This window comes from Planosporangium spinosum (assembly GCF_049999945.1).
GTDB classification, from domain to species: domain Bacteria; phylum Actinomycetota; class Actinomycetes; order Mycobacteriales; family Micromonosporaceae; genus Planosporangium; species Planosporangium spinosum.
In genome coordinates this window covers 1-115,343 of sequence record NZ_JBLYUB010000012.1, presented here as the reverse complement: position 1 = coordinate 115,343, position 115,343 = coordinate 1, and the positions used below count along the sequence as shown (strand labels likewise).

At 72.8% G+C, this 115,343-nt stretch carries 98 protein-coding genes and 1 pseudogene (1 of these 99 running past the window's edge); 54 read left to right on the top strand and 45 right to left on the bottom strand.

The window, feature by feature from the left end:
* Positions 1-1,266, top strand: partial view of an MDR family MFS transporter gene (locus ACNTMW_RS17715; RefSeq protein ID WP_426634830.1) — the 3' portion only. The gene continues 342 nt to the left of window position 1, outside the view; 1,266 of the gene's 1,608 nt are visible here — the last part of the coding sequence; its start codon lies off the left edge, out of view; its stop codon occupies positions 1,264-1,266.
* 59 nt (positions 1,267-1,325) lie between these two features.
* On the opposite strand, the gene ACNTMW_RS17710 is transcribed toward ACNTMW_RS17715, so the two are convergent.
* From ACNTMW_RS17710 to ACNTMW_RS17700, 3 genes are all read right to left on the bottom strand, one after another.
* Positions 1,326-2,876 (bottom strand): deoxyguanosinetriphosphate triphosphohydrolase family protein, encoded by a 1,551-nt coding sequence (locus tag ACNTMW_RS17710; RefSeq protein ID WP_426634754.1) that lies wholly within the window; start codon positions 2,874-2,876, stop codon positions 1,326-1,328.
* Between the two features lie 110 nt (positions 2,877-2,986).
* Positions 2,987-3,796, bottom strand: coding sequence for an endonuclease/exonuclease/phosphatase family protein (locus ACNTMW_RS17705; RefSeq protein ID WP_426634752.1), 810 nt, complete (start codon positions 3,794-3,796; stop codon positions 2,987-2,989).
* An 88-nt stretch (positions 3,797-3,884) separates the two neighbouring features.
* Positions 3,885-4,718, bottom strand: a complete 834-nt coding sequence (locus tag ACNTMW_RS17700; protein ID WP_426634751.1) for a chitosanase — start codon at positions 4,716-4,718, stop codon at positions 3,885-3,887.
* A gap of 246 nt (positions 4,719-4,964) precedes the next feature.
* On the opposite strand from ACNTMW_RS17700, the gene ACNTMW_RS17695 reads away from it, so the two are divergent.
* The gene (locus ACNTMW_RS17695; RefSeq protein WP_426634750.1) at positions 4,965-5,531 is read left to right on the top strand and encodes a DinB family protein; all 567 of its coding nucleotides are present in this window, start codon (positions 4,965-4,967) and stop codon (positions 5,529-5,531) included.
* A gap of 88 nt (positions 5,532-5,619) precedes the next feature.
* Here ACNTMW_RS17695 and ACNTMW_RS17690 read toward each other — a convergent pair whose 3' ends face one another.
* A complete protein-coding gene (locus tag ACNTMW_RS17690; protein ID WP_426634748.1) occupies positions 5,620-6,837 on the bottom strand; it encodes an MBL fold metallo-hydrolase in 1,218 nt (405 codons plus the stop codon).
* Between the two features lie 542 nt (positions 6,838-7,379).
* On the opposite strand from ACNTMW_RS17690, the gene ACNTMW_RS17685 reads away from it, so the two are divergent.
* Positions 7,380-7,766, top strand: a complete 387-nt coding sequence (locus ACNTMW_RS17685; RefSeq protein ID WP_426634747.1) for a hypothetical protein — start codon at positions 7,380-7,382, stop codon at positions 7,764-7,766.
* A 418-nt stretch (positions 7,767-8,184) separates the two neighbouring features.
* On the opposite strand, the gene ACNTMW_RS17680 is transcribed toward ACNTMW_RS17685, so the two are convergent.
* The 3 genes from ACNTMW_RS17680 to ACNTMW_RS17670 form a co-directional block, all read right to left on the bottom strand.
* Entirely contained in the window at positions 8,185-9,660 is a 1,476-nt protein-coding gene (locus tag ACNTMW_RS17680; protein ID WP_426634746.1) for a serine/threonine-protein kinase, read from the bottom strand.
* Between the two features lie 109 nt (positions 9,661-9,769).
* Complete coding sequence (locus ACNTMW_RS17675) at positions 9,770-11,026, bottom strand: L,D-transpeptidase (RefSeq protein WP_426634745.1); 1,257 nt, start codon at positions 11,024-11,026, stop codon at positions 9,770-9,772.
* Between the two features lie 147 nt (positions 11,027-11,173).
* A complete protein-coding gene (locus ACNTMW_RS17670) occupies positions 11,174-11,380 on the bottom strand; it encodes a hypothetical protein (protein WP_426634744.1) in 207 nt (68 codons plus the stop codon).
* Positions 11,381-11,659: 279 nt separating this feature from the next.
* Between ACNTMW_RS17670 and ACNTMW_RS17665 the strand changes: the two genes are divergently transcribed.
* Positions 11,660-12,688, top strand: coding sequence for an NADP-dependent oxidoreductase (locus tag ACNTMW_RS17665; protein ID WP_426634743.1), 1,029 nt, complete (start codon positions 11,660-11,662; stop codon positions 12,686-12,688).
* Here the strand turns inward: ACNTMW_RS17665 and ftrA are convergent.
* The gene (gene ftrA, locus ACNTMW_RS17660; RefSeq protein WP_426634742.1) at positions 12,681-13,679 is read right to left on the bottom strand and encodes a transcriptional regulator FtrA; all 999 of its coding nucleotides are present in this window, start codon (positions 13,677-13,679) and stop codon (positions 12,681-12,683) included. The two genes, ACNTMW_RS17665 and ftrA, sit on opposite strands and share 8 nt — an antisense overlap.
* Positions 13,680-13,751: 72 nt before the next feature.
* Here ftrA and ACNTMW_RS17655 point away from each other — a divergent pair, with 72 nt between their 5' ends.
* Entirely contained in the window at positions 13,752-14,270 is a 519-nt protein-coding gene (locus tag ACNTMW_RS17655; RefSeq protein ID WP_426634741.1) for a rhodanese-like domain-containing protein, read from the top strand.
* 111 nt (positions 14,271-14,381) lie between these two features.
* Here the strand turns inward: ACNTMW_RS17655 and ACNTMW_RS17650 are convergent, their stop codons facing one another.
* The gene (locus tag ACNTMW_RS17650; RefSeq protein ID WP_426634740.1) at positions 14,382-14,837 is read right to left on the bottom strand and encodes a cell division protein SepF; all 456 of its coding nucleotides are present in this window, start codon (positions 14,835-14,837) and stop codon (positions 14,382-14,384) included.
* A 681-nt stretch (positions 14,838-15,518) separates the two neighbouring features.
* Between ACNTMW_RS17650 and ACNTMW_RS17645 the strand changes: the two genes are divergently transcribed.
* The 3 genes from ACNTMW_RS17645 to ACNTMW_RS17635 all read left to right on the top strand — a co-directional run bounded on the left by ACNTMW_RS17645 (position 15,519) and on the right by ACNTMW_RS17635 (position 18,773).
* On the top strand, positions 15,519-15,977 hold the full coding sequence (locus tag ACNTMW_RS17645; protein WP_426634739.1) for a hypothetical protein: 459 nt from the start codon (positions 15,519-15,521) through the stop codon (positions 15,975-15,977).
* Complete coding sequence (locus ACNTMW_RS17640) at positions 15,974-16,213, top strand: hypothetical protein (RefSeq protein WP_426634738.1); 240 nt, start codon at positions 15,974-15,976, stop codon at positions 16,211-16,213. Before ACNTMW_RS17645 ends, ACNTMW_RS17640 begins: the two co-directional genes overlap by 4 nt.
* A 124-nt stretch (positions 16,214-16,337) precedes the next feature.
* Entirely contained in the window at positions 16,338-18,773 is a 2,436-nt protein-coding gene (locus tag ACNTMW_RS17635; protein ID WP_426634737.1) for a HelD family protein, read from the top strand.
* Positions 18,774-18,816: 43 nt separating this feature from the next.
* On the opposite strand, the gene ACNTMW_RS17630 is transcribed toward ACNTMW_RS17635, so the two are convergent.
* Entirely contained in the window at positions 18,817-19,227 is a 411-nt protein-coding gene (locus ACNTMW_RS17630) for an SCO5389 family protein (RefSeq protein WP_426634736.1), read from the bottom strand.
* Positions 19,228-19,628: 401 nt separating this feature from the next.
* Here ACNTMW_RS17630 and kdpF point away from each other — a divergent pair, with 401 nt between their 5' ends.
* The 8 genes from kdpF (at position 19,629) to ACNTMW_RS17590 (ending at position 32,104) form a co-directional block, all read left to right on the top strand.
* Positions 19,629-19,718, top strand: coding sequence for a K(+)-transporting ATPase subunit F (gene kdpF, locus ACNTMW_RS17625; RefSeq protein WP_426634735.1), 90 nt, complete (start codon positions 19,629-19,631; stop codon positions 19,716-19,718).
* A complete protein-coding gene (kdpA, locus tag ACNTMW_RS17620) occupies positions 19,718-21,421 on the top strand; it encodes a potassium-transporting ATPase subunit KdpA (RefSeq protein WP_426634734.1) in 1,704 nt (567 codons plus the stop codon). Before kdpF ends, kdpA begins: the two co-directional genes overlap by 1 nt.
* Positions 21,422-21,441: 20 nt before the next feature.
* Entirely contained in the window at positions 21,442-23,592 is a 2,151-nt protein-coding gene (gene kdpB / locus ACNTMW_RS17615) for a potassium-transporting ATPase subunit KdpB (RefSeq protein WP_426634733.1), read from the top strand.
* A gap of 1 nt (position 23,593) precedes the next feature.
* On the top strand, positions 23,594-24,463 hold the full coding sequence (locus ACNTMW_RS17610) for a potassium-transporting ATPase subunit C (RefSeq protein ID WP_426634732.1): 870 nt from the start codon (positions 23,594-23,596) through the stop codon (positions 24,461-24,463).
* An 11-nt stretch (positions 24,464-24,474) separates the two neighbouring features.
* Positions 24,475-27,114, top strand: coding sequence for a sensor histidine kinase (locus ACNTMW_RS17605; RefSeq protein ID WP_426634731.1), 2,640 nt, complete (start codon positions 24,475-24,477; stop codon positions 27,112-27,114).
* A gap of 184 nt (positions 27,115-27,298) precedes the next feature.
* Positions 27,299-29,251 carry an APC family permease gene (locus ACNTMW_RS17600; RefSeq protein ID WP_426634730.1) on the top strand — a complete coding sequence of 651 codons (1,953 nt, stop codon included), beginning with the start codon at positions 27,299-27,301 and terminating at the stop codon, positions 29,249-29,251.
* 194 nt (positions 29,252-29,445) lie between these two features.
* Positions 29,446-31,332: a glycoside hydrolase family 15 protein gene (locus ACNTMW_RS17595; RefSeq protein WP_426634729.1), complete on the top strand. Its 1,887-nt coding sequence runs from the start codon at positions 29,446-29,448 to the stop codon at positions 31,330-31,332.
* 145 nt (positions 31,333-31,477) lie between these two features.
* On the top strand, positions 31,478-32,104 hold the full coding sequence (locus ACNTMW_RS17590; protein ID WP_426634728.1) for an Rv1733c family protein: 627 nt from the start codon (positions 31,478-31,480) through the stop codon (positions 32,102-32,104).
* A 54-nt stretch (positions 32,105-32,158) separates the two neighbouring features.
* On the opposite strand, the gene ACNTMW_RS17585 is transcribed toward ACNTMW_RS17590, so the two are convergent.
* The 13 genes from ACNTMW_RS17585 to ACNTMW_RS17525 all read right to left on the bottom strand — a co-directional run bounded on the left by ACNTMW_RS17585 (position 32,159) and on the right by ACNTMW_RS17525 (position 47,404).
* Positions 32,159-32,743, bottom strand: coding sequence for an SRPBCC family protein (locus ACNTMW_RS17585; protein ID WP_426634727.1), 585 nt, complete (start codon positions 32,741-32,743; stop codon positions 32,159-32,161).
* A gap of 13 nt (positions 32,744-32,756) precedes the next feature.
* A complete protein-coding gene (locus tag ACNTMW_RS17580; RefSeq protein ID WP_426634726.1) occupies positions 32,757-33,698 on the bottom strand; it encodes an FAD binding domain-containing protein in 942 nt (313 codons plus the stop codon).
* Positions 33,695-36,112: a xanthine dehydrogenase family protein molybdopterin-binding subunit gene (locus ACNTMW_RS17575; protein ID WP_426634725.1), complete on the bottom strand. Its 2,418-nt coding sequence runs from the start codon at positions 36,110-36,112 to the stop codon at positions 33,695-33,697. The genes ACNTMW_RS17580 and ACNTMW_RS17575 overlap by 4 nt, the downstream gene beginning before the upstream one ends.
* 84 nt (positions 36,113-36,196) lie before the next feature.
* A complete protein-coding gene (locus tag ACNTMW_RS17570) occupies positions 36,197-36,799 on the bottom strand; it encodes a (2Fe-2S)-binding protein (RefSeq protein WP_426634724.1) in 603 nt (200 codons plus the stop codon).
* Between the two features lie 391 nt (positions 36,800-37,190).
* Positions 37,191-38,327: an XdhC family protein gene (locus ACNTMW_RS17565; protein ID WP_426634723.1), complete on the bottom strand. Its 1,137-nt coding sequence runs from the start codon at positions 38,325-38,327 to the stop codon at positions 37,191-37,193.
* Positions 38,320-39,450, bottom strand: a complete 1,131-nt coding sequence (locus ACNTMW_RS17560) for a vWA domain-containing protein (protein ID WP_426634722.1) — start codon at positions 39,448-39,450, stop codon at positions 38,320-38,322. The genes ACNTMW_RS17565 and ACNTMW_RS17560 overlap by 8 nt, the downstream gene beginning before the upstream one ends.
* Positions 39,447-40,340: an AAA family ATPase gene (locus tag ACNTMW_RS17555; protein ID WP_426634721.1), complete on the bottom strand. Its 894-nt coding sequence runs from the start codon at positions 40,338-40,340 to the stop codon at positions 39,447-39,449. Before ACNTMW_RS17555 ends, ACNTMW_RS17560 begins: the two co-directional genes overlap by 4 nt.
* A 77-nt stretch (positions 40,341-40,417) precedes the next feature.
* Positions 40,418-40,987, bottom strand: a complete 570-nt coding sequence (locus tag ACNTMW_RS17550; protein WP_426634720.1) for a nucleotidyltransferase family protein — start codon at positions 40,985-40,987, stop codon at positions 40,418-40,420.
* A gap of 53 nt (positions 40,988-41,040) precedes the next feature.
* Positions 41,041-42,228, bottom strand: coding sequence for an ROK family protein (locus ACNTMW_RS17545; RefSeq protein WP_426634719.1), 1,188 nt, complete (start codon positions 42,226-42,228; stop codon positions 41,041-41,043).
* A gap of 144 nt (positions 42,229-42,372) precedes the next feature.
* Entirely contained in the window at positions 42,373-43,641 is a 1,269-nt protein-coding gene (locus tag ACNTMW_RS17540; RefSeq protein WP_426634718.1) for a sugar ABC transporter permease, read from the bottom strand.
* 124 nt (positions 43,642-43,765) lie between these two features.
* On the bottom strand, positions 43,766-44,557 hold the full coding sequence (locus tag ACNTMW_RS17535) for an ATP-binding cassette domain-containing protein (protein WP_426634717.1): 792 nt from the start codon (positions 44,555-44,557) through the stop codon (positions 43,766-43,768).
* A gap of 169 nt (positions 44,558-44,726) precedes the next feature.
* On the bottom strand, positions 44,727-45,821 hold the full coding sequence (locus tag ACNTMW_RS17530; RefSeq protein ID WP_426634716.1) for a sugar ABC transporter substrate-binding protein: 1,095 nt from the start codon (positions 45,819-45,821) through the stop codon (positions 44,727-44,729).
* Positions 45,822-46,213: 392 nt separating this feature from the next.
* On the bottom strand, positions 46,214-47,404 hold the full coding sequence (locus ACNTMW_RS17525; RefSeq protein WP_426634715.1) for an ROK family protein: 1,191 nt from the start codon (positions 47,402-47,404) through the stop codon (positions 46,214-46,216).
* 84 nt (positions 47,405-47,488) lie between these two features.
* On the opposite strand from ACNTMW_RS17525, the gene xylA reads away from it, so the two are divergent.
* From xylA to ACNTMW_RS17500, 5 genes are all read left to right on the top strand, one after another.
* Positions 47,489-48,688: a xylose isomerase gene (xylA, locus tag ACNTMW_RS17520; protein ID WP_426634714.1), complete on the top strand. Its 1,200-nt coding sequence runs from the start codon at positions 47,489-47,491 to the stop codon at positions 48,686-48,688.
* Between the two features lie 192 nt (positions 48,689-48,880).
* The gene (locus tag ACNTMW_RS17515) at positions 48,881-50,098 is read left to right on the top strand and encodes a cytochrome P450 (RefSeq protein ID WP_426634713.1); all 1,218 of its coding nucleotides are present in this window, start codon (positions 48,881-48,883) and stop codon (positions 50,096-50,098) included.
* A gap of 7 nt (positions 50,099-50,105) precedes the next feature.
* Positions 50,106-50,333: a ferredoxin gene (locus ACNTMW_RS17510; RefSeq protein WP_426634712.1), complete on the top strand. Its 228-nt coding sequence runs from the start codon at positions 50,106-50,108 to the stop codon at positions 50,331-50,333.
* A 76-nt stretch (positions 50,334-50,409) separates the two neighbouring features.
* Positions 50,410-50,931 (top strand): GNAT family N-acetyltransferase, encoded by a 522-nt coding sequence (locus ACNTMW_RS17505; protein ID WP_426634711.1) that lies wholly within the window; start codon positions 50,410-50,412, stop codon positions 50,929-50,931.
* A 70-nt stretch (positions 50,932-51,001) separates the two neighbouring features.
* Positions 51,002-51,865 (top strand): hypothetical protein, encoded by an 864-nt coding sequence (locus ACNTMW_RS17500; RefSeq protein ID WP_426634710.1) that lies wholly within the window; start codon positions 51,002-51,004, stop codon positions 51,863-51,865.
* Positions 51,866-51,951: 86 nt separating this feature from the next.
* Here the strand turns inward: ACNTMW_RS17500 and ACNTMW_RS17495 are convergent, their stop codons facing one another.
* Both ACNTMW_RS17495 and ACNTMW_RS17490 read right to left on the bottom strand, forming a co-directional pair.
* Positions 51,952-52,233: a DUF6295 family protein gene (locus ACNTMW_RS17495; protein ID WP_426634709.1), complete on the bottom strand. Its 282-nt coding sequence runs from the start codon at positions 52,231-52,233 to the stop codon at positions 51,952-51,954.
* Between the two features lie 13 nt (positions 52,234-52,246).
* Positions 52,247-52,990 carry a dienelactone hydrolase family protein gene (locus ACNTMW_RS17490; RefSeq protein ID WP_426634708.1) on the bottom strand — a complete coding sequence of 248 codons (744 nt, stop codon included), beginning with the start codon at positions 52,988-52,990 and terminating at the stop codon, positions 52,247-52,249.
* Between the two features lie 174 nt (positions 52,991-53,164).
* Between ACNTMW_RS17490 and ACNTMW_RS17485 the strand changes: the two genes are divergently transcribed.
* Positions 53,165-54,892, top strand: a complete 1,728-nt coding sequence (locus ACNTMW_RS17485; RefSeq protein ID WP_426634707.1) for an MFS transporter — start codon at positions 53,165-53,167, stop codon at positions 54,890-54,892.
* Here ACNTMW_RS17485 and ACNTMW_RS17480 read toward each other — a convergent pair.
* Together ACNTMW_RS17480 and ACNTMW_RS17475 are read right to left on the bottom strand one after the other, a co-directional pair.
* Entirely contained in the window at positions 54,852-56,138 is a 1,287-nt protein-coding gene (locus ACNTMW_RS17480) for a cellulase family glycosylhydrolase (protein ID WP_426634706.1), read from the bottom strand. The two genes, ACNTMW_RS17485 and ACNTMW_RS17480, sit on opposite strands and share 41 nt — an antisense overlap.
* Before the next feature lie 219 nt (positions 56,139-56,357).
* Positions 56,358-58,895 carry a tetratricopeptide repeat protein gene (locus tag ACNTMW_RS17475; protein WP_426634705.1) on the bottom strand — a complete coding sequence of 846 codons (2,538 nt, stop codon included), beginning with the start codon at positions 58,893-58,895 and terminating at the stop codon, positions 56,358-56,360.
* 176 nt (positions 58,896-59,071) lie between these two features.
* Between ACNTMW_RS17475 and ACNTMW_RS17470 the strand changes: the two genes are divergently transcribed.
* From ACNTMW_RS17470 to ACNTMW_RS17410, 13 genes are all read left to right on the top strand, one after another.
* The gene (locus ACNTMW_RS17470; RefSeq protein ID WP_426634704.1) at positions 59,072-60,292 is read left to right on the top strand and encodes a hypothetical protein; all 1,221 of its coding nucleotides are present in this window, start codon (positions 59,072-59,074) and stop codon (positions 60,290-60,292) included.
* A gap of 81 nt (positions 60,293-60,373) precedes the next feature.
* Entirely contained in the window at positions 60,374-61,558 is a 1,185-nt protein-coding gene (locus ACNTMW_RS17465) for a M20 metallopeptidase family protein (RefSeq protein ID WP_426634702.1), read from the top strand.
* 103 nt (positions 61,559-61,661) lie between these two features.
* Positions 61,662-62,384 carry a pentapeptide repeat-containing protein gene (locus tag ACNTMW_RS17460; RefSeq protein WP_426634701.1) on the top strand — a complete coding sequence of 241 codons (723 nt, stop codon included), beginning with the start codon at positions 61,662-61,664 and terminating at the stop codon, positions 62,382-62,384.
* Positions 62,385-62,523: 139 nt separating this feature from the next.
* Positions 62,524-63,321: a peroxide stress protein YaaA gene (yaaA, locus tag ACNTMW_RS17455; RefSeq protein WP_426634700.1), complete on the top strand. Its 798-nt coding sequence runs from the start codon at positions 62,524-62,526 to the stop codon at positions 63,319-63,321.
* 183 nt (positions 63,322-63,504) lie between these two features.
* The gene (locus ACNTMW_RS17450) at positions 63,505-63,678 is read left to right on the top strand and encodes a Flp family type IVb pilin (protein WP_426634699.1); all 174 of its coding nucleotides are present in this window, start codon (positions 63,505-63,507) and stop codon (positions 63,676-63,678) included.
* Between the two features lie 11 nt (positions 63,679-63,689).
* Positions 63,690-64,121, top strand: coding sequence for a TadE/TadG family type IV pilus assembly protein (locus ACNTMW_RS17445; RefSeq protein ID WP_426634698.1), 432 nt, complete (start codon positions 63,690-63,692; stop codon positions 64,119-64,121).
* Complete coding sequence (locus ACNTMW_RS17440; RefSeq protein ID WP_426634697.1) at positions 64,109-65,302, top strand: pilus assembly protein TadG-related protein; 1,194 nt, start codon at positions 64,109-64,111, stop codon at positions 65,300-65,302. The genes ACNTMW_RS17445 and ACNTMW_RS17440 overlap by 13 nt, the downstream gene beginning before the upstream one ends.
* A gap of 183 nt (positions 65,303-65,485) precedes the next feature.
* Positions 65,486-66,337, top strand: a complete 852-nt coding sequence (locus ACNTMW_RS17435) for an RcpC/CpaB family pilus assembly protein (RefSeq protein WP_426634696.1) — start codon at positions 65,486-65,488, stop codon at positions 66,335-66,337.
* 16 nt (positions 66,338-66,353) lie between these two features.
* Positions 66,354-67,541, top strand: a complete 1,188-nt coding sequence (locus tag ACNTMW_RS17430; RefSeq protein WP_426634695.1) for a CpaE/TadZ family protein — start codon at positions 66,354-66,356, stop codon at positions 67,539-67,541.
* Positions 67,542-67,546: 5 nt separating this feature from the next.
* Positions 67,547-69,070 (top strand): TadA family conjugal transfer-associated ATPase, encoded by a 1,524-nt coding sequence (locus ACNTMW_RS17425; protein WP_426634694.1) that lies wholly within the window; start codon positions 67,547-67,549, stop codon positions 69,068-69,070.
* Complete coding sequence (locus ACNTMW_RS17420) at positions 69,067-70,977, top strand: VWA domain-containing protein (protein WP_426634693.1); 1,911 nt, start codon at positions 69,067-69,069, stop codon at positions 70,975-70,977. Before ACNTMW_RS17425 ends, ACNTMW_RS17420 begins: the two co-directional genes overlap by 4 nt.
* 4 nt (positions 70,978-70,981) lie before the next feature.
* Complete coding sequence (locus ACNTMW_RS17415; protein WP_426634692.1) at positions 70,982-71,899, top strand: type II secretion system F family protein; 918 nt, start codon at positions 70,982-70,984, stop codon at positions 71,897-71,899.
* A 66-nt stretch (positions 71,900-71,965) separates the two neighbouring features.
* Positions 71,966-72,505 (top strand): DUF1697 domain-containing protein, encoded by a 540-nt coding sequence (locus ACNTMW_RS17410; RefSeq protein ID WP_426634691.1) that lies wholly within the window; start codon positions 71,966-71,968, stop codon positions 72,503-72,505.
* Between the two features lie 9 nt (positions 72,506-72,514).
* On the opposite strand, the gene ACNTMW_RS17405 is transcribed toward ACNTMW_RS17410, so the two are convergent.
* The gene (locus ACNTMW_RS17405; RefSeq protein ID WP_426634690.1) at positions 72,515-73,213 is read right to left on the bottom strand and encodes a pentapeptide repeat-containing protein; all 699 of its coding nucleotides are present in this window, start codon (positions 73,211-73,213) and stop codon (positions 72,515-72,517) included.
* A gap of 143 nt (positions 73,214-73,356) precedes the next feature.
* On the opposite strand from ACNTMW_RS17405, the gene ACNTMW_RS17400 reads away from it, so the two are divergent.
* The gene (locus ACNTMW_RS17400; protein WP_426634689.1) at positions 73,357-74,295 is read left to right on the top strand and encodes a phosphotransferase family protein; all 939 of its coding nucleotides are present in this window, start codon (positions 73,357-73,359) and stop codon (positions 74,293-74,295) included.
* Here the strand turns inward: ACNTMW_RS17400 and ACNTMW_RS17395 are convergent, their stop codons facing one another.
* The 3 genes and pseudogenes from ACNTMW_RS17395 to ACNTMW_RS17385 form a co-directional block, all read right to left on the bottom strand.
* Entirely contained in the window at positions 74,296-75,963 is a 1,668-nt protein-coding gene (locus ACNTMW_RS17395) for a methyl-accepting chemotaxis protein (RefSeq protein WP_426634688.1), read from the bottom strand.
* Between the two features lie 133 nt (positions 75,964-76,096).
* Positions 76,097-76,312 (bottom strand): annotated as a pseudogene (locus ACNTMW_RS17390) (formylglycine-generating enzyme family protein); the annotation flags it as partial.
* Positions 76,313-76,373: 61 nt separating this feature from the next.
* Positions 76,374-79,274 carry an FAD-binding and (Fe-S)-binding domain-containing protein gene (locus ACNTMW_RS17385; RefSeq protein ID WP_426634687.1) on the bottom strand — a complete coding sequence of 967 codons (2,901 nt, stop codon included), beginning with the start codon at positions 79,272-79,274 and terminating at the stop codon, positions 76,374-76,376.
* Positions 79,275-79,387: 113 nt separating this feature from the next.
* Between ACNTMW_RS17385 and ACNTMW_RS17380 the strand changes: the two genes are divergently transcribed.
* Positions 79,388-80,101, top strand: coding sequence for a GntR family transcriptional regulator (locus tag ACNTMW_RS17380; RefSeq protein ID WP_426634686.1), 714 nt, complete (start codon positions 79,388-79,390; stop codon positions 80,099-80,101).
* Between the two features lie 307 nt (positions 80,102-80,408).
* On the top strand, positions 80,409-80,627 hold the full coding sequence (locus ACNTMW_RS17375; RefSeq protein ID WP_426634685.1) for a hypothetical protein: 219 nt from the start codon (positions 80,409-80,411) through the stop codon (positions 80,625-80,627).
* A gap of 66 nt (positions 80,628-80,693) precedes the next feature.
* Here ACNTMW_RS17375 and ACNTMW_RS17370 read toward each other — a convergent pair whose 3' ends face one another.
* Entirely contained in the window at positions 80,694-82,409 is a 1,716-nt protein-coding gene (locus tag ACNTMW_RS17370; RefSeq protein ID WP_426634684.1) for an NAD-dependent malic enzyme, read from the bottom strand.
* Positions 82,410-82,751: 342 nt separating this feature from the next.
* Between ACNTMW_RS17370 and ACNTMW_RS17365 the strand changes: the two genes are divergently transcribed.
* The 3 genes from ACNTMW_RS17365 (at position 82,752) to ACNTMW_RS17355 (ending at position 86,212) form a co-directional block, all read left to right on the top strand.
* The gene (locus tag ACNTMW_RS17365; protein WP_426634683.1) at positions 82,752-83,483 is read left to right on the top strand and encodes a YcnI family copper-binding membrane protein; all 732 of its coding nucleotides are present in this window, start codon (positions 82,752-82,754) and stop codon (positions 83,481-83,483) included.
* A gap of 93 nt (positions 83,484-83,576) precedes the next feature.
* Positions 83,577-84,164 (top strand): copper resistance CopC family protein, encoded by a 588-nt coding sequence (locus tag ACNTMW_RS17360; protein ID WP_426634682.1) that lies wholly within the window; start codon positions 83,577-83,579, stop codon positions 84,162-84,164.
* The gene (locus ACNTMW_RS17355) at positions 84,161-86,212 is read left to right on the top strand and encodes a bifunctional copper resistance protein CopD/cytochrome c oxidase assembly protein (protein ID WP_426634681.1); all 2,052 of its coding nucleotides are present in this window, start codon (positions 84,161-84,163) and stop codon (positions 86,210-86,212) included. The genes ACNTMW_RS17360 and ACNTMW_RS17355 overlap by 4 nt, the downstream gene beginning before the upstream one ends.
* A 38-nt stretch (positions 86,213-86,250) precedes the next feature.
* On the opposite strand, the gene ACNTMW_RS17350 is transcribed toward ACNTMW_RS17355, so the two are convergent.
* Complete coding sequence (locus tag ACNTMW_RS17350; RefSeq protein ID WP_426634680.1) at positions 86,251-86,511, bottom strand: hypothetical protein; 261 nt, start codon at positions 86,509-86,511, stop codon at positions 86,251-86,253.
* Between the two features lie 213 nt (positions 86,512-86,724).
* Here ACNTMW_RS17350 and ACNTMW_RS17345 point away from each other — a divergent pair, with 213 nt between their 5' ends.
* The 3 genes from ACNTMW_RS17345 (at position 86,725) to ACNTMW_RS17335 (ending at position 89,948) form a co-directional block, all read left to right on the top strand.
* A complete protein-coding gene (locus tag ACNTMW_RS17345) occupies positions 86,725-87,180 on the top strand; it encodes a MarR family winged helix-turn-helix transcriptional regulator (RefSeq protein WP_426634679.1) in 456 nt (151 codons plus the stop codon).
* A 366-nt stretch (positions 87,181-87,546) separates the two neighbouring features.
* Entirely contained in the window at positions 87,547-88,347 is an 801-nt protein-coding gene (locus tag ACNTMW_RS17340) for an SGNH/GDSL hydrolase family protein (RefSeq protein ID WP_426634678.1), read from the top strand.
* A 305-nt stretch (positions 88,348-88,652) separates the two neighbouring features.
* Positions 88,653-89,948, top strand: a complete 1,296-nt coding sequence (locus ACNTMW_RS17335) for a cytochrome P450 (protein WP_426634677.1) — start codon at positions 88,653-88,655, stop codon at positions 89,946-89,948.
* A gap of 18 nt (positions 89,949-89,966) precedes the next feature.
* Here the strand turns inward: ACNTMW_RS17335 and ACNTMW_RS17330 are convergent, their stop codons facing one another.
* A complete protein-coding gene (locus ACNTMW_RS17330) occupies positions 89,967-91,604 on the bottom strand; it encodes an ABC-F family ATP-binding cassette domain-containing protein (RefSeq protein ID WP_426634676.1) in 1,638 nt (545 codons plus the stop codon).
* A 162-nt stretch (positions 91,605-91,766) separates the two neighbouring features.
* Positions 91,767-92,291, bottom strand: a complete 525-nt coding sequence (locus tag ACNTMW_RS17325) for a helix-turn-helix domain-containing protein (protein WP_426634674.1) — start codon at positions 92,289-92,291, stop codon at positions 91,767-91,769.
* A gap of 55 nt (positions 92,292-92,346) precedes the next feature.
* On the opposite strand from ACNTMW_RS17325, the gene ACNTMW_RS17320 reads away from it, so the two are divergent.
* From ACNTMW_RS17320 to ACNTMW_RS17310, 3 genes are all read left to right on the top strand, one after another.
* Entirely contained in the window at positions 92,347-92,691 is a 345-nt protein-coding gene (locus ACNTMW_RS17320) for a hypothetical protein (protein WP_426634673.1), read from the top strand.
* Between the two features lie 8 nt (positions 92,692-92,699).
* Entirely contained in the window at positions 92,700-93,728 is a 1,029-nt protein-coding gene (locus ACNTMW_RS17315; protein ID WP_426634672.1) for a serine aminopeptidase domain-containing protein, read from the top strand.
* A gap of 117 nt (positions 93,729-93,845) precedes the next feature.
* Positions 93,846-94,037 carry a hypothetical protein gene (locus ACNTMW_RS17310; protein WP_426634671.1) on the top strand — a complete coding sequence of 64 codons (192 nt, stop codon included), beginning with the start codon at positions 93,846-93,848 and terminating at the stop codon, positions 94,035-94,037.
* A gap of 144 nt (positions 94,038-94,181) precedes the next feature.
* Here the strand turns inward: ACNTMW_RS17310 and ACNTMW_RS17305 are convergent, their stop codons facing one another.
* Positions 94,182-94,520: a DUF952 domain-containing protein gene (locus ACNTMW_RS17305; RefSeq protein WP_426634670.1), complete on the bottom strand. Its 339-nt coding sequence runs from the start codon at positions 94,518-94,520 to the stop codon at positions 94,182-94,184.
* Between the two features lie 112 nt (positions 94,521-94,632).
* On the opposite strand from ACNTMW_RS17305, the gene ACNTMW_RS17300 reads away from it, so the two are divergent.
* Positions 94,633-95,295, top strand: coding sequence for a LysE family translocator (locus tag ACNTMW_RS17300; protein ID WP_426634669.1), 663 nt, complete (start codon positions 94,633-94,635; stop codon positions 95,293-95,295).
* A gap of 1 nt (position 95,296) precedes the next feature.
* On the opposite strand, the gene malQ is transcribed toward ACNTMW_RS17300, so the two are convergent.
* On the bottom strand, positions 95,297-97,396 hold the full coding sequence (gene malQ, locus ACNTMW_RS17295) for a 4-alpha-glucanotransferase (protein ID WP_426634668.1): 2,100 nt from the start codon (positions 97,394-97,396) through the stop codon (positions 95,297-95,299).
* Between the two features lie 239 nt (positions 97,397-97,635).
* On the opposite strand from malQ, the gene ACNTMW_RS17290 reads away from it, so the two are divergent.
* Positions 97,636-98,112, top strand: a complete 477-nt coding sequence (locus tag ACNTMW_RS17290; protein ID WP_426634667.1) for a DUF309 domain-containing protein — start codon at positions 97,636-97,638, stop codon at positions 98,110-98,112.
* 4 nt (positions 98,113-98,116) lie between these two features.
* On the opposite strand, the gene ACNTMW_RS17285 is transcribed toward ACNTMW_RS17290, so the two are convergent.
* From ACNTMW_RS17285 to ACNTMW_RS17265, 5 genes are all read right to left on the bottom strand, one after another.
* The gene (locus ACNTMW_RS17285; RefSeq protein WP_426634666.1) at positions 98,117-98,476 is read right to left on the bottom strand and encodes an STAS domain-containing protein; all 360 of its coding nucleotides are present in this window, start codon (positions 98,474-98,476) and stop codon (positions 98,117-98,119) included.
* A 157-nt stretch (positions 98,477-98,633) separates the two neighbouring features.
* The gene (locus tag ACNTMW_RS17280; RefSeq protein WP_426634665.1) at positions 98,634-99,437 is read right to left on the bottom strand and encodes a hypothetical protein; all 804 of its coding nucleotides are present in this window, start codon (positions 99,435-99,437) and stop codon (positions 98,634-98,636) included.
* A 236-nt stretch (positions 99,438-99,673) separates the two neighbouring features.
* On the bottom strand, positions 99,674-101,191 hold the full coding sequence (gene glpK / locus ACNTMW_RS17275) for a glycerol kinase GlpK (RefSeq protein ID WP_426634664.1): 1,518 nt from the start codon (positions 101,189-101,191) through the stop codon (positions 99,674-99,676).
* A 147-nt stretch (positions 101,192-101,338) separates the two neighbouring features.
* Positions 101,339-102,172: an MIP/aquaporin family protein gene (locus ACNTMW_RS17270; protein WP_426634663.1), complete on the bottom strand. Its 834-nt coding sequence runs from the start codon at positions 102,170-102,172 to the stop codon at positions 101,339-101,341.
* 336 nt (positions 102,173-102,508) lie between these two features.
* On the bottom strand, positions 102,509-103,693 hold the full coding sequence (locus tag ACNTMW_RS17265; RefSeq protein WP_426634662.1) for a zinc-dependent alcohol dehydrogenase: 1,185 nt from the start codon (positions 103,691-103,693) through the stop codon (positions 102,509-102,511).
* Positions 103,694-103,986: 293 nt separating this feature from the next.
* Here ACNTMW_RS17265 and ACNTMW_RS17260 point away from each other — a divergent pair, with 293 nt between their 5' ends.
* The 3 genes from ACNTMW_RS17260 to ACNTMW_RS17250 all read left to right on the top strand — a co-directional run bounded on the left by ACNTMW_RS17260 (position 103,987) and on the right by ACNTMW_RS17250 (position 107,645).
* Positions 103,987-105,210 (top strand): MFS transporter, encoded by a 1,224-nt coding sequence (locus tag ACNTMW_RS17260; RefSeq protein WP_426634661.1) that lies wholly within the window; start codon positions 103,987-103,989, stop codon positions 105,208-105,210.
* Positions 105,211-105,299: 89 nt separating this feature from the next.
* Positions 105,300-106,013 (top strand): FadR/GntR family transcriptional regulator, encoded by a 714-nt coding sequence (locus tag ACNTMW_RS17255; protein WP_426634660.1) that lies wholly within the window; start codon positions 105,300-105,302, stop codon positions 106,011-106,013.
* 135 nt (positions 106,014-106,148) lie between these two features.
* Entirely contained in the window at positions 106,149-107,645 is a 1,497-nt protein-coding gene (locus ACNTMW_RS17250; RefSeq protein ID WP_426634659.1) for a long-chain-fatty-acid--CoA ligase, read from the top strand.
* A 119-nt stretch (positions 107,646-107,764) separates the two neighbouring features.
* Here the strand turns inward: ACNTMW_RS17250 and ACNTMW_RS17245 are convergent, their stop codons facing one another.
* From ACNTMW_RS17245 to ACNTMW_RS17235, 3 genes are all read right to left on the bottom strand, one after another.
* Complete coding sequence (locus ACNTMW_RS17245) at positions 107,765-108,259, bottom strand: flavin reductase family protein (RefSeq protein WP_426634829.1); 495 nt, start codon at positions 108,257-108,259, stop codon at positions 107,765-107,767.
* Positions 108,260-108,378: 119 nt separating this feature from the next.
* The gene (gene dnaE, locus ACNTMW_RS17240) at positions 108,379-111,921 is read right to left on the bottom strand and encodes a DNA polymerase III subunit alpha (RefSeq protein ID WP_426634658.1); all 3,543 of its coding nucleotides are present in this window, start codon (positions 111,919-111,921) and stop codon (positions 108,379-108,381) included.
* Between the two features lie 99 nt (positions 111,922-112,020).
* On the bottom strand, positions 112,021-112,626 hold the full coding sequence (locus ACNTMW_RS17235; RefSeq protein ID WP_426634657.1) for a DUF2269 family protein: 606 nt from the start codon (positions 112,624-112,626) through the stop codon (positions 112,021-112,023).
* A gap of 137 nt (positions 112,627-112,763) precedes the next feature.
* On the opposite strand from ACNTMW_RS17235, the gene ACNTMW_RS17230 reads away from it, so the two are divergent.
* Both ACNTMW_RS17230 and ACNTMW_RS17225 read left to right on the top strand, forming a co-directional pair.
* On the top strand, positions 112,764-114,002 hold the full coding sequence (locus ACNTMW_RS17230; RefSeq protein ID WP_426634656.1) for a sensor histidine kinase: 1,239 nt from the start codon (positions 112,764-112,766) through the stop codon (positions 114,000-114,002).
* Entirely contained in the window at positions 113,984-114,646 is a 663-nt protein-coding gene (locus ACNTMW_RS17225) for a response regulator (RefSeq protein WP_426634655.1), read from the top strand. The genes ACNTMW_RS17230 and ACNTMW_RS17225 overlap by 19 nt, the downstream gene beginning before the upstream one ends.
* The last annotated feature ends 697 nt before the right edge of the window (positions 114,647-115,343 follow it).

Below are 115,343 nucleotides of genomic sequence, written 5' to 3'. Positions count from 1 at the left end.
GCGCTGGTCCAGGTCGTGATGGCAGCGATGATCCCGCCCCGGCAGCGCGGCCGCTACAACGGCTACCTCGGCGCGGTCATGGCCGTGGCCACCGTGGGCGGTCCGCTGCTGGGCGGCGTCATCGTCGACACGCCGTGGCTGGGCTGGCGGTGGTGCTTCTACGTGGGCGTGCCGTTCGCGGTGATCGCGTTCTTCGTGCTGCGAAAGACCCTGCACCTGCCCACCGTGCGCCGGGACGGCGCGCAGATTGACTACCTCGGCGCCACGCTGATCGCCGCCGGCGTGAGCGTGCTGCTGATCTGGGTCACCTTCGTGCACCACCACTTCGCCTGGCTGTCCTGGCAGACCGCGGCGATGGTCGGCGGCGGCGTGGTCCTGCTGGCCCTCGCGGTGATCGTGGAGGCGAAGGTGGCCGAGCCGATCGTGCCGCTGCGCATCGTGGTGCAGCGCACCCCGGCCCTGGCGATCCTGGCCAGCGTCGCGGTCGGCATGGCCATGTTCGGCGGTGCGGTCTTCCTCGGCCAGTACTTCCAGATCGGCCGCGGCTACAGCCCGACCAAGGCCGGCCTGCTCACGATCCCGATGATGGCCGGCACGCTGGTCTCGTCCACGGTCACCGGCCTGCTGATCACCAGGACCGGCCGGATCAAGCCGTACCTCGTCGCCGGCACGATCTTCCTGGTCGGTGGCTTCGCCGCGCTGTCCCGGATCGACCACGCCACCAAGCTGGTCTACGTCGGCGCGGCCATGGCGCTGGTCGGCATCGGCGTCGGCATGACCATGCAGAACCTGGTCCTGGCCGTGCAGAACACCGTCGCCCTGCGCGACCTCGGCGCGGCCAGCGGCACGATCACGTTCTTCCGGTCGCTGGGCGGCACCATCGGCGTGTCGGTGCTCGGCGCGGTGCTGGCCGACCGGGTCGCCACCGACATCCCGCAGCGGATGGCCACCGCCGGCATCCGCATCCCCCCGGAGGCCGGGGCCAGGACCAACACCCTGGATCTGCACGCCATGCCCAAGCCGATCGCGGACATCGTCCGCGCCGCCTACGGCGACGCCACCGCCGACGTCTTCCTCATCTCCGGTACCGTCGCGGTCGTCAGTCTCCTCGCCGCCGTGGCGCTGCCCCGCATCGTCCTGCGCTCCAGCGTCGACCTGGCGAGGCCGGCCCGAGCCGGGGCGGGTGCACCGGCGTCCGCCGGACCGGCCTCGCGCGCTTCCGTCGGACCGGAGCACTCGCGGTCGGCGTCCGAGCCGGAGCGCTGATTTCCGCAGAGCGCCTACCGGGGCAGCACGGTCGCGTCCGTCGCCCGGACATCGGCCGGTCATAGGACGAACGAGTCCGTCCAGAGCTGGCGCGACCGCCCGGACAACGCGTCGAGCAGCGCCACCGCCTGGCTGTCGGTCAGCGAGGCGACGAAGTCGATGATCGCCCGGCCGCGCGCCATCGCGGCCAGCTCGGCCCGCCTGGGCGCGGCGATCAGGCCGAGTGCGGCCGGGTCGTCGACCAGGGCGGCCAACTCCGCCTGCGCGAGCTCGACCAGGTCGTGGATCCGGCGCGGCAGCCGGGCGGTCTCGTCCGGGTCGACCAGCCAGTCGTACAGCGCCTCCACCAGGGTGCCGATCAGTCGGGCCTCGCCGCGCTGGTGCAGCGCGAGGTCCGGCCGGGCCAGGACGAACCGGTGATGGACGAACTTGAGGACCTGCACCTCGTGCCACTGCGCCTGGGTGAGCAGGACATGCCCGGACCGTACCGGGGGATCGGGCCGCACCTCGATCGCGTCGATGAGTCGGCGGGTCCACCGTGCCGAGAAGCGCGCCACGCTCTGCTCGGCCTCGACCGACCCGTCGAACGGCGCCGCGAGCAGCCCGTCGACCAGCTCCTGCCGGACGTGCTCGACCGCCGCGGCGAACGCGTCGTCGTCCGAGATCCAGTCGTCCTTGCGGCGAAGGTCACGACGGAGCTGCTCGACCGAGCGCCCGGGCCGGCGGGCGGTCGCGGCGAGGGTCTCGGCGTCGATCGTCCGCAGCCGCGCCGCGTCGCGCTGCCAGGCCATCAGCTCGGTCGCCACCGAGCCCTGCTGGAGCACGCCGACCCGGTGGAAGTCCTCGACGTCGTGGATGGCGTACGCGATGTCGTCGGCGGTGTCCATCACCGACGCCTCGACGGTCTGCTGCCAGTCGGCCAGCCGGCCGGCGAACGGCTCACGCGCCTGCCGCAGGTCGACCAGCTCCGTCACATACGCCCCGAACTTGACCGAGCCCCGGGTCGGGTCCTCGGGCGGTGCGCCCGCGCCCCGGGGCGGCGGGTCGAGGTGCCGTACGTGCGGCCGCGGGTACGTGTGGCGGGTCCACGGGTACTTGAGCATCGCCGCCCGGACGGCGGCGGTCAGGTCCAGCCCGATCGTCTCGCCGCGGATCACGGTGCTGGTGACGAGCCGGTACGACTGGGCATTGCCCTCGAAACCGTCGGGGAGAGCGAACCGTTGCCGGGCGAGCGTGTCGAGGACCCGCTCGCCGAGGTGGCCGAACGGCGGGTGGCCCAGGTCGTGGGCGAGCGCGGCCGCCTCGACCACGTCCGGGTCGCAACCGCCCAGCTTGTTCATCAGGTCCCGGTACCGGGGATCGGCGGTCAGCCGTTCGGCGATGGCCCGGGCCACCTGGGCGACCTTGAGGCTGTGCGTGAGCCGGTTGTGTACCAGCAGGCCCGAGCCGCCCGGGCTGATCACCTGGGTCACGCCGCCGAGCCGCGCGAAGTACGGCGAGCTGACGATGCGGTCGCGGTCGACGCGGTAGGGGCTCGCGGCGAGGTCGCCCGGTGCCATCGTCGCCCCGCCGAAGAGGCGCCGGGCACGCAGTTCCTCCGGCACGTCCATGATCCGACATTAGTCGACGCGACGCCGCCCGGTCCGCCGGCGTGGCGGTGAGTCCGGCCACCCGGCCGGCCCGGGGCCCTCTCGTGGCTGTCCCACGTGCCGGCGGACGGTCACGTCCGGAGCGTGAGGTCGAGCTCCGCGACCACCGGGTAGTGGTCGGACGCGGACTCGGCCGCCCCGCCGGAGACGACGCGGCAGCTCCGGACCAACCGCGCGACCGGTTCGGTGCCGAGGACGTAGTCCAGCCGCATCCGGGCGAACTCACCGCCGCCCCCGTACCTGGTGGGCACGGTGTGGTCCGGGCCGGTGCCGGTCCGGTCGGGCGCGCCGGCGCGGCGGCACAGGTCGACGAACCCGGCGTCGACGAGCGCCCGGATCGCCCGGGTGTCCACCTCGCCGGAGGCGCGCAGGTGGCGCCGCCGGTACCGGTCGGGTAGCGCGCGCAGCCGCTCGGTGTGGTCGCGCCACGGATCCAGCGAGTTCAGGTCGCCCATCAGCAGCACCATCCGGTCGCGCGCGGCGCGGGCCGACAACCACCGCGCCTCCCACAGTCGGCGCGTCCCCGAGAACGGGTACAGGTGCGTGCCGATCACGGCGAGGGGGCCGTGGTCGGTACGCAGGGTCAGCTCACCGGCGGCGTGGTGGAACGGGCGGTGAAGGTGCCCGGTGGAGACGACCGCGCCGGGGTCGCGCACCAGCAGGGCGACGGGCTGGCCGAGCCAGGACCGGGTGAGGAAGGGGCACATGCCGGTGGCGTCGGCCAGGTGCCGCATCAGCCGCCCGCCCCGCCGGTGGTAGTGGCGCAGTTCCTGGAGGGCGAGCACGTCCGGCCGGACCCCGGTGACGACCCGGACGATCGCGCCCAGCCGCCCGCCGCGGCCGCCGTTCTTGATGTTGTACGTCATCACCGTCAGCGCCATGGTCGGGGTGTTACCCCGGTGTGGCCCGGCCGACTCGGTGCCCGTCCGCCCCCGGTGGCCGACGGGGGCGGACGGGCACCGGGCGGTACTACTTTGCGATCGTGTACGGGTCGCCGTACACCTTCCACGACAGCGGCGGGTTCAGGTCGAGGTTGCCGTTCTTGACGAACACCCGCTGTGCGGTGTCGACCCGGCTGGTGTCGGCGTGGGCCTCCTCGTGCTTCATGGCCACCTTGCGGGCGTCGAGGAACGCGTTGAGGTACGTCACCTCGTCGCCGCCCTGAACCGGGGGCTTCGCCTTCTTCAGCGCGTTGGCGCGGATCGAGCTGAAGCTGTCCCGGTCGCCGCCGTCGCCGTGCATGACGATCGCGTCGTAGTAGATGAACTGGCCCAGTGCCCGCAGGCCGTCCTGCTTGGCCCGCGATACCGCCGGGTTGAAGTACACCCGGTCGCGCTCGTCGTCCTGGGCCTTCTGGAAGACCGAGTCCTTGGCGGCCGTCGCCCAGTCCTTCGTGAAGTTCGGGTCCAGTCCGGCGTGCGAGTCGGTGCCGTTGACCTTGCGCAGCGCCGGCAGGTACTTGGCCAGCACGTTGCCGGGTTTGCGGTCGGCGTAGAGCTGGACCAGGTCCAGCATGTCCCCGGTGCCCGAGCAGAAGCCGATGATGCCGGCCGTGTACCCGCGGCCGTCGCCGATGTCCTCGATGTACTTGTACTGTGCCCGCCAGTCCAGCGTGGAGTTCTCCGCACTGGACACGATCTGCATCGCGATGTCTTTCTTGTGCGGGTCGTTCAGGTCCACGGACGCCACCGTGGCGGCGCCGGTCGCGGTCGCCGCGCCCGCCGCGTGGTGCAGGGCGAGCGGGACGGAGGCGGTCAGCGTCGCCGCGACGGCGAGGCCGATGATCCTGCGTGAGACGGTCACGGAGCCCCCAGCAGAGATTGATAGGAAATCTGACTTACGAATAAGACCATTCGCGTAGGTCGATGTCAATGCGGTCGGCCGGTGCGATGGTGGCGGTGCCCGAGGACGCGGACAGTGTCGGTGCCGGGTGCGATGATCCGGGCACGCCACGGAAGACGTGCCCACGTGTACGGTGCCGCATGGCGGGCCGCGGGGATGCCGTGTGACGGTGCGGTGGGCTCCAGAGCGGACGAAGGGGATGCTGACATGCCAGTAACTGTCCGACCGGTCGCCGACGAACGGGACGGGCTGCTCGCCTACCTCGCCCAGCAGCGGTACGTTCTCCGGCTCGCCGCGTACGGGCTGACCGACGAGCAGGCGCGGGCCACGCCGACGGCGAGCGCGCTGAGCGTCGGCGGCCTGCTCAAGCACGCCGCGATGGCGGAGCGCAACTGGATGGACATCGTCCTGCGACGGCGGCGCCCGGAGCGGGACCACGAGGCCCATTTCCGGCTGGGGCCGGACGAGACGCTGGCCGACGTTGTCGACGACTACGATCGGGCGGCCAAGGAGACCGACACGGTCATCGCCGGAGTGGCCGACCTCGGACAGCCGGTGCCGGTGCCGCGGGACGCGCCCTGGTTCCCCGCCGACGTGGCGGCGTGGTCGGTGCGGTGGGTGCTGCTGTACCTGATCCAGGAGACGGCGCGGCACGCCGGCCACGCCGACATCGTCCGCGAATCCATCGACGGAGCCACGGCGTTCCCGCTGATGGCCGCCGCCGAGGGCTGGCCCGAGACGCCCTGGATGCGACCCTGGCAGCCGCCCGAGTAGGAGCCCGAGTCCGGGCCCGAGTGGTCGGACCGTCCGGGAAACCCGCCGGCTGGCGTCCACGCCCCGGCCGGTTTCCCGGCCACGACACCTACGCGATCGTCTGCCACCACCCGTCCACGGCGGGCGGATCGTCGACGTTCACGCGCTCGCCCGGCCGGGGTACGGCCAGCCGGATGCCACGCGCCTTCGCCTCGCTCCACAGCCGGTCGGCCGGTTCGCTCCAGTCATGGAACGCGAGGTTGAACGTCGCCCAGTGCAGCGGAATGAGCAGCTCGCCGCGGAGGTCGAGATGAGCGGCGGCACCCTGTTCGGGTGTCATGTGGATGTCCGGCCAGCCACTGCCGTACGCCCCGATCTGCATGAGCGTGACGTCGAACGGACCGTACGCGGCGCCGATGGCGGCGTAGCCGTCGAAGTACCCGGAGTCACCGGTGTAGAAGACACGCCGGGTCGGCCCGATCAGCGCCCACGAGGCCCACAGCGTGTTGTCGCGGGTGAACGCCCGTCCCGAGAAGTGCCGGGCGGCGGTCGCGGTCAGTCGGACGCCGGCGATGGTGGCGGTCTCGTCCCAGTCCAGTTCGATGATGCGGTCGGCGGGTACACCCCACCGGTCGAGGTGGGCGCCGACGCCGAGCGGGACCACGAACGGGGCCGACTGCGTGCGGGTCAGTGCCCGGACGGTCGCCATGTCGAGGTGGTCGTAGTGATCGTGCGAGATGACGACGGCGTCGACCAGGGGCAGCCGGTCCACCGGCACGGGCGGCCGGTGCAGCCGCCGCGGTCCGACCAGCGGCGAGGGGGAGCAGCGCTCGCTCCACACCGGGTCGAACAGCACCCGCCGGCCTTCGATCTCGACCAGCACGGACGAGTGGCCGTACCAGACGACGTGCAGCCCCTCGGGCGTCGGCTCCGGCGCGTCGGGGGTGACCACGGGCACCGGACCCGCCGGCTTGCGCTTGTGCCGGCTGAGCAGCAGGTCGCGCAGCATCTGTCGGCTTGACCCGGGCGGCATCACGTGGGCCGGTACGGGGTTGCGGAAGGCGCCGTCGCGGAACTGCGGGGACCGCCGTACCCGCTCGGCGCGGGATCCGGCAGGCGGGGCACCGAGCGCCGCCCGGACGTCGCGAAGCACCCACGCGGCGGCGGAGCCGGCGACCGCAGCGACCGCCAGCCGGCGCGCCCAGCGGCGGCGCGCAGCGGCATGCGCGGATCGGCCGCCGCCCGCCGGGGCGGCGGCCCCGGTCTCCGCCCTGGCGGTCGCCGCGCCCGTACCACGAGGACCGCTGCCACGCCCTGCGTCCCGCATGCCGGGTCACCTTCCCGTCGTCGATGTCGGAATAGCCAGTGTGCCGGGTCCGGTCGCCGCGGCGCCAGCGAACGGCGATCGACGTGACCGGCACCGCTCCCGCGACGGCGCTCCCATGTGGCGGGCGAGCCTGTGTCGGCGTCCCAATGTCGGTGCCGTGTGTCGGCGTACCCGCGCCGGTGTCGCCGTTCGGCGCCCGGCATCGGTCCGGGCGGCTCGGTTCACGCGTCGGTCCGGGCGGCTCGGCCCACGCCGGCGGCAGCGGGACCCGGGCTGTCACGTTCGGAGGGTGACGGGTCTGCCGTCCCAAAGTTACCGGGATTTCGTCGAACCGGGTGGGTGCGCTCCCACGTACTCATCGACGAGGCTCGCGGCACAGCGAGGCTCACGGCGACGCTCGAGGCGAGGCGGACCTCGGGGCGGCCTCGTCGAGTCGAGGAACTCGCCGAGCCGTGGAACGAGTACGCGAAGACCGGCGGCAGCGGTCACGGTGGCAGGAGAGGTGGATGTCGACGCACACGAGGAAAGCGAATGTCGTACGCGTGACCGGAATCGCGATCGTGTCAGCGGGCCTGCTCGGTCTGGGGATCCATTTCGCGGCGGCGTCGGAGACCGGGTCGACGGGCACCGCGGCACCGACGGTCACGTGTCCGTCGGTGGCGGATCGGCTCACCGGGGTTCCCGCTGGTGCGCAGGCGGGGGTGGGTCAGGAGTTGGCCAACCTTGACCGGCAGATCGCCGAGGCCAACCGGCGGTTGGTCACGTCGCAGGGGCAGGGTGGTCCGAACTTCGTGCAGAACGCGATTCTGGGTCCGTTGGCCGACAAGCGGAAGGCGGCGTTGGATCGCATCGCCATCGACATCAGGCGGGTGGGTGGTCAGCCCCCGGCCGGCCTCGACGCGCTGGCGACCTGCGGACTCAGCCGCTGACCGACCGGGCGTACCGCGCCCGCACGGACGGCCCTCCCCGGTAACACGCCCCGTCGCCGGGGAGGGCTCCCACCGCGCCGCGACGGCCGCTGTCGGAGCGCCGTCCCGCCGGCCGGGAGGGCTGCCGCCGGATCGAACCGTTGGCTGCGCCCGCACGTACTCCACATGACAGGCGCGTCGGTGACGTCATCGACGCCTCGCTGAGACCGCCCTCCCCGGTGGCGCGCCCCCGCCGCTGGGGAGGGCCTCTTTGCGGCCGCCGGACTGCCCGGAACCGCGGGCCGTGTCCGAACGCCCGGGCGCGCCCGATCCGCCGGGGCGGCGGCACGCGTACCCGCGACGCGCGCCCGTGACGCGCATTCCCACGGCGCGTTCACGACGAGCGCGTTCACGACGAGCGCGTTCACGACGAGCGCGTTCACGACGAGGCGGCACCGGTGGCCGCGACCACCTCGGCCACCCGGTCGATCTCCGCGTGCAGCGCCTCGGCCTCCGGCCCGCCGACGCCTCCCTCGCGGACCCGGTCGTCGACCTTGCGGTGCAGGTCGGCCAGGCGCTCCGGCGTCGCCGTGCGATCAAGCTGAGCGATCAGGTTGAGTAGGTCCTGTGCCACGTCCGGGCGGATCCCGCCCTCGGCGCGGTCGTCGGTGACCGTACGTCGCAGCCGGTCGACCGCCTCCCTCAGTTCCCCTCCGGTCGGCCGGGGCCGCGGTGTCGGGGACGCGCTCGCTGTTCGCCGATCGCCAGGCGTCGGCGTAGCGGCGGGGACGGGCGTACCCGGCGTCGCCGGGCCGACGGCCCCCGGCACCGGAGCGCCGGCCCGCGTCCCGAGGGAGACGGCCAGGTACGCGAGCGCGGAGACCACGACCGCGACGATCGCCACGGCCGTGACGGCGAGGGCGCGGTGAGCCTGCCCGGCCGCGTGCGACCCGGTCAGCTCGGTGGCTGCCAGGATGTCCGGGCGGGTTGTCGATGGTGGGCCGGCCGCCACGTCCCCCGCACCCCCGACCGCGGCTGCCGGGTCCGGTACGGTGGTCGCCCGGTCCGGCGCGGCGTCGGTCCGCCGGTCGGTCTGTGTCAGCCCGAGCAGGATCGCCGCGACCTCGCTCGCGGCCGGTCGGTCGCCGGGGTCCTCGGCCAGGCACCGCCCGACCACGGCGGCGAAGCCGGCGGGTACCGCGTCCGGCAACGGCGCCGGCGCCGTCTCCCGTGCCGTGGCCAGCTCCTCCCAGGTGTTGGCCGGGTGCGGGGGAGTGCCGGTGACCATCTCGTGCAGCAGCACACCCAGCGCGTACACGTCGGTGGCGGCCTGTGCCGGCAGCCCGTCGAGGCGTTCGGGGGCGACGTAGGCGGGCGTGCCGAACGTTATCCCGGTGCTGTCCTCGTCGGGCTCGCCGATCGCGGCGCTGATGCCGAAGTCGACGACCTTCACGCCGGAAGGCGTGAGCATCACGTTGCCGGGGGTCACGTCGCGGTGTACGACGCCCTGCTCGTGGGCGGCCGCCAGCGCGCCCGCGGTGGCGGCGCCGATCGCGGCCGCCTCGGACCAGGGCAGCGCCCCACGGGTGAGCCGGGCGGCGAGCGACTCGCCACCGAGGAGTTCCATGATGACGAACGGTCGTACCGAGCCGTCGGGGCGGACCGCCTCGGCGTAGTCGTGTACCGCCGCGACGTGCGGGTGTGACAGCCGGGCGGCCGCGCGGGCCTCCCGGTGGACCAGGTGGTGCAGCCCTTCGGCGGCGTACCGCTCGGCGAGCAGTTTCAGCGCGACGGGCCGACCCAGCACCTCGTCGCGGGCCCGCCACACCTCGGCCATTCCGCCCATTTCAATCCGGGCGAGTAGCCGGTAGCGCTGAGCGAGCAGCGTGCCCGTCGACGGCCATTGCGCACTCATCAACGGCAAGCTGACCCGACATGGTGCCGGATGTCAATGCCAAAGCCGGCGGGCCGGGTCCGTCCGACGCCCCGGCACGGCGCGAACGAAGCCGTACCCGCCCGGCGCCTCAGGACGCCGTCGGCTCGGGAGTTGCCTCCGCGGACGAGCCGGGCGCCGGGCTGCCGGAGCGGTCGGTGCCGCCCTGGAGCGCGCTGCCCTTGACGAAGTCGTCCCACGGCAGGTCCCAGGCCGTCCAGCCGTTGCCCTGGCCCAGGTGCCGCTCGGTGCCCTTGACGACCACCGGATCGCCCACCTTGACCCAGTTGTAGATCCACTGGGCGTTCTCCAGCGAGATGTTGACGCAGCCGTGCGAGACGTTGGTGTGACCCTGTTGGGCGACCGACCAGGGCGCGGCGTGGATGAACTGCCCGTCCCAGCTCAGCCGCTCGGCGAACTGCACGTCGGTGCGGTAGCCGTCGGGGGAGTTGACCGGGGTGCCGTAGGTCGACGAGTCGAAGACGGTCTTGTCCAGCTTCTCCATGATCGTCATGGTGCCGGAGAACGAGGGGTGTTCCGGGCTGCCGAGGCTGACCGCCATCGTCTTCACCACCTGGCCGTCCTGGGTGGCGGTCAGCTGTTTGGACGCGTTGTCGACCGAGATGACCCGCTTCGTGGTGTCGATGCGCGCGTCGATGGTGATGTCCTGCTGGCCGTAGCGGCCACCGCCGACCGGCAGGCCACCGAGCGCGAACCGGCCGTGGATCCTGGTGCCCGGCTGCCAGTACTCCTTCGGCCGGTACTCGACCTGGGTGTTGGAGTCCCAGTGCCATACGCCGGGCTGTGCCGGCTCGCTGGCGACGAACAGGCGCCGCTCGACGGCCGCGCGGTCGGCCGGCGCCACCCCGCCCTGCTTGAACTCGATCACGATCGGCATGGCCTGGCCGTAGGTCACGTTGTCGCTCATGTACAGATGAGCGTCCATGCGGTTGGCCGGCCGTTGCATCGTGGTGAACGTCGTGGTCTGCCGGACGTTCGTGCCCGCGGCGGACCGGGCCGTGACCACGGCGGTGTAGGTCGTCGCGTAGTCGAGCGGCTCGTCGGGCACCCAGGAGCTGGCGTCGTCGCGCAGCTTGCCGGTGACCTGCTTGCCCGCACCGTCGGTGAGCGCGACGGAGGTGAGCGTGCTGCCGCGGTCGGACAGCCCGAGTTCGGCGGAGACGGGGACGTCAGCGGCCTTGTCGGCGGGGTCCACCTTCAGGACCGGGCTCGGGCTGCTGCTCGGCCGGGCCGGTTCGACGAACCTGGCGCCGGCCGTACCGCAGCCGGACAGCCCGAGCGCGCCGACCAACATCGTGACCAGGACAGCGCGCCGTTGTCGTCTCATGATCTCCTCGTCCGCATCGCGAGCACCCCCACCTGTTTATCAGGTGGACGCACGTGATCCGGTGCGTTGCGACCCGGCATGCACCTGAATTGCAGTGAATTATCCGAAAGTACGGCGCGGGAACCCGCCGGGTGACGAAGCGGCCGGTCACTGGGAAGGCTGGGGTACCTGGCAGTTGACCTTCGGGTTGACGCCGACGTAGTTCAACGGGCCGGCGAGCACGGTGACCGCGGTGGTGCCCGCCTTGGCACAGTTGTCGTTGGAACTGTTGAAGTATCCGCGCTGGCCGGCCGCCACGGCCCCGATGATCAGCCAGATGAGAATGATGACGCCGCCTATGCCTCCGGTACGCACCGCTGCCTCCAGGTGGGATCCAGGTCAGGTCGAGGTGTGGGGGACCGCCGGCGGTGCTGGGTGGACCGCCGGTGGGTGGCGGGGTGATACCCATCGTCCGTCGATGGCTAAACGGCTCGGCCGTCGATGGCTGAACGGTGCCGGCGGAGCGTACGCGAGTCCGCCTCAGCTGTGCACCGGCCCGGGACACCATCGCGCGGTTGCCCGCCCGCCGTCACCGAATAACGTGGAACCAGCGGCGTCTTCGCCGGATCCGCCGCGTGCCCGACAGGAGCTGCCATGACCGGAGCCGACACACCCACGGCGACCACCAGCCGCGAGATCCACCTCGCCGCGCGCCCCGAGGGCTGGCCCACCGCCGGAAACTTCCGGCTCGTGGCGGTACCGGTACCCGAGCCCGGCCCCGGCCAGGTGGTGGTCCGCAACCTGGTGATGTCCGTCGACCCGTACATGCGGGGCCGGATGAACGCCGGAGAGTCGTACGTCCCGCCGTTCCGCGTCGGGGAGGCGCTCGACGGCGGCGCGGTGGGTGAGGTCGTCGCGTCGGCCAGCCCCGACCTCGCGGTCGGCGACACGGTCCTGCACGGGCTCGGCTGGCGTGAGTACGCGCTGCTCGACGCGGCGAAGGCGCGCAAGGTCGACACCGCCGACGTGCCGCCGTCGGCCTATCTCGGCGCGCTCGGCATGGTCGGGCTGACCGCCTACGTCGGGCTGCTCGACATCGCCGCGATGAGGCCGAGCGACACCGTCTTCGTCTCCGGCGCGGCCGGCGCGGTGGGCAGCATCGCGGGGCAGATCGCGAAGCTGCGCGGCTCACCCCGGGTCATCGGCAGCGCCGGCTCGGCGGCCAAGGTCGAGTACCTCACCGGCACGCTCGGGTTCGACGCGGCGTTCAACTACCGGGACGCACCCGTGGCCGACCAGCTCAGGGCGGCCGCACCGGACGGCATCGACGCGTACTTCGACAACGTCGGCGGCGACCACCTGGAGGCGGCGATCTCGGTGTTGAACCCGCACGGGCGGGTCGCCCTGTGCGGCGCGATCTCGCAGTACAACGCGCCGGAGCCGGAGCCCGGGCCGCGCAACCTGTTCCTCGCCGTCGGTAGGCGGCTGACCCTGCGCGGGTTCATCGTCGGCGACCACGCCGACCGGATGCCCGACTTCCTGGCCGAAGCCGGCCGCTGGCTACGGGAGGGGCGGCTGCGCGTCGACGAGACCGTCGTCGAGGGCATCGAGAACGCCCCCGACGCGTTCCTCGGCATGCTGCGGGGCGCCAACCGCGGCAAGATGCTCGTCCGCCTCACCTGACCGGCCGGTGCGGGACGCCGCCCATGCGGAACGACCGGCGGTAGGCCGACGGCGACGTTCGCATCACGCGCTGGAAGTGGTGCCGGTACGTCACCGCGGTGTCGAAACCGACCGCGGTCGCGACCTGTTCCACGGGCGTGTCGGTCTCGGACAGCAGGGCGAGACTGGCCTGGATCCGCTGGCCGATCAGCCAGCGGATCGGGCTGGTGCCGGTGCCGCGGGCGAAGTGACGCAGGTACGTCCGGGGCGAGGTGTGCGCCACGCGGGCCAGTACCTCCACCGTGATCGGTTCGTTGAGGTGCGCCAGCGCCCACTCCATGCTCCGGGCGACCCGGTCGTCGGCCGGGTCGGCCGCGACCGGCGACTCGATGAACTGGGCCTGCCCGCCGTCGCGGTGCGGTTGGATCACCAGCCGGCGCGCGACGGCGTTGGCGACCGACGGGCCGAAGTCCCGGCGGACGAGGTGGACGCACAGGTCCAGGCCGGCGGCGCTGCCGGCGCCGGTGAGTACGTCGCCGTCGTCGACGTAGAGCACGTCCGGGTCGACCGTGACCCGCGGGTACCGGCGTCGCAGCAGGTCGGCGTAGCGCCAGTGCGTGGTGGCGCGGCGCCCGTCGAGCAGGCCGGCGGCCGCGAGTGCGAACGCGCCGGAGCAGATGGACACCACCCGCGCTCCGCGCCGGTGCGCCGCGCGCAGCGCCTCGGTCAGCGCCGGGTCGGGGTCGCCGGTGACGTCGGGAACGCCGGGGACGATCACCGTCTCCGCGCCCGCGAACACCTCCAGCCCGTACGGGGTGTGCAGGGCGGCGCCGCCGATGACGCGAACCGGGCCGGGTCGCTCCGCGCAGATCGTCAGCTCGTACCAGGGCGGGTCGAACTCGGGCCGGGGGAGCCCGAACACCTCCGTCACGATGCCGACCTCGAAGCCGGACATGCCGTCGTAGGCGAGGACCGCGACGGCCGGCCCGCGCCCCGGAACCGTTCGCGCCATGGCGGGATCTTAGCGGACAGCGTCGATCACGCCACTGTCGGCGCGGCCGCGTCGACCGCGATGCTGAGTGCCATGACCACCGAAAACCCGACCTCGGAACACCTGACCACCGGCATGTCGGCCCCGCCGCGGTCCGCGGTGCTCGCCGTGCCGCCGGCCGATCCGGTTCGCGCCGCCGCGCACTTCGCGGCCCGCCTGTCGTACGAGGCCGACGTCTCCGACGTGCACGCCGACCTGACGGCGGGGGTGGCGGGCCTCATCGTCGTGGACTCGCGCGGCCTCCCGGCGTGGCGGCAGGGGCGCATCCCGGGCGCGGTCCACCTGCCGACCGCCGACATCGCCGCGCGCGCCCGGACGCTCATCGCCTCGGACGCGGTCGTGGTGACGTACTGCTGGGGGCCCGGCTGCAACGGCGCCACCCGGGCGGCACTGGAGTTGGCGACGCTCGGTTACCGGGTCAAGGAGATGATCGGCGGGTACGAGTACTGGGTGCGCGAGGGCTTGCCGGTGCAGACGGCCGCCGGGGTGACGGCGCGTCCGGTCGACGATCTCACCGCGCCGGCCGGGCCGGGGATTTCCTGCGAATGCTGAACCGGCCGGCTCGCCGGTAGCGGTGAGCCGGCCGCCGTGTCGCCCGGCACCCACGCCGGTCCACTGTGTCCGGCTCTGTCCACTACCGACAGTGCGGGCCGGACACCGGCGTCAGGACTGGTCGAAGAAGTCGCCCCCCGCCACCTGGGGCCGGCCGCCGGTCAGGATGGTGACGCCCGCGGGGGCGAGGAGGAACACCCCGCGGGTGAGTCGGTGGATGTCGCCGCGGCGACCGAAGATCAGGCCGGCCGCGAAGTCGACGATGCGCCGCGCGTCCGAGTCGTCGAGCGCGGACAGGTCGATGACCACCGGGATGTCCTGGCGGTAGTACTCGCCTATGATCCGGGCGTCCCGGAAGCTGTGCGCGTGGATCGTGGCGATCTCGAAGCGGTCGTTGTCGGTGCCGGCCTGCCGGTGGCCCTGGTGCTGCTGCTCGACGCCGGCGTACTGGTCGAGGTGGATCGTCCGCCGGCGCCCGGCCGCCCGGAGTTCGGTGGCCGGGCGCCGACGTGCCCAGCGGTCGTCGTACCCGACCGGGTCATCGTCGTAGATGGCATCCGGGTTCACATCGTCCTCGCTATCCTCGGCAAGCCCGAGCCAGACACCGGCCCTACGCAGCGACTCCACCTGAACTTCCCCCGCTCGTGTCGTGCTCGTCTCCGTGGCTCCCGCCGGAAGCGCCGCGTGTCGATCACAACCGATGCGTCGGAGCTTTGACGGTACGCCACCGAGAGCGTCCGCGCGCCGAATAGCCGCGGCGCGCCGACGAACCGGTAGTACCCCGGATGCGGCTGTGTGATCACCCGACTTCAGCGGGCGCCCGGAGTACGGTCAGGTCGGTCCGATCGGAGGTTGACGCCGGGCGCCGACCATGCCGCCGGATCAGTCGAAGTCGAAGATCGAGTGCCGGTCGTAGACGTGCGGGATGTACCGGCATTCCCGGCAGATCAGCAGCGTGACGCGATGGCTCGTCCCCCCACCGGCTGTCGAGCCGGCCCTCTTCCCGGTCGACGTGGGTGTGCCGGCACGGCGGGCAGGTGAGCTGCGGTGCTCTCGGGCGCCTCATGCGGCCGAGTATGGCAACGCCCGGCCACCGTCGGCGGCTGCCGCGGGGATCAGTGGGTTTCGCGCCGAGGGCCGTGGGCAAGCATCCAGATGGCATCGAGCGGGACCGGCGGGCACGGACCCGGCGGGTACGCAAGCGAGCGGCACGGCCGCGCAACGGTAGTCGAACGTGGGGTGAGTGACGTGGGTGACCGGCAGGAACAGTCACCGGTAGGCAGGAAGGCCGAGAGGGCGGTGGATGAGCGCGGGCTGTACGGTCCCGGATACCTCGACGAGATCACCGAGCCCGAGGATGAGGCGCGGCAGGCCCGCGAGGCCGCCGAACGCGACGACGTGGCCGACCATCCGATCGACCCGCAGATCTACCGGGACGGTGGTCCGACCGAGACGCCGGGGATGGTGACGACCACCGGGGGCAAGGCGGGGCCGGCGAGCGTCCGCCGGGTCGCGCGGCAGGGGCCCGACGTGGCCCCGACGACCACCGGCGACGCCACGAGCGGCGGTCTGGGCACGCCGGTCGGTGGTTCCACCAGCGACGCCACGACCGGCGGTAGCACCGGCGGCACGATCGTCGGCGGCTCGGACGTCGATCCGGACCGGGCGTACAACCCGGAAGAGGGCGCCGGCGCGGACCGCACGTGACGCGCGGGTTTCTGCTGGTCGGCCCGGAGTCCAGCGGTACGGAGCCCACCGCCGAGCTGCCGCGGCGGGCCGGCTGCCGGAACGTGCGCCGCGCGTACCGTGAAATCTTCGCCGGCATCGCCGAACTCGACCTGCCGTACCTGGTGTCCAGCTACGAGGCGGACGCGAGGTGGTGCGGTGCCGGACCGGCCAGGACCGGCCCGCCGCCGGGAGCGTGGTCCGCCGGCCAACGGTGATAGTCGATCTGCGGCCCGCTGGCACCCGGTGCGTCGACCGCGCTCACCGACACGGGTGTGACGCGCCCGGTACGCCGGAAGACACGCTATCTTTGGTCGTTCGGGCACAAAAAAAGAACGGCGTATGTGCCGTTCTTCAGCCAAATTTAGCGGACAGGGAGTCAGTTTGTCAAGCTTCGGCGCCTCCGACAATGACCGGACCGACGAGATCGGCCGGGAGCAGGAGTACGTGTCGATGCTGTACGGCCGGCTCGACCACCTGCGTGAGCAGGCGTCGAACCGGCTGGACGGCGCGCTGCGGACAGGTGGCGGGACGTTGCAGGCCCGGTCCGAGCGCGAGGCGGCCGTCACCATGTACACCGACCAGTTGGCCCAGCTGAGCGCCGTGGAGAACGGGCTGTGCTTCGGCCGGCTGGACTTCGACGGGGCCGAGCGCCGGTACATCGGCCGCATCGGGATCTTCGACGAGGCCGGGGACTACGAGCCGCTGCTGATGGACTGGCGGGCACCGGCCGCCCGGCCGTTCTACCTGGCCACCGCGGCGTCACCGGAGGGCGTACGGCGCCGCCGGCACATCCGTACCCGGCAGCGCCGGGTGGTCGGCCTCGACGACGAGGTGCTCGACCTCACCGCGCAGCGGTCCGGCGTGCACGAGGAGGTGACCGGCGAGGCGGCGCTGCTGGCCGCCCTGGACGCCAGCCGTACCGGCCGGATGCGCGACATCGTCGAGACCATCCAGGCCGAGCAGGACCGCATCATCCGCGCCGACCTGGCCGGGACCCTGGTCGTGCAGGGTGGCCCCGGCACGGGCAAGACGGCGGTCGCCCTGCACCGCGTGGCCTACCTGCTGTACACGTACCGTCAGCAGTTGTCGACGCGGGTCGTCCTGGTCGTCGGCCCGAACGAGACGTTCCTGCGGTACATCTCCCAGGTGTTGCCCTCGCTCGCGGAGACCGGCGTGCTGCTGGGCACCGTCGGCGACCTGTACCCCGGGGTCACCGCGCGGCGGGCCGAGCCGGCCGAGGCGGCCGAGATCAAGGGGCGGCTGGAGATGACCGACGTGCTGGCCGCCGCGATCCGGGACCGGCAGCGGGTACCCGAGACGTTCCTCGAGCTGGCCATCGACCGGGACGTGCTGCGACTGGACCGGGCGGTCTGCGAGGACGCGCGGGCCCGCGCCCGCACCTCCGGCAAGCTGCACAACCTGGCCCGGCCGATCTTCGAGACCGAGGTCATCCACGCGCTGTCGCTCCAGCTCGCCGAGAAGATCGGTGCCGACCCGTACGCCGACGACCCGCTCGGCGGCGACGACGCGCCCGGCGACCCGAACCTGCTGGCAGAGGCCGACCTCGCCGAGATCCGGCGGGAACTGCGCGAGGAACCGGAGGTACGGGCGGCGCTCGACTGGATGTGGCCGATCCTCACCCCGCAGCAGCTGCTCGGCGACCTGTACGCGTCCGACGAGCGGCTCGCCGCCGCGGCGCCGCGGCTCACCGACGCCGAACGGGGCCTGCTCCGCCGCGACCCCGGTGGCGGCTGGACGCCGGCCGACGTACCGCTGCTCGACGAGGCGGCCGAACTGCTCGGCGAGGACGGCCGGCCGGTCGACGCCCTGGCCGAGAAGCGGCGCCGCGAGCGGATCGCGTACGCCGAGGGCGCGCTCGAGATCATGTCGGGCTCGGCGTCGATGGACTTCGAGGACGAGGAGTCGGAGATCCTGGCCGCCACCGACCTGCTGGAGGCCGAGCGGCTCGCGGAGCGGCACGACGACTCCGCGTGGCTGACCCCGGCCGAGCGGGCGGCGGCCGACCGTCGGTGGGCGTTCGGCCACATCGTCGTCGACGAGGCACAGGAGCTGTCGCCGATGGCCTGGCGGCTGCTGATGCGGCGCTGCCCGAGCCGGTCGATGACCGTGGTCGGCGACGTGGCGCAGACCGGCGACCTGGCCGGCAGCTCGTCCTGGGCGCAGGCGCTCGAACCGTACGTGGACCACCGCTGGCGGCTGGAGGAGCTGACGGTCAACTACCGTACGCCGGCCGAGATCATGGCGGTCGGCGCGCGCCTGCTGGCCGACATCGACCCGGGCCTGCGGCCACCCCGCTCGGTCCGGTCGACCGGGGTGGAGCCCTGGCGGCTGCGCCTGGACCCCGACCGGCTGGCCGGTTGCCTCGTCGAGACGGTGCTCCGGGAGACCGCCGAGGTCACCGACGGCAGGATCGGGGTGATCGTTCCCGCCGGCCACGAGTACGAGCTGGGCACGGCCGTGACGAAGGCCGTGCCCGAGGCGGCCATCGGTGAGCAGGTCGACCTGGAGAGCCGGGTGGTCGTGTTGACCGTCCGCCAGGCCAAGGGGCTGGAGTTCGACTCGGTCCTGGTCGTCGAGCCCGCGGGCATCGTCGCCGAGTCGCCGCGCGGGTACAGCGACCTGTACGTGGCGCTCACCCGGGCGACGCAGCGCCTCGGCGTGCTGCACACGCGGCCGTTGCCGACGGGGCTGGAGGGCTTGCGGCCACTGCCGGACGAGGTCCTCACCGCCGCCGGCGGGGGACCGCGCGGCTGACCGCGTGGCGCGGCGCGACGGCGTGATCGGTCGGCGGCGCCGGTCAGCAGTCCCGTAGCCCCGTTGACTGGTTGAGCAGTTGGCCGCAGGGTGAGACGAAGCCGCGGTAGTCGGTGCCGTCCACTGCGGAGGGGGCGAACGCGGCGACCCGGTGGCAGTTCTGGAACGCCAGCTTCACGCCGAAGTGGCGTTCGAGGCCGCCGCGGATGGCATCGCTGGCCAGGGCGCGCAGCAGTTGGCCGCGCGCGTGTTCGCTGGGCGGCGGGACCGCGTGCTCGGCGAACGCGCCGCCGTGCCGGCGCAGGTCGGCGACGACCGTGGTGATGATGGTCCTTCCGCTCGGCGGCCGCGCGCGGGTGGTCCACAGCGGCGGGTGGCCCACGGCGGCCGATGACTCGACGGGTACGTCGGCCAGCCTGCCAACCCGCGGACCACGAGTCCATGCCGGTTGCACATCCGTGCGGTGATCCGGCGCCGGTTTCTGCGGTTGACGGGCGTCGGCGGGTTTTTCGGCAAGCCGTTCGGTGAGTTGTTCGGCATGGAGTCACCGACGTCTGGAGGGTTCCGGCGCTGGCGGCCGCGGCGGTGGACGGCGCGGCCACCGGCCCGACCCGGCGGCCCGTACCCGGCGCGCGGTCCCGGCGGTCATGCCAGATCCGGGCCCCGGCGTTGGCGCGGGCGCGGAGTCGGGCCGTGACCGGGTACCACCCGGGCCGGCCGCGGCCGGCCGCCACCGCGGGTCGCGGCCGGCCGGAGTCCGAGGAGGAGCGGCACCGTGGTTGACGTGCTGTTCGTACTGTTGACGCTGGCCGTGTTCGCCGGTCTGGCCCTCGTGGTGCGGGCGGTGGAGCGGCTGTGAACGTCGAGAACGCGGTCGGGCTGGTCCTCGCGGTGGGGTTGCTCGGGTACCTCGTGGTGGCCCTGTTGTTTCCGGAGCGCTTCTGATGAGCGACACGACGGCGGGCATGCTCTTCGTCGCCTCGCTGGTGATCGCCCTCGCGGTGGTCTACCGGCCGGTCGGCGACCACCTGTACCGCGTGTTCACCGGCCGGCGGCACCGGCGGGTGGAGCGCGCCGTCTACCGGCTGGTGGGCGTCGACCCCGACAGCGAGCAGACCTGGGGCGTGTACGCGCGGAGCGTGCTGGCCTTCTCCGCGGTGTCGGTGCTGCTGCTGTACACGCTCCAGCGGGTGCAGAACCACCTGTGGCTGTCGCTCGGTCGGCCGCCGGTGCCGGCCGACCAGGCCTGGAACACGGCCGCCAGCTTCGTGACCAACACCGACTGGCAGTCGTACGCCGGCGAGTCCACGATGGGCCATCTGGTCCAGATGAGCGGCCTGGCGGTGCAGAACTTCGCGTCCGCGGCGGTGGGCATCGCCGTGGCGGTGGCGCTGGTGCGTGGCTTCGCCCGGGGCTCCGACCGGTCCGGCCCGCGAGGTCCCGCACGGTCGCCCGGCCCGGTCGCCGCTGTGGTCGGCAACTTCTGGGTCGACCTGGTACGGGTCTGCCTGCGGGTCCTGCTCCCGGTCGCGGCGGTCGGCGCACTGGTGTTCGTGGGCGCGGGTATGGTGCAGAATCTGGCGAGCGGGCGCGACGTGCACACCGTGAGCGGCGCGACGCAGCACATTCCCGGCGGACCGGTGGCCAGCCAGGAGATCATCAAGGAGTTCGGCACCAACGGCGGCGGGTTCTACAACGCCAACAGCGCCCATCCGTTCGAGAACCCGACCGGCTGGACCAACTGGGTCGAGGTCTTCCTGCTGCTGGTGATCGCCTTCTCGTTACCGCGGGCGTTCGGCCGGATGGTCGGCAACCCCCGGCAGGGGCTCGCGATCGCGACCGTCATGGCGGTCCTGGCGCTCGCCAGCGTCGTCGCCGCCACCGCCTTCCAGTTGGCGCACCGCGGGACCGTGCCGCAGGCGGTGGGCGCGGCGGCCGAGGGTACCGAGGTGCGCTTCGGCGTGCCGCAGTCGGCGACGTTCGCGGCCGCGACCACGCTCACGTCGACCGGCGCGGTGGACTCGACGCACGGCTCGTACACCGCGCTGGGCGGAGCGGTGCTGCTGGGCAACATGATGCTGGGCGAGGTCGCGCCCGGTGGCGCCGGCTCCGGCCTGTACGGCATCCTGATCCTCGCCGTGCTCACGGTGTTCGTGGCCGGGCTGATGGTGGGGCGGACCCCGGAGTATCTGGGCAAGAAGATCGGCGCCCGCGAGGTCAAGCTCGCCTCGCTGTACTTCCTGACCACGCCGGCGCTGGTGCTGGTCGGCACCGCGGCGGCGATGGCACTGAGGTCCGCGCGGGCGTCGATGCTCAACGGCGGGCCGCACGGGCTGTCGGAGGTGCTCTACGCGTACACCTCGGCGGCCAACAACAACGGCTCGGCGTTCGCCGGCCTGAACGCCGACACCACCTGGTACAACACGACCCTCGGCGCGGTGATGCTGCTCGGCCGGCTGCTGCCGATCGTCTTCGTGCTCGGCCTGGCCGGCTCGCTCGCGGCCCAGCAGCCGGTACCGGCGTCGGCCGGCACCCTCAAGACCTATCAGCCCCTGTTCGTCGGCATGGTCGTCGGCGTCGTCCTCGTCCTGGTGGCGCTGACCTACCTGCCTGCCCTGGCGCTCGGTCCCCTCGCCGAGGGCCTGTGATGTCCCGGAGCGCTGCTGACATGTCGATCATCACGGAGCAGGGCGTGGCGCGACGGCCGCCCGCCGGTGGTCCGGGTCGGGTCCCCGGCGGCCTGCTCGACCCGCGGCAACTGGTCAGATCCCTGCCGGACGCGCTGCGCAAGCTGAACCCGGGCACGCTGTGGCACAACCCGGTGATGTTCATCGTCGAGGTCGGCTCGGTGTTCACCACCGTCCTCGCGATCGCCCATCCGACCGTGTTCGCGTGGCTGACCACCGGCTGGCTGTGGCTGACCGTGGTGTTCGCCAATCTCGCCGAGGCGGTCGCGGAGGGCCGGGGCAAGGCGCAGGCCGAGACGCTGCGCCGGGCCAAGCAGGGCACCATCGCGCGTCGACTGGCGGGCTGGGCGCCCGGCGGTGGACGCGTCGACGAGGAGTCGGTACCCGCGGCCGAACTCACGCTGGGCGATGTCGTCGTGGTCGAGGCGGGAGAGATCATCCCGGGTGACGGTGACGTGGTCGAGGGGATCGCCAGCGTCGACGAGTCCGCGATCACCGGCGAGTCCGCGCCGGTGATCCGCGAGTCCGGCGGGGACCGGTCGGCGGTCACCGGCGGCACCAAGGTGCTATCCGACCGGATCGTCGTGCGGATCACCCAGAAGCCGGGGGAGAGCTTCATCGACCGGATGATCGCCCTGGTCGAGGGCGCCAACCGGCAGAAGACCCCCAACGAGATCGCGCTGAACATCCTGCTCGTCGCGCTGACGATCATCTTCCTGCTCGCGGTCGCCACGCTGCAGCCGCTGGCGATCTACTCCAAGGACGTGCAGGCGTCCGCTCCGGACAGCCCGGCGCTGGACGCGCACGGGGTGACCGGCATCGTCCTCGTCTCGCTGCTGGTGTGCCTGATTCCCACCACGATCGGGGCGCTGCTGTCGGCGATCGGCATCGCCGGCATGGACCGGCTGGTGCAGCGTAACGTCCTGGCCATGTCCGGTCGCGCGGTCGAGGCGGCCGGCGACGTGAACACGCTGCTGCTGGACAAGACCGGCACCATCACGCTGGGCAACCGGCAGGCCGAGCGGTTCTCCCCGGTCGACGGCGTCGACGAGAAGGTGCTCGCCGACGCGGCGCAGCTGTCCAGCCTGGCCGACGAGACGCCGGAGGGCCGCTCGATCGTGGTGCACGCCAAGCAGCGCTACGGGCTGCGGGAACGGCAGATCCAGTGCGCGACCTGGGTGCCGTTCAGCGCCTCCACCCGCATGTCGGGCGTCGATCTCGACGAGGACGACGGTGTGCGCCGCATCCGCAAGGGCGCCTCCAGCGCGGTGTTGAAGTGGGTGCGGGACCACGGCGGACACACCACCGACCATGTCGCGACGGTCGTCGACGGGGTCTGCGCCGCCGGTGGCACACCGCTGGTGGTCGCGGAGTGGCGCGCCGGGCAGCCAGCCCGCTCCCTGGGCGTCATCGATCTCAAAGACGTGGTCAAGGCCGGTATGCGGGAGCGGTTCGACGCGATGCGCCGGATGGGCATCCGCACCGTGATGATCACCGGGGACAACCCGCTGACCGCCCGGGCCATCGCCGCCGAGGCCGGCGTGGACGACTTCCTCGCCGAGGCCAAGCCCGAGGACAAGATGGCGCTGATCAAACGCGAGCAGCAGGGCGGCAAGCTGGTCGCGATGACCGGCGACGGCACCAACGACGCCCCGGCCCTCGCGCAGGCCGACGTCGGGGTGGCCATGAACACCGGCACGTCGGCGGCCAAGGAGGCCGGCAACATGGTCGACCTGGACTCCGACCCGACCAAGCTGATCGAGATCGTCGAGATCGGCAAGCAGTTGCTGATCACCCGCGGGGCGCTGACCACGTTCTCGATCGCCAACGACATCGCCAAGTACTTCGCGATCATCCCGGCCATGTTCGCCGCCGTCTACCCGGGCCTGGAGCGGCTCAACGTCATGCGGCTGGCCAGCCCGACCTCGGCGGTCCTGTCCGCGGTCGTGTTCAACGCGCTCGTCATCGTCGCGCTGATCCCCCTCGCCCTGCGCGGCGTGCGGTACCGGCCCAGCAGCGCCGCCGCGATGCTGCGCCGCAACCTGCTCGTCTACGGAGTCGGTGGCGTCGTCGCCCCGTTCGCCGGCATCAAGCTCATCGACCTCGTCGTCCACCTCGTGCCGGGGATCTGACATGCGCCGCCCGTACTGGCTGGCCCAGCACCTCGCCGCGCTGCGTACGCTGCTGGTGCTCACCGCGCTCGTCGGCATCGCCTACCCCCTGGCCGTCACCGCCGTGGCCCGGCTGCCCGGGCTGGCCCACCACGCCGACGGGTCCCTGGTCACCGTCGGACACCGGGCCGTGGGTAGCGGGCTCATCGGCCAGTCGTTCACCGGCGCCGACGGCAGACCCCTCGTGCAGTACTTCCAGTCCCGCCCGTCGGCCGCCGGCAGCGGGGTCGGCTACGACCCGACCGCCAGCGGCGGATCCAACCTCGGACCGAACAACGTCATCGACCACGGCCCGGGCAGGCCCAGCCTGCTCACCCAGGTCTGCACGCGCTCCCACGCGATCGGAGCCCTGGAGCACGTCGACGGGCGCCGGCCGTACTGCACGATCGGCGGGGTCGGCGCGGTCCTGGCCGTGTACCGCCGCGACGGTCTGCGAGGCCCGGTCACCCGGGCCGTCAGCCTCAACGAGCCGTGCCCGGCGGTGCCGTTCACCGCGGCGTACCAGGGCGTGACCGTGGAGTGCGCCGAGCCGGGGGAGGACTACTCCCGCGGCGTGGCCACCCCGATCCGCGGCCCCGCGCCCGCCCGACCCGCCGTACCCGCCGACGCGGTCACCGCCAGCGGCAGCGGCCTCGACCCGCACATCAGCCCGGCATACGCGAAACTTCAGTCCGCCCGGATTGCGAGGGTACGGGGCACTACCGTTGACAATGTGCGGGAGGCGGTGGACCGGCACACCACCGGGCGGGATCTGGGTTTCCTGGGCGAGCCGGCCGTGCACGTGCTCGACCTCAACCTCGACCTCGACCGGACGTATCCGTACCGCGGCTAGGGGAGCGCGACATGGCGCGCGGACAACTTCGGGTCTACCTCGGGGCGGCACCCGGTGTGGGCAAGACGTACAAGATGCTCGAGGAGGGTCGGCGCCGGGCGGGACGCGGCACCGACGTGGTGGTCGGCCTGGTCGAGCCGCACGGCCGGCGCATCATCGAGGAGCTGGTCGACGGGCTGGAGGTGGTCCCGCGCAAGAAGGTCGTCTACCGCGGCGCGACCTTCACCGAGATGGACCTCGACGCGGTGCTCGCCCGCCGCCCCCAGGTCGCCCTGGTCGACGAGCTGGCGCACACCAACGTGCCGTCCGAGGGTGCCGGCGGTGGGAGTCACGGCGGGAACGCCAAGCGCTGGCAGGACATCGAGCAGCTGCTCGAAGCCGGCATCACGGTGGTCACCACACTCAACATCCAGCACCTGGAGTCGCTCAACGACGTCGTCGAGCAGATCACCGGTGTGGTGCAGCGCGAAACGATACCCGACGAGGTGGTGCGCCGGGCCGAGCAGATCGAACTGGTCGACATGACCCCCGAGGCGCTGCGGCGGCGGATGGCCCACGGCAACGTCTACCGTCCCGACAAGATCGAGGCGGCGCTCGGGAACTACTTCCGGGTCGGCAACCTGACCGCGCTGCGCGAGCTGGCGCTGCTCTGGGTGGTGGACAAGGTCGACGACCAGCTCGACCGCTACCGCGCCGGCCATCACATCGAGACCACCTGGGAGACGCGGGAACGGGTGGTCGTGGCGCTCACCGGCGGACCCGAAGGCGACACGCTCATCCGCCGGGCCGGCCGGATCGCGGCGCGTACCAAGGGGGCGGATCTGATGGCCGTCCACGTCGCCCGCAGCGACGGGCTGGCCGGCGCCCACCCCGCGCACCTGGCCCGGCAGCGGATGCTCGTCGAGGATCTCGGCGGTACCTACCACCAGGTCGTCGGTACCGACATCCCGGCCGCCCTGCTGGACTTCGCCCGCGGCGTCAACGCCACCCAGCTCGTCCTTGGCGCCAGCCGGCGCGGTCGGCTGGCGCAGATGCTCTCCCCGGGCGTCGGGGGCACCACCGCCGCCGAGTCCGGCCACATCGACGTCCATCTGGTCACCCACGAGGAGGCCAAGCGGGGACGCCGGCCGGTGCGGATCACCGCCGGGCTGACGACCGGACGCCGGCTCGCCGGCCTCGCCGTGGCGGCCGTCGGCCTGCCGCTGGTGACGCTGCTGCTCGACCGGCTGCGACCGACCCTGTCACCGGCCGACGACGTCCTCGCGTACCTGCTGGCCGTTCTCGCGGTCGCGCTGGTGGGTGGCCTCTACCCGGCCCTGCTCACGGCCGCCGCCGCGGTCGCCGTCCTCGACCGGTACTTCCTGCCGCCGGCCGGCACCGTCAGCGTCGGGCCGGCGAACCAGTTCGCGCTGGTGGCCTTCCTGGCCGTCGCGGTCGCCGTCAGTACGGTCGTGCACCTGGCGGCCCGCCGCACCGCGGAGGCCGCCCACGCCCGCGCCGAGGCCGAGACACTGTCCACGGTCGCCGGCAGCGTGCTGCGGGGCGAGCGGCCGCTGCAGGCGCTGCTCAAGCAGGTCCTGGAGACCTTCTCGCTGACCGGCGTGACGCTGCTGGAGCTGACGCCGGAGGCTCCGCCGACGCCCGACCAGCGGCACGAGCCGTCGGCCTGGCGGGTCGTGGCCTCCGTCGGCGGCCCGCCGTGCACGTCCCCCGACGAGGGCGACGCCGACGTGCCGATCGACGCCTGCCTCACCCTGGTGCTGCGCGGACACGCCCCGGACGCCGCCGACCGCCGGGTCCTCGAGGCGTTCGCCGCGCAGGCCGCGCTCGCGCTGCGGCAGGAGCGGCTGGCCCAGCAGGCCGCGGCGGTCCAGAGCCTGTCCGAGACGGACCGTACCCGGACCGCACTGCTCGGCGCGGTCCGCGACGAGGTGCGCGCCCCGCTGTCGTCGGCGCGGGCGGCCGTCGGCCGGCTGCGCCGTCGGGACGATTCCGCCGCCGACGCCGACCGCGCGTTGCTGCTCGCCAGCGCGGAGGAGAACCTGCGGCAGTTGGAACGGTCGGTGGAGGACCTGCTGGACCCCGACCGGCTGCAGGCGGGCGTCGTCGACCGGCGGCCCCGGCTGGTCAGCGTGGCGGAGGCGCTGCCGCGGGCGCTGGACCAGGTGGGCGAGGCCGGCCGTGGCGTCCGGGTCGAGGTCCCGGAGGAGGTGCCGGAGATCTACGCCGACCCGGCGCTGCTGGCCCGGGTACTGGTGAGCCTGATCGCCGACGCGGTCCACGCCAGTCCCCGGGACGAACCACCGGTCGTCGAGGTCAGAGAGCGGAGCGGGCAGGTCGAGGTACGTGTGATCGACCACCGGCCGGGTATCCCGGTCGCTGACCGGCAGAAGGTCGTCCTGCCCTGGGCACGGCCGGGTGACCGTGACAGCCAGCAGGAGAGCGGGCCGGGGCTCGCGTTGACGCGTGGCCTCGCGCAGGCGATGGGGGGCGACCTGCGTGACGAGGCCACGTCCGGCGGCGGGCTCACGCTGGCGCTGAGCCTGCCGGTGGCCGACCTGACCGACGGAGGCCAGCCACCACCCGATCTCGAGGTTCAGCGCGCCGACCCCGCCATCCTGGACCGGCTCGACACCTGGTCACGGCGGTGAACGCGGGAGAGCGGCGGTGGGCGTGGGGGCCGACCTACCTCGCCGAAACCCCCTACCTGCGGCAGTACCTGGCACGCCTGCGCCGCACGTTGGAGCCCGATCCGGCCCGGCCCGGCACCGGGTTACCGATGCCGGCCTGGGGTACAGGTTCCAGCCGTAGGCGCACGAGGAGCGGATCCGTGTCATGAGTCAGCCCGTCATCGAGGCCGCGCCGGCCGAACACCGGGCTGGTCTCCGCGGATGGCTGCTCGACGACCTCAACGAGGGCAAGTCCCCGGTCGAGGGTCCGCACGCCAAACCGGGCACCGTACACCAGCGGCCGTGGTGGCAGGTGATGTGCCTGACCGGGTTGGACTACTTCTCCACGCTCGGCTACCAGCCCGGCATCGCGGTCCTCGCCGCGGGGACGCTGGCCCCCCTCGCCACGCTGGTCCTCGTGGCACTGACCCTGGTCGGCGCGCTGCCGGTGTACCGGCGGGTCGCCGAGGCCAGCCCGCACGGGCAGGGTTCGATCGCGATGCTGGAGCGGCTGCTGCCCCGGTGGCTCGGCAAGTTCCTGGTGCTGGCGCTGCTCGGGTTCGCCGCGACCGACTTCATCATCACGATCACCCTGTCGGCGGCGGACGCGACCGCGCACGTGCTGGAGAACCCGTACGCCCCGCACGCCCTGCACGGCCACCAGGTGGGGGTGACCCTGGTGTTCATCGCCCTGCTGGGTGCGGTGTTCCTGAAGGGCTTCCGGGAGGCCATCGGCATCGCGGTCGTCCTGGTCGGCGTCTACCTCACGCTCAACACGATCGTGATCGCGGTCGCGCTGCAGCACATCGCCGGCCAGCCCCACGTGGTGGCGGCGTGGCGGAGACTGCTGGTCGCGGAGTACCCCAGCCCGCTGGCGATGGCGGTGGTGGCGCTGCTGGTCTTCCCGCGGCTGGCGCTGGGGCTGTCGGGATTCGAGACCGGGGTCGCGGTGATGCCGCTGATCCGTACCCACGGCCCGGACGACCTGCGGGGACGGATCACCGGCGCGCACCGGCTGCTGACCACGGCCGCGTTGATCATGAGCGGTTTCCTGATCACCAGTAGCGTGGTGACGACCATGCTCATCCCGCACCGGGAGTTCCGGCTGGGTGGTGCCGCGTACGGGCGGGCCCTGGCGTACCTGGCGCACGAGTACCTGGGCAACGGCTTCGGTACCGTGTACGACGTCAGCACGGTGCTGATCCTGTGGTTCGCCGGGGCGTCCGCGATGGCGGGCCTGCTCAATCTGATCCCGAAGTACCTGCCGCGCTACGGCATGGCGCCGACCTGGACCCGGGCGGTCCGGCCGCTGGTGCTGGTCCTCACCGCCGTCGCGTTCGCGGTGACCGTGTCGTTCCGGGCCGAGGTCAACGCCCAGGGCGGGGCGTACGCGACCGGTGTCCTGGTGCTGATCACCTCGGCGGCGGTCGCGGTCACGCTGTCGGCGCGGCGGCGCGGCCGGCACTGGCTGACGGTCGCCTTCGGCGCCGTGACCCTCGTGTTCGTCTACACCACGATCACCAACATCGTCGAGCGGCCCGACGGCGTGAAGATCGCTTCACTGTTCATCGCCGGGATCGTCCTGCTCTCGGTGCTGTCGCGGATCCTGCGGGTGACCGAGCTGCGCGCCACCGGCGTCGAGATGGACGACCTGGCCCGGCAGTTCATCGAGGACGCCGCGGCGTCCGGAAGGATCCGCCTCATCGCCAACGAGCCGGATGCCCGGGACGAGATCGAGTACCGGCTCAAGGAGGCCGAGCAGCGCCGCGACGCCGGCATCCCCGACCGCGACCCGGTGCTGTTCGTCGAGGTCAAGGTCAACGACCCGTCGGAGTTCGAGGCGCCGCTGCGGGTGCGCGGGGAGGAGCGGCACGGCGCCCGCATCCTGCACGTGGAGGGCTCGTCCATCCCCAACGCCATCGCGGCCCTGCTACTGGCGATCCGGGACATGACCGGCAAGCAGCCGCACGTGTACTTCAACTGGACCGAGGGCAACCCGGTGGTCTACCTGCTGCGGTACCTGGTCTTCGGGGAGGGTGAGATCGCTCCGATCACGCGTGAGGTGCTGCGCGAGGCCGAGCACGACTTCCGTCGCCGGCCGATGGTCCACGTCGGCTGAGCGGCTGCGTGCGCCCGCACCGGCGGACCCGGGACGTGGCGCGGTCGCGTACCGGCGGCCGGCGGAGACGTTTCGGAACGGCAGAAATGGTGAGAGGCCCTGGTGACCCGGACCGGGAGTGCCGTGGCCTGTCGTCAGGGGAGAATCTCGTGGCTGTCGCGCCAGCGGAATCACTGGCTGAGCACCGTCCATTCATGCGCCGCGAGGCAGGGCTGCAGTCCCCCTTCCCCCCGATCGCCGACTACGGCTTCCTGTCCGACTGCGAGACGACGGCACTGGTCGCGCCGAGCGGCAACGTCGAGTGGCTGTGCCTGCCGCGGATGGACTCGCCGAGCGTGTTCGCCGCGATCCTCGACCGGGACGCCGGTGGGTTCCGGCTGGGACCGGCCGAGGTACTGGTGCCGGCGGACCGCCGGTACCTGCCCGGAACGATGGTCCTGGAGACCAGTTGGGGCACGGCGACCGGCTGGATCATCACCCGTGACGTCCTGCTGATCGGGCCGTGGCACCACGAGCACGAGCTGTCGCACACCCACCGCCGGGCACCCACCGACTACGACGCCGACCACGTCCTGCTGCGGACGGTCCGGTGCGTGTCCGGCGAGGTGCAGGTGACGCTGGAGTGCGAGCCGGTGTTCGACTACGGCCGGCACGGCGCGCGCTGGTCGTACACCGACCGGATCTACCACCAGGGCGTGGCGCGCGCCGAGGGTGCCGACGTCGCGCTGACCCTGACCACCGACATGCGGCTGGGGTTCGAGGGCGGCCGGGCCACCGCGCGCACCCTGCTCAAGGAGGGCGAGACCCGCTTCTGTGCCCTGACCTGGACCGAACACCCGCCGCCCTACACGTACGAGGAGGCGCAGCGGCGCCTGACCTGGACCGCCCACCACTGGCAGCACTGGCTCGCCCGGGGCAACTTCCCCGACCACCGGTTCCGCAGCTTCCTGGAGCGCAGCGCGCTGACCCTCAAGGGTCTCACCTTCGCGCCCACCGGCGCGCTCGCCGCCGCGGCGACCACGTCGCTACCGGAGACTCCCGGCGGCAACCGCAACTGGGACTACCGGTTCAGCTGGATCCGGGACGCCACGTTCGCGCTGTGGGGGCTGTACACGCTGGGCTTCGACTGGGAGGCCAACGACTTCTTCTACTTCATCGCCGACGTCGCCGAGCGCGACCAGGACCTGCAGATCATGTACGGCATCAGCGGCGAGCGCGATCTCCACGAGACGATCCTCGACCACCTGCACGGGTACGAGGGGGCGCGGCCGGTACGGGTGGGCAACGACGCGTACCACCACCGGCAGAACGACGTGTGGGGTGCGGTGCTCGACGCCGTGTATCTGCACACCAAGTCGCGCGACCGGCTCGACGAGCGGATCTGGCGGATCCTGAGACGCCAGGTGGAGAACGCCATCACGCACTGGAAGGAGCCCGATCGCGGCATCTGGGAGGTACGCGGCGAGCCCAAGCACTTCACCTCATCGAAGGTGATGTGCTGGGTCGCGGTCGACCGCGGGGCACGACTGGCCCGGATCCGCGAGGACCACGCGCTCGCCGCGCGCTGGCAGAAGATCGCTGACGAGATCCACGCCGACGTGTGCGCCCACGCGGTCGACGAGCGCGGGGTGTTCACCGCGCACTACGACACCGACGAGTTGGACTCCTCGGTCCTGCTCATCCCGCTCATGGGGTTCCTGCCGCCGACCGACCCGCGGGTGCGCGCCACCGTCTTCGCGATCGCCGACGAGCTCACCGTCGACGAGATGGTGCTGCGGTACCGCCCCGAGAAGACCGACGAGGGACTCGACGACGTCGGCGAGGAGGGTACGTTCACGATCTGCTCGTTCTGGCTGGTCTCGGCGTTCACGCTGATCGGCGAGCACGCGCGGGCCCGGCGGCTGTGCCAGAAGCTGCTGTCGTTCGCCGGCCCGCTGGGCCTGTACGCCGAGGAGATCGACCCGCGCAGCGGCCGGCATCTCGGCAACTTCCCGCAGGCGTTCACCCACCTCGCGCTGATCAACGCCGTGTTCCACGTGATCGACGTGGAGCAGCGCGAGGGCGCACCGATGTTCCCGTGATCCGACGTTCGGGTGACCCCGGTGTCGGCGCTACCCGGTGTCGGCGTCACCAGGTGCCGGCGGGACCCGGTGGGTGCGGTCGGCATCAGGGCGGCGAAGCTGGGTATCGACCGGAGGACGGGCGTGACAAACCCGGGAGATCGTCATGTCGCTGGCAGATCGGACCCTGCGCCGCATCGGTCTGGACAGCAACCCGTTGCGCCGGACCATCGACCGGGTCGAAGCCTGGATCACGATCGTGATCGTGATCGTCACCCTGCTCGTCCTGCCGGCGACGGTCTGGTTCACGGCCAGGGCGACGTACGCCGCCGGGGTGCGAACCGAGCAGACCGAACGGGCACACCGGTACCGGACCCAGGCGACACTGCTGGCCGATGCCGGCTCCGGGCCCGCCTCCGACGCGTCGCCCGCTCCGCGCGGACCGGCACCGAGCCGGGCGGGTACCTCGGCCACCGGTGTGCGGACACCGGTGCGCTGGGCGGGGGTGGACGGCAGCGCGCATCGCGGCTCGGTCCTGGTCGACGAGCGGGCGCGGGCTGGCGAGTGGGTACCGGTGTGGACCGACGCGCGGGGTACCCTCGTGGACCCGCCGCAGCAGCGGGCGCAGACCTGCGTGAACGCCGCCGCGGCGGCGGTACTGGCGGGGGTGGGGGCCGGGTTGGTGGCCGCGGCCCTGCGGCTCGGGGTGCACCGGGCGCTCGACGCCCGCCGGATGGCGCGGTGGGGGGAAGCGTGGTGGCAGTTCGAGCCGCGCTGGACGGGCCGGTCGTGAGGGCCGGCCGGTCGTCAGGTCCGCCGGCTCCCCGCGCCGGATCGTGTCGAGGTGTCACCGGCCCAGCCAGCGGACAGTGACCCACGCGAGCGCCGCGAGCACTCCGGCGCCGAGCGCGTACGCACCCAGCCTGCGTGCCGTAGTGGTGCTGCCGGTGAGCTTGAACAGGTCGATCGGCTCGGCCTCGGCGAGTGCCGGGGCGGGCGCGGGCGTCGGTTCGGGCGCGGCCAGCGTGCGGGCCAGGCAGTCGGCGAACTGGCCGATCAGCTTGCCCCCGACGTCCGCGATCATCCCCCGCCCGAATTGCGCCGGCCGCCCGGTGACGGACAGGTCGGTGTCCACCGCGACGCGGGTGGCGCCGCCGTCGGCGGCCAGGACCGCCGTCACCGTGGCGGTGGCGGTACCCGCCGACCGGGTGTCCCGGCCGCTGGCGGAGATCACGACCCGGCGGCCCGTCTCGTCGCGTTCGACGAAGTGACCCTTGCCCTGGTAGGTCAGCGCGATCGGACCGAGTTTGACCTTGACCGTACCGGTGAACGTGTCGCCGTCGACGCCGGTGAGCGTCGCGCCCGGCATGCAGGGCGCCACCCGGGGCAGGTCGAGGAGGATCTCCCAGGCCTGGTCGACCGGTACCGGCACGGTGAAACTGTGCTCAAGCCGCATCGGCCCGCCCCGACGCCGTACCGTTGTCCACGCCGCCCGGAGGTCTGCCGCCCGCCGGGGCAGCGCCGACGGCTCCGTCATCCGGTCCGCCCAGCGCGGCGAGGACCGCCCGGCCGGTGAGTACCCGCGCCAGGTGGCTGCGGTACTCGGCGGAGGCGGACAGGTCACCGGTCGGCCCGGTGCCCTCGGCGGCGTGCGCGGCGGCCGCCCGCACCGCCGCGGGGTCGACAGCGCAGCCGGTGAGCGCGGCCTCCACGGCGGCGGCGCGGACCGGCGTGGTGGCCATGTTCGTCAGCGCCACGCGCGCCTCGGCGATCCGCCCGTCGGCGCGGCGCACCATCGCCGCCACGCCGACCAGCGCCCAGCCCTGGGCGACCCGGCTGAACTTCTCGTAATGGGTCGACCAGCCCTCGCGCTTGGGGATGTGGACGGCCACCAGGACCTCACCGGGCTCCAGCACGGTCGTCAGGTAGTCGACGAAGAAGTCGGCCGCCGCCACGGTGCGCCGGCCGGCCGGGCCGGCGATCTCCAGGGTCGCGTCCAGTGCGACCGCCACCGCGGGCAGGTCGCCGGCGGGGTCGGCGTGCGCCAACGCGCCGCCGAGGGTGCCGCGGTGGCGTACCTGCCGGTCCGCGACCGTCGCCGTGGCCTGCGCCAGCAGCGGGGCGTACCGGTCGACCAGCGGGTCGGCGAGCACCGACGCGTGGGTCGTCATGGCCCCGACGACCAGCGCGTCGCCGCCGTCGCGGATCCCGCGCAGCTCGGCGAGACCGCCGAGGTCGACCACGAGGGTCGGCGCGGCCAGCCGCAGCCGCAGCAGCGGGATGAGGCTCTGGCCACCGGCGAGTACCTTCGCGTCCTCGTCGGCGAGCGCCGCCACCGCCTCGTCCACGCTCGCCGGGCGGGTGTAGTCGAACGCCGCCGGGATCATGAGACACCTTCCGTGGTTTCGTGGCTCGCGACTGCGGGGCTCGTAAGCTCAGCGCCCGCGGCGATGGCCCGCCACACCCGCTCCGGGGTGCACGGCATCGGCACGTCGGTGACGCCGTACGGACGCAGAGCGTCCACGATGGCGTTGACCACGGCCGGGGTGGACGCGATGGTGCCCGCCTCGCCGACGCCCTTGGTGCCGAGCGGGTGGTCCGGTGCCGGGCTCTCGGTCCGGTCGGTGACGATGTCGCCGAGGTCGGCCGGGCTGGGCAGGGTGTAGTCGACGAAGGTCCCGGACAGCAGGTTGCCGTCGGCGTCGTAGACGGCCTCCTCGAACAGCGCCTGCGCGATGCCCTGGGCGACACCGCCGTGCACCTGGCCCTCCACGATCAGCGGGTTGACGACCCGGCCGACGTCGTCGACGGCCACGTACTCCCGGATCGCCACCCGGCCGGTCTCGGTGTCGACCTCGACCGCGCACAGATGGGTGCCGTGCGGGAACGAGAAGTTGACCGGGTCGTACACGGCGTCGGCGTCCAGGGTCGGCTCGATGCCGTCGGGCAGGTCGTGCGCGGCGAAGACGGCCAGGGCGCAGTCGGCGAGGCTTCTGCCACCGTCGGGGTGGCCGCGCACCCGGAACCTGCCCTGTGCGAACTCCAGGTCGGCCGGGTCGCACTCGAGCAGGTGCGCGGCGATCGGCCTGGCCTTGTCGACGACCTTCCGGCATGCGTGGTACAGCGCGATCCCGCCCACGGCCAGGGACCGGGAACCGTAGGTGTCCAGGCCCTTGTACGAGGTACGGGTGTCGCCGTGCAGCACCTCGACGTCGTCGAAGGCGACACCCAGCTGGTCGGCGACGATCTGGCTCCACGCGGTCTCGTGCCCCTGGCCGTGCGGTGACGTACCGGTGACCACCTCGACCTTGCCGCTGGGCAGCATCCGGATGCTCGCGGTCTCCCAGCCGCCGGCGCCGTAGCGCAGGCTGCCGAGCACCCGCGACGGCGCCAGGCCGCACATCTCGGTGTACGTGGACACCCCGATGCCGAGCTGCACCGGGTCGCCGGCCTCGCGCCGCCGCGCCTGTTCGCGTCGGAGTTCGTCGTAGCCCAGTAGGTCGAGGGCGCGCGCCGTGGCGGCGGAGTAGTCGCCGGAGTCGTAGGTCAACCCGGCGACCGTGGTGTACGGGAACTCGTCGGCGTTGATCCAGTTGCGCCGGCGCACCTCGATCGGATCCAGGCCGACCTCGACGGCCAGCTCGTCCATGATCCGCTCGATCGCGTAGGTGGCCTCGGGGCGGCCGGCGCCCCGGTACGCGTCGGTGAACGTGGTGTTGGTGAACACCCCGGTGCACTCGAACCGGTACGCCGGGAACGTGTAGATCGCGTTGTACATGAACGCGCCGAGCAGCGGCACGCCCGGCGTGACCAGGCCGAGGTAGGCACCCATGTTGGCGAGCAGCCGCACCCGCAGGCCGAGGACGGTGCCGTCGCGGCGGGCGGCCAGCTCCAGGTCCTGGATCATGTCCCGGCCGTGGTGGGCCGAGAGGAGGCTGTCGGAGCGGGACTCGGTGTACTTGACCGGCTTGCCCAGCCGCTTCGCCGCCACGAAGGCGATTAGCTCCTCCGGCGTGACCTGGAGCTTGCCGCCGAAGCCCCCGCCCACGTCGGGGGCGACCACGCGCACCTTGTGCTCCGGTGTGCCGGTGACCACCGACATCAAAAAGCGCAGGATGTGTGGGATCTGGGTGGCCGACCAGATGGTGTACTGGTCGCCGGTCGGGTCGACCACCACGCTGCGCGGCTCCATGAACGCCGGGATCAGCCGCTGCTGCCGGTACCTCCGCGTGATCACCACCTCGGCGTCGGCGAAGGCCGCGTCGACCGCGCCGCCGGTGCCGGCGTCGGCCGAGTCGAACACCCAGGTGTACGCGCGGTTGGTGCCCTTGTCCGAGTGGACCAGCCCGGCGTCGCCGGCCAACGCCGACTCCAGGTCGACCACCACGTCCAGGGGCTCGTAGTCCACCTCGACGGCTGCCGTGGCGTCGAGCGCGGCGGCCCGTGACCGGGCCACCACGACCGCGACCGGTTCGCCGACGTGGCGTACCTCGTCGACGGCGATCGGCGGGTGGTCGGGGTGCACCATGTCCTCGGTTACCGGCCAGGCGCAGGGCAGGCTGCCCTGGACGTCGGCGACGTCGCGCCCGCTGAACGCGGCCACCACGCCGGGTTCGCGCAGCGCGGCGCTGGTGTCGACCCTGGTGATCTTCGCGTGGGCCAGGGGAGCCCGAACGATCGCCAGGTGCAACATGCCTGGCAGGACGACGTTCTCCGTCCACATGGTACGGCCGGTGATCAGCCGGGCGTCCTCCTTGCGGCGCCGGGGCGAGCCGACCTCACGCTCTTCCGTCACGGTCATGCGCCCACCTCGCTTCGCTCGGTGTGGACATGACGGTCGCTGTGTTTCATGGTGTCCTCGCTTCGCTCGGCCACAGCCACCTCCTCACGGCACCGGTTGGAGGACGGCTTCGTCGGGTACCTCCTCGGGCGGCAGACCGCCGTCCGGCGTGGCCGCATCGACCGCCGCGGGAGTCGGCGCCGCCGGCTGCGCGGACGCACCCGAAGCCCGGACGGCGGCCGCCGCGTCACGGACGGCGCGCACGATGTTCTGGTAGCCGGTGCACCGGCACAGGTTGCCCTCGAGCCCCGCGCGGATCTCGGCGTCGGTGGGGTCGGGGTTCTCGCTGAGCAGGTCGACCGCGGCCATGATCATTCCTGGGGTGCAGAACCCGCACTGGAGGGCGTGGCGGTCGTGGAAGGCCCGCTGTACCGGGTGCAGACCGCTGTCCGGGCCGGCGAGGCCCTCGATGGTGGTGATCTCCCGGCCATCGGCCTGTACCGCCAGGACCGAGCAGCTCTTCACTCCGACCAGCCGGCCGTCGGGGTCGGACATCAGCACGGTGCAGGCGCCACAGTTGCTGGTGTCGCAGCCGACCACCGTGCCGACCTTGCCGAGCTGTTCCCGAAGATGGTGGACGAGAAGGGTACGGGGTTCGACGTCGTCGTCGTAGCGAACGCCGTCGACCGTGACACTGATCCGGGTCACGAAGCCTCCCGGCTTTCGAGGGTTCGCTGCGTCCGGGTGCGGGCGCAGCCACGGCGCTCCCGTTCGGCGCAGCCGCCGTGCCCGTTCGGCGCGAGCCGCTGTGCCCCCGTCCGGCGTGGCCGAGCGGGCGGAAGGGGCGCGCAAGCCCCCGGCGCCCTCGCCTCCTGCGCGCCTCCTCTCGCTGCCGGCTGCTTCGCACGTCGGTGTCCGTCACCGCCGACCTCGTGGCATGGCGGCGTCTGGCGCCGCCGGCCACGGAGCGGGTCGGTGTCCGCACGCCGACGAGGCGTCGAAGGTCATCGTTGCGCGCTGCCCATAGACAATCTCCTCGCGCGCCCGGCCGCAAGACCCTGGGGCGAAACCCCGTGGAAATATTCGACGGGGGAGCGGTTCACTCGTGGTGGATACGACCGTCCAGAGTGGCCAGACGTACCCCGCTGCCACCCCAGTGGGCCGCGACGAGCTCCGCGGCGATGCTCACCGCGGTCTCCTCCGGGGTGCGCGCGCCCAGGTCGAGTCCGATCGGCGAGGACAGCCGCGCCAGCTCGTCCGCGGTCAGGCCGGCAGCAGCCAGCCGGGCCAGCCGGTCGTCGTGGGTACGCCGGGAACCCATCGCACCGACGTAGGCCAGCGGCAACCGCAGCGCCACCGCCAGGACCGGCGCGTCGAACTTCGGGTCGTGGGTGAGGACGCAGACCACCGTCCGCTCGTCGACCCGACCCGCCGCCGCCTGCGCCGCCAGGTACCGGTGCGGCCAGTCGACGACCACCTCGTCGGCGTCCGGGAACCGACGGCGCGTCGCGAACACCGGCCGGGCGTCGCACACCGTCACGTGGTAGCCGAGGAAGCCGCCGATGCGGGCGACCGCGGCGGCGAAGTCGATGGCGCCGAACACGATCATGCGCGGCCGGGGCGCGTGGCTGGCGACGAAGACCGTCAGCGCATCGCCGCGGCGCTGCCCGTCGTACCCGTACCGCAGCGCCCCGCTGCGCCCGGCGGCCAGCAGACCACGGGCGTCGTCGGTCACGGCGTCGTCGAGCCGCGCCGTACCGAGCGTGCCGTCGGTGCGGTCGGCCCAGACCACCAGCCGCCGCCCGAACCGGCCCGCCGGGTCGCCACCGGAATCATCGCCGCCGGCCTCGACGCAGGTGGCCACGGCGACCGGGGTACCGGACCGGATCGCCGCCGCGACCGCGCCCAGTTCGGGAAAGGACGTGCGGTCGACCCGCTCGACGAGGACGTCGATGATCCCGCCGCAGGTCAGCCCGACGGCGAAGGCGTCGTCGTCGCTGACGCCGTACCGCTGCCGTACCGGGGTGCCGGTCGCGACGACGCCGGCGGCCAGTTCGTAGACGGCGCCCTCCACGCAGCCGCCGGAGACGCTGCCGACCGCGGAGCCGTCCGGACCGACCAGCATCACCGCGCCGGCCGGTCGGGGCGACGAGCGCCAGGTACCGACGACCGTCGCCATGCCCACCGGCTGCCCGGCGTCCCACCAGCGCGTCAGCTCGTCGAGTACCTCACGCACGCGCGATCACCCCCACCAGTTCCTCGAGCGCGTCGAGGCTGTGGCCCGCCACGAAGTGGTCAAGGTACGGCAGGGCGGCCGCCATCCCGCCGACCAGGGGAGCGTAGCCCGGCTTGCCGCGGTGCGGATTGACCCAGACGAGCCGGTACGCCAGCCGGGACAGCCGCTCCAGCCGGTCGGCCAGGGCCGCCGGGTCGCCGCGCTCCCACCCGTCGCTGCACACCACCACGACCGCGCCGCGTGCGGTACCGCGCTGCCCCCAGCGGGTGAGGAAGGCGCCCAGCGCGTCGGCCAGCCGGGTGCCACCGTGCCAGTCGGGGATCGTGCCACCGGCCGCGGCCAGGGCGGCGTCGGGGTCCCGGTGGCGCAGCGCCCGGGTCACCCTGGTCAACCGGGTACCGACCGTGAACACCTCGCACGCGCCGGCCCGGCGGCGTACCGCCGCGTGCGCGAAGCGCAGCAGCGCGTCGGCGTACGGGGTCATCGAACCGGACACGTCGATGAGGATGACCAGCCGGCGTGGTCGGATGCGACGGCGGCGCCGGCGCAGGCGGGCCGGCTCACCGGCGTGGGCCAGGATGTCGCGCACGGTGCGGCGTCGGTCGACCGTGCCGCGCCGGCCGGCGGCGTACCGCCGGCTGCGCCGGGGCGCGGTGGCCGGGGCGAGCAGCGCGATCAGCCGCCGCACCTCGGCGCGTTCGGTCGCCGACAAGGTCGCCACGTCACGGCGGCGCAGCACCTCCGCGGCACTGGCGGACAGCGCGAGGACGGGTCCGGACTCCGCCGGCTCGACCGCGCCTCCGCCGTCGCCGGTGGCCGCCGGCACGGCGACGCGCGGTGGTCGCGGCCGCGCCGAGCGCGTGGCGCCCCGGTCCGGCCCGCCACCACCGAACCAGCCGACGAACGCGGCGTCGTACACCGGCAGGTCGTCGGGCTGGCTGCACAGGGTGAGCCGGCCGGCCCAGTACAGGACACCGGCGGGAGGCCCGGACCCGCCGAGTACCTCGGCGGCGGCGAGCATCGCCTGTACCCGGTCCGGCGTGGCCGCGACGCCGGCGTACCGCAGCGTGCGCGCGAAACCGACGAGGGCGGGCAGGATCCCGGTCGCCGGACCACCGGTCATGGGCCGGCGTCCAACAGCGTCACCAGCCCGGCCGCCCGTACCCGGTCGGCGTCCTCCCGGTACTTCAGCACCGCGCCGAGCGTCGCCGCGGCCAGGTCCGGGTCGAGTGCCGTCGCGCCGAGCGCCGACAGTGCGGCGGCCCAGTCGATCGACTCGGCGACCCCCGGTGGCTTGATCAGGTCCAGTGCCCGCATCCGCCCGGTGGCCGTCGCGACTCCGACGGCGAGCCGCTCGGTCAGCTCCGGCAGCCGGGCCCGCAGGATCGTGACCTCACGGTCGAGGTCGGGGTGTTCGACCCAGTGGTACAGGCAGCGCCGTTTCAACGCGTCGTGTACCTCGCGGGTGCGGTTGCTGGTGAGCACCGTCAGCGGCGGCGAGGCCGCGGCGATGCGCCCGAGTTCGGGGATCGTGACGGCCGCGTCGGCGAGCACCTCCAGCAGGAACGCCTCGAACTCGTCGTCGGCCCGGTCGACCTCGTCGACCAGCAGGACACAGGGGCTCTCCTCGAGGGCGCGCAGCAGTGGCCGCGCGACGAGGAACCGGCGGTCGTACAGGCTGGTTTCGACCGTCCGCGGGTCCAGCGGCCCGCCGGCCGCCTCCAGCGCCCGCAGGTGCAGGATCTGCCGCGGAAAGTCCCAATCGTAGAGGGCCTGGGACACGTCGAGACCTTCGTAGCACTGCAACCGGACGAACTGCGCGCCGGTCGCCTGCGCGAGCGCCTGCGCGAACGCGGTCTTGCCGACGCCGGCCTCACCCTCCAGGAACAGCGGCCGGCCCAGGCGCATCGCCAGGTAACCGGCGGTGGCGAGGCCAGCGTCGGCCAGGTAACCGGTGGCGGCGAGGTCGTGTGCCAGCGCGGCCGGCGACGCGGGCGATCGTCCGGCGCTCATGGTCACCGTCCCACTATGCGCTTCGATGCCGGGGCCGCGCCAGGGCCCGGTCGGCCGGGGTCCGGTCCCGGCCAGGCTCACCGCGTCGGACGGTCGAGATCGTCGCCGTTCGCGACGTCCTCACAGGCGACCGGTACCACCCGCGCGGAGTGGGCCAGCAGGTACCGGCGGGCGCCGACGTCGCCCGAGGCCAGGTCCGCCACGCCGGCCCAGTGCCCGCGGCCCAGCAATACCGGGTGGCCGCGCTCGCCGTGGTAGGTCGCGACCACGAGGGCGTCCGGTGCGGCACGGGCGCCGATCCGCCGTACCGCCGACGCGGTGATCCCCGGCGTGTCGACCAGCAGGACGGTCGCGGCGGACGCCGGCGTGCCGGCGAGGGCGTCGAGTCCGGCCCGCAGGGACGAACCCATGCCGGAGGGCCAGTCGGGGTTGGTCACCACCAGAGCGTCGCTCAGGTCGGCGCGTCGCCGTACCGTCTCGGCGGCGGCGCCGAGCACCACCACGACCGGGTCGCACCCGCCCGCCCGCAACGTCGCCAGCCCGTGCTCGACCAGCAGTCGCCCGTCCCGTTCGATCAGCGCCTTCGGCATGCCGTACCGGCGCCCCTCGCCGGCCGCGAGCAGCAGGCCGCCGGTTGTCGCGGACACCGCGCCTCCTCACGCCGTCATCGTGGTCGCCACGCCCGACCGGGACATCCTGCTCACGGGCCGGTAGCGGCGTCCAGGGGGTCGTCCAGTAGTGGCTCGAACGCGACCTCGGCGGCGCCGAGCAGCGCGGCGTCGTCGCCGAGCGTCGGCGTCCGTAGCCGGACGTGCTCGCGGCAGGCGGGCAGCCCGTTGCGGTTGAGCCGGCTGCGCACCTGCGCGGCGGCCGCGAGGTACACGTCCCGCAGGCCACCGCCGAAGATCACAATCTCCGGGTTGAAGATGTTGACCAGGTTGGCGACGCCGAACCCCAGCCAGTCGCCGACCTGGCGGACCGCGTTCTGCGCCACCGCGTCGCCGCGGACGGCGGCGTCCACGACCGCGGCGACGCACTCCCGCCCGTACCCCTCGCGCCCGGCGGCGCGCAGCAGGGCGACCTCGCCGATCTCGGTCTCCCAGCAGCCGCGCGCCCCGCAGCCGCAGGGCTTGCCGGCGGGGTTGACGACCATGTGCCCGACCTCGCCGCCGTACCCGCCGTGCCCGGTCACCGGCCGGCCTCCGGCGATGATGCCGCCGCCGATGCCGCCGTCACCGTGCAGGTACACGACGTTGTCGCAGCCGACCGCCGCGCCCCGGGTGTGCTCGGCGAGGGCTCGCAGGTCGGCGCCGTTGCGGGTGGTCACCGGGCGGTCGGGCGCGAGGACCCGGGAGAGGGTCTCGCCCAGCGGTTCGTCGACCCATCCGACGTTCGGGGCGAGCCGTACGAGCCCGTCCTCGCGCCGCACCATGGCCGACACCGCCGCGCCGCTGCCGACGTGCCGGGCGTCGGGCGGGATCGCGCGCTGCATCGCGCGTACCGCGTCGCCCAGTGGGGCAACCACCTCGCCGGGGGGTAGCTCGCCGCGCGGGCGCGGCATCTCGCGCCGGTCCAGGATCACCCCGCCGAGCCCGACCCGGGCGGCGGTGAGCCGGTCGGCCTCGATGGAGAACGCGAACACGTACGAGTGCGGCTCGGGCCGGACGACCAGGGACGGCCGGCCGGCCCGCCCGTGGTCGCGGGGCAGGTCCTCGCGGACCAGTCCGGCACCCACGAGGTCCGCGGTGAGCGCACCGATGGTGCTGCGGTTGAGGCCGAGGTTCGCGGCCAGCGCAGCCCGCGACGTCGGTCCCCTCAGGTGCACGTAGCGCAGGAGCGCGCTGAGATTGAGCCGACGGATCTCCTCCTGGCTCGGTCCGGCGCGCATCCCTCAGCTCTCAGTTTCCAACGGGTCCGGTCGGGCCGCGGCGTCCCGACCGCACGATTGTCCAGTGTGCATGGAGTGGCCGGCTCGGGTGGCCGGGGGTCCGGACCGGGTGGCTGCCCGGCCCGGACGGCGTCCGGGCACCGCTCACCGCAGCCCGGTCGCCGCGGCCCGCCGCTGCGACAGGGCGTCCACGCCCGCCGCGAGCAGCAGTACCGCCCCGGTGAAGACGAACTTCGCGCCGGCGCTGTAGCCCATCAGGCTCATGCCGTTGTCGATGACCGCCATCAACGCGCCGCCGAGCACCGCGTCGATCACCCGGCCCTTGCCGCCGAACAGGCTCGTCCCGCCGATGACGGCCGCGCCGACGGCGTACAGCAGGACGTTGCTGCCGCCGGTGTTCGGGTCGACGGAGTTGGCCCGGGAAGCGGCCATGATGCCGCCGACCGCGGCCATCGCCGAGCAGATCACGAAGACCGAGATGCGGATCCGGTCCACGTTGATACCGGCCCGGCGGGCCGCCTCGCGGTTACCACCGACGGCGTAGATGTGCCGGCCGTACGCGGTGCGGCTGAGCACGAAGGTCAGCACGGTGGCGATGAGGCCGAGGATGAGCACGACCACGGGCACGCCCTTCAGCGATACGACGAGGGCGTTGCGGCTGCGCTCGAGGTTGAGCACGTACACGGCGATGCCGCCGAGAACGGCGACCGCGCCGACCCGGACGGCGATGACCGACAGTGGCTCGGCGGTCAGCCCCCGCGCGACCCGGTTGCGCCGGCGCAGCAGTCGCACCGCTGCGAAGGCGGCCACGGCGACGGCGAACAGTGCCCAGCCGAGTGCCGGTGAAAGCCGTCCGTCGGCGTTGATGGCCTTGATGGTCGGGTCGGCCACCGAGATGTTCGTGCCGTTGTCGACCAGCACCAGCAGGACACCCTGGAAGGCGAGGAACCCGGCCAGGGTGACCACGAACGACGGAATGCCGATCTTCGCGACCAGGAACCCGATGAGTGTGCCGATCACCATGCCGGTGACGAGCGCCGCCAGGACCGCGACGTACCACGGCGCGTGGTGCTTGGTGAGCAGGACGGCGAGGACCGCGGCGCACACACCGCTGGCGAAGCCGGCCGACAGGTCGATGTCGCCCAGCAGCAGGACGAAGACCAGGCCCATCGCGATCGCCGTGATCTGCGCACCCTGGTTGAAGAGGTTGGCGAAGTTGATCGCGCTGAAGAAGACCGGCCGGGCGGTGCCGAACGCGACGCACAGCACGATCAGGCCGAGGACGGCCGGTAGCGCGCCCATGTCGCCGCCGCGGACCCGGGCGACGTAGGTGCGCGCGTACGTCGACAGCGACGCCGGTTCGGGCCGGGCCGCGGGCGGCGGCTGCTCGGAGGTGACGACGATGCTGCTCATGCCGCCACCTCGCTGCGGGTTGCGAACAGTCCGGCCCGCGACGCGTCGCCGGACGGCCCGGACCGTTCGGCGACGGCATGAGGCGCATACGCCCTGAGTCTCATGATTCGCTCGCTCCGCTCGCTCATGCCTGGGCTCCGTTCGCGGTCTCGGCACTGGCCGGGGCCAGCCCCAGGTCTCCGCTGCGACCGGCGGTGATCAGCTCGACGACCTGGGAGTGGGTGACGTCGGTCGCCTTCACCTGGGCGGCCATCCGGCCCAGGTACAGCGCGGCGATGCGGTCGGAGACGGCGAAGACGTCGTTCATGTTGTGCGAGATCAGGACGACCGCGTGGCCGGCGTCGGCGAGCCGGCGGACCAGCTCGAGCACCTGGGCGGTCTGCGCGACGCCGAGCGCCGCGGTCGGCTCGTCGAGGATGACGACCTTGCTGTTCCACAGCACGGCCTTGGCGATCGCGACGGTCTGCCGTTGGCCACCGGAGAGGCTGGCCACCGGCTGGCGCACCGACGTGAGGGTGCGCACGGACAGGCTGGCGAGGGTCTCGGTGGCGAGCTGCTCCATGGTGACCTCGTCGAGGACGAGCCCGTTACGGCGCTCCCGGCCGAGGAACATGTTCTGGACGACGTCGAGGTTGTCGCAGAGCGCGAGATCCTGGTAGACGATCTCCACACCGAGGTTCGAGGCGTCCCGCGGGCTGTGGACCGTGACCGGGGTGTCCTCGAAGCGGTACTCGCCGGAGTCGATCGGGTAACTGCCCCCGATGCATTTGACCAGTGTGGACTTGCCGGCGCCGTTGTCGCCGACGAGGGCGGTCACCTCGCCGGGGTGGATGGCGAAGTCGACGTCGCGCAGGACCTGGACGGGACCGAAACTCTTGTTGATCCCGCGCACTTCCAGCAGGGGGGTGGCGGACACCGCGTTCCTCTCTGTGGTGGCACCGGTGATCGGCACAGCCGCCGGTGACCGTACCGGATCCGCACGGGAGTCCCGCGGGTTGCCGGACCGGCCCGGACGTCGCGGCCTGGCACAACTGTGTGCGAGGCCGCGACGTCCGCGGTTGTGCCGACCGTGATGGGGGTGGGGGCTACTTGATGCCGGCCTCGGCGCACTTGGCCGCGAACTCACCGGTGCACAGTTCGGCCGCGGTCACGTACCCGTCGGTCACGACGTCCTTGACGTTGTCCTTGGTGATGGCGACCGGGTCGAGCAGCACCGACGGCACGTCCTGCTTGGTGGTCGGGTCGGTGACCTTGCCGGCGACGGTCTTCTTCTCGCCCCTGGCCAGTGCGATCGCCAGCTCGGCCGCCGCGTCGGCCTCCTTCTTGACCGCCTTGTAGACCGTCATGCACTGGTCGCCGGCGAGGATGTTCTGCAGGCCCTGCACCGTGGCGTCCTGGCCGGTCACCGGAACCTGGCCGTTGAGCTTCTGCTTCTTGAGGATCGAAACGGCGGCGTTGCCGAGGCCGTCGTTGGCGGCCAGCACACCCTTGATGTCCGGCTTCTGGGTCAGCATCTGCTCGAAGATGGTGGCCGCCTGCGCGTTGTCCCACTCCGGTACGGACTGGTCCGGGCCCTTGACGTACTCGCCCGAGTCGTACTTGGGCTTGAGTACCGAGTCGTAGCCGTTCTTGAACAGGGTGGCGTTGTTGTCGGTCGGGGAGCCGTTGAGCTCGGCGACGACCGGCTTCTGCGCGCCCTTGGCGGACAGGCACTTGACCAGGCCCTCGCCCTGCAGTTGGCCGACCTTGGTGTTGTCGAAGCTGACGTAGTACTGGGCGCTGCCGCCGAGGGTGAGGCGGTCGTAGTCGATGGTCGCGACGCCCTGCGCCTTGGCCTTGTCCAGGACGGCCTTGCCGGTGCCGCTGTCCAGGTTGACGATCAGCAGGACGGTGGCGCCGTTGGTGATCATCTGGTCGGCGATGGTCTGGAACGCGTTCTTGTCGTTCTGGGCGTTCTGGATGTCGGCGTCCACACCCGCGGCGTCGAAGGCGGCCTGCAGGTACTTGCGGTCCGCGGTCTCCCAGCGGGCCGAGGACTTGCTGTCGGGCAGGATGACGCCGATCTTGGGCTTCTTGCCCTGGGTGTTCGTGCCGCCGGACGAGTTGTTGTTGTTGCCACAGGCGGCCAAGCTGCCGGCGGTGAGGGCCGCGGCAGCGAGAGCGACAACGGCTCTGCGCATGAGCACAGTCCTTTCGGGTGGGCGACCGCAGGGAGCGGCGCTGGCGGGGGTGTCCGGTATCTCGGGTGGGTCACGTCGACCGGTCGTGCCGGCGCGGGTGGCCCCGGTCACACGGTTTGTTGTGTCCGGCAACGTATTTCGATGCGACGCTCTCGCGCAATGGGTGACACGGCGCGAGTTCGCCGCCTGCGATAACAATTCGGAGACCACGTGAGCACCGGATGGCCACATGATCGTCATGAAACCGTCATCGGCGGCATAATGCCCGGTCAGGTGGGCAAGTGGCGGGTGTAGGCCACTCGGGTCGGGCGGTGGTCGCCATCCACTCAGGCCGGGTCGGTGGTCGCCGTCCACCGAGGCCGGTCGGTGGCCCACCGTCCACCGGCTCCGGGTCATCGGGTGGCGCTCACGAAGTCGGCGGGGGCGGTGCGGATGTCCCGGACGACCGAGTCGGCGGCGCCGATGACCGCCGTCGCACCGCCGAGCGTGGACGCGCGTACCTCGACCGGCGACCACGCGGCCGTGAGGACCCGCGCGCGCACCTCGCGCTCCACCTGCGAGCCGAGCCAGGGCGCGAGCGCCGCGAAGCTGCCGCCCAGCACGACGGTGTCCACGTCGAGGAGGTTCACCACGCCGGCGGCGGCCACGCCCAGCGCCGTACCGGCGTCGTGCAGCGCGCGCAGCGCCGCCGGGTCGCCCGCGGCGGCCAGGTCGGCGAGGCGGGTCACGGCGGCGTCGGCCGACAGTGTGGGATCCGGCCCGATCCCGGCCGCTCGCAGGACCGCCTCCTGCCCGGCGTACCGCTCCAGGCAGCCGCGCGCCCCGCACCGGCACACCGGTCCGTCCGGGGAGATCGTCACGTGCCCGATCTCGCCGCTCCAGCCGCGGGCCCCGCGCAGGAGGGTGCCGCCGAGCACCAGACCGGCGCCGATGCCGATCTCGCCGGAGACGTACAGGAAGTCGGTGGACGGGCAGGCCGCCAGTTCGCCCAGTGCGCCGAGGTTGGCCTCGTTGTCAGCGGTGACCGGCAGGCCAGGCCAGTCGGCCGCCGCCCGCAGGGGGCCCAGCACGTCGAGGTCGCGCCAGCCGAGGTTGGGCGCGACCCGGACCAGCCCGTCGGCGTCGACCAGGCCGGGCACCGCGAGCCGCGCTGCCGCCACGGGCGGGTCCACGGCGTCGACCGCCTCGGCGGCCATCCGCGCCACGTCGGCGAGGATCCGGTCGGGTGCCCGGTCGCGCTGGTCGACGCGGCGTACGGCGCGGTGGCGGACCGCTCCGGTCAGGTCGACCACGGCGGCGGCCAGGAAGTCCACGTTGATCTCCAGCCCGAGGCCGGCCGGGCCGTCGGATGACAGGACCAGTCCGGTGGCCGGACGGCCGGCCCCGGTGCGTGGTGCCGGCTCGACCTCGGTGACGAGGCGGGCGCGCAGCAGGTCGTCGACGAGGCTGGAGACCGTGGCGCGGGTCAGGCCGGTGGCCGCCGCTACCTCGGCGCGCGAGGTGGGCGTACCGGCGCCGACGTGGCGCAGGACCACGGCGAGGTTGTGCTGCCAGAGGCTGCGCTGGCGTACGGGGCCGTTCACGGGTCTTGACCATAGTGGGTGGGCGGCAATAAGTTCAATCGATAAACAAAAGATCGACCGCCATGAGAGCCTCTGGGAGACGACATGAGTGCCCGTCCGAGCAGCGCGACCCCGTGCCGGGAAGACAAGTTCACGTTCGGCCTGTGGACGGTGGGATGGCAGGGTCGCGACCCCTTCGGTGACGCCGTCCGGCCGGCCATCGATCCGGTTGAGACGGTGCACCGGCTCGCCGAACTCGGCGCGTACGGGGTGACCTTCCACGACGACGACCTGATCCCGTTCGGCAGCGACGACGCCGCGCGCGACAAGCAGATCGCCCGGTTCCGGGAGGCGCTGGCCGAGACCGGCCTCGTCGTGCCCATGGCGACCACCAACCTGTTCAACCACCCGGTGTTCAAGGACGGCGCGTTCACCAGCAACGACCGCGACATCCGCCGGTACGCGCTGCGCAAGGTGATGCGCAACCTCGACCTCGCCGCCGAGTTGGGCGCCGGGACGTACGTGTTCTGGGGCGGGCGGGAGGGCGCCGAGTCCGACGCCGCCAAGGACATCCGGGCCGCGCTCGACCGCTACCGCGAGGGCATCGACCTGCTCGCCCGGTACGTCGTCGACCGCGGGTACGGTATCCGCTTCGCCATCGAGCCCAAGCCCAACGAGCCGCGCGGCGACATCCTGCTGCCGACGGTGGGCCACGCCCTGGCCTTCATCTCCACCCTCGAGCACCACGACATGGTCGGCCTCAACCCGGAGGTCGGCCACGAGCAGATGGCCGGGCTGAACTTCGCCGCCGGCATCAGTCAGGCGCTGTGGCAGGGCAAACTGTTCCACATCGACCTCAACGGCCAGCGCGGCATCAAGTTCGACCAGGACCTGGTCTTCGGCCACGGCGACCTGCTCAACGCGTTCTTCCTGGTCGACCTGCTGGAGAACGGCCCCGACGGCGGGCCGGCCTACACCGGACCCCGGCACTTCGACTACAAGCCCGCACGTACCGAGGACCTGACCGGCGTGTGGACCTCGGCGGCCGCCAACATGCGTACGTACCTGCTGCTCAAGGAGCGGGCGGCGGCGTTCCGGGCCGACCCTGAGGTACAGGCGGCGCTGGAGGCCAGCCGGGTCGCGCAGCTGTCCGTGCCGACCCTGGCGCCGGGGGAGTCGTACGCCGACCTGGTGGCCGACCGGAGCGCCTTCGAGGACTTCGACATCGACGCCGCGGCGGCCCGCGGACTCGGTGCCGTGCACCTCACCCAGCTCGCGGTGGAGCACCTGCTCGGCGCCCGCTGAGGCGCCGACACGCAGGACGGTCCGGCGGCGGTCGTGGGCTCGGCGACCGCTGCTGGACCGGCACGGTCGGCGGGGAGCGGCGATTGCCGTTCTGGCAAGGCGTGTCCGGATGGCCCTACGTGGCACTACTTCGGGGTAACTTGGGATTCTGCGAGGGAGTACCCGCACTGTCGTCCTCAAGGAGGCCTCGGCATGTCAGGGACCGCCGCCACCGACCTTCCCGTGTTCCCCTTTCCCGAACTCGGGGACAACCCGATCGACCCGCCCGCGCCCGCGGAGCTGCTGAAGACCGACGAGCCGATCATCCGGGTGGCGCTGCCCGCCGGTGGCTGGGCCTGGCTGGTCACCCGCCTTGCCGACGTGCGTGACGTGCTGCGGAGCCCGGCGTTCAGCGCCGACATCGGGAAGGCGGGCTTTCCGCTGCTGCGGCCGCTGCCACCGGCCCGTGACGGTGACCGGGCCGGCTTCTTCATCCGGATGGACCCGCCCGAGCACGCGCGCTACCGGCGGATGCTCACGCCCGAGTTCATGATCAAGAACGTGCGGCGGATGGAACCGCTGATCCAGCGGACGGTCGACGGGTTCCTCGACGACATGACCGCCGCGGGGCCGCCGGCCGACCTCGTCGAGGCGTTCGCCCTGCCGGTCCCGTCGCTGGTGATCTGCCACCTGCTCGGCGTGCCCTACGACGACCACGCCTTCTTCCAGAGCCGCAGCCGGGTGCTGCTCAGCAACAGCGTGCCGCTGGAGCAGTCCCAGGCCGCCGCCGACGAACTGCGCGACTACCTCAGCCGGCTGATCGGGACCAAGGCGCGGGACGGCGGCGACGACCTGCTCAGCCGCCTCGTGGTCGGACGGATGCGGGCCGGAGAGCTCACCCACGAGGAAGCCGTCGGTATGTCCGTGCTGCTGCTCGTCGCCGGGCACGAGACGACGGCGAACATGATCGGCCTCAGCGCCCTCGTCCTGCTGCGCCACCCCGGGCAGTTCGCCGCGCTGGCGGCCGACCCCGGCCGGGCCCCGGCGCTGGTGGAGGAACTGCTGCGGTACCTGACGATCGTGCGTACCGGCCTGCCCCGGGTCGCCGTCGCGGACGTCGACGTCGCCGGCCGCCGCATCCGGGCCGGGGAGGGCGTCATCGCCCTGCTGTCGGCGGCCAACCGGGACGAGGCCGTCTTCGCCGAGCCGGACCGGTTCGACGGCGATCGCGGGGCCCACCAGCACGTCGCGTTCGGGTTCGGCGTCCACCAGTGCATCGGCCAGCCGCTGGCCCGGGCCGAGCTGCGCATCGCGCTGGTCGCGCTGGCCCGGCGGCTACCCGGGCTGCGGCTGGCCGTACCGGAGGACCAGGTCGAGCCGCGCCGACACTCATTCATCCACGGCCTGCAACGGCTGCCCGTGACCTGGTGACGTGATCGTGAGGGGGGAGGCGGACATGCGGGTACGCGCCGACCGGGACCGCTGCTGCGGCTCCGGTAACTGTGTGATGACCGCCCCGGAGGTGTTTGACCAGGACGACGCCGAGGGTCTGGTACTGGTACGGCTGACGGAGGTGCCCGGGGAGTCGCGGGAAGCGGTATGGCGGGCCGCGGTGCTGTGCCCGGCCGGCGCCATCGAGGTCGATGAGGATGGTGACGCGGGCTGAAGCCACGCATGGTGGATGCGCACCGCGACGGCGTTGCGTACGTGCGGCCGGGGCGGTCCGGTTGCAGGATGGCCGGATGCTGGTACGACAGGAACAACCCGGTGACGTGTCCGCGGTACGGGCGGTCGTGGCGGCGGCGTTCGCCGGCGATGACGACCCCGACCGCGTTCCGGCCGAGGTGACGCTGGTCGAGGCCCTCCGGGCCGACGCCGGCTGGTTGCCCCGGCTGTCGCTGGTGGCGGTGGAGCCGGCCGGCGGGGCGGTGGTCGGGCATGTGGCCTGCAGTCGGGGCCACATCGACGGCGCGCCGGCCGTCGGTCTGGGGCCGCTGGCGGTGCACCCCGACCGCCAGCGCGCCGGCGTCGGCAAGGCCCTGATGCACGCGGTGCTCGGCGCGGCCGACGCGCTCGGCGAACCGTTGGTGGCCCTCCTCGGCGACCCCGGCTACTACGGCCGCTACGGCTTCCGGATCTCCACCGAGTACGGGATCGCGCCCCCCGACCCTCGCTGGGGAAAGTACTTCCAGATCCGCACGCTGACCGAGTACCGGCCGTTGACCGGCACCTTCCACTACGCCGAGCCGTTCGATCGGCTGTGACGGGGTGACCACCGCCGGGCCGGCTGCCCGACGGTGGTCACCCCGTCACGCTGCGGCATAGCGTTGGACCATGGACGAGGTAGGCGCGGGGCGCAGCTATCTTGACCACCTCACGGACGAGGACCTGCGGATCCTGGCCGTGCCCCTGGGGATGGATCTCGACCGGGCCGGCGATCTTCGTGGCCGTCCGGCAACCGTCATGGAGCTGCTCGGGCACCCCGGGCTGTTCGACCGGCTGTTCGGGCGGGACCCGGTCGGACTGGTCAGGGTATCGCCGTTCCTGGCGTTCCTGGTCACCGTCGAGCAGGCCGCGCGGGAACTGGCGACCGTCCAGTTCGTGGCGGAGCGGTCCGCGCCCCGGCAGCGGGTACCCGTGTTCGACGCTCCCCGGCTCCGGGACTTCCTGAGCGACCCGCTGCGCCGGCTGTTCCTGGCGGAGCTGCTGGCCTCGTTCGTCCGGGTGGCCAGCGGCCGGTACCGGACGCGGACCGCGCGGGGCTGGCACTCGCAGCGGTACAGCGAACTGGACCCGGTCCGGCTCGCCCAGGTCGCCGAGCAGGCGCCGCCCGCGTACCAGCCGGGAGCCTACCGCCGGCTGGGTGACGTCTCGCTGTTCCTGACCGGGGTGTTCCCGGACTACGCCCAGTTGCACGCGCTGGGGCCGTTCGACGCCGTGCGGCTGCTGCGGGCGGCCGGGCTCTCTCCGCAGGATCAGAGCGCGCTGGTCACGGCGCCACCGATCCAGCTTCTGGAGCACCTGGGGCAGTGCTGGTACCGGCGGGCGTCCGAGCTGGTACCGGTGACCACCGCCCGCATGGCCGTGGTGTCTCAGGTCGCCGACCGGTTCCGGGACGCCCGGCGCATCCTCAACCACATCGCCGACAACTACCTCATGCACCTCGGCAGCCCGTGGTCCGACCCGTCGACCCCGTGACGCGCCCACGCCGCTGAGGCGGTTCCGGTAATCGTCGAGCGTGGATGGTCGGCCGCCGCGCCGGCCCGCCCGGCCGCCGACCCGGGTCAGCCGTCCCGCCGGCCGCTGGCGATCCCCGGGGGCGCGCTGGCGAGCGCCGCCCGGATCGCGTCGATCAGCGCGAGGGCCGACTCCTCGGTCAGTTCGACCGCCACCCGGGCCGACGGACCGGCCGACGGGTTGATGAAGTCGATGTTGAGAGTGTGCTCCTGCGGTGCGTGGACCGGGTGGTCGACGTACACGGTGGCGTGGGTCAGCGGGAACCAGCCCTGCGGACCCTTGCCGCTGCTGCCGTCGACTTCGATCTTCTCGGTGACGTACGTGCACATGGTCGAAAGCTCCTCAAGCGCTCAGGTGCCGGCCGAAGAAGTCGAAGATCTTGTTCCAGCCGTCGACGGCGGCCTGCGGACGGTAGCTCGGCCGGTCGACGGCGAAGAACGCGTGCCCGGCGTCGGGGTACGTGTGGAACTCGTGCTCCTTGCCGAGTCTGGTCAGCGTCTCGTCCAGTTCGGCGGTCTGCTCCGGCGACGGGTACCGGTCCTCGGCACCGAACAGCCCGAGCAGCGGGCAGGACAGCCGGTCGGCGATGTCGAGCAGCGGCTTCACGGCGATCGGGAACCCTTGCGGTGGGGTGCCGACCACGAATGCGCCGTAGCAGTCGACGGCCGCGTCCAGCGGCAGGCTGCACGCGGCGAGGAAGGCGTGCCGGCCGCCCGAGCAGTAGCCGATCACGCCGGCCTTGCCGTTCGAGGAGGTGAGCCCGCGCAGGTACGCCGCCGCGCCGGCGACGTCGCCGACCAGTCGCTCGTCGGGTACGCCCCCCGCGGCCCGGGCCGCGGCCGCCGCGTCGTCCGGGCTCGCGCCGGGCGCCTCCCGGGTGTACAGGTTGGGGCAGATGGCCAGATACCCGTGGGTGGCGAAGCGCCGGGTGATCTCCTTCGTCGCCTCGTCGTAGCCCGGCATGTGGTGGATCACCACGACCGACCCGTACGGGCCGGGGCCGAGCGGGCGGGCGAGGTACGCCTCGATCTCGTCCCCGCCGTGGCCGGTGATGGTGACGGTCTCCGCCAGCATCGCGTCGTACATCGTGGCTGCTGCCTTCCGTGACTGGTGGGCGCGGGCGGTCAGTGCCCACGCGGGAATATCATTAGCTTAGGTTAAATATTTTGGGGGAGTGCCATGCCGTCCACCGCCGCCACCGCCGGCACGCCAGCCGGTCGACGGCCTCCGCGCCACCGAGGGCTTCCGTACAAGTGGTCGGTGCTGTCGAACACCACGCTGGGCATGCTCATGGCCACCGTGAACGCGTCCATTCTGATCATCTCCCTGCCGGCGATCTTCAACGGGATCCACCTCGACCCCCTCGCGCCGGGCAACGTCAGCTACCTGCTGTGGATGCTCATGGGGTACATGCTGGTCACCGCCGTCCTGGTGGTGACCCTCGGGCGACTGGGCGACATGTACGGGCGGGTGCGCGTCTACCGCGCGGGCTTCGCGGTCTTCACCGTGGCCTCGGTGGCCCTCGCGCTGACCCCCGCCGGCGGCGAGGCCGGCGCGCTGTGGCTGATCGGCTGGCGACTGGTCCAGGGCGTCGGCGGTGCCATGCTGATGGCCAACTCCACGGCGATCCTCACCGACGCGTTCGGAGCCCGCGAGCGCGGCATGGCCCTCGGCGTCAACCAGGTGGCGGGCCTCGCCGGCAGCTTCATCGGTCTCGTCCTGGGCGGCCTGCTGTCGGCCTGGCACTGGCGGGCGATCTTCTGGGTGAGCGTGGCGGTCGGTGCCGTCGGTACCTGGTGGGCGTACCGCAACCTGCGCGAGACCGCGACCCGGCGGACCGGCGTACGGGTCGACTGGTGGGGCAACGTCACCTTCGCGGCCGGGCTGACCGCGCTGCTCGCGGCGATCACCTACGGCATCCAGCCGTACGGCGGGCACACCGAGGGCTGGACCAACCCGGTGGTGATCGCCGGCCTGGTCGGCGGGTGCGCGCTGCTGGTCGCCTTCTGCGTGATCGAGGTCCGGGTGCCGCAGCCGATGTTCGACCTGGGGCTGTTCCGCATCCAGGCGTTCTGGGCCGGCAACGCGGCCGCCCTGCTCAACGCGATCGCCCGCGGCGGCCTCCAGTTCATGCTCATCATCTGGTTGCAGGGCATCTGGCTGCCGTTGCACGGCTACGACTTCGCGGACACGCCCCTGTGGGCCGGCATCTACCTGCTGCCGCTCACCATCGGGTTCGTGGTGGCCGGGCCGGTCTCCGGGTACCTGTCCGACCGGTACGGCGCCAAGGTGTTCGCCACCGGCGGCCTGGTCATCATGGCCGCGAGCTTCATCGGCCTGCTGCTGATCCCGGTCAATTTCAGTTACCCGGTCTTCGCGGCGCTGCTGCTGGTCAACGGGGTCGGGTCGGGGCTGTTCTCGGCCCCGAACACGACCGCCGTCATGAACGCGGTACCGGCCGGCCAGCGCGGCGTCGCCTCCGGGGTACGGGCCACCTTCCAGAACGCCGGCATGGTGCTGTCCATCGGGGTCTTCTTCTCGCTGCTGGTCGCCGGCCTGTCGCACTCGCTGCCGGGCGCGCTGCGCGCCGGGCTGTCCGCCCAGGGCGTACCGGAGCAGGCGGTCGCCGCGGTCGCCGCCGTGCCGCCGGTCGGCCTGATGTTCGCCGCGTTCCTGGGCAGCAACCCGATCGGCTCCCTGCTGGCCAACACGGGGGTGCTGCACAGCCTGCCGCCCGCGACGGTGCAGACGCTGACCGGCCGGACGTTCCTGCCCTCGCTGCTGGCCGGGCCGTTCCATGACGGCCTGGTCGTGGTGTTCGTCCTCGCCGCGGTGCTGGCCGCCCTCGGTGCCGTGGTGTCCCTGCTGCGCGGCGGGGTCTACATCCACGACGAGCAGCACGGTCCCACGGCGGAGGACGGATCCGCCGTGGGACCGACCGGGCCGCTCAGCGGGGCGCGAAGGCCCACGCCGCGCGGCGCGGCGTGACCCGGACCGCGGCGGGCCGGGTGGCGACGTCACCGGTCCGGGTGACCGTGTCGCCGGGCTTGACGGCCGCGGCCAGGTGCGGGGCCGACGGGCTGACCCCGGCCGCGGCGGGGGAGGCCGGCCAGGCCGGGAAGGCCCGGACGGCGGTCGCCCGGGCGAGCGACCACGACCACAGGTCCGGCCAGGTCCACCGCCCTCGCGGCGCCGTACCGTCCGGCGCGCCGGCACCGTCCGCGCCGAACACGCTCGCCTCGCGCGCGTTGGCCTGCAGCCCGTTGACGCCGCTGAGGAACCGTACGCCCCACGGGGTCCGCAGCGCGGGGTCGAAGTCGCGCACCATGTCCAGGTAGGCCGCCTCGGTGTTGCCGCTCCACGACCAACCCAGGAAGCCCAGGCGGTACCGCTGGCAGTACGCCAGGATCGCGTCGACGGCGGGCTTGCCGTACGGGTGGTTGTCGGAGAACTCGCCCACCACGAGCGGCAGCCGCCGGTCGACGAACGACTGCAGGTACGCGCGGACCTTTGCGGGCGTGTGGAACACCCCGTACATGTGGACGTCGAACAGGACGTTGCGGGCCGGGTCGGACGCCAGCACCTTCGGGGCGTTGTCGCGCATGGTGAAGAACTCGTCCTGGCCCCAGTCGGGGCCGTCGACCATGAGCGTGTGCCGGAAGCCCGCGGCACGCAGCCGCCCGATGGCCCGCATCGTGTCCCGGGTCCACGTCATGTCCCGTTTGTAACCGAACGGTTCGTCGGCGATGTTGAGGATGACGTAGTTCTCCTGCCCGACGAGGGCGCTGCGGACGGCGAGCCAGTAGTCGACCGCCTGGTCCATCGACGCCGCGCCGGCCTGCTGGCCGTAGCCCATCGTGTCGTGCGCGTCGAGCACACAGATGAGCCGGTTCTGTTTGCACAGTGCCACGGCGGCGGCCAGGTCAGCCGCCGTGGAGGCCGGCTTCCAGCGCCGGCCGATCGCCAGCGACAGCCGGATCGAGTTCGCGCCCGCGGCCTTGATGGCCGCGAACGTCCCGGTCCGGCCGGGGTACCAGGTGTACGCGTGGTTGATGCCACGCAGGACCAGGTCACGGCCGTTTGCCTCGACGAGCCGACCGTCGGCGACCCGCAGGCCGGTGGTGGCGGCGCGGGCGGGCGGGGTGCCGACGAGACCGCAGACGAGGAGCGCGACCAGGATGGCGCCCACCGTCGTCAGGCCCCTTCTCGTCGTCACCTGGGGCTGGACGCTCATGGTCACCTCGGGCTGGAGGGTCGGGGGAGCGGACGACCCGGCAGCTACCCCGCGGCGTACCCGTTACCCGCACCGCGATCGTGGCTGGCCCGCCGGTGACGCCGGCACCGCGCCGTCCGGCCGGGCCTGTGGCACCCGTTTGCGGCGGGCCAGGCCGCCATGGCGACCGGTGACGCGCGGTACGACTACTCCACGCTGTTGGCGAGGGGCGCCGGGTGGCTACGGCTCCGCGAGCGCCGCCCGCAGCGCGGCGCACGCCTCCTCGTCGACGCCGTCGAGCAGGGCCAGCGCCCGCTCGCGGTGCTCCCGGGCCCGGTCGGGCAGGCCCTGGGCGGCACAGGCGTCGGCCAGTACCCGCAGCGCCAGGCCGCAGCCACGGCGATGGTCCAGCTCCTCGCACAGCGCGAGGGCCTCCCGGGCGCGTGCCGCCGCCGCGCCGTAATCGCCCGCCGCGTGGAGTGTCTCGGCGAGGTTGGTGAGCATGAGGCTCTCCCGGTGGCGGTCACCCAGCCGCCGGGTGATGGCCAGGCCGGCCCGGTGGTGCGCCAGCGCCCGGTCGTAGTCACCCCGGCGTCGGTGGACGATGCCGAGGTTGTCCAGGGTGGACCCGACCTTGTACCGGTCGTCCAGCTCCCACCGGATCGCCAGGCTGGCGAGTAGGTGGCGCAGTGCCGCGTCGAGGTCGCCGCTGTCGCGGTGTGCGTTGCCGAGGTTGTTCAGGCACATCGCCTCACCGGTCCGGTCGCCGAGTTCGCGCAGTACCGCGAGGCTACGCTCGAGCAGGTCGATGCCCTCAGCGGGCCGCCCCTGCTGGAGCGCGGCGACGGCCAGGCTGTTGAGGGCGCGGGCGAGCCCGGGCCGGTCATCGAGGCGCTGTGCGGCCTGGACGGCGAGCCGCCCGAACTCGGCAAGTTCGGCGAAGCGCCCGGTGTAGTCCAGGAACTTGGCCACGGTCGGCGCGAGATCCCGGACGATCGGCAGGCACTCCCCGACGGCGAGCTGCTGGCGGGCGACCAGCAGGAGATTGGTGTGCTCGCGTGCCAACCAGGCCCAGGCGTCGGCGCCGCCGGACAGCGGTGCGTCCGCCGCCAGCGGCGGACCGTCGGATCGCGGTGCGTCGGCTGGCCGTGGTGCGTTCCCCGGCGAGGACGGGCCGGCGCCGGTGAACCGGTCGTGCGGGTACAGCAGCCGCGCCGCCACCGCCGCGGTCGCGAACAGCGACGCCGTCAGCCGCCGCAGCGCGGCGGTGCGCTCCGCCGGGGACTCGGCGGCGTCGGCCTGCTCGCGGGCGAAGATGCGGACCGTGTCGTGGAAGCGGTACCGGCCGTCGCCGGACGGCTCCAGCAGGTGGGCCTCGACGAGCTGGTCGAGGGCCTGCTCGGCGGCGCGCACCGGGAGGCCGGCAAGCGCCGCGCAGGCGGCCGGGCCCGCGTCGGCCCAGTCGGGTAGCGCCGCCAGCCGGAACAACCGCGCCGCCGTCCGCCGTCCGCCCTCCGGCGCCGCGCTGAACTCCCGGTAGCCGACCCGCAGGCCGGCCCGTACCGACAGGTCGCCCACCTGCAACTCGTCGAGGTACCGGCGCTCGTCGTCGAGCCGCTCCGCGAGGCCGGCCAGGGTGGCCTCGGGCCGGGTCGCGGCGCGCGCTCCCACGATCCGCAGCGCCAGCGGAAGGCCGCCGCACCGGCTCACGATCGTCGACACCGCCGCCGGCTCGGCGGCCAGTCGCGCCGGTCCGCAGAGCCGCCCGAGCAGGTCGACCGCGGCCGGTGCGGAGACCGGGCCGAGCGTCAGGCGCGCGGTGACGTCCAGGTCGGGCAGCCGCCAACGGCTCGTGACCAGCGTGACGCATTCCGGCCCGGCCGGCAGCAGCGGGCGTACCTGGGCCGCCGACGCCGCGTCGTCCAGTACGACGAGTACCCGCTGCCGGGCGGTGAGTGTCCGGAACAGCGCGCTGGCCTCCTCAACCGACGAGGGGACGGTCCGGATGTCCAGCGCGCGCAGGAACCGGGCGAGCAGGTCGATGGGCGGTGCCGGAGCCAGCCCCGCGCTGGCGCCGTGCAGTTCCGCGTACAGGCAGTAGGCGCCGGGATGCCGCCGGGCGATCTGGTGCGCCACGTGCAGCGCCAGCGCGGACTTGCCGATACCGCCGGGGCCGTCCACGATGCACACCGCACGGTCGGCGGTCAGCGCGGCGAGCAGCCGGGCCGCCTCGGCGTCGCGGCCGATCATGATCGGTGGCGGCGGTGGCAGCTGGAACGGCGCGGCGGTACCCGCCGGGGGTGCCGGTCCGGTGCCCCGTCCGCCCGCCGGCACGGCGTCGCCGGACCCGTGCCGACCCGCCATCGCCATGGCCACCGTGACCGCGACCGTGCCGCTGTCGGGGCGGCTGGCGGCGCCGCGCGGTCCCGGATGGATCACGGCCGGGTACGGTCGCCGTCCCGCCGGCGCCGCGACCGTGGTCGTCGACCGGGTGGTGGCCAGGGCGTTCCACGCCGCCAGCCAGGCCGCCCGGCGGTCGGCCGGTACGTCGCAGGCGCGCAGCAGGGCGACCACGAGATCCCGGCGGGGGAGGGTCCGCCGGCCGAGCATGGTGGCGAGGGTGCTGGCGGGAAGGACGTCGCCGTTGCTCTCGGCGCGCCGCGCGATCGTACGGTAGGTGAGCCCGGACTGGGCCCGCAACCGGCGCAGCAGATCCACGAACCGCTCCACCGTGGATACGCCGGTCGGGTCGAGACCCGAGTCGGAGGCGTGGGTCATGGTCCCCGTTCACATGCATCCGCTGTCGCGCAACCTCACTGGCGGTGGTCACGATAGTCCGCTCGTACAACGTCGAACAACGTCGAACATGATCGATGTCGATCCGGTCCGGTCCGCGCTCCTACCCTCGGGGGAGGGCGGAGCCGACGGGGATCCGCGGAAGGAGAGGTGCCGCCGTGAGACGTTACGTAACCGTCGCCGCCGCGCTGCTGCTCGGCGCGTCGACGCTGGTGGTGGCCGGTCCGGCGCAGGCGGCGACGCCCTGCGCGCCCGGGCCGGTGACCGGTTGTCCCCGGGAGGTGTCCGGGCTCGGCTACACCATCCGCCAGGACCCGGTCGCCAACGCCGGCGCGCTGCACCAGGCGCTCGGCGCCTCCACCTACCGGGACGTGTCCCAGGTGCTCGACCAGGCCAACCGGCCCATGTCGCCGCTGTCGTCGGCCTGCCGGCCGGACCCGGCGGGACTGTCGGCCTCCGCGACGTTCGGGTTCTGCTGGAACAGCGAGGACCAGGGCGACGACGCCTTCCGGTGGTACCCCCAGGGGATCACCACGACCGCCGACGCGCTCGGGGTGCGCGAGTACGACGGCGTCCAGGCCGTGGCCGTGACCTGGTACAAGCGCAAGAGCTCCGACGACGAGACGGCGGTGGAGTCACGGGTGAGCCTGGCGCCGGCCGGCGGGTACAACAACGGCAACAACAATTACCGGCACGTGCTGCTGGTCACCCCGTCGGGGCCGAACAACTTCCAGCAGGTGCCCTGCCACGCCGGCGGCGCGATGTGGTACGGCCACCTGCTCTACGTGGCGTGCACCAACACCATCCGGGTGTACGACTGGAACTACCTCCACCAGGTCAAGGCGACGAGCCTGCCCGGGGAGGGATTCGGTCGGCAGTCCGACGGCAAGTACTACGCCAACGGAAACCTGTATGTGATGGTCCAGGTGGCGACGATCACCAACCCCAGCAACAACATCACGTTCTCGTCGCTGTCGCTGGACCGGCTGTCGTCGCCGGACAAGCTGGTCGTGTCCGGGTACCACGACACCGCCGGGGTCAACCTGTGGCGCTTCGACCTCGACTACCAGACCCGGATGCCCGCGCGGCCGTACGCGTACGACGCCTACGACCTGCCGTTCGCCTACGTCCAGGGCGCGACGACCCGGGCCGACCGGTTCTGGTTCAACAGCAGTACCAGCAGCCCGAAGCTGCGGTTCTGGAACCGGACCTCCGGCAACCAGCCCGTCGTGTACACCGGTGAGTACGGCGCCGAGAGCGTCTCGTACTGGCCCTCCGGAGACGGGGACGGCGGGGTGCCCGACTACCTGTTCACCCTGACCGAACGCAAGGGCAAGCGCGAGGTGTTCGCGGTGCGGCAGGCCGACTTCAACGGATGACGCCAGGCACCGTGGGTAACCGGCCCGCCAGCGGCACGGCGTACGCTGGCGGGCCGGTGACCGTCGTGGTGAGGGAGACCCATGGGACTGCGCGAGGATGCGAAGGCGATCCAGGGTGAGCTGGTCGAGTTGCGGCGCGAGCTGCACCGGATACCGGAGATCGGCCTGCACCTGCCGCGTACCCAGGAGCGGGTCCTCGCGGCGCTGGAGCCGCTGCCGCTGGAGGTGAGCACCGGCACCGCCCTGTCGTCGGTGACGGCCGTGCTGCGTGGCGGCCGGCCCGGCCCGGTGGTGCTGCTGCGCGGCGACATGGACGCGCTGCCGGTCACCGAGCGTACCGGCGTGGACTTCGCCTCGCGGCACGACGGCGTCATGCACGCCTGCGGCCACGACCTGCACACCGCCGGTCTGGTCGGGGCGGCCCGGCTGCTCGCGGCCCGGCGCGACGAACTGGCCGGCGACGTGGTCTTCATGTTCCAGCCGGGCGAGGAGGGCATGGACGGCGCCGGCCACATGATCGCCGAGGGGGTGCTGTCGGCCGCCGGCCGTCCGGTCGCGGCCGCGTACGGGCTGCACGTGCTGTCCTCGCAGATCACCCGGGGCGTGTTCTCGTCCCGGCCCGGGCCGCTGATGGCCGCCTCCGACGGGCTGTTCGTGCGGGTGGTCGGTGCCGGCGGGCACGGGTCGACCCCGTACAGCGCGCTCGACCCGGTACCGGCGGCGTGTGAGATGGTCACCGCGCTCCAGACCATGGTCAGCCGGCGGTTCAACGTGTTCGACCCGGTCGTGATCACCGTTGGCTCGTTCCACGCCGGGACCAAGCGCAACATCATCCCCGACGACGCGACGTTCGAGGCGACCATCCGGACGTTCACGCCGGAGGTCAGCGAGCAGGTGCGCGAGTACTCGATCCAGCTGTGCCAGAGCATCGCGGCGGCGTACGGGCTCCAGGTCGAGGTGCGCTACGACAGCGAGTACCCGGCCACCATCAACCACGCGGACCACCACCGGTTCGTCGCCGACACCGTGCGCGAGGTCTTCGGGGAGGAGCGGTTCGAAGACCTGGCCAACCCGATGACCGGTGCCGAGGACTTCTCCCGGGTGCTCCACAACGTCCCGGGGGCGTACCTGTTCCTGGGCGCCTGCGTCACCGACGATCCGGCGTCGGCGCCGGCCAACCACTCGCCGCTCGCGGCGTTCGACGACAGCGTGCTCGCCGACGGGGCGGCGCTGCTGGCCGAACTGGCCATGCGGCGCCTGACGTGAGGGCCATGCGGCGCCTGGCGTAAACGACCGGAAACCGGAAACCCGGCACCGCGGTAGCGCCGGAGACCGGCGCCACCGCGGCGGGCCGCGCGACAATCGGATCGTGCCCCGGGTAGCGGCGGCGAAGGTGCTGTCGGCGGTGGACCGCGTTCCGCTGCGCTGGCGGGTGGCGTACCTCGTCGGGGTCGTCCTCGTCGCGGCCGTCATCATCGGCCGTGGCCTCGGCACCGGCGGCCCCGGCGCCGGAGACGACATCGGCGAGCACGGCCGGACCTGCCCGCATGCCCCCGACCTGTCCCGGCGGGCGGTCAACGGGGTCGACCTGAGCCAGCAGCAGGTACCGTGCGTCAACCTGGAACGCGCCACGGTCACCGGTACGGTGCAGGAGGCCGACCTCAGCCGGGCCAACCTGCACCGGGCGAACCTGCGCTCGCTCTGGCTCGACCACGTCGACCTGTCGGACGCCGACCTGGCCGGCGCCGCCGCGGAGTCGGCGAACCTGACCAGGGTGAAGCTGGAACGTGCCGACCTCCGTCAGGCCGGGCTGGCCCGCAGTCGCCTGGAGAACGTGGGCCTGCAGGGCGCCCGGCTGGGCGGGGCGGACCTGCGCGCCGCCGCGCTCAGCCGGTCCGACCTGGGCGGCGCCGACGTGCGCGGTGCGGACCTCTCCGGGGCGTCGCTGTTCGACTCCAACCTGCGCGGTGCCCGGCTGGACCGGGCGAAGCTGACCAACACCGTCTGGAGCGACGTGATCTGCCCGGACGGCACGAAGTCGGCCGGGGACGCGCGGGAGTCGTGCGACCGGCACCTCACCCCGGCGCGCTGAGCCCGCCATCGCCGGTGACTGTCCGTACCCTGGGCTGCCGGACCGCCGCCGGTCGTCCAGGGGCGTCGGCGCCGGCCGGCCAGATCGCAGGGCGTCCGAACCGGCCGCCACCCACCGCCTCACCCGAGGAGTTCCACCCGTGCTCATCCTGCTGCCCCCGTCGGAAGGCAAAGCCGCGACCGGCGCCGGGGACCCGGTCGACCTGGCCGCGCTGTCCCTGCCTGGCCTGACGCTGGCGCGTGAGCGCGTTCTGGAGTCGCTGGTGTCGCTGTGCGCCGGGGACGATCCCGAGCCGGCCCGGTCGGTGCTCGGGCTGAGCCCGGGCCAGGTCGGCGAGGTGCACCGCAACGCCGGGCTGCGGACGGCCGCCGCGGCGCCCGCCGGTGAGGTCTACACCGGCGTGCTGTACGACGCGCTGGACCTGGCGTCGCTCGGGCCGGACGGGTACGACCTGGTCGTGCGGTCGGTGCTGGTGTTCTCCGGGCTGTGGGGGGCGGTGCGGCTGGACGACCGGATCACCCCGTACCGGTGTGCGGTCGGCGTGAAGCTGCCGGGGCTTGGGGCGCTCGGCGGGCACTGGAAAGGCGTCATGGGGCCGGTACTGGCCGACGCCGCCGGTGACGGGCCGGTGCTCGACCTGCGCTCGGGCGCGTACGCGGCGATGTGGACGCCGCGGGGCGAGCTGGCGGCGCGCACCGCCGCGGTACGGGTGGTACACGAACGGGTGGTCGACGGCGCCGTGAAGCGCTCGGTCGTGAGCCACTTCAACAAGGCCACGAAGGGCCGGCTGGTCCGGGACCTGGCGACCACGGGTGCCGCACCGGACACGGTGGACGACCTGGTCACGGCGCTGCGCGAGCTCGCGTACACGGTGGAGGAGCGCCCGGCGGCCGCGGGCGCGCCGCGGCAGCTCGACGTCGTCGTGACGGAGCTGTAGACCGGGTCTCCCGTCCTCCGGGCGGACGCTGCGCCGCCGGGTCTCCCGTCCTCCGGGCGGATGACGTGTCCGCCGGCCGGTGTATCGAAAGCTGGCCCGCCACCCTACGGCGTGTTCGTCGTCACTCACGCACTGTATTTGCAGGGCCACCGAGGGTGGCGAACTGATGACCCGGAGGTTCTCATGAACAAGCTCATGTCGAAGGCGCAGGCGGTGTGGGCCGCCCGCGAGCAGGGTGCGACGGCGGTCGAGTACGGCCTGATGGTGGCGCTGATCGCGGTCGTCATCATCACCGCGGTGACACTGCTGGGCAACAAGCTGTCGGGCATGTTCGACAGCATCAGCGGCAAGCTGTGACCGGTGCGGGCATGCCGGCCGTCGCGCCCCGTGCGGCGGCCGGCCTGACCCGCCGCAGGCGCGGCGACGACGGCGCGGCAGCGGTCGAGATGGCGCTCGTCCTGCCGCTGCTGCTGTTCATCATGTTCGGCGTGATCGACTTCGGGCGGATGCTCAACGCGCAGATCACGCTCACCGAGGCCGCCCGGGAGGGCGCCCGCGCCGCAGCGCTCGGGCAGAGCGCCGACGCCCGGGTCCGGGCCGCCACACCCAACCTGTCCGGCGTCACCAGCACGGTGACCGCCTGCCCGGCGGGCGGATCGGCCACCGCGGACGCGGCCGTCACCGCGAGCGTCAACTTCACGTTCGTCACCCCGCTGGCGGCCCTGGCGCCGATGTTCGGCAGCAAGGCCGGCCGGTCGGTGACGCTCACCGGGAAGGGAATCATGCCGTGCGTCGGCTGACCGCCGTGCGTCGGCTGACCGCCGTGCGTCGGCTGGCCGCCGTGCGTCGGCTGGCCGCCGTGCGTCGGCTGGCCGCCGTGCTCGCGCGCCGCCGGGCGCGCGTCACCCGCGGCCATGACCGGGGCAACGTCACCGTGCTGGTCGCGGTCCTGCTCGGCGGCGGGGTGCTGCTGGGCGCCGGTGCGATCGTGGTCGACGTCGGCCAGCTGCACGCCGAGCGCGAGCAGTTGCAGAGCGGCGCCGATGCCGCGGCCATGGCCGTGGCGCAGAACTGCATCCGTACCCCCGCCGCCTGCGGCAACCAGGCGGCCGCCGCGCTGGCCTTCGCCGCCGGCAACGCCAGGGACGGCGTCACCGACGTCACCGCCGTGTGCGGGCGGGCCACCGGGCTGCCGGCGTGCCCCGCGCCGACCGGCACCCGGGCCGACTGCATGGGAGACCCGCCGGCCACCGGCAACTACGCCGAGGTACGTACGGCGACCCGGCAGGCCGACGGCTCCACCCTGTTGCCGCCGACGTTCGCCCGTGCGCTCGCCGGTCACGACGGGTACCAGGGCAAGCGGCTCGCCGCCTGTGCCCGGGTCGCCTGGGGACCACCGCTGCGCGCCACCGGGCTGGCCGTCACCATGTCCACCTGCGACTGGCGGCAGATGACCGGGGGAGCCACCCGGTACTGGCCACCCGGGACCACGCCACCGGCCAGCGCCGACGGGATCCTGTACCTGCACAGCTCGCAGGGTGCCAACCTGTGTCCGGCCGGCCCGTCCGGCTGGGACGCGCCCGGTGGCTTCGGCTGGCTCGACGAGCCCAGCAACAACTGCACCGTCACGGTCTCGGCGTCGGGCACCTACGGCGGCAACACCGGCCTGTCGGCGTCCAAGGCGTGCAAGACCGTACTCGACGACCTGTACGCCAGCCGCCGGCCCACGTTGCTGCCGATCTACGACGGGGTCAAGGGGCAGGGGCAGAACATCGAGTACCACCTGGCGGGGTTCGCGTCGTTCGTGCTGACCGGCTACTACCTGCCCGGCTTAACCAGAGCGTCCTGGCTGAGCGGGCGCAACCTGTGCAACGGCTCCGACAAATGCCTCTACGGCTACTTCACCACGGCGATCCTGCCCGACACCGGCAGCTTCGGCACCGTCAACTACGGGACCAACCTCCTCAAGGTCGTGGGTTGACCGCCAGGCTGACGGCCACCGGGCGACCGTAATCGGCGTTTGCGTACAGCCGGCCGGCCGCCTGCCGATGAGGCGACCGCGGCCGGCGCACCGCACCGGCCGTCCACGACCAGATCGCACGAAGGGAGGCAGCGGCGTTCGTGAGCCCGCGGCGCACGCCGGGGGCCGCATGCCGCGAACCCGATGAAGCGCAGCATCCTCGCCGTCCTGGTGGCGGTCGTGTGCGCGGCGGTCGGCTGCGTCGCCGTCCTGGCGTACGCGGCCAGCGCCGACAAACGGGCGCTGGCCGGGCAGAAGGCGGTCCGGGTCCTGGTCGCGACCAAGAAGATCCCGGCCGGTACGACCGGCCAGGCGATCCGCTCCGGCGGCTACACCGAGCTGGTGGTCATGCCGGCGGCGACCGTACCGGCCGACGCACTCAGCGACATCGACGCGACGCTGCTCGCGCTGGCGGTCACCGCCGACCAGCAGCCGCGCCAGCTGTTGCTGCGCGGCGCGTTCGACGCCCCGGCCGTCCACAGCGGAGGGTTGCCGGTGCCGGCCGGGATGCTCGCGGTCAGCGTGTCGGTCGCGGTGCCGGCCCAGGTCGCGGGGTTCGTCCAGCCGGGATCGTCGGTGGCGGTGTTCGACACCTTCAACGTGGCCGAGGGCAAGGGCGACGGTCGGGTACCGGCCGGCGACGGGCTGGCCAGCAACCACGAGTACGTCCAGGCGACCCGGCTGGTGCTGCCCAAGGTCGAGATCCTCGCGATCGGCGCCCGGGGCACGCTCGGCGCTCAGATCGGCGGCGCGGCCACGCCGAGCCCCGGCCCGAGCGCCGGAGGCACCGGAAACGGCAGCGGTAACGGCGGCAGCGGGAGCGGCCAGTCGGCCGACGGTACGACGACCGTGCTGGTCACCGTCGCCGTCACGCAGGACCAGGCGCAGCGCCTGGTCCACGTGGCGCAGACCGGTGCGCTGTACCTGGCCCTGCTCGGCGACGGGGCGCAGGCGCAGCCCGGACCCGGCATCGACAGCTACTCGCTCTTCCAGTAACCGGAGAGGATGTGCCATGGCGCTGTACTACGAGCCGCAGGCGGATCGCGCCCGGTTCCTGGCCGCTGTCCTCGGTGACCAGGCGCACGGCGCGCCGGACCTCGCCGAGCTCGCGACGCTGGTCCGCGCCGACCCGGACATGCAGCTGGTGGTCCTCGGCGCGGGCGTCGACCTGACCGACGCGGTCGCGTTCGCCGCCCAGCACCGGTTGACCCGGCCGTCGCTGGGCGTGGTGCTGCTGCGCGACCAGGTCGACGTGGCCGTTCTCGCCGAGGCGATCCGCTCCGGCATCCGGGAGGTCATCACCGCCTCGGACGCCGACGGTATCCGCGCCGCCTGTGCCCGGTCACTGGAGGTGTCCCGCCAGCTCGCCACCGGCGTCACGGTCCCCGCCACCGCGGTGAAGGCGAAGGAGGGGCACGTGGTCACCGTCTTCGCCGGCAAGGGCGGCTGCGGCAAGAGCACGGTCGCCACCAACCTCGCGGTCGCGCTCGCCGACGGCGGCCGGTCCCGCGTCTGCCTGATCGACCTGGACCTGACCTTCGGTGACGTCGCCATCATGCTGCAACTGGTGCCGAAGCTCAGCCTCGCCGACGCCGTGCCGATGGTCGGCCGGCTCGACGAGACGGCGGTCCGCTCGCTGGTCACCCCGTACGCGCCGGGGCTGGACACGCTGCTCGCCCCGCCCGGGCCGGCCGAGGGCGAGCGGGTGGGCCGGGAACTGGTCAGCGAGATCCTCAAGATCGTCAAGCGGATGTACGACTACGTCGTCGTCGACACCCCGCCGTTCTTCTCCGACCAGGTCCTCGCCGCACTCGACCTGTCGCAGTGGTACATCCTACTGGCCACCCCGGACATTCCCTCGTTGAAGAACCTGCGCCTGACCCTGGACATGTTCGACCTGCTGGAGTACCCGGAGAGCCGGCGCATCGTCGTGCTCAACCGGTCGGACTCGCAGGTCGGGCTGACCCAGGCCGACATCGACCGGGTGGTACGAGCGCCGATCGCCGGGCGGGTGCCGTCCACCCGCGACGTGCCGGTGTCGATCAACCGTGGCGTGCCGCTGATGGTCGACAGCCCCAACAACCCGGTCAGCCGCTACATCCGGGAGGTCCGTACCCGGATCGTCGGTGGCTCGGCGCCGGCCGGGGACGCACCCGCCAGCCACCGCCGCCGGTCGTTCGCGCTGCGTCGGGGGAGGTGACCGGCGTGGGACTGTACGACCGGCTCGAAGAGCGCCGGGCCGCCTCCGCGCCAGCCCGGCCCGGACCCGCCGCGCCGCCACCCGTGCCGGCCGCGCCGGTACCGCCCGGGCCCGGCCCGCTACCCGCCGGCCAGCCGATCGGCCCGGTGCCCGCCGGCCCGCTGACGTACACGCCGGCATCCACCGGCCCGGGGCCCGGCCAGCCGCCCGCCGCGTCCGGTGAGCGGTCCCGGCACGCGCCGCCCCAGGCCGACCCGGTCGCCGCGGTGCGCCGCCGGCTCCAGCAGGCCCTCGTCGAGACGCTCGGGCCGCAGCTCTACGACGACATCGGCGGCGAGGACGACCTGGCCGTGCGGGTCCGGGAGACCATCGCGACGCTGCTGGCCCGGGAGGCGACGCCGCTCGCGGGCGCCGACCGGATGCGCATCACCCAGGAGGTCACCGACGAGATCCTCGGCCACGGTCCGATCGAGCCGCTACTGCGGGACCCGACGGTCAGCGAGATCATGGTCAACGGACCGCACCGGATCTTCGTCGAGCGCTCCGGCAAGCTTCTGCAGGTCGAGGCCGAGTTCGCCGACGAGGCGCACCTGCGCCGGGTGATCGACCGGATCGTCTCCCGGGTGGGCCGGCGGGTCGACGAGGCGAGCCCCATGGTGGACGCCCGGCTGCCCGACGGCAGCCGGGTCAACGCCGTGGTACCGCCGATCGCCCTCGACGGGTCGACCCTGACGATCCGTAAGTTCGCCACCGACCCGCTGACCGTGGCCGACCTGATCAGCTTCGGTACGTTCACCCCGCCCGTGGCGCAGCTGCTGTCGGCGTGCGTGCGGGGAAGGCTGGACATCGTGGTCAGTGGCGGTACCGGCTCGGGCAAGACCACCACGCTCAACGTACTGTCCGGCTTCATCCCGCCGGACGAGCGGGTGGTCACCGTCGAGGACGCCGCCGAGCTGCAACTGCACCAGGCACACGTGGTACGCCTGGAGTCCCGGCCATCCAATGTGGAGGGTCGCGGTGAGGTCAGCATCCGTGACCTGGTCCGCAACGCGCTGCGGATGCGGCCGGACCGGATCGTCGTCGGCGAGGTCCGCGACGGTGCCGCGCTGGACATGCTCCAGGCGATGAACACCGGCCACGACGGCTCGCTGACCACCGTGCACGCCAACACCCCGCGCGACAGCGTGGCCCGGCTGGAGACGATGGTCATGATGGCCGGCATGGACCTGCCGGTCCGCGCCATCCGTGAGCAGATCGCCTCGGCCGTCGACCTGATCGTGCAGGTCGCCCGGCTGAAAGACGGTTCCCGGCGGGTCACCCACGTCACCGAGGTGGTCGGCATGGAGGGCGACGTCGTCACGCTGCAGGATCTGTTCGTGTACGACCACCGCGCCGGCCGGGACGAGCAGGGCCGCCCGCGCGGCGCCCTGGTCTCGACCGGGCTGCGCCCCCGCTTCCTGGAAGAGCTGGCCGCCCACGACGTGACGCTGCCGATGGAGTTCTTCGCGTCGTCCGGCGGTCCGCGATGAATCCGCCGGGTCGCCGGCTGCTGGCGGTCGCGGGGCTGGTGGCGGCCGGACTGTCCACGGTGGCCACGCCGGCCGCCGCCGACCCGGACGGCCGGCTGGCCGTGACCGGTGTGGAGGTGGCCGGCGGCCAGCTGCGCTTCACGCTGACCGCGTCCGGCCTGCCGCCCGGCACCGTCCTCGACGGCAGTGGCCTCCTGGTGGAGCTCGACGGCGCGCCGGTACGCGCGGCCGTGACACCGGCGCCCGCGCCGGGCCCGACGGCCGCCCCGCGGCGCAGCGTCGTGCTCGTCCTCGACACCAGTGGGTCGATGGACGGCGCCCGGCTGAACGCGGCGAAGGCGGCCGCCACCGGGTACGCCGACGCGCTGCCCCCCGACGTCCGGCTCGGCCTGGTGTCGGTGTCGGACCGGCCGGCGACGGTCCTGGCGCCCACCCCCGACCGGGCGGCCTTCCGCGCCGCCGTCGCCGGCCTGGCCGCCCACGGCGGTACCGCCCTCTACGACGGGGTACGGCAGGCGGCCGGCCTGCTCACCGGTACCGGTGAGCGGCGGGTCGTGGTGCTCTCCGACGGCGCGGACACCGACTCAGGCGCCACACCCGCCGCGGTGCGGGCCCAGCTCGCCACGGCCGGGGTGACGCTGGACGGCATCGCCTACGGCCCCGACGCGGAGAGCCCCGCGATGAGCGACCTCGCCGCCGGCACCGGCGGGCGGATGGTCGCCGCCCGGGACGCCGCCGCGCTGCGGGCCGCGTTCGCCGGGATCGCCGCCGCGACCGGGCCGGCGACGGCCGCCGTGACCGTCACGGTGCCCGCCCGGCTGGCCGGGGCCGAACCCACCCTGCGGGTCACGCTCACCGCCGGCGGCAGCACGGCCACCGCGCCCGCCACCCCGGTGCGGGTACCGCCCGGCCCGCCGCCGGTGGCCGCCGCCGCGCCGCGCTCCGCGGGCTGGCTGCTGTATCTCGGGCTGGCCGGTGTCGGCGTCGCCGCCCTGGTCGCCGCCTCCGTCGCGATGTACCTGCTCGTCGGCCGGTCGGCGGTGCGCAGCCGGCTGCGCCAGATCGAGGGCTTCGGCACCGGACCGGCCCTGCGCGTCCGGGAGGAGAGCACGGTCCTGCGCGCCGCGCTGTCGGCGTCCGAGTACGCCATCACCCGGCGCGGTGCCCGGGCCCGGATCGAGGCGAACCTCGACCGGGCCGGCATCGACCTGCGCCCGGCCGAGTGGATCCTGGTCCGGGCCGCGGTCGCGGCGGCCGGCGGCGTGCTGTGCGCGCTGCTCCTGCCGTGGCTGCCCGGCCTGCTGGTCGGCGGCGTCACCGGCTGGGCGGCCACCGGCGGGTACCGGCGGCTGCGGGCCGGCCGACGCGCCCGGCGCTTCGACGACGAACTGCCCGAGGCGCTGCAACTGGTGGTCAGCGCGCTGCGGTCGGGCTTCTCGTTCCCGCAGGCGATCGCCGCGCTGGTCTCCGAGGGCGACGCGGCGGTGGCCGGCGAGTTCGGCCGGGCGCTCGCGGAGACGCGGCTCGGCGGTGAACTGGAGGACGCCCTGCTGCGCGTCGCCGAGCGCAACGGCAGCGCCGACCTGGCCTGGCTGGTCATGGCGATCCGGGTGCAGCGTGAGGTCGGCGGCACGCTGTCGGAGGTGCTGGAGACCGCGGTGGAGACGATGCGTGAACGGGGCCGGCTGCGCCGCCACGTGCGCGCGCTGTCGGCCGAGGGGCGGCTGTCGGCCTGGGTCCTGGTCGCCATGCCGATCCTGCTGGCCGCGTTCATGTTCGCCACCCGCCGGGAGTACCTGCGGCCGCTGTACACCACCCCGTTGGGCCTGATGATGCTGGTCGGCGCGGTCGCGATGATGGCCGTCGGTACGTTCTGGATGACCCGGGTCGTCCGGGTGGAGGTGTGAGCGGATGCGACCGCAGACCAGCCTCGTCGTCGCGCTCGTCGCGGTCGGGCTCGTACCGGTGTTCGGTGTGCTCGCGCTGCTGCTGCGCGACCCGGACCGGGCCAACGTCGTGCGTACCCTGGCCACGATCGGGCGCGGGTACGTCGCCACCGACCGCCGGCCGTCGCTGGGGGTACGGGTCGGCCAGCCGCTGGCCCGCCGGCTCGGCCGGCTCGGGCGGGCACTGACCGTCGGCGGCGCGCTGGCCCGGTTGCAACGCCAGCTCGACCGGGCCGGCAACCCACCGGACTGGCCGGTCGAGCGGGTGGTCGCGGCCAAGGGCGTCGGCCTCGTCCTCGGAGCGGCCGGCGGGCTGCTGTTCGGGCTGATGCTGGGCGGCACCGGACTGGTCGTCCTGGCCGCGGTCGGCGGTACCGTGCTCGGTTTCTTCGCCCCCGACCTGGCCGTCTACAACACCGGGGTCAAGCGGCAGGAGGAGATCCAGCGGTCGCTGCCCGACGTGCTCGACACGCTCACCATCTGCGTGGAGGCCGGGCAGGGCTTCGACGCCGCGCTGTCCCAGGTCGCCCGCAACGGTAAGGGACCGATGGCCGGCGAGGCCGCGCGGGTGCTGCAGGAGATGCGCATCGGCAAGTCCCGCGGTGAGGCGCTGCGGGCGCTGGCCGCCCGGACCACGGTGACCGAGCTGCGCGGTTTCGCCTCGGCCGTGGTCAATGCCAGCGACCTGGGCGTACCGGTGGCGCAGGTGCTGCGCGAGCAGTCCCGCGAGATGCGGGTACGCCGCCGCCAGCGGGCCGAGGAACTGGCCCAGAAGGTACCCATCAAGATCTTGTTCCCGACACTGTTCTGCCTGTTCCCGGCGCTGTTCGTGGTGATTCTCGGACCCGGCGTCATCAACATCATCCACACCTTCGCGAACTGAGCGGTGTCGGTGGTGGCGGGTAGGGTCCACAGCCGGACGACGGCCACGGGGAAAGGGGACCGCATCATGCCCAGGTACGTCGCGCTGCTGCGCGGGATCAACGTCGGCGGCAACAAGAGGATCGCGATGGCCGACCTGCGCTCCCTGCTGTCCGACCTCGGGTACGGCGACGTCGTCACCCACCTGCAGAGCGGCAACGCCGTGTTCTCCGGCCCCGACGCGCCGACGGCGACGGTGGCCGGCCGGATCGCCGACGGCATCGCCGACGTCCTCGGACTCAGCGTCCGGTGCCTGGTCCGCACCGGGGCGGAACTGCGGGCGGTCGCCGCCGGCAATCCGCTGTCCGACGTGGCGGCCGACGGCTCGCGGATGCTGGCGCTGTTCCTGTCCGAGACGCCCCACCCGGCGCTGCTGGCCGCCCACGACCCGACCGCGCTCGCGCCCGCGCAGGTCCGGCTCGGCGACCGGGTGATCTACCAGTGGTGCCCGGACGGGGTGCTGGCCGCGCCGCCGGTCTCCGGGTTTGTGGAGAAGCACCTCGGCGTGGCCGTGACCGCCCGCAACTGGAACACCGTCAGTAAGCTCACCACGCTGGTCGGCGGGTAGCCGCCCGGCTCAGTCGCCGTCGTCGTCCTCGATCCGGATGCCCAACTCCCGGGCCATGGCGTACGACAGCGCGATCAGGTCCCCGCTGCGGACGATGGCGCCGTCCCAGCTGGTCAGCCCGCCGATGTCGGCCAGTACGCAGTTGATCAGCCGGGTCCCGCGCATCGTCGCGTTCGAGAACTGCGCGCCGGTCAGGTCGCAGCCGACGAACCGGGCCCCGGTCAGGTCGGCGTGGGAGAAGTCGGCACGGGTCAGGTTGCAGTCTCCGAACACGACCCCGGCGAAGGTGGTGAACCGCCAGTTCGACAGGTCCAGCCGGCACTCGTCCAGCGTGACGTCCCGGGCCACCCCGTCGACCCAGGTGAACCCGGTCATCCGGGACGTCGCCAGCCGTACCCGGATCAGCGCCGAGCCGGTCCCGCGCAGGTTGGCCAGGTTGCTGTGCTCCACCAGGCAGTCGGTCAGCCTCGACCGGTCGAGAACCGTCCCGGACAGGTCCACCGTGCCGAACCGGCACTGCTCCACCTCCACCGACTCGGCCTCGCAGGAGGCCAGGTCGGCGTCGACGTAGCCGAGCCGGCGGTAGGTGCCCTCGTCGGTGAACCGGTGCTCGGGCAGCCGGGCCAGGTCCAGCGACGCCGGTGGTCTCGGCTTCACCGGTGCCCGGCCCGGACCGGTGCCGGTGCGTCCCCGTACGCGCTCAACCACCGTCATACTGTAGGACGACAGGCCGCCCGCGGCCGCGGCGCCGCGCGAACCCTCGATCACACCGGCGACCGGTCCGCGGCCCGCCGCCGGCCCGCACCGTCGTCGCGGTGCGGACTCCACGCCGTCCGTGCACGATGACCGGCATGGTGAGCGCGACGGGCACCCGTATCGGGTGGGGCGACCTGCCGAGGCACGTCCGTGCCGGGATCGAGGCGATCGTCGGGGACGAGGTCGTGGCGGCGGTGTCCCAGCCGGGTGGATTCTCGCCGGGCACCGCGGACCGGGTACGGACCGCGACCGGCCGCCGGGCGTTCGTCAAGGCGGTCAGTCCGGTGCAGAACGAGCACAGTGTCGACCTGCACCGCCGCGAGGCGAGGGTGACCGGGGCCCTGCCCGGCCATGTGCCGGCGCCACGGCTGCTGGGCTGCTACGACGACGGCCACTGGGTGGCGCTGGTGCTGCAGGACGTGGAGGGGCGGCACCCGCGTACGCCGTGGCGGTACGGCGAGCTGTGCGCCGTCCTGGATACGCTCGACAGCCTGGCGGCCTCCCTGACACCGCCGCCGCTGCCGGACGTACCGCTGGCCGCCGACCGGCTCGCCGATGCCTTCGCCGGCTGGCGGCGGGTGGCGGCCGCTCCGCCGGCCGACCTCGACCGGTGGTGCGGCGAGCGGCTGCGGGCGCTGTGCGCCTGGGCCGACCGGGGGTTGGCCTGTCTGCGCGGCCAGACCCTGGCGCACACCGACATCCGCGCGGACAACCTGCTGTTGCGGCCGGACGGCGGGACGGTCGTGGTGGACTGGCCGTGGGCCTGTGTCGGGCCCGCGTGGCTGGACACGGTCCTGCTCCTGGTCAACGTCAGGCTCTTCGGCGGCCACGACACCGACAGCCTGCTGGCCGAACGCACCGCGGCGGCCGGGGTGGACCCGGACGAGCTGACCGCCGTCCTCGTCGGATTCGCCGGCTTCTTCCTCGACGCCGCCCGGCAGCCGCCGCCGGCGGGCCTGCCGACCGTACGGGGATTCCAGAAGGCGCAGGCCGACGCCGTGCTGGCGTGGATCCGTGACCGGCTGCCGGCGTGACTACAGGCTGAACCGGGCCACGAGCGTACCCAGGTCCTCGGAGAGGCGGGACAGGTCCGCTGCGGCCTGCCGGCTGCGGGTCACGCCCGTGGTGGTGGCGGCGGTCGCCGAGGCGACGCTGGTGATGTTCGTGGCGATCTGCCCGGACCCCACCGCCGCCTCGCTGACGTTGCGGTTGATCTCGCTGGTCGTGGCGGTCTGCTCCTCGACCGCGGAGGCGATGGTGGCCTGATACTCGTTGATGCGGTTGATGATCTCGGAGATCTCCGCGATCGCGTCGACCACGCCGGTGGTGTCGGACTGGATCGTCGTGACGCGGTTGGCGATGTCCTCGGTGGCCCGCGCCGTCTCCTGGGCCAGTTCCTTGACCTCGCTGGCGACGACGGCGAAGCCCTTGCCGTACTCCCCGGCCCGGGCCGCTTCGATCGTGGCGTTGAGCGCGAGCAGGTTGGTCTGCTCGGCGATCGAGGTGATCACCTTGACGATGTTGCCGACCTCGGCCGACGACTCGCCGAGTTTGGCGACGGTGGTGTGGGTCTGGCCGGCGACCTTGACCGCCTCGGACGCCACGCGGGCGGCCTCGTCCGCGTTGTGCGCGATCTCGCGGATGGAAGCGCCCATCTCCTCGGCGCCGGTGGCCACCGTCTGCACGTTGCGGGAGACCTCTTCGGCGGCGGTGGCGACGATGCCGGCCTGGGTGCTGGCCTGTTCGGCGGAGGCGGCGATGTCGCCGGCGGAGGCGGTCATCTCCGTGGCCGATGCCGAGAGGGTCTGTGCGGTGGCGGTGATGCCGGCGACCACGCCGGCCATGTTGCCCACCGCGGTGTTGAGCGCGTCGGCCATCTGGCCGGCCTCGTCGCGGGAGCGCACCGGGACGGTGACGGAGAGGTCGCCGTCGGCGAGCCGCATCAGGCCCTGGCGTACCCGCAGCAGGCCGCTGATCAGCCGGCCGGAGACGAACCAGGCGAGCAGGACGCCGACGGTGACCGCGACCGCGGCCACGGTCATGGTGACCCGGTTGGTGGAGGTACGGGTGGCCACGATCGCGGCCTTGCTGGCCGCCTCCTGAGCCTGCACCGAGTCCCGCAGGTCGTCGAGCGCGCTGTAGACGGACAGGAAGACCGTCCACGACGAACCGTCGGAGAGCACGTCGGCCCGGTCCAGGTCGCCGGCCTGACGCAGGGCACGGACCTGGTCGTTGTACCCCAGGAAGTGGTCCCAGTGCTGCCGGATGCGGTCGAGGTTCTGGCGGCCCTTCGGGGTCAGCTGGGCCGCGTCGAGCCCGAGGATGTCCTGCTCGAACCGCTTGACGCCGTCCTGGTAGTTGGCGAGGTTGTCCCCGCCACTGGCGGTGGCGGCGGCCCCGCCCTCGGTGCGCGCTTTCCACGCCATGGTGTTCTGCCAGTTGGTGAGCCAGAGCAGGTGGTAGCGGCCCTGCTCGACGCGCTGTTCCACGGCGACCGCCCGGTCCCACTGCGCCTGGCGCCGGTCGACGGTGCGGTTGCCGATGGCGGCCGCGGCGGCCACGAAGCCGATACCCAGCGCAAGGATCGCGACGATCGCGAAGATGCGGGTGCGGATGCTCAGGTTGTCGAAGGCGCCCAGCCGTCGCAGCACGCCGGGCACGGCCCGCCACTTCGGTCGTCTCGGGCGTGCGACCGCGTCCATCTCGTCCTCCGGTACTCGAGCGGTGCCGACCCAGGGCACCTGGCCGTCGAGGCGCGGCGCGGCCGTGGGCGACGCGCGGCCCTCAATGACACACATCGGCACGGGTACCGGGGATATGAGAACCAACGGCGCGTCAGTGGGGAACGGAGCGCGCGACGCGGAAGCCCACGTCGTCGATCGGGAAGGTCGGGTGGCCGCGGCGCCGTACCGAGGCCCGGCAGCTCCAGTGCTCGTCGAACCAGCCACCGACCCGGTGGATCCGCCCGTGCGAGTTCCCGCGGTACCACGCGGTCTCGTCGAGCTGCCCGTACCGCGGGCCGGTGGTACCGGCACGGCAGGCGTACTCCCACCCGTCCCGCCGGGACCGCGATCATCCCGTCGTGCGTGTCCGCCCCCATGGGGCGGAGAACCTACCGGCGGGGCTCCTCCAGGCCCGCGGCGAGCACCTCGGCCAGGTGTGCCGCCCGACGCCCGGCCAGCTGCTGCACCTGGGTGCGGCAGCTGAAGCCGTCGGCCAGCAGGACCGCGTCGTCGCCGGCGCCGTCCACGGCCGGCAGCAGCAGCCGCTCGGCCGCGGCGCGGGACACGTCGTAGTGGCCGTCCTCGAAGCCGAAGTTGCCGGCCAGACCGCAGCAGCTGCGCTGCATGCCCGTCGGGTCGATGCCGGCCCGTACCATCAGCCGCTCGTCGGCGTCGTACCCGAGCACCGACGACTGGTGACAGTGGACCTGCCCGACGCCCGTCCGCCCGACGGCCGGCGGCTGCCAGTCGGGGGCGTACCGCTCCAGCGCCTCGGCCAGGGTCACGACGTTGTCGTGCAGGTACGTGGTGAACGGCGTCTCGCCGAGGACCGACCGGGCCTCCGAGCGCAGCATGGTCGCGCAGCTCGGCTCCAGCACGACGATGGGCAGCCCCGCCTCCTGTGCCGGGGCCAGGACCCGGGCGGTGCGCTCGAGTACCCGCCGCGCGATGCCGAGCTGGCCGGTCGAGAACCAGGTCAGTCCACAGCAGACACCTTTGTCGGGCAGCCGCGGGGCGAGCCCCGCGTGGTGCAGGACCGTGTCGCCGGCGGTGAGCACCTCGGGCGTCAGATAGTTGTTGAAGGTGTCCGGCCAGAGCAGCACCGGCTGCCCGGTCGGCGTCCGGTCCGCGGCGCGGTGCCGGCGCCGGTGCGTGGACACGAACGACCGGGCGGCGAACGTGGGGATCGCCCGCTGGCGGTCGATCCCGCCGAGCCGCTTCAGCAGGCCCTGGGCGGGGGAGCGGGTGACGGCGTTGACCAGGCCCGGCATGAGGGAGGCGAGCCGCGCCGATGCCGGCAGCCAGCCCATCGACAGGTGCGCCGCCGGCCGCCGCCGGCCGCGGTAGTGCTGGTGCAGGAACTCCGCCTTGTAGGTCGCCATGTCGACGCCGGTCGGGCAGTCCGACGAGCAGCCCTTGCAGGACAGGCAGAGGTCGAGGGCCTCCAGGGCGTCGGTGGAGCGCCAGCCGTCGGAGACGAACTCGCCGTTGACGATCTCCTGGAGGATGCGGGCACGGCCCCGGGTGGAGTGCTTCTCGTCCTTGGTGACCAGCCAACTGGGGCACATGACGGTGCCGACGTCCGAGCGGCACTTGCCGACGCCGACGCAGCGGCGCAGGGCGCGTCGCAGGTCGCCCTGGTCCTCGGGGTAGTGCAGGACGGGCAGCGGGAGCTCGGCGCGGCGGGTGTAGCGCAGGTTCGCGTCCAGCGGCTGCGGGTCCACCACGATGCCCGGGTTCAGCACGCCGTCGGGGTCCCACACCCGCTTGAACGCGGCGAAGGAGTCGATCACCTCCGGCGGGTACATCCGCGACAGCAGCTCCGAGCGGGCCAGCCCGTCGCCGTGCTCGCCCGACAATGAGCCGCCGTGCGCGGCGACGGTGTCGGCGGCGTCCTCCAGGAACGACCGGAACACCCGGACGCCCTGCTCGCTGACCATGTCGAAGTTGATGCGGACGTGGATGCAGCCCTCGCCGAAGTGGCCGTAGCTCACGCCCCGCAGGTCGTACTTCTTCAGCAGGCCGCGGAACTCGCGCAGGTACGAGCCGAGCCGTTCCGGCGGTACCGCGGCGTCCTCCCAGCCCGGCCACGCCTCGCCGCCGCTGGTGTCCCGGGTGGCGAGGCCGGCGCCGTCGGCGCGCAGCCGCCACAGCCGTGCCTGGGCGGCCCGGTCGGTGACCAGTTGCGCGCTCGGCCCGCCGGGCTGCCCGGCGCGTACGTGGGTGAGCAGGTCCTGCGCGCGGGCCGCGGCCTCGGTGTCGTCGTCGGCGCCCAGCTCGACGAACAGCCAGGCGGTCCCCTCGGGCAGCGCCGGGGCGCCGCTGCCGGCCATCGCCTGCAACTCCCAGTCCCAGCTCTCGACCGCGAGCGGCGCCCGGGTCAGGATCGCCGGTACGGTGTCGGCGGCGGCGATGTCGTCGGGGTAGCCGAGGACGACCAGGACGCGCGCCTTCGGTAGCGGGGTCAGGCGCAGCGTCGCGCCCACCACGATCGCGCAGGTGCCCTCGGTGCCGACGAGCGCCTGCGCCACCGACCGGCCGCGCTCGGCGAGCAGCCGGTCCACCCCGTACCCGGAGACCCGGCGGCTGTAGCCGGACAGCCGGGTGCGCCAGGTCTCGCGGTACCGGCGTTCCAGCTCGTCCAGGCCGCGGAAGAGCTCGCCTTCCCGGGTCGGCAGGGCGAGCCGCTCCTGCCACTCCGCGGCCGAGTACGCGCCGACCGTCAGCGGCGTCCCGTCGGCGAGCACGAGGTCGAGGGACTCGACGTTGTCGGCGGTGGTACCCCAGGCCACCGAGTGGGTGCCGCACGCGTTGTTGCCGATCATGCCGCCGAGGGTGCAGCGGCTGGCCGTCGACGGGTCCGGTCCGAAGGTCAGGCCGTACCGGGCGGCCTCGCGGGTCAGTGTCGTCAGGACCACGCCCGGCTCGACCCGCGCGGTGCGCGCCTCGGGGTCGATGGCGAGGATGCGGTTCAGGTACCGCGACGTGTCGATGACCACGCCGGGGCCGATCGAGTTGCCGGCGATGGAGGTGCCGCCGCCGCGCATGGTCACCGGCACGCCGGCCGCGCGGCACAGCCGCAGGGTGGCGGCGATGTCGTCGGCGGACCGGGGGAACACGACGCCCTCCGGGATCCGGCGGTAGTTCGACGCGTCCGCGCCGAACATCGCGCGGGCACCGCGGCCGAAGTCCACGTCACCGGCCACGCTCGCGGCGAGGTCGCGGGCGAGGGCCTCCCGGGCGGGCGGGGAGAGCGGGGTGGACTCCGAGATCGCCGATGTCGGTAGCATGTTACGTACTATACGCGGCACGCCACGTGCCTCTGATGTGACAATTTCACGGCATCCGGCTCGGTCGGCGTCCGGCCGTACGCGCCGGTCACCCGCCAACGGAGGTACCGCCGGTGAAGAAAGTGCTGGTCGAAGGCAACCTGATGACCAGGGTGGGCGATGCGCTCCGCGAGGCGATCCGCTCCGGGGAGCTCGCGGCCGGACGGCTCTACTCCGTCCAGGACCTGGCCGAGTCTTTGGGGGTGTCGCGGACGCCGGTACGGGAGGCGCTGATCAGGCTCGCCTCCACCGGGATGGTCCGGTTCGAGCGCAACCGGGGGGTGCGGGTCCTGCGGAGTACGCCCCGCGACCTCGAGGAGGTCTTCGAGTTGCGGCTGCTGCTGGAGGTGCCGGCGGCGCGCCTGGCCGCCACCCGGATGCGGCCCGACGACGTGGCCGAGCTGCGCGGATGCCTGGACCGGATGCGCGCGGCGGCCGAGGCCGGTGACGAGTCCGGCCTCATGGAGCACGACCGGCGCTTCCACGCCCTGGTCCTGGCGGGAGCCGGCAACCAGCGTCTGGTGGCCCTCGTCGAGGGCCTCCGTGACCAGGTCCTGACCCGGGGTGCTTCCACCGCCGGCACGTCGCGCACGCTGCACGACATCGCCGGCGAGCACGTCCCCGTGCTCGAGCGGATCGAGGCGGGCGACGCCGACGGCGCGGCGGCCGCGCTGCGGGACCACCTGCTCCACACCGCCCGGCTGTTGATCAGTCAGGAGTACGACGGCGGTACCGGAGCCGCGGACGCGTGGGCGGACGAGGTGGGGCGGGTCCTCGGCAGGGCGTGACGCGAGCCAGGTCACCGGTGGTTGTCGGGTAAATAGCGGCTTTTTAACCTTTTGGTCGAGGAAAGGCTGTGCCGGACGTACGACCTGTACACGAACAACGTCCTGCCGATCGGCGAGCTCGCGACGACGGAGCGCAACCTGCTCGGTACCCGCATCGACGCGCTCAACGCGGCCATCGCCCCAGACGCGCAGGGCGTCGAGGCGGCGCTGGCGAAGATCCCGGCGAAGGACGCCGCCGTCGACAAGGCGCTCGCGCGACACGTACTCGTCGTCCCGCACGACCCTCGTCGCGATCGTCGCGCTCGGCGTGCTGCTGTCCCTGGCGGCGGGTCTGTACCTGGCCGGCCTGGTCGTCAAGGCGGTGAACCGGGTCGGCGCCGTGCTCGCCGCTGTCGGCAACGTCGGCGTCGTCGCGACCGCGGCCCAGAGCACCAGCAGCGGCGTCGCCCAGGCCCGGGCCGCCGCGACCGAACTGGCCCGGGTGTCCGCGCACCTGCAGCAGCTGGTCGGTCAGTTCACGTACTGACCCGCCGCCGTGGGGCCCGGCCGCCGGTTCGTAGCGGTCGGGCCCCACGCTCGCTCCCCGCGCGCGTCAGGCCGCCCTGACCGGGCGGTACTCCGGCTGCCACATCGCCCGTGCCACCTGCCGGACCGGGTCGGTCAGCGCCACCCGGGCCAGGCTCTCCGCGGCCGCCCGCTTCGCCACGTCCACCGCGACGGCGGCCGACACGACGCGCAGGTTGTCCACCTGCGGCAGCAGGCAGGCACCCGGCGCGGTCACGTCGACCAGCCCGGCGAGCGCCTCCGCGGCGGCCTGGAGCATCCCGTCGCTGACCCGCCTCGCCCTCGACACGATCACGCCGAGCCCGAGACCCGGGTACACCAGCGCGCTGTGGGCCTGGGCGATCGCGTACGTGACGCCGCCGTAGGTGACCGGTGGCAGCGGCACGCCGGTCGCGATCAGCCCCCGGCCGTCGGTCCAGGCAACGAGCTGGTGGGGCATCGCCTCGATCCGCTCGGTCGGGTCGGACAGCACGAAGATGATCGGCCGGTCGACGTGGCGCGCCATGTTCCGGACGATGTCCTCGGTGAACGCCCGGCGCACCGTCGACGTGCCCACCAGCATGGTCGGCTTGGCATGGGCGACCACGTCGCGCAGGTCGATCCGGCCGTCCCGGCTCCACCCGCTGACCTCGTCGGCGGCGCGGGCGTACGGCACCTGGTAGTCACGCAGGTCCTTCACCGCGTGGGTGAGCAGGCCGTGGGCGTCGACACACCAGATCCGACCGGTCGCGGCCGTCCGGTCCAACCCGTCGCGCACCATCGCGTCGCGGAGCTGGTCGGCGATCCCGATGCCCGCGGTACCGGCGCCGAAGATGACGACCCGCTGGTCGCGCATCCGGGTACCGGCCGCCCGGGTCGCGTTCAGCGTCGCCGCCAGCGCGACGGCGCCGGAACCCTGCAGGTCGTCGTTGAAGGTGCAGATCCGGTCGTGGTAGCGGTCGAGGATCCGCCGGCCGTTGCCGGGCCCGAAGTCCTCCCAGTGCAGCAGGGCGTTCGGGAAGAGCGCGCCGGCGGCGTCGACGTACGCCTCGACGAACTCGTCGTAGCGCCGGCCCCGTACCCGTGGGTGCCGGTTGCCGACGTAGGTCGGGTCCGCCAGGAGTTCGGCGTTGGCGGTGCCGACGTCCAGCACCACCGGTACCACCCGGGCCGGGTCCACCCCGGCCGCGGCGGTGTAGACGGCCAGCTTGCCCACCGCGATGTCGATGCCGCCGACGCCCCAGTCGCCGAGGCCGGCGATCTCCTCGGCGTCGGTGGCCACGACGAGGTCCACGTCGTCGGCGGTGAGGCCGGTGGCGGCCAGGCAGGCCTTCACCCGGTCCGGCTGGTCGACCGACAGGTACACCCCGCGCGGCCGCCGGTACTCGTGGCTGTAGCGCCGGATCGCCTCGCCCGCGGTCGGGTCGTGGACGACCGGCATCATCTCCCGCAGATGCTCGGACAGCAGCCGGAAGAACAGGATCTCGTTGCTGTCCCGCAGGCCGGCCAGGAACACGTTCTTGAGCAGGTCGGTCGGCTGTTCGTGATACTGCTCGTACGCCCGCCGGACCTGCTCGTCGAGGGTCTGCACGGCGGGCGGCAGCAGGCCGTCCAGTCCCAGGGCCTCGCGCTCTCCGTGGGTGAACGCCGTACCCTTGTTCACCAGCGGGATGTCGAGTACCTCCGCGCCCCGCGCCGCGGTGACGTAGGCGCCACCGTCGACCCGGAACCGTCGTTTCGCGGACACCTGCGTGGTCGCTGTCATGGGATCGTCTCCCGTCGCCGGTGGGTGGCAGGGTGGCAGGGCCCGGTGGGCAGGACCCGCCCGTTCGCGCATCACATGAGCGTGGCGGTCTCGCGTCCGGCGCGGGCGACGCGGCCGCGATCTCGCCGACGTCCGCGGTCGCGGGCGGCCGGGGCCGCGGCGCTGCGCGTCGGTGGCCTCGCGCGGAAGCCGTGGACCTACCCGTCCGCGCGCCGCGCAACCACGGGATCGGCGCGGGACGTGATCGTGGGAACTTCCCGGCCGGCGGGTGCGACTACCACCCCTGGACGGTGTTCGTCCGGTCCGTGCCGACGGCACGGCGCGAGTTCGAGGAGACGGTTGATGCGCAAGGTTCTGGTCCGGTCCGGTGCGGGGGTGGCGGGTGCGCTCGCCACGCTGGTACTCCTGGCGTCGCCTGCTTCGGCGCACGTCTCGGTCAACCCGAAGGAAGCCACCCAGGGCGGCTACGCCAAGTTGACCTTCCGGGTACCCAACGAGAAGGACGGCGCGGCGACCACCCAGGTGGAGGTCGCCCTCCCCACGGACGCGCCGATCGCGTCGGTGTCGGTCAAGCCGACGACCGGGTGGACCGCCACCGCGACGAAGTCGAAGCTGGACAAGCCGGTCAAGACCGATGACGGCGAGCTCACCGAGGCCGTCACCAAGATCGTGTGGAAGGCCGACAGTCCGCAGGCGGCGATCCAGCCGGGCCAGTTCCAGGAGTTCGACATCTCGGCGGGCCCACTGCCCACCACCGACAAGATCGTCTTCAAGGCGCTGCAGACGTACTCCGACGGGGACGTCGTGCGCTGGATCGAGGAGCCGGCCGCCGATGGCAAGGAGCCGGCGCACCCGGCGCCGACGCTGAAGCTGACGGCGAAGTCGTCGGCAGGCAGCCAGCCGGTCGGCGCCACCGCCGGTACGACGGGCGGTGACAAGGCCGCGAGCGTCACCGACACCGACGCCCGGTCGCGGGCCAACCTCGGGCTAGGGTTCGGTGTCGCGGCCCTCGTCCTGGCGCTGGTGGGCGTCGTGCTGGCGGGGCTGACCTGGCGCCGTCGGCCGTCGGCGTAGGCGTCGGCCGGAACCGACGACAGGCACTGACGGTCGGCGCACGGCGACAGGGACTGACGGAAAACTGACGGAAAGCGGAGGGGGCGACGCCAGATGCGTCCGGCGGGTTTGCGGGCGGTGCCACGGACGGCGCCGACGCGGGCGGTGTTCCTCGTGGTGGCGGCCCTGGTGGCGACCGTGTGCGCGGCGGTCGCCCCGGTGGCCGTGCCGGCCGCCTGGGCGCACAGCTACCTGGTCGCGACGAGCCCGGCAGCGTCGGCAACCGTCACCGAGCCGATCAGTGAGGTCACCCTGACCTTCAACGAACCGGTCCATCAGCGGTTCAGTGCCGTCGTGGTCAGCGGCCCCGCCGGCGCGTCCTACGGCGACGGGCCGGTACGCGTGGTGGACACGACGGTGCACCAGCCGGTACGCCCGCTCCGGTCGGGCTCCTACACTGTGCGGTGGCGGGTGGTGTCGGCCGACAGCCACCCGGTGGAAGGCACCTTCGGGTTCACCGTGGCACTGCCGTCGCAGCGGGAACCCTCGGCCGGCCCGTCAGCGCCCGATCCGCCCCGACCGCTGGTGGCCGGCGTGCCGGAGCGGCCCCGGCGATGGTGGGCGTGGGCGGTCGGCGCCGGGGGACCGGTGGTCGCCGGGTCGGCGGCGGTCTTCCTCCTCGCACGGCGCAGGCGCTCATGACCGGTACCTCTGTCCCCACCGTGATCCGGCGGTCACCCCGCCGGCGGGCCCGTACGGCCGTCGCCGCGGTGGCCGCGGTGACGGCCGCCGTGGTCGTGCTGATCGTCGCGCTGCGTGCCGGCGGTGGCCTGCGCGCCGGCCGGCTGGCCGGCCTGCCCGACGCCGGGCCGGTCACCGCGCTGGCCCTGCCGCTCGCGCGGCTGCTCACCGACGTCCTCGGTACGCTCACCGTCGGACTGGCCCTGACGGCGGCGTTCCTGCTGCCCGGCGACGGCGACCTGGTCTCGGCGGCCGGCTACCGGCTGCTGCGACGGGCGGCCGCCGCCGCGGCCGGCTGGGCGGTCGCGGTGGCGGCCCTCATCGCACTGACCCTGTCGGACCTGCTCGGCGCGCCGCTGCCGGCCGCCCTGTCCCTGTCGGGCGTGACCAGCTTCGTCGCCTCGGTCTCGGTCGGCCGGGCGTACGCCCTCCAGGCCGGTCTCGCCGTCGTGGTCGCGGTCGCCTGCGCGCGGGTACTGCGCCGCAACGCCGCCGCGTGGATCGCCCTCGCGGCCGTGGTCGCGGTGCTGGCACCGGCGTTCACCGGCCACGCCGCAGGCGCCGGCAATCACCAGATCGCGGTGACGAGCCTGGCGATGCACGTGGTCGCGGCGGCGCTGTGGGCCGGCGGGCTGGCGGGCCTGCTGGCGCTGCGCCGCACCGACGTCCTCGCCGGGGCCGCCGCCCGCTACAGCCGGCTGGCCCTGGGCTGCTTCGTCGTCGTGGCGTTCAGCGGCGCCGCCAACGCCTGGGTCCGGCTGGGTACCGTCGATCAACTGTGGCGGTCAGCGTACGGCACCCTCGTCGTGGGCAAGATCGCCGCGCTGCTGGTGCTCGGTGCGCTCGGCGCGGTCCACCGGGCACGTACCCTGCCGGCGCTGCGGTCGGGCGAGGCGGCGGCGTTCCGCCGGTTCGCCGGTGCCGAGATCGTCGTCTTCGCCGCCACGTTCGGGCTGGCCGTGGCGCTGTCGCGCAGTCCGACGCCGGTGCCGTCCAATCCGCCTCGCCCGGACGCGGCCACCGACCTGCTCGGCTTCGCGATGCCACCCGCGCCCACGCCGGCGCGGATGATCACTCAGGTGGTACCTGACCTGTTCTTCGCCACCGCCGTCGTGGTCGCGGCGGGTGCCTACCTGGCCGGGGTGGTGCGGCTACGCCGGCGCGGGGTGGCGTGGCCCGCCGAGCGCACCGCGTACTGGCTGGCCGGCGTGGTGATCCTGGCCGTGGTGACCCTGCTGGGGTTCGGCAAGTACGCCTACGTCCTCTTCAGTGCCCACATGGCGCAGCACATGGTGCTGTCGATGGTGGTGCCGGTGTTCCTGGTGCTCGGTGCGCCCGTGACGCTCGCCCTGCGGGTCCTGCACCCGTCGCCCGACCCGCAGGTCCGGGGTCCGCGCGAGTGGCTGCTGCTCGCGTTGCACAGCCGGGTCACCCGGGTGCTCACCCACCCCGTGGTCGCCCTGGCACTGGTGGTGGTCAGTCTCTACGCGCTGTACTTCAGCGACCTGTTCGTGCTGCTGATGCGCTCCCACCTCGGTCACCTGGCGATGCTGACGCACTTCGTGGTGACCGGGTACCTGTTCTTCTGGGTCGTCATCGGCATCGACCCGGGCCGGCGTCCACTGCTCCACCCGGTACGCATGATCGTGCACTTCACGTCGATGAGCTTCCACGCCTTCTTCGGCGTCGCGTTGATGTTGCAGACCGGCCTGACGGCGGCCGTGTGGTTCGGCGCGCTGCACCCCGCCTGGCGCGGGTCGCTGGCCGCGGACCAGACCCTGGCCGCCGGAATCGCCTGGGCGTTCGGGGAGATCCCCGGCGCCGTGGTCATGGTCGTTCTGATCCGGCAGTGGATCAGCGCGGACGAGCGGGAGCAGCGCCGGATCGACCGCGCCGCCGACCGGGCCGAGGCCGAGGGGGCCGACGGCGAACTGGCCCGGTACAACGCGTTCCTCAAAGCGGCCAACGAGCGGAGCAGGGCGGGCGACGACCGGGGCCGGCGCCGGTAGGTGCGCCGGTCGACGTCCGGCGGTACCCGGTGTCGCCGCTACCGGGATTCCCTGCGCCGGGCGCGCTCCTGCTCGCGCTGCTGCTTGCGGGCGGCGCGCTGGCGTTCGAGGTACGCCTTGGCCTGCGGGCTGTGAACCGTGATCGCGTCGTTGGCGGTCGGCGGGCCGAAGATCCAGAAGAGAATCCGCCCGAGCAGGTCGCGGTCCTTGGCTTTCCCGGCCGCTTCGGAGTTTCTCGGCGCGTCGGCGTTTCTGGGCGCTTCGGTGTTCCGGGGCGCCTCGTTGTCGGGCTGGGTCACCTGTCTGGGTTCCGTTCCTGTCGTGCCGTCGTGGATGGCCGGGACGTGTCACCACCGCTACGGATCCGACCCACCCAACGGGGGGTACCCCGAGGGGTGAGCCGTATGCGACCCGTACCCGCCGGGGTGTGTCCCTTCCCACCGCCGGTACTGTGGGTACCAATAGTTTGTGTGCAAATCATAGGTGACCCGTGGAGAGGGGATCTGTGCGCCGTGAGTGACATCCCCGACAGTGCGGTCGATCCGCTCGCGCTGGAACGGCAGGTCTGCTTCGCCCTGTCCGTGGCGTCCCGCAGTGTGGTCGCCGTCTACCGGCCCCTGCTCGAGCCGATGGGCCTCACCCATCCGCAGTACCTGGTGATGCTGGCGCTGTGGCAGCACTCTCGGCTGTCCGTCAAGGACCTCAGCGGCCTGCTGCAACTGGACCCCGGCACCCTGTCTCCGCTGCTGAAGCGCCTGGAGGCGGCCGGGTACGTCCGTCGTCAGCGCGACCCGGCCGACGAGCGGGTCCTCGTGGTGACCCTGACGGAGGCCGGTGTCGCGCTCCGGGAGCAGGCCGAGAAGGTACCGGCTGCCGTGGTGGAGCACCTCGGGATGGAGCTCGGCGAGCTTCAGCGCCTCCATGAGTCGCTGACCCGGCTGATCGCCGCGGCCCGCCGGGACGTGTGAAGCAGCCGCCGGCTCGGTCCGCGGGACGCGACCCGGTGCTGACACCCGGTCGGCGGGCACCGTCCGTTGCGGACAGCGGACGACCCGGTGCCGCGGGGGAGTGGCGGAGCTCGATGGGGGCGGTCGGCGTCGCGGGGGACCGGTATGGTGCACCGTGGGCGACGGCCGGCGGTGACACCCCTCGCGAATTACCGCTTGTAACCGTTATGTCGCTCTGTGCGTACATGCCTGCAATGCCAAGCGCCGCGCTTTCGCGCCGTGCCGGCTGAACAAAGTGGCTGGTGGACGGGGGTGCGTTGCACATTCCGGCATCGATACATGTAATGATAAAGATTGCGCACCGTTTCTCTCCCCCCGGAGGACACAGTGCGCAGATCGCGTCTTGTCGCCCTCATCGTCAGCGTCCCGGCGGCCATCGTCGCCACGCTCGCGGTGACCACCCCCGCCCAGGCCGCCTCCAACGTCCGCTACGTCGCCCTCGGCGACTCCTACTCGTCCGGTGTGGGCTCCGGCCCGTACACCTCGGAAAGCGGCTCCTGCCAGCGCAGCACCAACGCCTACCCGGCGCTGTGGGCCGCCGCGAAGGCTCCCGCCTCCTATGCCTCGGTCGCCTGCTCCGGGGCGACGACGACCAGTGTCGTCAACAGCCAGCTGTCGGCGTTGAGCTCCACCACGACCCTGGTGAGCATCACGGTCGGCGGCAACGACGCGGGATTCGCCAACATCATGACGACCTGTGCCCTCTACGGCACGACGGAGTGCGTGAACGCCGTACAGACGGCCGAGAACTGGGCGCGGGCGAGCCTCGCCGGTGCCCTGAACACCGTCTACAACGGCATCTCGGCCCGGGCTCCCCGCGCCCGCGTGGTCGTCCTCAGTTACCCCGTCTTCTACCAGCTGGGTACGCTCTGCATCGGGCTCAGCGCCGAGTCCCACGCGAAGATCGACGAAGGCATCAACCTGCTCGACGACATCACCGGCGCCGAGGCCCGCCGGCACGGGTTCGTCTTCGCCGACGTACGGTCGGCGTTCATCGGCCACCAACTGTGCAGCGGTGACAAGTGGCTGCACGCGTTGAACTTCGCCGACATCGGCATCTCCTACCACCCGATGGCGACCGGACAGGCCGGCGGCTACTACCCGGTCTTCAGCGCGGCCGCCGGCTGATCGGCGACCACCCGACCGATGGCGGGCCGGCGCGCGCAGCGGTGGACGACCAGCCGCACGCAGCCGGGCCGCCATCCACGGCGTGGCCGCTCCGCCCGGGGTGAATTGCGCGTATCGGCACTGCCCGGATGGTATGCGCGGGCCGGGACCGGGAATAGCGTGGAATGCGGTTTCGGGTACCCGTCGTGACGCCGACCTTACGGCACCGGGCACCCAGGTGATTTCGTGACGCTCCGCGCTGTCGCCCATCGTTGTCGTACCGACCTCCGCGCCGGTGGCGGGGCTCTTCGAGCGGGAGGATCGCCATGACAAGCTCCGGGACCACCCAGCAGACCGCGACCCAGGCCGGGCAGACCCAGGCTTCGGATGGGTCGGACCAGTCCGGGAGGGCCCAGATCCCGGCTCAGCAGCCCCATCTCCGGTACACCCTGCCGGAGTTCCTGGCCTGGCTCGAGCGCCTCCGCGAGCGCGGTCCGGTGCACTACGACGAGCGGCAACAGTGCTGGCAGGTGCTCGGCCATCCGGAGGCCGGCGCCGTACTCGCCGATCCGGCCACGTTCTCCTCCGATCTCACCGACCTGTTTCCGCCACAGGAGGACATGGACCTGTTCCAGCGGGGCAACTTCGTGCGGATGGATCCGCCCCGGCACCGCATGCTGCGCGGCCTGGTCAGCCAGGCGTTCACGCCGAAGATGGTGGCGGGGATCGAGCCGCGCATCGCTGAGGTGACCACCGAGCTGCTCGACGCGGCCGGCGGCGACCGGCTGGAGTTGATCGAGGATCTGGCGTACCCCCTGCCGGTTGTCGTGATCGCCGAGCTGCTCGGGATCCCGACGTCCGACCGGCCGGTGTTCCGGCGCTGGGCGGACGCCCTGTTCGAGCGGAACAACGTCGACCCGGACGAGTCGCTGACCCGGATGAGCGAGGAGGCGGTGAAGACCGTCGCGCCGACGATGCGGGAGATGAACGCGTACCTGCTCGACCACATCCGCGCCCGCCGCGCCGCTCCCGGCGACGACCTGACCAGCAAGCTGCTGCGGGCGGAGGTCGACGGCCAGCGGCTGGACGACGAGGAGATCGTCGGCTTCGTGGGGCTGCTGCTGCTCGCCGGGCACATCACCACCACGGCGACGCTCGGCAACACGGTCCTCGGCTTCGACGAGCACCCCGACGCGGCGGCCGAGGTGCGTGCCGACCCGGCCCTGCTGCCCGCCGCGATCGAGGAGGTGCTGCGCTTCCGCACCCCCTTCCCGCGCCTGGCGCGGCGGACGACCGTCGACGCCACGGTCGGTGACACCGTCATCCCGGCCGGCTCGGTGGTGATCGTCTGGCTGGCGGCGGCCAACCGGGACGAGCGGGTGTTCGCCCGCCCCGACCGGTTCGACATCCACCGCGCGCCCAACCCGCATCTCACCTTCGGGCACGGCATCCACTTCTGTCTCGGCGCGCCGCTGGCACGGCTGGAGGCGCGGATCGCGCTGCGGATCCTGCTGGAGCGCTACCGCGACATCCGGGTGGCCGACGACGCGCCGGTCGAGCTCCGCAACCCGTGGGTGATGGTCGCCGTCAAAACGTTGCCGCTGGAGGTCAGCAGGGCGTGAGCAGCGGGCCGGGCCGGGTCACCGATCGGTGACCCGGCCGGCGTCGACCTCGATGTGCCGGGTGGTGTGCACCGCGGCGAGCATCCGGCGGTCGTGGGTGACCAGCAGCAGGGTGCCCGGGTACGACCCGAGAGCCGACTCGAGCTGCTCGATGGCGGGCAGGTCCAGGTGGTTGGTGGGCTCGTCGAGGACCAGCAGGTTCACTCCGCGCGCCTGAAGCACCGCGAGCGCCGCCCGGGTGCGCTCGCCGGGGGAGAGGGTCGCCGCGGGGCGCAGGACGTGCGCGGCCCGCAGCCCGAACTTGGCCAGCAGGGTACGCGCGTCGGCCGGGGTCAGGTCGGGTACGGCAGCGCGGAAGGCGTCGAGCAGCACCTCGTCGCCGGTGAACAGTCCGCGCGCCTGGTCGACCTCGCCGACCACCACGCCCGGGCCGAGCCCACCGGTCCCGGCGTCCAGCGGTAGCCGGCCGAGCAGCGCGGCGAGCAGCGTCGATTTGCCCGAGCCGTTGGCGCCGGTGATGGCGACCCGGTCGGCCCAGTCGATCTGCAGGTCCACCGGGCCGAGCGTGAACCGGTCACGGTGGACCACCGCGCCGCGCAGCGACGCGACGACCGCGCCGGCGCGGGGCGCGGCAGCGATCTCCATCCGCAGCTCCCACTCCTTGCGCGGCTCCTCGACGACCTCCAGCCGCTCGATCATCCGTTCGGTCTGGCGGGCCTTGGCGGCCTGCTTCTCGCTCGTCTCGCCCCGGAAGTGGCGGATGGACTTGTCGTTGTCGGGCGCCTTGCGGCGGGCGTTGCGGACGCCCTTCTCCATCCAGGCCCGCTGCATGCGGGCCCGCGCCTCGAGAGCCGCCCGGGTCTCGGCGTACTCCTCGTAGCCGGCCCGGGCGTGCCGGCGCGCCACCTCGCGCTCCTCCAGGTACGAGTCGTACCCGCCGCCGTAGTGGCGGACCTGCTGCTGGGCGAGGTCGAGTTCGAGGACGCGGGTGACGGTGCGGCTCAGGAACTCCCGGTCGTGGCTGACCAGCACCGTTCCGGCGCGCAGGCCGGTGACGAACTCCTCCAGCCGGCGCAGGCCGTCGAGGTCGAGGTCGTTGGTCGGCTCGTCGAGCAGGAAGACGTCGTACCGGCTCAGCAGCAGCGACGCGAGGCCTGCCCGGGCGGCCTGCCCGCCCGACAGGCCGGTCATCTGCTGGTCCAGGCCGACGGTGAGCCCGAGGTCCGCGGCCACCTCCTCGGCGCGCTCGGCCAGGTCCGCGCCGCCCAGGTCGAGCCAGCGCTCCAGCGCCGTCGCGTACGTGTCGTCGGCACCCGGCTCCCCGGCGGCCAGGGCCTCGGTGCTGGCGTCGAGGTCGCGCTGCGCGGCCGCGACACCGGTACGCCGGGCCAGGAACGCCCGGACCGTCTCACCCGGACGGCGCTCCGGCTCCTGGGGCAGGTGCCCGACGGTCGCCGTCGGCGGGTTGAGCTGCACGGTGCCCGCTTCCAGGGGTACCAGCCCGGCGAGGCTACGCAGCAGGGTCGACTTGCCGGCGCCGTTCGCGCCGACGAGGCCGACGACGTCACCCGGGGCGACGACGAGGTCGAGGTCGGAGAAGAGGGCCCGGTCCCCGTAGCCGGCGGCCAGGCCCTTGGCGATCAGTGTTGCGCTCATGAGACCGCCGATCGTAGCCGGCCGGGCCGGACGGGGCAGGGACATTCCGGCGGCTGCGCCCTCGCCACCCTCACCGTGCCACCCTTGCCGTCCCGGTCTCACCGTCGCCGGTCTCACCGGACCGGCCTCCTCCGCCGCCCGAACCGTGCCGACCGCGACGGATCACCCCGCGGGCATCACGATGCGGGACAGCAGACGGCGCACCCTGCCGGGGCCCGCGGGCAGCGCCGCGTACCGCTCGAGGAGCTCCCGCAGTTCGGCGCCGAGCGCGGTGAACTCGGCGTCGCTGAGGTTGAGCACCAGTTGGCGGTACCCCACGCCGTCACGGACCAGGTCGATGTCGTCGCGCGCCAGGTAGCGGTCGAAGTCGGCGAGCAGCGAGGCGACGAAGGTCAGGAAGGCGCGCCGGTGGGCTTCGGCGTCCATGCTGGCCGCGTCCTCGCCGGTGACGCTGACGTTGGCGAGGTTGAGCCGGTACGTCCGCTCGAACGTGCCCCGAACCTTCCGTTCGGTCACCACCGTCAGGGCCTCGCCGTCGACCAGGGTGGACACGTGGCGGTAGAGGCTGGCGGTCGGCACCTCCGGCAGTTGCTCGCCGAGTTGGCCGATGGTCAGCTCGCGATCGGGCAGGAAGGCCTGCACGATCCGCAGCCGGATCGGGTGAAGCAACAGATCGGCGCTGGACACGGCTCACATGTTCTCACATTTGACATTGTTCTCAAAGTCAATAATCATGGAGCGCATGACAGACATCGTCCTCACCGAGGACTCGCTGCTCGTCCGCCTGACTACCGCCGAGAAGGTCGCCTCCGTCCACGGCGACGTCAGTGTGCCCCTCAGCGCCGTCCGGGGAGTCGAGATCGTCGACGACGCGTTGGGCGCGGCGCACGGCCTGCGGGTCGGCCTCGGCCTGCCGGGGGTCCGCAAGCTCGGCACCTGGCTCAGCCGCTCCGGCAAGGAGTTCGTCGACGTGCGCAAGGACCAGCCGGCGGTACGCGTCCTGCTGACCGGCGAGAAGCTGGACTCCCTGCTGCTGGGCACCGACGACCCGCAGTCGCTCGCCACCGCGCTCGCGCCGAAGGCCTGAGGCCCGGCATGCCCGAGACCGACCTGCGGTTCGCCAGCGGCGCGCAGACCCTGGCCGGCAGCCTGCTCACCCCGGCCGGCCCCGGGCCGTTCCCGGCGGTGCTGCTCATCTCCGGATCCGGGCCGCTGGACCGCAACTCCGACCACCGCCGCGCGCCCCTCGGTGTGTCGCGTTACCTCGCCGAGGCGCTCGCCGCCCGGGGCATCGCGTCGCTGCGCTACGACAAGCGTGGCGCCGGGGCGAGTACCGGTACCTTCCTGACCGCCGGCCTGGAAGACAACATCGCCGACGCACAGGCCGCCCTCGCCGCGCTGGCCGCCCGGCCGGAGGTCACCGCCGACCGGCTCTTCGTGGCCGGTCACAGCGAGGGAGCGGTCATCGCCACCGCAGTCGCGGCGCGTGACGGCGCCGCGCCCACCGCAGGCGACGGTGCGGTGTCGGGCGACGGTGCGGCGTCAGGTGACGGTGCGGCGTCCGGGGCGGCGCGCGCGGGGGACGCGCTCGCGGGCGTGGTGCTGCTGGCGGGCCCCGCCCGCCCGGGTTCGGAGGTCCTGCTCTGGCAGGCGGCGCAGATCGCACCGACCCTGCCCGCCCCGGTGCGCCTGCTGCTGCGCCTGCTGCGGGTGGACCTCGTCACCAAGGTGGCGCGCAACCACGAGCGGCTGCGGCGTAGCACCACCGACGTGATCCGGATGGGTGGCGCGCGGATCAACGCCAAGTGGAGCCGGGAGTACCTCGACCACGACCCGGCCGCCGACCTGGCCCGGCTGCGTGTGCCGGTGTGTGCGCTGACCGGTGACAAGGACCTCCAGGTCGACGTCGATGACCTGGACCGCATCGCTCACCTGGTCACCGCCCCGGTCGAGGTGCACCGACTGCGGGACGTCACGCACCTGCTGCGCCGCGAGGACGGACCGGCGTCGCTGCGGACGTACAAGAAGCAGGCCCGCCGCCCCGTCGACCCGGAAGTCCTCGAGATCGTGACCGGATGGGTGGCCGCCCGGGCCGCCGACGTCGCGGGCCGGGCCCACGCCTGACCGGCGGCCCGGCTACCCGCCGGGGGTGGCGCGCCGCCCGCCCGCGTCGAGGGCGTCCGGCGCGTCGGGATTACGGCCGTACCGGCTGGGTAACTGCGTGTCGAGGGGGTGGTCGCGATGCCGCGACCGGGAAGCCACAAGTACGACATCAAGCGCACCCGACTGCGTAACGAGCTCGACGACGCCGGTTTTCCGGACAAGCGGGCCGACGAGCTGGCCAACGAGATCCTGCGGAATCCGCGCGGAGTGCGGGCCCGGCTGACACACGTCGCGCGCCGCTTCATCCCTCGGCCGGGCGGACGGACCTGACCTCGTTTCCGCGGGCCGGCGGCAGACGGGTCGGGTACCCGCGAGCGGCCGGCCGGTCAGCCCCGCGCGAAGCCGGTCGCTACCGTCAGTCCCGCGCGAAGCCGGTCGCTTCCGTCAGCCCCGCGCGAAGCGGGTGGCGCGGTGTCAGGCGAGCAGCGCCGCCACGGCTTCCGCGGCGGGCCGGTCGTCGGGTAGCGCGTGCACGGCCACCACCGCGTGCGCCGGCAGTGGCCCGTACAGGTGGGGGAAGAGAGCGCCGCCGCGGGACGGCTCCCATCGCAGCGCGTCGCCGAGGCGGCGCGGGTCGACGGCGAGCAGGGTGAGTCCGGTCTGCCCGGCGAAGTGCCGGGCGGCCGTCTCGACCACCTGGTCACGGCCGGAGAAGTGGATGAAGCCGTCCCGCCGGTCGACCGCCGAGCCGTCGTAGTGGCCGCGCTCCTCGGCCGCCGCCCACTCGGGAGCCGGTAGCAACTTGTAGATCACCCGATGCACCCTACGGTCCGGACGCGTCTCGGTCGGTCCGGCACCGGAGCTTGACGTCAGTAAAGTTAACGCCGTACGTTTCATTGTGTACGTCGTTAGGAAGGTGCACGGCATGGTGAGTTCGATCCTGTCCTTCACGGTGGTCGCGGCCCTGCTGACGATCACGCCGGGAGTGGACACCATGCTGGTGCTCTCCCAGGGGCTGCGGTCCGGACGACGGGCCGCCGTAGCCTGCGGCCTGGGTGTCAACACCGGCCTCGTCGGCTGGGCGGCCGCCTCGGTTCTGGGCCTGTCCGCGCTGCTCACCGCCTCGCACACGGCGTACGAGACGGTGCGGCTGCTCGGCGCCGGATACCTGGTGTACCTCGGCGTGCGCGGCCTGATGGCGAGCCGGCACCGCCCCCGGGGGGCCGGGCGTGCCGACTCCGTCCAGGCTGCCGGCGCCCCGGTTGCCGCCGACGTCCCCGGCGCCGGGCGTGGCGCGCTGGCGGCCTACTGGCGGGGCGTCACCACCAACCTCCTCAACCCGAAGGTCGGCGTCTTCTACCTCTCCCTGCTGCCGCAGTTCGCGCCCGCCGGGCACCGCGGCGCCGCGGTCATGATGGTGCTGGGGAGCATCCACCTCGTGCTGTCCCTGGTGTGGCTCACCGGTGTGGCGTGGCTCGCCTCGCGGGCGCGGCGGGCCCTGACGCCCACGCTGACGAACCGGCTCGAGCGGGTCGGCGCCGCCGTCATGATCGCTCTGGGGCTTCGGATCGCGACCCAGACCGGCTGAGTCACACCAGCGGGTCGGACCACCCTGGCGCGCCCGGCTGCGCCTGCGATGTCGCCGGCGATTCCGGCGATGCCGCGGGCCGGGGGCGGGCGCTGCCGAGGATCGTCGCCACCCGGTGCAGGCGCGGATCGTCACGTATCGCCTCCAGCGTGACCGGTAGTGGAATCCGCCAGTTCGGGTACTGGTCGACGGTGCCGGGCAGGTTCGGTTGCCGCACCTCGCCGAGCACGTCGTACGGCGAGGCGAGCAGGAACCGGCACGGCGAGGCGGCCAGCAGCCGGTGCATACCGGTCACCAGTTCCTCATCGGTCGCGCCGTCGGCGACCAGCCCCTCCCTGAGCAGCAGCGCGACCAGTTCCCGCCGGTCGGCGGTGGCCCGTACGGCGTCCGCGTCCGCGTCGGTGAGCAGGCCCAGTCCGGCGCGGACCCGTACGTGCTCACCGGTGAGCATCCCGGCCGCGGTCGGCAGGTCGTGGGTGGAGATGCTGGCCATCGTGCCGGCCGGCCAGCCGGCCGGCGGCCGGAACGGCGGGACGTCAGCCCGGCCGGCGTCGTCGGCGGTGGCCCGGCCGGCGTCCGGCTCGTCGGTACGGGCGAACCACAGCACCGTCGAGCCGAGCATGTGCGCGTCGCGCAGCGCCCGCGTCACCCGGGGCTCGACCGTGCCGAGGTCCTCGGCGACCACCACGGCGCCAGCCCGGTGTGCCTCCAGCGCGAGGATGCCGAGCATCGCCTCGTCGTCGTAGCTCACGTAGGTACCTCGGTCGGGCGACTCGCCCGGCGGTACCCACCACAGTCGCCACAGCCCCATGACGTGGTCGACCCGGACACCGCCGGCGTGCGCCAGTACCGACCGCACCATGTCCCGGTAGGCGGTGTAGCCGGTCGCGGCCAGCCGGTCGGGCCGCCAGGCGGCCAGGCCCCAGTCCTGCCCCTGTTGGTTGAACCCGTCCGGCGGAGCGCCGGCGGTGACCCCGCGGGCGAGCACGTCCTGCAACAGCCAACCGTCGGCGCCACCGGGGTCCACCCCGACCGCGAGGTCATGGACCAGCCCGACGGGCATCCCGGCGCGCCGTGCGGTGTCCTGGGCGCGCCCGAGCTGCCGGTCGCTCTCGCGCTGCAACCAGGCGTGGAAGGCCACCCGGTCGCCCAGCTCCGCCCGGGCGGCGGCGACGGCGGGGGAGTCCGGGCGGCGCAGTTCGGCCGGCCACGACCGCCAGTCGGGGCCGTGTACCTCGGCGAGGGCACAGTACGTGGCGAAGTCGCGCAGCGCGGGGCCGGCGTCGTACGGTGCGCGACCCGGCCCGGCCGCCGCATCGGCATACGGCAGCAGCAGTGCGAACGCTTCCCGCTTGGCGTGCCAGACCCGGTCGTAGTCGATCCGTTCGCCGCCCGCCCGCGGTCGCAGCGCGTCCACGCGTGCCCGTACCTCCGGTGCCGCCCGCCGGTAGGCGTCGGTGTCCTCGACGGCGAGGTAGAGCGCGTTGGTGAAGCGGCGGCTGGTCGGTGAGTACGGCGAGGCCTGGACGCTCGGTACCGTGCCGACGGCGTGCACCGGGTTGAGCAGGATGAGCCCGGCGTCACCGGTACCGGCCGCCCATTCGGTGAACGCCCGCAGGTCCGCGAGGTCGCCCATGCCCCACGACCGGGCCGAGTGCAGCGCGTACAACTGGAGCATCCAGCCCCAGGCCGGGGGAGAGGTGGGCAGCCGCCGCGGCGCGACCACCAGGGTCGCCTCGGAGTCGCCCGCGCTCAGCCGGTACCAGCCCAGCGGCAGGTCGACCGGACCGCCGTCGCGAACCTTGTACGTGGGGCCGTCCTCGGCGGTGGCGATCCCGTCGCCGGCCGGCAGCGACCAGGTCCGCCCCGGGCGTACCACCACGGTGGGCGGCAGGGTGTCGGCCCGGTCGCGGGCCCGGACCCGGTCCAGCTCCCGGCGTACCGCGGCCGGAGTGTCGGCCTCCACGTCGAGCAGTCCGAGGACCGTGCGGACCACGTCCGGGTCGACGTCGACCCGGCGGTGCCGCCAGTCCTCGTACGAGGTGGCGACGCCGTGGGCCGCCGCCAGCTCCGCCAGGTCCCGATCGTGTCGCCCCGCCACCGCACGCCGCCTTCCGTTGCCGCCCTCGAACGGTTTCCGCCGTCGGGCGTTGCCGCTGTCGCGCCGGTGGTACCCGGCGGCCGCGCCGACTATGTGGCTTTGTCCGTGTGGCCTTCCTGTCATCGGATCCACCGGTAGCCACGTCGGTACCTGTCCGGCGCCGGCCGGGGCCGCCGCGCCCGGGTGCCAGAGCGCCGGCCGGGGCCGCCGCTCCCGGGTGCCGCTGCCAGGATGGCCTCATGACGAGTGGTGGACGGGACAGGGATGCGGTCGGCCGGCCCCGGCAGGCCCGACCGCGCGACGCGACCGGGCGGCCGTTGCCGTACGGCGATCCGGGCGGCGTCGAGCCGGTACCGGAGGAGCCGTTGCCACCGGCGGAGGCGCTCGGCCTGGCGCAGTGGCTGCTGGATGCCGGCCGGGCGTTCGCCGCGCATGAGGTGCTCGAAGCCGCGTGGAAGGCCGCACCGGCGGCCGAGCGCGACCTCTGGCAGGGACTGGCGCAGGTCTGCGTGGGCATCACCCACGCGCAGCGCGGCAATGTGACGGGCGCGGTGCGGCTGACCGGCCGGGGAACCGATCGCCTGCGGCCCTACGCGGCGGCCCCGCCGCACGGCATCGACGTGGCCGGCATCCTGGACTGGCACGCCCGGAACGCCCACGATCCCGGCGCGGGCCGGCCGCCCCGGCTGACGGCGGTGCCGCCACGTCCGGCGTGAGTGGTCAGCACAACCGCTCGTCGGTCGCCGACAGGATCTCGTGGACACCGAGGATCGTCAGCACGCGCAGTACCTTGCCGTGTGCGTTGACCACCCGGAACACGGTGCCGCGGCGGTCGGCGTCCTGCCGGGCCCGCATGAGGACCTGCACCCCGGACGAGTCGATGAACTCCAGTTGTCCGAAGTCCACCACCAGCGCGACGGTCTGCGGTTGCGCCAGGATGGCGGTGAACGCATCCCGCAGCCGGTCGAGATTGCTGATGTCGAGCTCGCCGGTGACGGCCAGGCAGACTCTGCCGGGGCCGTCACTGGACCGGCCGAGCTCCAGCGGAGCCGGCCCTATCTCGTGACCGGCGGTCTCCATCTGCCCCGCTTTCCCGATCTGCGACAGTGCCGTACGGTGCCCGGTTCCCCTGGATCTTATCGCTGTGGTGATGGCTTCCGGCTTGATCGGAACACCTCGAGTCGAGTCCGGTCCGCCGGATCTGCGGACCGGGCCATCCCACCGGCGTGCCGGTGCGCTACGCGAGGGCGTCGACGATCTGCTGTGCCCGCGCCTGGTGCTGGCGGTACGCGTCCGGGAACGCCGACCGTTGCACCGCCTGGGCGGCGTCCCCGGCGTTCATCTGCTCCCAGCCGGGGACGGTGACCAGCCGGGAGTAGAACGCGCGGGCGGACGCCGCCGGGTCCATCAGGTCGTGCACGCTGCCCCAACCCTGGCTCGGACGTTGCTGGAACAGGCCGACGGAGTCGTAGTCGTGCCCGGTGCCCTCGTTGGGCAGGCTCAGCGACTCCGGTACCCGCGGGTTGGCCAGGTTGCGCAGCCGGCTCTCCTGGAGCGTGGTGACGATCGCGACCAGGTACGCCCGCTTCGGCAGGTTCATCCGACGCCCGGCCTCGACCACCGCGGCGGCGTTGTCCATCGCGGCCTGGTCGAGCCCGGCAACCGGTGCGGGTCTGGTCGGTGACGGCGCGGCCGGCGGCTCGGGCGGGGGCACGACCGCCGTGGGTGTGGCGGGGGCGGGTGGCAGTGAGGAGGTGGCCGCGGTGGTCGGCCGGCTGAGGTTCCGGGACGCCCGGGTGTCGGCGGCGCGCTCCGCGCCACCGGAGGGCGCCGGATCGGCGGCCGCGGCGGTACCGAACGTCGTCGTCGGGGCGGCGATGGCGGCCGAGGCGAGGCCGGCGGTCGCGAGCACGATGCCCGCCACCATGCCGGCCGGACGAGGCCCGATCGTCGGTTTGCCGGTGTGACGGCCGCGGCGGGGTCGCCGCCGTCGGCCGCGCCCGGTGCCGTGGCGCTGGTCGTCGTGGGAGTCGCAGGGCATTGACCGAGCGTAGGTACGTACCGGGGTCGATCCGCCACTGAAGTGCGCCAACCCACATCACGATCGGGTGAGGCGGCGGTCACCGGCGCCGCGCGACCGTCACTTCACGATGAATGCCGGTCACGACTCGAGGTTGAACCGCCGCAGGTACCGCGCGGGGGTGTCGAGGTCCTCTTCGGACGGTACCTACCGACGCGCGCGGGTGGGCCGGCACCGGCCCACCCGCGTGGCGGTGGTCAGCCGACGTCGACCCAGTCCAGCGTGCGCTGCACCGCCCTCTTCCACCTGGCGTACCCGTCCTCGCGCCGCTCCGGCGACCAGGTCGGCTCCCAGCGTTCGTGCTCGTTCCAGTTGTCCCGCAGCTCGTCGGTGGACTTCCAGAACCCGACCGCGAGGCCGGCCGCGTACGCCGCGCCGAGCGCGGTGGTCTCGGCGACCACCGGCCGGCTCACCGGTACCCCGAGAATGTCGGCCTGCAACTGCATGCACAGCCGGTTGGCGGTGACCCCGCCGTCGACCTTGAGCACGTCCAGGGCGACGCCGGAGTCGGCGGCCATCGCCTCGGCGACATCGCGGGTCTGGTAGCAGATCGACTCCAGGGTCGCCCGGGCCAGGTGCGCGTTGGTGTTGTACCGGGACAGGCCGACGATCGCGCCTCGCGCGTCGGAGCGCCAGTACGGCGCGAACAGGCCGGAGAACGCCGGGACGAAGTACACGCCGCCGTTGTCCTCGACCTGGCGCGCCAGTGCCTCGCTCTGCGCGGCGCCGCTGATGATGCCCAACTGGTCGCGCAGCCACTGCACGGCCGACCCGGTCACGGCGATGGAACCTTCGAGCGCGTACACCGCGGCCTCGCCGCCGAACTTGTAGCCGACCGTGGTGAGCAGGCCGTGCCGCGACCGTACGATGTCGGTCCCGGTGTTGAGCAGCATGAAGTTGCCCGTACCGTAGGTGTTCTTGGCTTCGCCGGGCGCGAAGCAGACCTGGCCGACCGTGGCGGCCTGCTGGTCGCCGAGGTCGGCGGTGAGCGCCACCTCGCCGCCGAGGGGGCCGTTCGCGAGGGTGGTGCCGTACCGGTCGGGGTCCGACGACGGCCGGATCTCCGGCAGCATGGCGCGCGGGATGCCGAAGAACGACAGCAGTTCGTCGTCCCAGTCGAGGGTCTCCAGGTCCATCAGCATGGTCCGGCTGGCGTTGGTGACGTCGGTGACGTGTACGCCGCCCCGGGTGCCGCCGGTCAGGTTCCACAGCAGCCAGGTGTCGGTGTTGCCGAAGATCGCGTCGCCGCGCTCGGCGGCCTCGCGGACCCCGTCGACGTTCTCCAGGATCCACTGGAGCTTCCCGCCGGAGAAGTACGTCGCCGGCGGCAGGCCGGCCCGGCGCCGGATGACCTCGCCGCGGCCGTCCCGGTCGAGGGCGGACGCGATGTGGTCGGTGCGGGTGTCCTGCCAGACGATCGCGTTGTAGTACGGCCGGCCGGTGCGCCGGTCCCAGACCACCGTGGTCTCGCGCTGGTTGGTCACGCCCAGCGCGGCCAGGTCGCTCGCGTCGAGCTTGAGGGTGTTCATCGCGGTGCGGATGACCGCGGTCGTCCGCTCCCAGATCTCGACCGGGTTGTGCTCGACCCAGCCGGCCTGGGGCAGGATCTGCTGGTGTTCGAGCTGGTGGCGGCCGACCTCGTTGCCGCTGTGGTCGAACACCATGAACCGGGTGCTGGTCGTGCCCTGGTCTACCGCGCCAACGAAGTCGGCCATGCGGATCGTCCCTTCTCGACGGTGTGGTCGCGAGATGTCTCTCGGCGGCGGTGTCTGCTCGGCTGTCCGGCGTGCCGGCCAGTGTCCGGTCGGACGCTTGCGTGTCGGTCGGGCGCTTGCGTGTCGGTCGGGCGCTCGCCTGTCCGGTCAGGCGCTCGCCGTCGCCGGCTCGGCGGAGTCGGCCTGGCCCGGTACGACGACCGTGTCCTCGCGGGGCAGGAACCGGCCGATGAGCAGTTCGTAGAGGGCGACCCCGATGACCCCGCCGAGCAGGGGGCCGACGATGGGGACCCAGAAGTACACGTCTCCGTGCTGGTCGGTGAAGGCAGTGGCGTAACCGGTGAGGAACGAGGCGAGCCGGGGGCCGAAGTCGCGGGCCGGGTTGATGGCGTAACCGGCGTCGGTACCCCACGCCATGCCGATCGCCACCACGATCAGCCCGACCACGACCGGGGCGAGGTTCGCCGCCGGGGTGGTGTTACGTAGGTCGGTCACGGCGACGACGAGGAAGAGCAGGATCGCGGTACCGATGATCTGGTCGCGTAGGGCGCCCCACTGGCCGACCGGCAGCGTTCCGTTCCCGGGCAGGGTGGAGAACACCCCCTGCGTCTTGATCGTGTGGCCGGGGTCCGCCGAGGCCAGGACTTCGCTGTAGTTCCACCGTACGAGCAGCGCGGCGACGAAGGCGCCGGCGGTCTGGGCGAGCGAGTACGGCAGGACCTTGCGCCAGGGGACCCGGCCGAACACCGCGAGCGCGACGGTGACGGCCGGGTTGAGGTGCGCGCCGGTGGCCCGCGCGGCGACGTAGATGCCGAGCGTCACGCCCAGGCCCCAGGCCCACGCGATGCTGTCGTGGTTACCGATGCCGCCGGCGACCACCTGTGCCACGACACCCACTCCGAAGAGGATGAGGGTCGCCGTGCCGGCGAACTCCGCGGCCATCTCGCCGACGATTCCGGGAGTCTTTCGTGCATACGCCATGTCTCCTCCTGTTGCCCGGTGGGGCGTGGGGGTACGGACGTCGCATCCGTGACTGTTGGTCACTGATCGGTGTACGGTAGGCAACTGATCTAGGGCAGTCAATGAGTGGCGGGTGGTGCCGGAGACGGCCGCCCGAGATCGTTGCCGGCGTGGCCAATCCACTACCGGCCGGGCCGATCCGGCGGCCGCGCGTGGCGGCGCGGTGGACCCGTCGGGCGGGTGTGGTGGCCGGGACGGCGACGCGCGGACCCCACGACGCCTGAACGCGGAGATCACGGCCCGGATGTGAGCGTGCCCCGTACCGGTCGGTACGGGGCACGATCAGGTCGCGGTAGGTTACGGCTGGATCAGGACCTTCACCGTGCCGTCCTTCTTCTCCTGGAAGTTCTGGTACGCCCGGGGCGCCTCGTCGATCGGTACCCGGTGCGTCGCGAAGGTCTCCACGCCGAGCGGGTCGGTGTCGTCGGTCAGCAGCGGCATGATGTCGTCGACCCACCGGCGCACGTTCGCCTGGCCCATCCGCAACTGGATCTGCTTGTCGAACAGCACCATCATCGGCAGCGGGTCGGCGGTTCCCCCGTACACGCCGGACAGCGAGACCGTGCCGCCGCGCCGGACGGCGTCGATGGCCAGGTGCAGGGCGGAGAGCCGGTCCACGCCGGCCTTGTCGATCAGCTTCTCGGCGGCGGCGTCGGGCAGCAGGCCCGCCATGGTCTGGGCGAGCTTGCCGACCGGTGAGCCGTGCGCCTCCATGCCGACGGCGTCGATGACCGAGTCGGCGCCGCGCCCGCCGGTCAGGTCGCGGATCGTCTCGGCCACGTCGTCGTGCTGGGTCAGGTCGATCGTCTCGACCCCGTTGCGGCGGGCCCGTTCCAGCCGCTCGGGTACCAGGTCGACGCCGATCACCCGGCCGGCGCCGCGGTGCAGGGCGACCCGGGTGGCCATGTCGCCGATCGGGCCGAGGCCGAGGACCACCAGCGAGCCGCCCGGCGGGACGGCGGCGTACTCGACGGCCTGCCAGGCGGTCGGCAGCACGTCGGACAGGTAGACGAAGCGGTCGTCGGGCGGCCCGTCGGGTACTGTGATCGGGCCGAACTGCGCCTGCGGCACCCGCAGGTACTCGGCCTGGCCGCCGGGCACCTGCCCGTACAGCTTGGTGTACCCGAACAGCGCGGCGCCCTTGCCCTGCTCGCGTACCTGGGTGGTCTCGCACTGGGTCATCAGGCCCTGGTCGCACATCCAGCAGTGACCGCAGGCGATGGTGAACGGGACCACGACCCGGTCGCCGACGCGGAGGTTGGTGATCGCCGGTCCGACCTCCTCGACGATGCCCATCGGCTCGTGTCCGAGGATGTCGCCTTCGGACATGAACGGGCCGAGGACCTCGTACAGGTGCAGGTCCGAGCCGCAGATGCCGCTCGACGTCACGCGGATGACGACGTCGTTGGGTTCCTGGATGGTCGGGTCCGGGACCGTGTCGACCCGGACGTCCCGCTTTCCATGCCAGACCACTGCTTTCACGGGGTACTTCCTTTCGCGTCGTGGTCGTCGTGCCGGTGCCGTCGCTGTCGCCGGCGCGCTCGTTCTCGTGGCGCACCCGGTCTCGCGGCGAGATGGCTGTCGAGGTATTTGCCTCTCGCGGCCGATTACCCGTGGTCGATGGGGTGAAACGCGGCGCCCGGTGGCCCCCGCCGAGCCCGGTGGTACGTGCCGGTGTGAGGCGAGTTACTGCGGGATCAAGCGGCAAACTAGTTAGTATTGCTAAGTTACTTCGGTGCCCGCCGAATCCGCATGCTCGACAGGGAAGGAAGCACATGGCTTCGCACGACCACCACCCCGGCCTGATGGCGGCGGTGCAGGGCCAGCCGAGACAGGTCTGGATCACTGCCTTCGCGGCGGTCATCGCGTTCATGGGGATCGGACTGGTCGACCCGATTCTGCTGTCGATCGCCGAAGGGCTCTCGGCGAGCCCGTCGCAGGTGACCCTGCTGTTCGCCTCGTACCTGGGCGTCCAGGTGGTCGCCATGCTGCTGACCGGGGCGTGCAGCGCCCGGTTCGGCGCCAAGCGGACCGTGCTCACCGGGCTGGTGCTGATCGTCATCGCCACCGCGGCATGCGCGACGGCGAACTCGATCGGCCTGCTGATCGGGCTGCGCGGGCTGTGGGGCCTGGGCAACGCGTTCTTCATCGCGACCGCGCTGTCGGTGATCGTCGGCGCGGCGACCGGCGGCCAGCAGGGCGCGATCCTGCTCTACGAGGCGGCGCTCGGGCTCGGGCTGTCGGTCGGCCCGCTGCTTGGCGCCCTGCTCGGGGCCGTCTCCTGGCGGGCGCCGTTCGTCGGTACCGCCGTGCTGATGGCCGTCGCACTGGTCCTGTGCGCGGCCTTCCTGGCCCCCGACACCCCGGCCGGCCGACCGCGGGTCGGGCTGCTCGACCCGCTGCGCGCGCTGCGCCACGGCGGCCTGCTCCGTACCGCGATCGGATCGGCGCTCTACACCGCGGCGTTCTTCACCGTGCTCGCGTGGACGCCGTTCGTCCTCCAGTTCAGTGCCGTGCAGGTCGGGCTGGTCTTCTTCGGCTGGGGGCTGTGCGTGGCCGTGGCCGGCGTGGCGCTCGCCCCGCGGCTGGCCGCGTGGGTCGGCGAGGTGTCCGCGACGGTGCTCGCGGTGACCGGGTACGCGGTGCTGATGCTGCTGCTCGCGGTGGGGAGCAAGCCGGTCGTGGTGGTCGTCGTGGTGCTCAGTGGCCTGGTCTCCGGACTGCTCAACACCCTGTTCACCGGTACCGCGATGAGCGTCAGCCCGGTTCCGCGGCCGGTCGCGAGCGCCGGCTACAACTTCTGCCGCTGGCTGGGCGGTGCCGTGGCCGCCACGCTGGTCGGGCACGTCGCCGGCTGGTTCGGCTCCGCGCACGCGCCGTTCGTCGTGGCCGCGGTCTGCTGCGTGGTCGCCGCTGTGCTGCTGGTCGCGCGGCGGGCCGGCCAACCGGACCCGCACACGGTGCCGGCGGAGGCGGTGCTGGTCGGCGAGGAGTTCTGACCGCGTTCCGCCCGACTCATCGCACTGCGCGAATTTTCGTCGCCGCAACAGCATTGATATTAATCTATGCATAGCCCCACCGTGGAGCGGTGGATCCGCCACCCACCCGGACTCCGATCGCCCGGCAGGGCGTGGTCGACGCCCTCGTCGCGCGGCTGCGCGCCGACGTGCTGGCCGAGCGCTACCCGCCCGGCTCGTACCTACCGCCCGAACGTGACCTGGCGGCCGGGTACGGCGTCACCCGTACCTCGCTGAAGCACGCGCTGGTCCGGCTCGTCGAGGCCGGGCTGCTGGAGACACGGCACGGCATCGGTACCCGGGTCCGTGACTTCCGGCGGGACGGGGGAGCGGGCCTGCTGCCGTACCTGGTCGCGGCGGGCCTGCGCCACCGGGGCGACGCGGGTTGGCTAGCCGAGGTGCTCCAGGCCCGCCGGGAGATCGGCGCCCTGGTCGCCGCGCGCGCGGCCCGGCACGCCACCGGCGAGCAGCGGGCGCGGCTGCGTGCCCTGGTCGCCGAGGTGCGGGCCGCCGGCTCGGCGGAGGCCGCCCGGCGCGCCGAGTGGGCGGCGCACCGCATTCTCGCCGCGGCGTGCGCGAACCGGGTGTACGCCCTGCTGGTGAACTCGTTGCTGCGGGCCTACGAGGAGGTGCCGCACCTGTTCGCGGCGCCGTTCGCCGACCCGGTCGCGGTCGCCGACCGGCTGGCCCGGTTGGTCGAGGCGGTCTGTGCCGGGGACGGGGTGGCCGCGTCACGCGCGGCCGAGACGTACTACGCCGAGACCGAGCGGTTGATGCCGGCATGAGGGGCGGGGAGACCGACCTGTCCGGAAAATGATTTGTTTGACAACCGAACAGCCGCTCACCTAACGTTCGGCCACGCGGTGTGACTGAACGATCGATTGGGTGGGTGGGCGCCCGCCAGCCGGCGAGGAGGAACCATGGCCAACCTGGCTGAGAACCTGGTGCGGACCGCTGAGCGGTTCCCGGACCGGCCCGCCCTGCGGCTCGGCGACCGCGTCATGACGTACGCCGACCTCGACGACGCCTCCGCCCGGCTCGCGACCTACCTGCGTACCCGCGGGGTGGAGCCGGGTGACCGGGTCGGCCTGATGCTGCCGAACGTCTGCGAGTTCGCGGTCATCTACTACGGCATCCTGCGCGCCGGTGCGGTGGTCGTACCGATGAATCCGCTGCTGAAGGGGCGTGAGGTCGACTACTACCTGGACGACTCGGAAGCCGCCGGGCTGCTGGCGTGGCACGCCGGGGCCGATCCGGAGGCGGCGGCGCGCCCGGCCGACCGGGTCAGCGTGCTGGTCGAGCCGGCGGGCTTCGCCGAGCTGCTGGCCGCCCACGAGCCGACGCCCGGCGTCGTCGACCGGTCCGGTGACGACACCGCCGTCGTGCTGTACACCTCGGGCACCACCGGGCAGCCCAAGGGCGCCGAGCTGACCCACGACAACCTGCGACTCAACGCCGAGGTCAGCGGCGCGACGCTGCTGCGCCTGACCGAGAACGACGTCCTGTTCGGCGCGCTGCCACTGTTCCACTCGTTCGGCCAGACCGTCGCGCTCAACTGCGCCGTCCGGGTCGGCGCGTGCCTGACCCTGCTGCCGCGCTTCGACCCCGTACAGGCGCTCGACATCTTCGTCAACCACAAGGTGACGGCCTTCGCCGGCGTACCCACCATGTACGGCGCGCTGCTGGGCGCCGCCGGCGCCGCCGACCACGACCTGTCCGCCCTGCGGATCTGCGTCTCCGGCGGCGCGGCACTGCCGGTCGAACTGCTGCACCGGTTCGAGCGGCGGTTCGGCACGCCGATCCTGGAGGGGTACGGGCTGTCGGAGACCTCCCCGGTGGCCTGCTTCAACCACCCCGACCGGCCGCGCAAGCCCGGCTCGATCGGCACCCCGATCCAGGGGGTGGAGATGCGGGTCGTCGGCGCCGACGGCACCGACGCGCCCGACGGCGAGGTCGGCGAGATCCTCATCCGCGGGCACAACGTCATGAAGGGGTACTGGCGCCGCCCCGACGCCACCGCCGAGACCATCGTGGACGGTTGGTTGCGCACCGGCGACCTGGGCCGCCGGGACGCCGACGGTTACTACACCATCGTCGACCGCACCAAGGACATGGTGATCCGCGGTGGGTACAACGTGTACCCGCGCGAGGTCGAGGAGGTCCTGTACGAGCACCCGGCCGTGGCCGAGGCGGCCGTGCTGGGCATGCCGCACCGCACCCTGGGCGAGGAGGTGGTCGCCGTGGTGTCACTGCGACCGGGCGCCACGGCCACGCCGGAGGAGCTGCGCGACCACGTCAAGAACCAGATCGCGGCCTACAAGTACCCGCGCCAGGTCTGGATCGTCGACGCCCTGCCGAAGGGCGCCACCGGCAAGATCCTGAAGCGCTCGATCACCGTACCGCCGCACTCACGCTGACCCCGCCCCGCCGGCGCCGCCGCTGCACCGCGTACATCGCCTCGCCGGCCCGGCGGATGAAGCCCGTCGGGGTCGGTGTGGCCGCCGGAGGCGACCGCGGTACCGAACGGTCCGGCGTGTCAGGCGGGGTGACCGGCCTGCAGGTCGTGGACGTCCGAGAACATCAGCGGCCGGCCGTCGGCGCCGCCCGCGGGACCGTCGGGCCGTAGCAGGAAACCGGTGTGGTTGCCCAGCGGGACCCGGTCCAGGACGGTACCGATGAACCGGCGCGGACAGTCGTCCAGCAGCGGTACCCCGGACGGGCCGGGCCGCCAGTCGCAGCGGGCGAACTTGTCCACCTCGTCGCCCGTCTCGGTGCCGAACAGCACCGCCAGGTCCCGCCGGCCCGCGTCCGGACTGTGCACGGCCAGGACGTCGGCGTGCAGCGCCACCCGGTAGGTGAAGTTGTTCTGTGACAGGCACACCAGGTACCGGTCCGGGCCGAGGCCGCACTGGGTGGTGAAGCCGACCAGGCAGCCGGCGCGCGTGCCGGTGTCGCGGTGCACCGCGGTCACGATGACCATCGGGTAGTCCAGCGCCGCCACGAACGGGTCGAGATCCCCGTCCACCCCCATCGTCAACCGCCTTTCCGCCTGCCGCGCAGCCTACCCGGGGCCGGGAACGGCGACACCGGTGGTCGGTCGTACCGGCGTCGATCCGGTGTGGACGGCGACGTGGGCCAGCAGCGCCGGGCTCACTCGATACCGCCGGCGCCGAGGAGCATCTTGACCTCGGAGCGGAACGCGATGTCGTTGTTGACCTTGAAGTCCGGGCCCAGGGCCAGCAGCAGCGTGCCGCCGTCGCGCCGGCGCAGCCGCAGCTGTACCGGTACCTCACCGGGGTGCGCGGTCAGCATCTGCCGCAGCTCGCTGGCCAGCTCCGGCGTGACCTTCTCCAGCGCCGTGACCAGCGTGATCGGCGGTTCCTGGCCGGCGACCGTGTTGGGCACGTCGAGCAGCGCCATGTCCTGCCCGAAGACGCTGGTCGCGCCGTCGCGCTTGCTGACGTGCCCGGACACCTTCACCACCGTGTCCTCGATCAGGTGATCGCGCAGCAGCTCGTAGGACTTCGGGAAGAACAGCACCTCGACGCTGCCGCTCAGGTCCTCGAGGTTCACGATGGCCCAGGTCGCGCCCTGCTTGGTGATCTTGCGAGTGATGCCCGAGATCATGCCCGCGAGCACGACCGGCTTGCGGTCGGGCGTCTCCTCGGCGAGCACCTCGCTGATGAGCTGCTCGGAGTTGGCCTTGAGGATGCGCTCGGTGCCGGCGAGCGGGTGGTCGGACACGTACAGGCCGAGCATGTCCCGCTCGAACGCGAGCTTCTCCTTCTTGGGCCACTCCTGGCCACTGAAGGCGAAGTCGAGGCCGACCGGGGTCGACGGCGTGTCGTCGTCGGCCATGAGGTCGCCGAACAGGTCGAACTGGCCGGCCGCCTCCTGCCGCTTCACGCTCACGATCGCGTCGATGCCGGCTTCGTGGTGGGCGAGCAGGTCCCGGCGGGTGTGCCCGACGCCGTCGAACGCACCGGCCTTGATCAGCGACTCGACCGTACGCTTGTTGCACACCACCAGTTCCGATTTCGACAGGAAGTCCGCGAACGAGGTGTAGTTTCCCTTCTTCTTGCGGGTCTCGACGATCGACGCGACGACGTTGGCGCCGACGTTGCGGACCGCGCCGAGCCCGAAGCGGATGGTGTCGCCGACCGGGGTGAACGGCCCGGCCGACTCGTTCACACACGGCGGCAGCACCTTGATGCCCATGGTGCGGCACTCGGAGAGGTACAGCGCCATGGTGTCCTTCTTGTCGCCGACGCTGGTCAGCAGGGCAGCCATGTACTCGGCCGGGTAGTTGGCCTTCAGGTACGCCGTCCAGTACGAGATCATCCCGTAGCAGGCGGTGTGCGCCTTGTTGAAGGCGTAGTCGGCGAACGGGACCAGGATGTCCCACAGCTTCTGGATCGCCTCGTCGGAGTACCCGTTGTCGCGCATGCCCTGGCGGAAGGGCACGAACTCCTTCTCCAGGACCTCCTTCTTCTTCTTGCCCATCGCACGGCGCAGGTTGTCGGCCTTGCCGAGGCTGTAGCCGGCGAGCTTCTGCGCGGCGCGCTGCACCTGCTCCTGGTAGATGATCAGGCCGTAGGTGATGTCGAGGATGTCGGCCAGGGGCTCTTCGAGCTCCGGGTGAATCGGAGTGACTTCCTGCTGGCCGTTCTTGCGCAGCGCGTAGTTGGTGTGGGAGTTCGCCCCCATCGGGCCCGGCCGGTACAGCGCCAGGGCCGCGGAGATGTCTTCGAAGTTGTCCGGCTTCATCAGCCGCAGCAGCTGGCGCATGCCGCCACCGTCGAGCTGGAACACGCCCAGCGTGTCGCCGCGGCCGAGCAGTTCGTACGTGGGCTTGTCGTCCAGCGGTAGCTTCAGCAGGTCGATCTTCTGGCCGGTGGTCGCCTCGATGTTCTTGACCGCATCATCGATGATCGTCAGGTTCCGCAGGCCGAGGAAGTCCATCTTCAGCAGGCCGAGCGACTCGCAGGTCGGGTAGTCGAACTGCGTGATGATCGAGCCGTCCGCGTCGCGCTGCACCAGCGGCACGTGGTCGATGAGCGGCTCGGCGGACATGATGACGCCGGCGGCGTGCACGCCGAGCTGGCGGACCAGGCCCTCCAGACCCCGGGCCACCTCCATCACCCGGGCGACGTCTGGCTCGTTCTCGGTCAGCTGCCGGACCTCGGTGGCCTCCCCGTACCGCGGATGGTTCTTGTCGAAGATGCCCGACAGCGGGATGTCCTTGCCCATCACCGCGGGCGGCATGGCCTTGGTGATCTTGTCGCCGAGCGCGTACGGATAACCCAGGACCCGGCACGCGTCCTTGATGGCGGCCTTGGCCTTGATTGTGCCGAACGTGGCGATCTGCGCGACCCGGTCCGAGCCCCACCTCTCCGTGACGTACTTGATGACCTCGCCGCGCCGACGTTCGTCGAAGTCGATGTCGACGTCGGGCATCGACACCCGTTCGGGGTTGAGGAACCGCTCGAAGATCAGGCCGTGCGCGAGCGGGTCCAGGTCGGTGATGCCCAGCGCGTACGCCGCGATGCTGCCGGCGGCCGAACCACGCCCCGGGCCGACCGGGATCCCGTTGTTCTTGGCCCACATGATGAAGTCCGACACCACCAGGAAGTAGGCCGGGAAGCCCATCTGGCAGATGATGTCGAGCTCATACTCGGCCTGCTTGCGGTGCTCCTCGTCGTACCCCTCCGGCCACCGGCGCTCCATGCCGCGCCAGACCTCTTTACGGAACCACGACTCCTCGGTCTCGCCCTCCGGGACCGGGAACTTGGGCATGAGGTTGTAGAACTCGAACATGCCCGTGGTATCCACCCGCTCGGCGATCAGCAGGGTGTTGCGGCACCCCTCCTGCCACACGTCCGAGGAGTTCAAGGCGTACATCTCTTCGGCGGACTTGATGTAGTAGCCGCCGCCGTCGAGTCGGAACCGGTTGGGGTCGGACAGGTTGGCTCCGGTCTGCACGGCCAGCAGCGCGTCGTGCGCCTCCGCCTGTGAAGCGACGGTGTAGTGCGAGTCGTTGGTGACCACCGGCGGGATGCCGAGCTTGCGCCCGATCTCCAGCAGGCCGTCACGGACCCGCCGTTCGATCTCCAGGTCGTGCTCCATCAGCTCCAGGAAGTAGTTCTCCTTGCCGAGGATGTCCTGGTACTTGGCGGCGGCGGCGACAGCCGCATCGAACTGGCCGAGCCGCAGCCGGGTCTGCACCTCGCCCGACGGGCAGCCCGTCGTGCCCATGATGCCCGCGGAGTGCTCGGCGATCAGATCGGCGTCCATCCGGCCCTTGACGTAGTGGCCCTCGATCGACGCCCGGGAGTTCAGCCGGAACAGGTTGTGCAGGCCCTCGGCGTTCCGCGCCCACAGTGTCATGTGGGTGAACGCGCCGTTACCCGACACGTCGTCGCGCTTCTGCTCCGGGGTGCCCCAGAAGATCCGCTTCTTGTCGAACCGGGTGGCCGGCGCGACGTACGCCTCGACGCCGATCACCGGGGTGACACCGGCCGCCACGGCCCGCTTGTAGAAGTCGTTCGCCCCGTGCATGTTCCCGTGATCGGTGATCGCCACGGCTGGCATCCCCAGCCGCTCGACCTCCCCGAACATCTCCTTGAGCCGGGCGGCCCCGTCCAGCATCGAGTACTCGGAGTGCACGTGCAGATGGACGAACTGGTCTGTCAAAGCGATCCCCCCGGGTGCCACCGTACCGGTGCCGCGCGGCGCCGAACCCCATGACCGTAGTCGCCCGCGGGCCGTCGGTCGGCGTGTCGCGGGGGCGTGTCACCGGGGTTGTGTCGATGGCGACAGGGGGCGGTCATCCGAAGGGCCGAGGGGACGGGCTGACCCTGCGTTCCGTGGCCACTTCATGCCGGTCCGTGACGCGCGGATCGGGCCCGGGCGCGGCGTGCGGCCCCAGGGCTTGACGACCGAGACGATCACGATCAACACCAGGGTGGTCAGGACGCCGACCGAACCGGCGAGCAGTTCGGCCCGTACCGCCGGATAGTCCGCGCCCGGGTCGGCCGGCGCGGTCGCGGTGATCGCCTCGTTCACCCTGTCGCCCAGCCAGACCGGAAGGGCGACGATCAGCGCCACCGTCAGTACCAGCTTGACCACGATCCACCAGTACCGCAGCAGGCCCCAGCGGGAGCGCCAGGACAGCAGGACGCCGGTCACCGCCGCCCCGACCGCCAGCGGCGGGAACACCCACCGGTCGAGCACGTGCGCGATCTCGTGGACGTGGTGGCGCAGCAACGGCTCGCCGGTCGTGAGGGCCATCAGGTTCAGGGTCAACTGGCAGATCCCGACCCCGAGCCAGCCCACCGACGTCACATAGTGCAGCACCAGCAGCAGGTACCTGCTGCGGCGGCTCCATCGGGTGCTCATGCCGATCACGGTGCCGGTGGCGACGCCCCGTCCGGAACCCGGTCGTCTCCACACCGGTGGTGGAGAAAACTCCACCGGGTCGACCGGTGGAGTTTTCTCCACTGGGTCGACACCGGACCAGCCGCTACGGTGACCGCATGACCGCCCCGACACCCTGGGCGGCGGTACGCGATGCGCCGCTGCGGCTGGCGGGCTCCGCCGTGCCGTGGCGGGCCCTGGCCTACCTCGCGACCGGCGTGCCGGTCGGTGTCGCGGCGCTGGTCGCCCTTCCGCTGCTGCTGCCCACCGCGGTCGGACCGGCGGCGGTCGGGATCGTGGTCGCGGCGATCGAACGGCGCCGGCTACGCCTGGTCGATCCCCGTACCGCCCCGAGCCCCCACGGGCGCCTACGGCGGCCCGGCCCGGTCGGTTGGCTGGCCGCCCGGCTCCGCGAGCCCGCCACCTGGCAGGAGGTCGCCTTCACCGTGCTGGTCGCGGTCGCGCTGTGGGTGGTCGACCTGGCCACGGTCGTCGCCGCGGGCTGCCTCACGCTGCTGCCGCTGTCCGCCCCGCTGCTGGTGGCGGCACTGCCGGCAGCGTCGGTTCCCCACGCGGTACGGCTGCGGGACGCGGGGGTCATCTGGCTCCTGCCGCTGGCCGGCGTGGTGACCGCGGTAGCCATGGCGTACCTGGTCACCGCCGTTGCCGCGATGCGTGCCGCGGTGACCAGGGCACTGGTGGTCGCCCCGGACGGATCGCGCCTGGTCGAGCTGGCCAGTTCCCGGGCCCGCATCGTCCAGGGGTTCGACAGCGAACGGCGACGCATCGAACGCGACCTGCACGACGGCCTGCAACAGCGGCTGCTCGCGCTCAGCGTGAACCTGGGGCTGGCCCGGCTGGCGTTCCGGTCGGGCGAGGGGGCGGACCTCGACCGGCTGCTCGCCGTGGCCCACCAGGAGTCGAAGGTCGCTCTCGACGAGCTCCGCGACGTCGTGCGCGGCATCCACCCCTGGCTGCTCACCGACCGGGGACTCCCGGCGGCCGTCGCCGACCTCGCCGCGCGGTCGGCTGTCGCGGTCTCCACCGACATCAGGCTCGACGGGCGGTTGCCGCAGTCCGTCGAGACGACCGCGTACTACGTGGTCGCCGAGGCGCTCACCAACATCGACAAGCACAGCGGCGCCCGGCAGGCGACCGTCGCGGTCCGGTCCGGCCGGCGCGGTGTCACGGTCGAGATCCGCGACGACGGTCATGGCGGTGCCGACCCGGCCAGGGGTACCGGGCTGCAGGGGCTCGCCGACCGGGCCGACGCCGTAGGCGCACGCCTACTGGTCTCCAGCCCGCCCGGCGGCCCCACCGTGTTGCGCCTGGAGGTACCGTGCCCACCACGCGGGTGATCGTGGCAGAGGACTTCGTCCTGCTCCGCGAAGGGTTGGCCCACATCCTCCAGCGGTCCGGGTACGAGGTCGTCGTCCAGGTCGGCGACGCGCCGGGACTCCTGGCGGCTGCGGGTGCGGAGCGCCCCGACCTGATCATCGCCGACGTACGGATGCCGCCGGACAACACCGACGACGGACTGCGGGCGGTGCTGCGGCTGCGCCGCGACCGCCCGGGCCTGCCGGTCGTGGTGCTCAGCCAGTACGTCGAGCAGACCTACGCCGCCGAACTGCTCGGCTCCGACCCGACCGGGGTCGGCTACCTGCTCAAGGACCGCGTGTCCGACGTGGTGGACTTCGTCGCGGCGGTACGGGACGTAGCGGCCGGCGGTACCGTCATCGATCCGACCGTCATCGGCCGGTTGCTGTCCCGGCATCGGCAGCGCCCACCGGTCACCGCTCTCACCGGTCGGGAGCGGCAGGTGCTCGCCCTGATGGCGGAGGGCCGGACCAACGCGGCCATCGCCCGGGAGCTGTACCTCAGTGAGCAGTCGGTGACCAAGCACATCGCCGCGATCTTCGGCAAGCTCGGGCTCGCACAGACCCCGGACGACAACCGTCGGGTACTCGCGGTCCTCGCCTTCCTCCGCGACGGCGCACCGTGACCCGGCCGGTGGTGGCGCCGGACGGGAATCCGGGTGGTACCGGCCGGGCGTGCCGGTCGCGGTCGCCCGGCCGGTACCGACGTCGTCGGTGCGGGGTCGGTCGCCGATCGGAGATGAACGTTTGCCGGTGGGTGTTGTACGAAGGATGCGCCCACCGAGCGTCGACCGCGCAGCGCCCGTCGAGTGGTTCAACGGCCACTACCGCGGCGGTGTGGCGGGCGACACGGCGCCCGGATTTGAGAATTCGGCCCGGCTGGGCGTAGTTTTCTCTCTGCCCGCGGGGCCGCTGGAGATCATCTCTGGTGGTGATGCGGGTCCGGGCGGGTGGCGCGGTGCGCCGGCCTCGACCGGTTGCCCGATGGCGGCGGCGGTTTCACCGAATCGATGGACTCGGTTTGGCGCGGGCGCCGGTGTCGGGTAAAGTGAACGGCCGGCAGGGAACCGGACGAGGTGCGGGGCCGAAGGGCTTCGCTGCGGACGGCCTGTCGTATTCTCCCTCCGTGACGCGGGGCCGATGAAGGTCGGTCCGGTTGTTGCGCGGTCTGGGGGTGGCGTCAATCCCGACAAACGGGTTGTTGACGGCACGAACCGGGCCGGGTAGAGTGGAGGAGTTGCCCCGGATGCGGGTCGCCGATGGCGGTGCGGGTCTGGTGTGTGGTTGTTCTTTGAGAACTCAACAGGGTGCTTGTAAAGCCAG

Bases quoted from the DNA above. Each gene is read 5' to 3' on its own strand.
- ACNTMW_RS17710 (WP_426634754.1), bottom strand. From the start codon at position 2,876: ATGGACGTGCCGGAGGAACTGCGTGCCCGGCGCCTCTTCGGCGGGGCG.
- ACNTMW_RS17705 (WP_426634752.1), bottom strand. From the start codon at position 3,796: ATGGCGCTGACGGTGATGACGTACAACATCAAGAACGGCGGCCGCGGC.
- ACNTMW_RS17695 (WP_426634750.1), top strand. From the start codon at position 4,965: ATGCCAGTAACTGTCCGACCGGTCGCCGACGAACGGGACGGGCTGCTC.
- ACNTMW_RS17690 (WP_426634748.1), bottom strand. From the start codon at position 6,837: ATGCGGGACGCAGGGCGTGGCAGCGGTCCTCGTGGTACGGGCGCGGCG.
- ACNTMW_RS17680 (WP_426634746.1), bottom strand. From the start codon at position 9,660: ATGAGTGCGCAATGGCCGTCGACGGGCACGCTGCTCGCTCAGCGCTAC.
- ACNTMW_RS17675 (WP_426634745.1), bottom strand. From the start codon at position 11,026: ATGAGACGACAACGGCGCGCTGTCCTGGTCACGATGTTGGTCGGCGCG.
- ACNTMW_RS17665 (WP_426634743.1), top strand. From the start codon at position 11,660: ATGACCGGAGCCGACACACCCACGGCGACCACCAGCCGCGAGATCCAC.
- ftrA (WP_426634742.1), bottom strand. From the start codon at position 13,679: ATGGCGCGAACGGTTCCGGGGCGCGGGCCGGCCGTCGCGGTCCTCGCC.
- ACNTMW_RS17655 (WP_426634741.1), top strand. From the start codon at position 13,752: ATGACCACCGAAAACCCGACCTCGGAACACCTGACCACCGGCATGTCG.
- ACNTMW_RS17635 (WP_426634737.1), top strand. From the start codon at position 16,338: ATGTGCCGTTCTTCAGCCAAATTTAGCGGACAGGGAGTCAGTTTGTCA.
- kdpA (WP_426634734.1), top strand. From the start codon at position 19,718: ATGAGCGACACGACGGCGGGCATGCTCTTCGTCGCCTCGCTGGTGATC.
- kdpB (WP_426634733.1), top strand. From the start codon at position 21,442: ATGTCGATCATCACGGAGCAGGGCGTGGCGCGACGGCCGCCCGCCGGT.
- ACNTMW_RS17610 (WP_426634732.1), top strand. From the start codon at position 23,594: ATGCGCCGCCCGTACTGGCTGGCCCAGCACCTCGCCGCGCTGCGTACG.
- ACNTMW_RS17605 (WP_426634731.1), top strand. From the start codon at position 24,475: ATGGCGCGCGGACAACTTCGGGTCTACCTCGGGGCGGCACCCGGTGTG.
- ACNTMW_RS17600 (WP_426634730.1), top strand. From the start codon at position 27,299: ATGAGTCAGCCCGTCATCGAGGCCGCGCCGGCCGAACACCGGGCTGGT.
- ACNTMW_RS17595 (WP_426634729.1), top strand. From the start codon at position 29,446: ATGCGCCGCGAGGCAGGGCTGCAGTCCCCCTTCCCCCCGATCGCCGAC.
- ACNTMW_RS17590 (WP_426634728.1), top strand. From the start codon at position 31,478: ATGTCGCTGGCAGATCGGACCCTGCGCCGCATCGGTCTGGACAGCAAC.
- ACNTMW_RS17580 (WP_426634726.1), bottom strand. From the start codon at position 33,698: ATGATCCCGGCGGCGTTCGACTACACCCGCCCGGCGAGCGTGGACGAG.
- ACNTMW_RS17575 (WP_426634725.1), bottom strand. From the start codon at position 36,112: ATGACCGTGACGGAAGAGCGTGAGGTCGGCTCGCCCCGGCGCCGCAAG.
- ACNTMW_RS17560 (WP_426634722.1), bottom strand. From the start codon at position 39,450: ATGACCGGTGGTCCGGCGACCGGGATCCTGCCCGCCCTCGTCGGTTTC.
- ACNTMW_RS17555 (WP_426634721.1), bottom strand. From the start codon at position 40,340: ATGAGCGCCGGACGATCGCCCGCGTCGCCGGCCGCGCTGGCACACGAC.
- ACNTMW_RS17545 (WP_426634719.1), bottom strand. From the start codon at position 42,228: ATGCGCGCCGGACCGAGCCAGGAGGAGATCCGTCGGCTCAATCTCAGC.
- ACNTMW_RS17540 (WP_426634718.1), bottom strand. From the start codon at position 43,641: ATGAGCAGCATCGTCGTCACCTCCGAGCAGCCGCCGCCCGCGGCCCGG.
- ACNTMW_RS17530 (WP_426634716.1), bottom strand. From the start codon at position 45,821: ATGCGCAGAGCCGTTGTCGCTCTCGCTGCCGCGGCCCTCACCGCCGGC.
- xylA (WP_426634714.1), top strand. From the start codon at position 47,489: ATGAGTGCCCGTCCGAGCAGCGCGACCCCGTGCCGGGAAGACAAGTTC.
- ACNTMW_RS17515 (WP_426634713.1), top strand. From the start codon at position 48,881: ATGTCAGGGACCGCCGCCACCGACCTTCCCGTGTTCCCCTTTCCCGAA.
- ACNTMW_RS17505 (WP_426634711.1), top strand. From the start codon at position 50,410: ATGCTGGTACGACAGGAACAACCCGGTGACGTGTCCGCGGTACGGGCG.
- ACNTMW_RS17500 (WP_426634710.1), top strand. From the start codon at position 51,002: ATGGACGAGGTAGGCGCGGGGCGCAGCTATCTTGACCACCTCACGGAC.
- ACNTMW_RS17495 (WP_426634709.1), bottom strand. From the start codon at position 52,233: ATGTGCACGTACGTCACCGAGAAGATCGAAGTCGACGGCAGCAGCGGC.
- ACNTMW_RS17490 (WP_426634708.1), bottom strand. From the start codon at position 52,990: ATGTACGACGCGATGCTGGCGGAGACCGTCACCATCACCGGCCACGGC.
- ACNTMW_RS17480 (WP_426634706.1), bottom strand. From the start codon at position 56,138: ATGAGCGTCCAGCCCCAGGTGACGACGAGAAGGGGCCTGACGACGGTG.
- ACNTMW_RS17475 (WP_426634705.1), bottom strand. From the start codon at position 58,895: ATGACCCACGCCTCCGACTCGGGTCTCGACCCGACCGGCGTATCCACG.
- ACNTMW_RS17465 (WP_426634702.1), top strand. From the start codon at position 60,374: ATGGGACTGCGCGAGGATGCGAAGGCGATCCAGGGTGAGCTGGTCGAG.
- ACNTMW_RS17450 (WP_426634699.1), top strand. From the start codon at position 63,505: ATGAACAAGCTCATGTCGAAGGCGCAGGCGGTGTGGGCCGCCCGCGAG.
- ACNTMW_RS17445 (WP_426634698.1), top strand. From the start codon at position 63,690: ATGCCGGCCGTCGCGCCCCGTGCGGCGGCCGGCCTGACCCGCCGCAGG.
- ACNTMW_RS17435 (WP_426634696.1), top strand. From the start codon at position 65,486: ATGAAGCGCAGCATCCTCGCCGTCCTGGTGGCGGTCGTGTGCGCGGCG.
- ACNTMW_RS17430 (WP_426634695.1), top strand. From the start codon at position 66,354: ATGGCGCTGTACTACGAGCCGCAGGCGGATCGCGCCCGGTTCCTGGCC.
- ACNTMW_RS17420 (WP_426634693.1), top strand. From the start codon at position 69,067: ATGAATCCGCCGGGTCGCCGGCTGCTGGCGGTCGCGGGGCTGGTGGCG.
- ACNTMW_RS17415 (WP_426634692.1), top strand. From the start codon at position 70,982: ATGCGACCGCAGACCAGCCTCGTCGTCGCGCTCGTCGCGGTCGGGCTC.
- ACNTMW_RS17410 (WP_426634691.1), top strand. From the start codon at position 71,966: ATGCCCAGGTACGTCGCGCTGCTGCGCGGGATCAACGTCGGCGGCAAC.
- ACNTMW_RS17400 (WP_426634689.1), top strand. From the start codon at position 73,357: ATGGTGAGCGCGACGGGCACCCGTATCGGGTGGGGCGACCTGCCGAGG.
- ACNTMW_RS17395 (WP_426634688.1), bottom strand. From the start codon at position 75,963: ATGGACGCGGTCGCACGCCCGAGACGACCGAAGTGGCGGGCCGTGCCC.
- ACNTMW_RS17385 (WP_426634687.1), bottom strand. From the start codon at position 79,274: ATGCTACCGACATCGGCGATCTCGGAGTCCACCCCGCTCTCCCCGCCC.
- ACNTMW_RS17370 (WP_426634684.1), bottom strand. From the start codon at position 82,409: ATGACAGCGACCACGCAGGTGTCCGCGAAACGACGGTTCCGGGTCGAC.
- ACNTMW_RS17365 (WP_426634683.1), top strand. From the start codon at position 82,752: ATGCGCAAGGTTCTGGTCCGGTCCGGTGCGGGGGTGGCGGGTGCGCTC.
- ACNTMW_RS17360 (WP_426634682.1), top strand. From the start codon at position 83,577: ATGCGTCCGGCGGGTTTGCGGGCGGTGCCACGGACGGCGCCGACGCGG.
- ACNTMW_RS17355 (WP_426634681.1), top strand. From the start codon at position 84,161: ATGACCGGTACCTCTGTCCCCACCGTGATCCGGCGGTCACCCCGCCGG.
- ACNTMW_RS17335 (WP_426634677.1), top strand. From the start codon at position 88,653: ATGACAAGCTCCGGGACCACCCAGCAGACCGCGACCCAGGCCGGGCAG.
- ACNTMW_RS17330 (WP_426634676.1), bottom strand. From the start codon at position 91,604: ATGAGCGCAACACTGATCGCCAAGGGCCTGGCCGCCGGCTACGGGGAC.
- ACNTMW_RS17320 (WP_426634673.1), top strand. From the start codon at position 92,347: ATGACAGACATCGTCCTCACCGAGGACTCGCTGCTCGTCCGCCTGACT.
- ACNTMW_RS17315 (WP_426634672.1), top strand. From the start codon at position 92,700: ATGCCCGAGACCGACCTGCGGTTCGCCAGCGGCGCGCAGACCCTGGCC.
- ACNTMW_RS17310 (WP_426634671.1), top strand. From the start codon at position 93,846: ATGCCGCGACCGGGAAGCCACAAGTACGACATCAAGCGCACCCGACTG.
- ACNTMW_RS17300 (WP_426634669.1), top strand. From the start codon at position 94,633: ATGGTGAGTTCGATCCTGTCCTTCACGGTGGTCGCGGCCCTGCTGACG.
- ACNTMW_RS17290 (WP_426634667.1), top strand. From the start codon at position 97,636: ATGACGAGTGGTGGACGGGACAGGGATGCGGTCGGCCGGCCCCGGCAG.
- ACNTMW_RS17285 (WP_426634666.1), bottom strand. From the start codon at position 98,476: ATGGAGACCGCCGGTCACGAGATAGGGCCGGCTCCGCTGGAGCTCGGC.
- ACNTMW_RS17280 (WP_426634665.1), bottom strand. From the start codon at position 99,437: ATGCCCTGCGACTCCCACGACGACCAGCGCCACGGCACCGGGCGCGGC.
- glpK (WP_426634664.1), bottom strand. From the start codon at position 101,191: ATGGCCGACTTCGTTGGCGCGGTAGACCAGGGCACGACCAGCACCCGG.
- ACNTMW_RS17270 (WP_426634663.1), bottom strand. From the start codon at position 102,172: ATGGCGTATGCACGAAAGACTCCCGGAATCGTCGGCGAGATGGCCGCG.
- ACNTMW_RS17260 (WP_426634661.1), top strand. From the start codon at position 103,987: ATGGCTTCGCACGACCACCACCCCGGCCTGATGGCGGCGGTGCAGGGC.
- ACNTMW_RS17250 (WP_426634659.1), top strand. From the start codon at position 106,149: ATGGCCAACCTGGCTGAGAACCTGGTGCGGACCGCTGAGCGGTTCCCG.
- ACNTMW_RS17245 (WP_426634829.1), bottom strand. From the start codon at position 108,259: ATGGGGGTGGACGGGGATCTCGACCCGTTCGTGGCGGCGCTGGACTAC.
- ACNTMW_RS17235 (WP_426634657.1), bottom strand. From the start codon at position 112,626: ATGAGCACCCGATGGAGCCGCCGCAGCAGGTACCTGCTGCTGGTGCTG.
- ACNTMW_RS17230 (WP_426634656.1), top strand. From the start codon at position 112,764: ATGACCGCCCCGACACCCTGGGCGGCGGTACGCGATGCGCCGCTGCGG.